At 66.4% G+C, this 93,203-nt stretch carries 71 protein-coding genes, 1 tRNA gene and 5 pseudogenes; 44 read left to right on the forward strand and 33 right to left on the reverse strand.

The features are described from left to right. Nucleotides 1–79: 79 nt before the first annotated feature. The 4 genes from prmC to FZ033_RS13645 form a co-directional block, all read right to left on the reverse strand. Nucleotides 80–940, reverse strand: a complete 861-nt coding sequence (gene prmC, locus FZ033_RS13630) for a peptide chain release factor N(5)-glutamine methyltransferase (protein WP_188079474.1) — start codon at nt 938–940, stop codon at nt 80–82. Between the two features lie 37 nt (nt 941–977). After that, complete coding sequence (prfA, locus tag FZ033_RS13635) at nt 978–2,060, reverse strand: peptide chain release factor 1 (protein WP_149576664.1); 1,083 nt, start codon at nt 2,058–2,060, stop codon at nt 978–980. 78 nt (nt 2,061–2,138) lie between these two features. After that, complete coding sequence (ptsP, locus tag FZ033_RS13640; protein ID WP_149576665.1) at nt 2,139–4,406, reverse strand: phosphoenolpyruvate--protein phosphotransferase; 2,268 nt, start codon at nt 4,404–4,406, stop codon at nt 2,139–2,141. Between the two features lie 81 nt (nt 4,407–4,487). Continuing rightward, nucleotides 4,488–5,747, reverse strand: coding sequence for an aspartate kinase (locus FZ033_RS13645; protein WP_149576666.1), 1,260 nt, complete (start codon nt 5,745–5,747; stop codon nt 4,488–4,490). 416 nt (nt 5,748–6,163) lie between these two features. On the opposite strand from FZ033_RS13645, the gene FZ033_RS13650 reads away from it, so the two are divergent. The 3 genes from FZ033_RS13650 to FZ033_RS13660 all read left to right on the forward strand — a co-directional run bounded on the left by FZ033_RS13650 (nt 6,164) and on the right by FZ033_RS13660 (nt 9,425). After that, nucleotides 6,164–6,586: an HIT domain-containing protein gene (locus tag FZ033_RS13650; protein WP_149576667.1), complete on the forward strand. Its 423-nt coding sequence runs from the start codon at nt 6,164–6,166 to the stop codon at nt 6,584–6,586. Between the two features lie 102 nt (nt 6,587–6,688). Next, nucleotides 6,689–7,636, forward strand: a complete 948-nt coding sequence (nudC, locus tag FZ033_RS13655) for an NAD(+) diphosphatase (protein WP_149576668.1) — start codon at nt 6,689–6,691, stop codon at nt 7,634–7,636. Continuing rightward, nucleotides 7,629–9,425 (forward strand): uracil-xanthine permease family protein, encoded by a 1,797-nt coding sequence (locus FZ033_RS13660; RefSeq protein WP_149576669.1) that lies wholly within the window; start codon nt 7,629–7,631, stop codon nt 9,423–9,425. Before nudC ends, FZ033_RS13660 begins: the two co-directional genes overlap by 8 nt. Nucleotides 9,426–9,445: 20 nt before the next feature. Here FZ033_RS13660 and FZ033_RS13665 read toward each other — a convergent pair whose 3' ends face one another. Both FZ033_RS13665 and FZ033_RS13670 read right to left on the reverse strand, forming a co-directional pair. After that, complete coding sequence (locus tag FZ033_RS13665) at nt 9,446–10,306, reverse strand: prephenate dehydratase (RefSeq protein ID WP_149576670.1); 861 nt, start codon at nt 10,304–10,306, stop codon at nt 9,446–9,448. A gap of 7 nt (nt 10,307–10,313) precedes the next feature. Further along, nucleotides 10,314–11,093, reverse strand: coding sequence for a 3-deoxy-manno-octulosonate cytidylyltransferase (locus FZ033_RS13670; protein ID WP_149576671.1), 780 nt, complete (start codon nt 11,091–11,093; stop codon nt 10,314–10,316). A 223-nt stretch (nt 11,094–11,316) separates the two neighbouring features. Here FZ033_RS13670 and FZ033_RS13675 point away from each other — a divergent pair, with 223 nt between their 5' ends. The 7 genes from FZ033_RS13675 to FZ033_RS13705 all read left to right on the forward strand — a co-directional run bounded on the left by FZ033_RS13675 (nt 11,317) and on the right by FZ033_RS13705 (nt 20,646). Then, nucleotides 11,317–11,862 (forward strand): c-type cytochrome, encoded by a 546-nt coding sequence (locus tag FZ033_RS13675; protein ID WP_149576672.1) that lies wholly within the window; start codon nt 11,317–11,319, stop codon nt 11,860–11,862. Between the two features lie 277 nt (nt 11,863–12,139). Continuing rightward, nucleotides 12,140–14,059, forward strand: a complete 1,920-nt coding sequence (locus FZ033_RS13680; RefSeq protein WP_149576673.1) for an extracellular solute-binding protein — start codon at nt 12,140–12,142, stop codon at nt 14,057–14,059. After that, a complete protein-coding gene (locus FZ033_RS13685) occupies nt 14,056–15,957 on the forward strand; it encodes an extracellular solute-binding protein (protein ID WP_149576674.1) in 1,902 nt (633 codons plus the stop codon). Before FZ033_RS13680 ends, FZ033_RS13685 begins: the two co-directional genes overlap by 4 nt. 60 nt (nt 15,958–16,017) lie before the next feature. Next, entirely contained in the window at nt 16,018–17,133 is a 1,116-nt protein-coding gene (locus FZ033_RS13690; RefSeq protein ID WP_149576675.1) for a microcin C ABC transporter permease YejB, read from the forward strand. Between the two features lie 2 nt (nt 17,134–17,135). After that, complete coding sequence (locus FZ033_RS13695) at nt 17,136–18,344, forward strand: ABC transporter permease (protein WP_149576676.1); 1,209 nt, start codon at nt 17,136–17,138, stop codon at nt 18,342–18,344. Nucleotides 18,345–18,355: 11 nt separating this feature from the next. After that, complete coding sequence (locus FZ033_RS13700) at nt 18,356–19,999, forward strand: ABC transporter ATP-binding protein (protein WP_149576677.1); 1,644 nt, start codon at nt 18,356–18,358, stop codon at nt 19,997–19,999. A 20-nt stretch (nt 20,000–20,019) separates the two neighbouring features. Continuing rightward, nucleotides 20,020–20,646, forward strand: a complete 627-nt coding sequence (locus FZ033_RS13705) for an NUDIX domain-containing protein (RefSeq protein WP_232847471.1) — start codon at nt 20,020–20,022, stop codon at nt 20,644–20,646. Nucleotides 20,647–20,649: 3 nt separating this feature from the next. Here FZ033_RS13705 and FZ033_RS13710 read toward each other — a convergent pair whose 3' ends face one another. Then, nucleotides 20,650–21,444, reverse strand: a complete 795-nt coding sequence (locus FZ033_RS13710) for a creatininase family protein (protein ID WP_232847472.1) — start codon at nt 21,442–21,444, stop codon at nt 20,650–20,652. 474 nt (nt 21,445–21,918) lie between these two features. On the opposite strand from FZ033_RS13710, the gene FZ033_RS13715 reads away from it, so the two are divergent. From FZ033_RS13715 to FZ033_RS13730, 4 genes are all read left to right on the forward strand, one after another. Then, complete coding sequence (locus FZ033_RS13715; protein WP_149576680.1) at nt 21,919–25,233, forward strand: helicase-related protein; 3,315 nt, start codon at nt 21,919–21,921, stop codon at nt 25,231–25,233. 13 nt (nt 25,234–25,246) lie between these two features. Continuing rightward, entirely contained in the window at nt 25,247–25,522 is a 276-nt protein-coding gene (locus FZ033_RS13720) for an RNA-binding S4 domain-containing protein (protein ID WP_149576681.1), read from the forward strand. Nucleotides 25,523–25,603: 81 nt separating this feature from the next. Further along, nucleotides 25,604–25,939, forward strand: coding sequence for a ferredoxin FdxA (gene fdxA, locus FZ033_RS13725; RefSeq protein ID WP_138401338.1), 336 nt, complete (start codon nt 25,604–25,606; stop codon nt 25,937–25,939). A gap of 411 nt (nt 25,940–26,350) precedes the next feature. Further along, complete coding sequence (locus FZ033_RS13730) at nt 26,351–27,574, forward strand: acyltransferase family protein (protein WP_149576682.1); 1,224 nt, start codon at nt 26,351–26,353, stop codon at nt 27,572–27,574. Between the two features lie 48 nt (nt 27,575–27,622). Here the strand turns inward: FZ033_RS13730 and FZ033_RS13735 are convergent, their stop codons facing one another. Continuing rightward, entirely contained in the window at nt 27,623–28,708 is a 1,086-nt protein-coding gene (locus tag FZ033_RS13735) for a P-loop NTPase family protein (RefSeq protein WP_149576683.1), read from the reverse strand. Between the two features lie 168 nt (nt 28,709–28,876). After that, nucleotides 28,877–29,326 (reverse strand): hypothetical protein, encoded by a 450-nt coding sequence (locus tag FZ033_RS13740; protein WP_149576684.1) that lies wholly within the window; start codon nt 29,324–29,326, stop codon nt 28,877–28,879. 57 nt (nt 29,327–29,383) lie between these two features. Between FZ033_RS13740 and FZ033_RS13745 the strand changes: the two genes are divergently transcribed. The 3 genes from FZ033_RS13745 to FZ033_RS13755 all read left to right on the forward strand — a co-directional run bounded on the left by FZ033_RS13745 (nt 29,384) and on the right by FZ033_RS13755 (nt 32,802). Beyond that, nucleotides 29,384–30,988: a peptide chain release factor 3 gene (locus FZ033_RS13745; protein WP_149576685.1), complete on the forward strand. Its 1,605-nt coding sequence runs from the start codon at nt 29,384–29,386 to the stop codon at nt 30,986–30,988. Nucleotides 30,989–31,054: 66 nt separating this feature from the next. After that, nucleotides 31,055–31,903: a 2,3,4,5-tetrahydropyridine-2,6-dicarboxylate N-succinyltransferase gene (dapD, locus tag FZ033_RS13750; protein WP_188079476.1), complete on the forward strand. Its 849-nt coding sequence runs from the start codon at nt 31,055–31,057 to the stop codon at nt 31,901–31,903. 809 nt (nt 31,904–32,712) lie between these two features. Then, nucleotides 32,713–32,802: transfer RNA gene (locus tag FZ033_RS13755), tRNA-Ser, on the forward strand. 282 nt (nt 32,803–33,084) lie between these two features. Here FZ033_RS13755 and FZ033_RS24335 read toward each other — a convergent pair. Genes FZ033_RS24335 through FZ033_RS24155 form a run of 4 tightly spaced genes read right to left on the reverse strand, consistent with a single transcriptional unit; the run spans nt 33,085 to nt 35,811 of the window. Then, nucleotides 33,085–33,927, reverse strand: coding sequence for a hypothetical protein (locus tag FZ033_RS24335; RefSeq protein WP_232847482.1), 843 nt, complete (start codon nt 33,925–33,927; stop codon nt 33,085–33,087). After that, nucleotides 33,840–34,796, reverse strand: a complete 957-nt coding sequence (locus FZ033_RS24340) for a recombinase family protein (protein ID WP_232847473.1) — start codon at nt 34,794–34,796, stop codon at nt 33,840–33,842. Before FZ033_RS24340 ends, FZ033_RS24335 begins: the two co-directional genes overlap by 88 nt. A gap of 43 nt (nt 34,797–34,839) precedes the next feature. Beyond that, nucleotides 34,840–35,409 (reverse strand): DUF2924 domain-containing protein, encoded by a 570-nt coding sequence (locus FZ033_RS13765; protein WP_149576687.1) that lies wholly within the window; start codon nt 35,407–35,409, stop codon nt 34,840–34,842. A 3-nt stretch (nt 35,410–35,412) separates the two neighbouring features. Continuing rightward, the gene (locus tag FZ033_RS24155; RefSeq protein WP_210247892.1) at nt 35,413–35,811 is read right to left on the reverse strand and encodes a DUF3489 domain-containing protein; all 399 of its coding nucleotides are present in this window, start codon (nt 35,809–35,811) and stop codon (nt 35,413–35,415) included. Between the two features lie 779 nt (nt 35,812–36,590). Here FZ033_RS24155 and FZ033_RS24610 point away from each other — a divergent pair. Together FZ033_RS24610 and FZ033_RS24615 are read left to right on the forward strand one after the other, a co-directional pair. Further along, entirely contained in the window at nt 36,591–38,390 is a 1,800-nt protein-coding gene (locus FZ033_RS24610) for a chemotaxis protein CheB (RefSeq protein ID WP_331251178.1), read from the forward strand. Further along, entirely contained in the window at nt 38,387–40,843 is a 2,457-nt protein-coding gene (locus tag FZ033_RS24615; RefSeq protein WP_331251179.1) for a response regulator, read from the forward strand. The genes FZ033_RS24610 and FZ033_RS24615 overlap by 4 nt, the downstream gene beginning before the upstream one ends. 204 nt (nt 40,844–41,047) lie before the next feature. Here the strand turns inward: FZ033_RS24615 and FZ033_RS13780 are convergent, their stop codons facing one another. Next, nucleotides 41,048–41,443 (reverse strand): PRC-barrel domain-containing protein, encoded by a 396-nt coding sequence (locus FZ033_RS13780; protein WP_210247893.1) that lies wholly within the window; start codon nt 41,441–41,443, stop codon nt 41,048–41,050. A 54-nt stretch (nt 41,444–41,497) separates the two neighbouring features. Then, nucleotides 41,498–41,668, reverse strand: coding sequence for a CsbD family protein (locus tag FZ033_RS13785; protein ID WP_149576688.1), 171 nt, complete (start codon nt 41,666–41,668; stop codon nt 41,498–41,500). Between the two features lie 445 nt (nt 41,669–42,113). On the opposite strand from FZ033_RS13785, the gene FZ033_RS13790 reads away from it, so the two are divergent. Then, entirely contained in the window at nt 42,114–42,281 is a 168-nt protein-coding gene (locus FZ033_RS13790; protein ID WP_149576689.1) for a DUF3309 family protein, read from the forward strand. A 79-nt stretch (nt 42,282–42,360) separates the two neighbouring features. Here FZ033_RS13790 and FZ033_RS13795 read toward each other — a convergent pair whose 3' ends face one another. From FZ033_RS13795 to FZ033_RS24165, 3 genes are read right to left on the reverse strand one after another with little or no spacing between them, the layout of a single operon-like run. Further along, nucleotides 42,361–42,723, reverse strand: coding sequence for a response regulator (locus FZ033_RS13795; RefSeq protein ID WP_149576690.1), 363 nt, complete (start codon nt 42,721–42,723; stop codon nt 42,361–42,363). Continuing rightward, on the reverse strand, nt 42,720–42,953 hold the full coding sequence (locus tag FZ033_RS24160) for a ferritin family protein (RefSeq protein WP_210247894.1): 234 nt from the start codon (nt 42,951–42,953) through the stop codon (nt 42,720–42,722). The genes FZ033_RS13795 and FZ033_RS24160 overlap by 4 nt, the downstream gene beginning before the upstream one ends. A 6-nt stretch (nt 42,954–42,959) precedes the next feature. Continuing rightward, nucleotides 42,960–43,208 (reverse strand): ferritin-like domain-containing protein, encoded by a 249-nt coding sequence (locus FZ033_RS24165; RefSeq protein ID WP_210247895.1) that lies wholly within the window; start codon nt 43,206–43,208, stop codon nt 42,960–42,962. A 269-nt stretch (nt 43,209–43,477) separates the two neighbouring features. On the opposite strand from FZ033_RS24165, the gene FZ033_RS13805 reads away from it, so the two are divergent. Continuing rightward, nucleotides 43,478–44,635 (forward strand): SbmA/BacA-like family transporter, encoded by a 1,158-nt coding sequence (locus tag FZ033_RS13805; RefSeq protein WP_149576691.1) that lies wholly within the window; start codon nt 43,478–43,480, stop codon nt 44,633–44,635. Nucleotides 44,636–44,926: 291 nt separating this feature from the next. Here the strand turns inward: FZ033_RS13805 and FZ033_RS13810 are convergent, their stop codons facing one another. Then, nucleotides 44,927–46,132 (reverse strand): M14 family metallopeptidase, encoded by a 1,206-nt coding sequence (locus tag FZ033_RS13810; RefSeq protein ID WP_149576692.1) that lies wholly within the window; start codon nt 46,130–46,132, stop codon nt 44,927–44,929. A gap of 540 nt (nt 46,133–46,672) precedes the next feature. On the opposite strand from FZ033_RS13810, the gene FZ033_RS13815 reads away from it, so the two are divergent. Both FZ033_RS13815 and FZ033_RS13820 read left to right on the forward strand, forming a co-directional pair. Further along, entirely contained in the window at nt 46,673–48,094 is a 1,422-nt protein-coding gene (locus tag FZ033_RS13815; protein ID WP_149576693.1) for a DUF1254 domain-containing protein, read from the forward strand. A gap of 10 nt (nt 48,095–48,104) precedes the next feature. After that, nucleotides 48,105–49,133: a DUF1254 domain-containing protein gene (locus tag FZ033_RS13820; RefSeq protein WP_408068486.1), complete on the forward strand. Its 1,029-nt coding sequence runs from the start codon at nt 48,105–48,107 to the stop codon at nt 49,131–49,133. Nucleotides 49,134–49,447: 314 nt separating this feature from the next. Here FZ033_RS13820 and FZ033_RS13825 read toward each other — a convergent pair whose 3' ends face one another. Further along, nucleotides 49,448–50,446 carry a sensor histidine kinase gene (locus FZ033_RS13825; protein WP_149576694.1) on the reverse strand — a complete coding sequence of 333 codons (999 nt, stop codon included), beginning with the start codon at nt 50,444–50,446 and terminating at the stop codon, nt 49,448–49,450. Between the two features lie 253 nt (nt 50,447–50,699). On the opposite strand from FZ033_RS13825, the pseudogene FZ033_RS24345 reads away from it, so the two are divergent. Beyond that, nucleotides 50,700–50,854 (forward strand): annotated as a pseudogene (locus tag FZ033_RS24345) (exodeoxyribonuclease III); the annotation flags it as partial. 237 nt (nt 50,855–51,091) lie between these two features. On the opposite strand, the gene FZ033_RS13835 reads toward FZ033_RS24345, so the two are convergent. Then, nucleotides 51,092–51,988: an alpha/beta fold hydrolase gene (locus FZ033_RS13835; protein ID WP_232847474.1), complete on the reverse strand. Its 897-nt coding sequence runs from the start codon at nt 51,986–51,988 to the stop codon at nt 51,092–51,094. Between the two features lie 101 nt (nt 51,989–52,089). Between FZ033_RS13835 and FZ033_RS24670 the strand changes: the two are divergent. From FZ033_RS24670 to FZ033_RS13865, 6 genes and pseudogenes are all read left to right on the forward strand, one after another. Next, nucleotides 52,090–52,365, forward strand: a pseudogene (locus FZ033_RS24670) (acetate--CoA ligase family protein); the annotation flags it as partial. Nucleotides 52,366–52,528: 163 nt separating this feature from the next. Continuing rightward, entirely contained in the window at nt 52,529–53,503 is a 975-nt protein-coding gene (locus FZ033_RS13845; RefSeq protein WP_210247896.1) for a Bug family tripartite tricarboxylate transporter substrate binding protein, read from the forward strand. 3 nt (nt 53,504–53,506) lie between these two features. Then, nucleotides 53,507–54,682: an acyl-CoA dehydrogenase family protein gene (locus FZ033_RS13850; RefSeq protein WP_149576696.1), complete on the forward strand. Its 1,176-nt coding sequence runs from the start codon at nt 53,507–53,509 to the stop codon at nt 54,680–54,682. A gap of 49 nt (nt 54,683–54,731) precedes the next feature. After that, nucleotides 54,732–55,733 (forward strand): acyl-CoA dehydrogenase family protein, encoded by a 1,002-nt coding sequence (locus tag FZ033_RS13855; protein WP_149576697.1) that lies wholly within the window; start codon nt 54,732–54,734, stop codon nt 55,731–55,733. Between the two features lie 449 nt (nt 55,734–56,182). Beyond that, nucleotides 56,183–56,902, forward strand: a pseudogene (locus FZ033_RS13860) (IS5 family transposase). Between the two features lie 58 nt (nt 56,903–56,960). Beyond that, nucleotides 56,961–57,518 (forward strand): annotated as a pseudogene (locus FZ033_RS13865) (transposase family protein); the annotation flags it as partial. Nucleotides 57,519–57,700: 182 nt separating this feature from the next. Here the strand turns inward: FZ033_RS13865 and FZ033_RS13870 are convergent. The 3 genes from FZ033_RS13870 to FZ033_RS13880 form a co-directional block, all read right to left on the reverse strand. Then, the gene (locus FZ033_RS13870) at nt 57,701–59,326 is read right to left on the reverse strand and encodes an MFS transporter (RefSeq protein ID WP_232847475.1); all 1,626 of its coding nucleotides are present in this window, start codon (nt 59,324–59,326) and stop codon (nt 57,701–57,703) included. A 194-nt stretch (nt 59,327–59,520) separates the two neighbouring features. Then, nucleotides 59,521–60,249, reverse strand: a complete 729-nt coding sequence (locus tag FZ033_RS13875; RefSeq protein WP_149576699.1) for a nitroreductase — start codon at nt 60,247–60,249, stop codon at nt 59,521–59,523. Nucleotides 60,250–60,277: 28 nt separating this feature from the next. Beyond that, nucleotides 60,278–61,942, reverse strand: coding sequence for an AMP-binding protein (locus FZ033_RS13880; RefSeq protein WP_149576700.1), 1,665 nt, complete (start codon nt 61,940–61,942; stop codon nt 60,278–60,280). A 404-nt stretch (nt 61,943–62,346) separates the two neighbouring features. Here FZ033_RS13880 and FZ033_RS13885 point away from each other — a divergent pair, with 404 nt between their 5' ends. The 7 genes and pseudogenes from FZ033_RS13885 to FZ033_RS13915 all read left to right on the forward strand — a co-directional run bounded on the left by FZ033_RS13885 (nt 62,347) and on the right by FZ033_RS13915 (nt 70,107). Continuing rightward, the gene (locus FZ033_RS13885) at nt 62,347–62,970 is read left to right on the forward strand and encodes a TetR/AcrR family transcriptional regulator (RefSeq protein WP_149576701.1); all 624 of its coding nucleotides are present in this window, start codon (nt 62,347–62,349) and stop codon (nt 62,968–62,970) included. Between the two features lie 1,449 nt (nt 62,971–64,419). Then, nucleotides 64,420–64,758, forward strand: coding sequence for a GCG_CRPN prefix-to-repeats domain-containing protein (locus FZ033_RS13890; RefSeq protein WP_232847476.1), 339 nt, complete (start codon nt 64,420–64,422; stop codon nt 64,756–64,758). Nucleotides 64,759–64,808: 50 nt separating this feature from the next. Next, entirely contained in the window at nt 64,809–65,312 is a 504-nt protein-coding gene (locus tag FZ033_RS13895) for a Spy/CpxP family protein refolding chaperone (protein ID WP_149576702.1), read from the forward strand. Between the two features lie 47 nt (nt 65,313–65,359). Beyond that, nucleotides 65,360–65,842: a cupin domain-containing protein gene (locus FZ033_RS13900; protein ID WP_149576703.1), complete on the forward strand. Its 483-nt coding sequence runs from the start codon at nt 65,360–65,362 to the stop codon at nt 65,840–65,842. A gap of 80 nt (nt 65,843–65,922) precedes the next feature. Beyond that, complete coding sequence (locus FZ033_RS13905; protein WP_149576704.1) at nt 65,923–67,392, forward strand: FAD-dependent oxidoreductase; 1,470 nt, start codon at nt 65,923–65,925, stop codon at nt 67,390–67,392. 78 nt (nt 67,393–67,470) lie between these two features. Further along, a pseudogene (locus tag FZ033_RS13910) lies at nt 67,471–68,560 on the forward strand (DUF917 domain-containing protein). Beyond that, nucleotides 68,557–70,107: a hydantoinase/oxoprolinase N-terminal domain-containing protein gene (locus FZ033_RS13915; protein ID WP_149576705.1), complete on the forward strand. Its 1,551-nt coding sequence runs from the start codon at nt 68,557–68,559 to the stop codon at nt 70,105–70,107. The pseudogene FZ033_RS13910 and the gene FZ033_RS13915 overlap by 4 nt, the downstream one beginning before the upstream one ends. Before the next feature lie 238 nt (nt 70,108–70,345). Here the strand turns inward: FZ033_RS13915 and FZ033_RS13920 are convergent, their stop codons facing one another. The 6 genes from FZ033_RS13920 to dld form a co-directional block, all read right to left on the reverse strand. Continuing rightward, nucleotides 70,346–71,779: an NAD-dependent malic enzyme gene (locus tag FZ033_RS13920; RefSeq protein ID WP_232847477.1), complete on the reverse strand. Its 1,434-nt coding sequence runs from the start codon at nt 71,777–71,779 to the stop codon at nt 70,346–70,348. A gap of 251 nt (nt 71,780–72,030) precedes the next feature. Beyond that, nucleotides 72,031–73,842: a CocE/NonD family hydrolase gene (locus FZ033_RS13925; RefSeq protein WP_149576706.1), complete on the reverse strand. Its 1,812-nt coding sequence runs from the start codon at nt 73,840–73,842 to the stop codon at nt 72,031–72,033. 54 nt (nt 73,843–73,896) lie between these two features. Next, nucleotides 73,897–74,265 (reverse strand): nitrile hydratase subunit alpha, encoded by a 369-nt coding sequence (locus FZ033_RS13930; RefSeq protein ID WP_149576707.1) that lies wholly within the window; start codon nt 74,263–74,265, stop codon nt 73,897–73,899. Then, a complete protein-coding gene (locus FZ033_RS13935; protein WP_149576708.1) occupies nt 74,262–74,597 on the reverse strand; it encodes a hypothetical protein in 336 nt (111 codons plus the stop codon). Before FZ033_RS13935 ends, FZ033_RS13930 begins: the two co-directional genes overlap by 4 nt. 56 nt (nt 74,598–74,653) lie before the next feature. Continuing rightward, on the reverse strand, nt 74,654–76,261 hold the full coding sequence (locus FZ033_RS13940) for a thiamine pyrophosphate-binding protein (protein ID WP_149576709.1): 1,608 nt from the start codon (nt 76,259–76,261) through the stop codon (nt 74,654–74,656). A gap of 67 nt (nt 76,262–76,328) precedes the next feature. Continuing rightward, nucleotides 76,329–78,074: a D-lactate dehydrogenase gene (dld, locus tag FZ033_RS13945; protein ID WP_149576710.1), complete on the reverse strand. Its 1,746-nt coding sequence runs from the start codon at nt 78,072–78,074 to the stop codon at nt 76,329–76,331. 677 nt (nt 78,075–78,751) lie between these two features. Here dld and FZ033_RS13950 point away from each other — a divergent pair. From FZ033_RS13950 to FZ033_RS13970, 5 genes are all read left to right on the forward strand, one after another. Continuing rightward, nucleotides 78,752–79,924 carry a PAS domain-containing protein gene (locus FZ033_RS13950; RefSeq protein ID WP_149576711.1) on the forward strand — a complete coding sequence of 391 codons (1,173 nt, stop codon included), beginning with the start codon at nt 78,752–78,754 and terminating at the stop codon, nt 79,922–79,924. Between the two features lie 116 nt (nt 79,925–80,040). Continuing rightward, on the forward strand, nt 80,041–80,673 hold the full coding sequence (locus FZ033_RS13955) for a UbiX family flavin prenyltransferase (RefSeq protein WP_408068488.1): 633 nt from the start codon (nt 80,041–80,043) through the stop codon (nt 80,671–80,673). Then, nucleotides 80,673–82,751: a phenolic acid decarboxylase gene (locus FZ033_RS13960; RefSeq protein WP_149576713.1), complete on the forward strand. Its 2,079-nt coding sequence runs from the start codon at nt 80,673–80,675 to the stop codon at nt 82,749–82,751. Before FZ033_RS13955 ends, FZ033_RS13960 begins: the two co-directional genes overlap by 1 nt. A 476-nt stretch (nt 82,752–83,227) precedes the next feature. Further along, nucleotides 83,228–83,944 (forward strand): hypothetical protein, encoded by a 717-nt coding sequence (locus FZ033_RS13965; protein ID WP_149576714.1) that lies wholly within the window; start codon nt 83,228–83,230, stop codon nt 83,942–83,944. Nucleotides 83,945–84,709: 765 nt separating this feature from the next. Then, nucleotides 84,710–85,330, forward strand: a complete 621-nt coding sequence (locus tag FZ033_RS13970; protein WP_149576715.1) for a tyrosine-type recombinase/integrase — start codon at nt 84,710–84,712, stop codon at nt 85,328–85,330. 87 nt (nt 85,331–85,417) lie between these two features. Here the strand turns inward: FZ033_RS13970 and FZ033_RS13975 are convergent, their stop codons facing one another. After that, the gene (locus FZ033_RS13975) at nt 85,418–89,143 is read right to left on the reverse strand and encodes an autotransporter domain-containing protein (protein WP_188079477.1); all 3,726 of its coding nucleotides are present in this window, start codon (nt 89,141–89,143) and stop codon (nt 85,418–85,420) included. Between the two features lie 6 nt (nt 89,144–89,149). On the opposite strand from FZ033_RS13975, the gene FZ033_RS24550 reads away from it, so the two are divergent. Together FZ033_RS24550 and FZ033_RS24050 are read left to right on the forward strand one after the other, a co-directional pair. After that, complete coding sequence (locus FZ033_RS24550) at nt 89,150–89,866, forward strand: hypothetical protein (RefSeq protein WP_188079478.1); 717 nt, start codon at nt 89,150–89,152, stop codon at nt 89,864–89,866. Nucleotides 89,867–89,923: 57 nt separating this feature from the next. Then, nucleotides 89,924–91,057: a hypothetical protein gene (locus FZ033_RS24050; protein ID WP_188079479.1), complete on the forward strand. Its 1,134-nt coding sequence runs from the start codon at nt 89,924–89,926 to the stop codon at nt 91,055–91,057. Nucleotides 91,058–91,279: 222 nt separating this feature from the next. On the opposite strand, the gene FZ033_RS13995 is transcribed toward FZ033_RS24050, so the two are convergent. Beyond that, the gene (locus FZ033_RS13995; protein WP_149576717.1) at nt 91,280–92,047 is read right to left on the reverse strand and encodes a helix-turn-helix transcriptional regulator; all 768 of its coding nucleotides are present in this window, start codon (nt 92,045–92,047) and stop codon (nt 91,280–91,282) included. Nucleotides 92,048–92,632: 585 nt separating this feature from the next. Further along, the gene (locus FZ033_RS14000) at nt 92,633–93,001 is read right to left on the reverse strand and encodes a twin-arginine translocation signal domain-containing protein (RefSeq protein WP_149576718.1); all 369 of its coding nucleotides are present in this window, start codon (nt 92,999–93,001) and stop codon (nt 92,633–92,635) included. Nucleotides 93,002–93,203 lie beyond the last annotated feature (202 nt).

The raw sequence follows: 93,203 nt of genomic DNA on the forward strand, positions 1-93,203 counted from the left end.
CCCTCCCAGGTTCCAAGCGGTTTTTTCTCAGTTTGCGCGCCGCTTGCCTTGGGGCGCCGCCACTTGCCGGTCCTGGACCCTAGCTGCGGCGGGCAAGAAGGGCCCTGGGGATGCCCGAAAGATCGCGCCGCGCGGGACCGGCCACCTCAAGTCCCGCCCCTGCAACCAGCGCCGCCACGGCCGGTTCCTGTCCCGCGCCCAGCTCCAGCACGGCGATGCCGCCGGGACGCACGAGGCGCGGCAGGTCGGCGGCGATGGCGCCATAGGCGAGGAGGCCGTCCGCCCCCGCCTCCAGCGCCAGGTGCGGGTCGTGCAGGCGGACCTCGTCGGGCAGCTCCAGCATGGCGGAAGAGGTGATGTAGGGCGGGTTGGAGACCACGAGGTCGAAGCCGCCGGCCAGCGCCGTTCCCCAGTCGCTGACCACCACATGGGCGCGCCCGCCGAGGCCGTTACGCGCGAGGTTGGCGCGCGCGGTCAGGGCCGCGCCCTCGGAGCGGTCCACGGCGATGCCGGTGGCGTTGGGATACTCCACCAGCAAGGCGGCGAGGATCGCGCCCGTGCCGGTCCCAAGATCGAGGATCAGGAGCGGGGCGTTTCGGTCGGGCAATTCGGCGAGGGCCGCCTCCACCAGGGTCTCGGTGTCGGGGCGGGGCACCAAAGTGTCGGGGGAGAGGTGAAGGTCGAGGCTCCAGAACTCCCGCCGGCCGCGAATGCGCGCCACCGGCTCGCCCTTAGCGCGCCGCTCCGTGAAGGCGCGCGCCGTCGCCTCCGCCTCGGGCGGGACGGGCGCATCGGCGCGCAGCAGCAGGTCGCCTGGCGCGCAGCCGAGTGCCTGAGCCAGCAGCAGGCGGGCATCCAGGTCTGGCGTCTCAACCCCAGCTGCGGCGAGGGCAGTCGCCATCTGCCGCCGCAGGGCGCCGATGGTCAGGGCTTCAGCCATAAGCGACGCCCCAGCCCACGCCTCTCCTGCCCACGGCTCAGGCGTCCTCGGCCGCGGCGAGCAGGGCGGCCTGGTGCTCGGTGAGCAGCGGGTCGATGATCTCGTCCAGCGCCGGGCCGGCGATCACCTCGTCCAGCTTGTAGAGGGTGAGGTTGATGCGGTGGTCGGTGACGCGGCCTTGGGGAAAATTATAGGTGCGGATGCGCTCGGAGCGATCGCCGGAGCCCACCTGGCCCTTGCGCTCGGCGGCGCGGCCGGCCTCCTTCTTCTGGCGCTCGTCGTCGAGCAGGCGCGCGCGCAGCAGCGCCATGGCGCGGGCCTTGTTGCGATGCTGGGAGCGCTCGTCCTGCACCGCCACCACCGTGTTGGTGGGAAGGTGCGTGATGCGCACGGCACTCTCGGTCTTGTTCACATGCTGGCCGCCGGCACCCTGGGCGCGGTACACGTCGATGCGCAGGTCCGCCTCGTTGATGTCCACATCCACGTCCTCCGCCTCGGGCAGTACGGCGACGGTGGCGGCGGAGGTGTGGATGCGCCCGCTGGTCTCGGTAGCTGGAACCCGCTGGACCCGGTGGACCCCGCTCTCGAACTTGAGGCGCGCATAGGCGCCGCGGCCGTGGAGAGCGGCGACGATTTCCTTGTAGCCGCCCATGGTCCCCTCGCTCTCGGAGAGGATTTCCACGCTCCAGCCCTTTTCGGCGGCATAGCGCGTGTACATCCGGTAGAGGTCGCCGGCGAACAAAGCGGCCTCGTCGCCGCCGGTGCCGGCGCGCACCTCCAGGATGATGCCGCGCTCGTCCATGGCGTCCTTGGGCAGCAGCGCGAGGCGCACGGCGGTGGCAAGGGCGCCGATGCGGTCTTGAAGGCGCTCCACCTCCGCCTCGGCCATCTCCCGCATCTCCGGGTCGCCGGCGGATTCGGCCAGAAGCTCATGCGCGCCTTCCAGGTCACGCTCGGCATCCTTCAGGGCGCGCACCTGCTCCACCACCGGCGAAAGGTCGGAAAACTCGCGGCCGAGGCGCACATATTCCTCGCCCTCCGCTCCGCGGGACAGGGCGGCCTCGATCTCGGCATGGCGCGCAACCAACTGGTCGAGCTTGGCGGTGGGCAGGGAGGTCATGGGTCTCGGGCGTTTTCCGCAAGGGTGAAGCCGGTTTGCGTCCAGAAAACGCGGTGGGGGCGGCCGTTTGGGCGCGCCCTAAATGGGCAGCCCGCTCGCCTTGGCGAAAGCTGCGAGCGCGGCGCGCGGGTCGGCCATGCCGCTCTTGTCCTCCAGCAGGGGCAGCAGCACCTTGCGGGCGGCGGAGACATCCAGCTCCAGCATCATGGCCTTCACCGGGCCGATGGAGGCCGGCGACACCGACAGTGCCCGGTAACCCAGTGCGGCCAGCGCCACCGCTTCCAGCGGCCGCGACGCCAGCTCCCCGCACAGGGTCACCGGCTTGCCGTGGCGCTGGCCGGCTTCCGCCACCAGGCGGAATGCCCGCAGGGCTGGCGGCGACAAGGGATCGAAGCGGTCCGCCACCCGCACGTTGGAGCGGTCCGCCGCATAGAGGAACTGGACCAGATCGTTGGAGCCCACCGAGAGGAAGTCGGCGCGGGAGAGGATCTCGTCCAGCTGGAACAGCAAAGACGGCACCTCCACCATGGCGCCCACATAGACCTTCTCGGGCAGGCCGTGGCCGTGCTTGCGCAGATGAGTCAGCTCGCGCTCGACGATGGCGCGGGCGCGGTCGAATTCCTCCACCGCCGCCACCATGGGGAACATGATGCGCAGGTCGCGCCCGGCGCCGGCCCGCAGCAGGGCCCGCAGCTGGCTGCGGAGCAGGCCCGGCCGGTCCAGCCCGAGGCGGATGGCGCGCCAGCCCAGCGCCGGGTTTTCCTCCTCGACGGTCCGCATGTAGGGCAGCACCTTGTCGCCGCCGATGTCTAGGGTGCGGAAGGTGACGGGCTTTTCGCCGGCGGCATCCAGCACTGCGCGATAGAGCTTCAGCTGCTCCGAGATGCGCGGGAAGGCCGAGGCGATCATGAATTGCAGCTCGGTGCGGAACAGGCCGATGCCCGCCGCGCCGGTCTCGCTCACATGGGGCAGGTCTACCAGCAGGCCGGCATTGAGGTGCAGCTCGATATGCACGCCGTCCTTGGTGACCGAGGGGCGGGTGCGCAGCGCGGCATACTGGGCCTGGCGGCGGGCGCGGAAGCGCACCTTCTCCGCATAGGCTTCCTCGACGTCGCCGGGCGGGCGCAGGTGCACTTCGCCGGCCTGCCCGTCCACGATCATGGGGTCGCCGGGATCGGCAAGGCCGGCCGCATTCTCCACCTGGCCCACGGCGGCGATGCCAAGCGCGCGGGCGACGATGGTCACATGGCTGGTGGTGCCGCCTTCCTCCAGAACCAGGCCGCGAATGCGTGAACGGTCGTAGTCGAGCAGCGCCGCCGGGCTCATGTTGCGGGCGACGAGGATGGCGTTTTCCGGCAACGCCTCGCGCTCCGAGCTGCGATTGCGGCCGGTAAGCTCCCGCAGCAGGCGGTTGGCGAGGTCGTCGAGGTCGTGCAGGCGCTCGCGCAGATAGGGGTCGGAGGCGCGCATCATGCGGGCGCGGGTATCCGACTGCACCCGCTCCACCGCGCCCTCGGCGGTGAGGCCGGAGAGCACGGCCTCGCGCATCTTGTGCATCCAGCCGCGGTCGTGGGCGAACATGCGGTAGGCTTCGAGGATGTCGCGGTGTTCGCCGGCCTTGGCGAGACCGTCGTCCTCCAGCATCAGATCGATGGAATGCCGCAGCTTGCCGATGGCGGCGTCGAGGCGGGCGGTCTCCTTCACCACGTCGTCGGCGATGACGTTGGTGACCTTGATGCGCGGCTCGTGCAGCACCACGTGGCCGAGGCCGAGGCCATCCGCCAGCGCCACGCCCTTCAGGTGCAGGGGCCGGCGCACCGCCGGCTCGGCGCCGGGCTTGGCCAGCGCGGTCAGTTCCCCCGAGGCGATCATCTCCGCCAGCACCATGGCGGTGGTCTGGAGCGCCTCGATCTCCTCTTCCGTATAGGTGCGGCGGGCGCGGTTCTGCACCACCAGCACGCCCAGGGTGTTGCCGGCCCGCAGGATCGGCACGCCGAGGAAGGAGTTGTAGACCTCCTCGCCGGTTTCCGGGCGGTAGGAGAATTCCGGGTGGGCGTGGGCGTCCGAAAGCGCGAGGGATTCCGCCTCGCGCGCCACATGGCCGACCAGGCCCTCGTCCACGCGCATGACGGTCAGGTGAACCGCATCCCGGTTCAGGCCTTCCGTTGCGTAGAGTTCGAGCGTCTGGTCGACGCGCAGCACATAGACCGAGCAGACCTCCGCCACCATGTTGGCGGCGATCAGCACCACGATCTTGTCGAGGCGGTCCTGCGCGCTAACCTGTTCCGCCATCACCTCGCGGAGGCGGCGGAGCAACACGCGCGGACCGCCGAGCGCGCCACGCATCGGCCGCATCCTTAAATGTGGGCGGGTTTCAGGTGCCCGCAGGGCTCTTCGTCGAACGGCGCGCGCCCGCAGGTTCGCCCATCAGCTGTCCAGCCCGTATAGCGAATGGAGAGTCCGAACCGCAAGTTCGGTATATGCCGCATCGATCAGGAACGAGATCTTGATCTCCGAGGTGGTGATGGCCCGGATGTTGATTCCCTTGCCCGCCAGCGCCTGGAACGCCTGCGCCGCCACGCCGGCGTGGGAGCGCATGCCGATGCCGATGACCGACACCTTGGTCACGTCGGCAGCGCCTTCCACCACCTGATGGGCGATCGTGTCCCGGGCCTTCTCGATCACCGCCTTGGCGCGCTCGAAATCGGCGGTGGGGACGGTGAAGGTGATGTCGGTGAAGCCGTCGGCGGACACGTTCTGCACGATCATGTCCACATTGATGTGGGCGTCGGCCAGCGGCCCGAACACGGCGGCGGCGATGCCCGGCTTGTCGGCGACCCGGCGGATGGAAACCTGGGCTTCGTCCTTGGAGAAGGCGATGCCGGTGACCACCTGCGATTCCATCTGGTTTGCCACGATCTCCTCCTCGTCGCAGATGAGCGTTCCGGCCTTTTCCACGTTCGCCGTCTCGGGGGCGTCGGGATCCACAAGGCTCGAGCGCACGAAGGTGCGCACATTATGCACCATGGCAAGCTCCACCGAGCGCACCTGCAGCACCTTGGCGCCCAGCGAGGCCATTTCCAGCATTTCCTCGAAGGCGATGCGGTCGAGGCGCCGGGCCTTGGGCACCACGCGCGGGTCGGTGGTGTAGACCCCGTCCACGTCGGTGTAGATGTCGCAGCGCTCGGCCTTCAGCGCCGCCGCCACCGCCACCGCCGAGGTGTCGGAGCCGCCGCGGCCCAGGGTGGTGAGGCGGCCGGTGGGCAGGTGAATGCCCTGGAAACCGGCGATCACCGCCACCTGGCCGCCGTCGATGGCGGCGCCGAGCGTGTCGCTGTCGATGTCGAGGATGCGGGCGGAGCCATGGGCGTCGTCGGTGGAGATGGGCAGCTGCCAGCCCTGCCAGGAGCGGGCCGACAGGCCCATTTCCTGGAGCACGATGGCCAGGAGTCCGCTGGTGACCTGCTCGCCGGAGGCGACCACCGCGTCATATTCGCGCGGGTCGTAAAGGGCGGAGGCATCCTTGCACCAGCCGACCAGTTCGTTGGTCTTGCCCGACATGGCGGAGACCACTACTGCCACCTGGTAGCCGGCCGCGACCTCGCGCTTCACATGGCGCGCCACATTGCGGATGCGCTCGATATTGGCGACCGAGGTGCCGCCGAACTTCATCACCAGCCGAGCCATCGCTCGTGCCTTTCTTCGCCTGGAAAACGGATGGGAAACGTCTCTGAGTCGCCCGCGCGGCGGCGGGCCGGGGTCAGGGACGCATCATTTTCGCCGGCGCGCCGCACCGAGGCGCCCTTGGGCGCGCAGGTCGAGGCGGGTCAATTGGGCCGAGCGAAACATCCCGAAAGTCCTCCCGCGCGGGTTCGATCTTGAGGCGCGCGGTGTGATTGCGCGCCTCCATAGCGGCAAGTGCGGGCCGGGGCAACCGGGCTAGGTTAAGTCCGGTGCCATTCCAATGGGGGCCGGGCCCCAGGCCTTGCTGGCCGCGGCGGCTTGCGTCATGACACGCTCCCATCGCGCCCCTCTGCTCCCAAAGCAGATGCGCTACGCGGTGAAACGCCACCGCCCTTGCTTCGCCTCCGGTGATCCCCGCCATGACCGCCTCCGCTGCCTTTCAGCTCGATCCGCGCCTTGAGGCCGATGGTCCCCATGCCGGCGACCTGCCGCTGTGCCACGTGCGGCTCGTGGATGATGCCCGCTTCTTCTGGGTGGTTCTGGTGCCGCGCCGGGCCGGCCTTGTGGAGATCATCGACCTCCCCGCCGCCGACCGCCTCATCCTCATGGAGGAGATCGCCGCCGCCAGTGCGGCGGTAAAGGCGGCATCGGGCTGTGCCAAGCTGAACGTCGCGGCGCTGGGCAACCTGGTGTCCCAGCTGCACGTGCACGTGGTGGGCCGCAATGTCGGCGACGCCGCGTGGCCGGGACCGGTCTTCGGCGCCGGAACGCGGGTGCCGCTGTCGCAGGGGGATCGGGCTGCGCGCCTTGTCGCCCTGCGCGACCGGATGGCTTTGGCCTGACCCAACGGCAGTGGTGGTGCGACCTTGCCTCCGGGCCGCCTGCGTGCGACGGTCGCCGCCGGCCGCACAGGCGGCTGTCCTGCCGGAAATCAGCGCCTTTCCATGTCCGTCCTTTCCCGTCCTGAACTCGGCGCCTGGCCGGACCTCGGCTATGTCGGAAGCGTGCTCGACCGGGCCGCACACCTGCGCCCCGCTGCCTGCGAGCCCTCTGGCGCTCTCCTTTCCGATACCGCTGCGGGCTTCTACCTGCTGGGTGGTGAGCTGGTAGCGCTCAAGGGCGATGGACCGGTCTTCGATCCGCTGTTTTCCCGCGCCGAGGCGCAGGCGCAAGGACGGGGCGAGCCGCTCTTCCTCGGCCTCGACAATGGCGCGCCGCGCTTTGCCCAGGCTTTCGATCCGGGCCTCAGGGAAGAGCTGGAAGGGCAGGGGCTGAAGGTCACGGACCTGCGCTCCATCGCCGTGGGTGGGCTGGTGCTGCCGCGCCACCTTCCCCCCATCGCCTGCGGCAAGGCGCTGTTCGGCTGGCACGGCCGGCACGGCTTCTGCGCCAATTGCGGCACCGCCTCGCGCATCCTCGATGCCGGCTGGCGGCGCGATTGCCCCTCCTGCGGGGCGCAGCATTTCCCGCGCACCGATCCGGTGGTGATCATGCTGACGGCGGCGGGCGACAAGTGCCTCATGGGCCGCCAGCCGCATTTCGCACCGGGCATGTGGTCCTGCCTTGCCGGCTTCGTGGAGCCGGGTGAGACCATCGAGGAGGCGGTGCGCCGCGAGACGCTGGAGGAGGCGGGCATCGCCACCGGCCGCGTGACCTACCGCTCCTGCCAGCCCTGGCCCTTCCCCATGTCGCTGATGATCGGCTGCCTTGCGCAAGCCACGAGCCACGACATCGTCATCGATCGCAACGAGCTGGAGGATGCCCGCTGGTTCGATCGGGACGAGGCGGCCCTGATGCTCGCGCGCACCCATCCCGACGGCCTGTTCGTGCCGCCACCCATCGCCATCGCCCATCACCTCATTCGCGCCTTCGTCGAAGGCTTCGATGCTTGACGCCAAGGCGCGGTCGCGTTCGCCGCGGTCCCATATCCGGCGGGCGATCGAGCGCCTCTTTCCCGATCCGCGGCGCGGCAGCCGCAGCCCCCGGCGCCCGGTATCCCTGGTCTACGGGCTCGACGACAAGGTGCCCCCGGTCGCCCTGGTGCCGCTTGCCGCCCAGCACGCCATGCTGGCGGTCACCTTCCTGATCTATCCGGTGCTGGCTGCCACCGAGGCGCGGCTACCGGCGGACCAGATGTCCGCCATGCTTTCGGCCTGCGCCATGAGCATCGGCGTCGCCACCATTATCCAGTGCCTGCGCACGCGCTTCGGCTCGGGCTATCTCGCCGTGCACATCCCGGCACCGGGGGCCATTCCGCTGGCCGCGCAGGCGCTGATGCTGGGCGGGCTCGGGCTCATGGCCATGACGACACTGCTGGTGGGCATCTGCCAGCTGTTCATGGCGCGCCTGGTGCGGCCGCTGCGGGTGCTGCTGCCGCCGGAAGTGTGCGGCGTGGCGGTGAGCATGCTCGGCGTGTCGCTGGCCGGGCCGGCCCTGCGCCGGGCGCTGGGGCTCGACCACGGGCCGCTGGTGGCGCAGAACGCCACGTTTGCCAGCCTCGCCACCGTGGGCATCATCGTCGCCATCACCGTGTTCGCGCCGCGGCGGCTGAAGCTGTTCGCGGTCTTCGCCGGCGCCGGCATCGGCTGGGTGCTGGCGCTGCTGCTCGGCGCCGGGCATCCGGAGGCGGACGCGGCCATCGCCGCCGCGCCCCTCGTCGCATGGCCGACGCTGACGCTGCCCAGCCTCCAGTTCGCCCCGGCGCTGTTTCCGCTGATGGCGCTGCTGGTGATGATGAACCTCGTGGACGTGCTCTCGGTCACCGTCTCGCTGGAGAAGATGAACGATGCCGACTGGCGCCGCGCCGACATGCAGGCCGCCCAGCGGGCTGTCACCGCCTGCGGCATCGGCAATATCCTCAACGGGCTGACCTCCGGCTTCCAGTCGGGGCTGTCCTCCTCGTCGGTGGGGCTGGCCTTCGCCACCCAGTCCACGGCGCGCATCATCGGCATCCTCGCCGGTGCCATGATCTTCGCCATCGCCTTCGTCCCGAAGGCCATCGTGGCGCTCACCCTCATCCCCTCGCCGGTGATCGGCGGCATCCTGCTCTACACTGCGTCCTATCTAGTGGTGTCGGGGATGGACCTTGTCACCTCGCGCCGCCTAAGCGAGCGGCGGGTGTTCGTGGTCGGGCTGTCGGTGCTGGCGGGGCTGTCGGTGGCGCTCCTGCCGCTGCGGGACCAGCTGCCGCTGGCGCTCCAGCCCCTGTTCTCCACGCCGCTTACGGTGGGGGCCCTCAGCGCCATCCTGCTGAACCTGCTGTTCCGCATCGGCATTGCCCGCGAGACCGGGGAGATGGTGCCGGAAGGGGCGCACGCCTTCCCCTTCGCCCGCGATTTCCTGGAGCGGCAGGGCGATGTGTGGGGCGCGCGACGCGACGTGATCGCCGCCGCAATCCCCACGGTGGCGCAGGCGCTGGAACTCGTCATCGACGCCGGCATCGCCGAGGGCCCCATCGAGCTGCGCGCCCGCTTCGACGAGACCCACCTCGACGTCTATCTCATCTATGACGGCGAGGTGGTGGAGGCGCCCAAGGAGCGGCCCCCGCCCGAGGCGCTGCTGGGCGATGCCAAGGAACAGGCGTCCTTCGCCGCCTGGATGCTCAAGCGCCTGTCCGACCACGTGCATTTCGGCCGCACCGGCGGCGGCAGGGCGCGCATCGCCCTGCGCTTCGATCACTGACGGGGCGGCGCTCCGTCAGTTCAAAACGTTTCCTGCTCCGCCGCGAACTGCGCCCGGTAGGGATGGGCGGGATAGACGCCGAGGATGCGCATCTCGCGGGAGAAGAAGGCGAGTTCCTCCAGTGCCAGCTTCACCGGCCGGTCGTCCGGGTGGCCGTCCACGTCGGCATAGAACTGGGTAGCGGTGAAACGGCCGTCCAGCTGGTAGGATTCCAGCTTGGTCATGTTCACCCCGTTGGTGGCAAAGCCCCCCAGCGCCTTGTAGAGCGCCGCCGGCACGTTGCGCACCCGGAACACGAAGGTGGTGACCACCGGCCCGTTGCCCGCCGGCGCCCATTCCCCGCCGCGCGCGAGGATGATGAAGCGCGTGGTGTTGTGGGCCTCGTCCTCGATGTTCTCGGCGAGGATGTCGAGCCCGTAGATGTCAGCGGCGAGGCGCGAGGCGATGGCGGCGCGGCTCACGTCGCCGGCTTCCGCGATCTCGCGGGCGGAGCCGGCGGTATCGGCGCCGATGACTGCCGTGAGGTTGAGGGTGCGGATGGCCTTGCGGCACTGGCCCAGCGCCATCACGTGGCTCTGCACGCTCTTCAGGGTGGAGAGGCTTGCGCCCTTCACCGCCATGAGCTGGTGCGACAGCGGCAGGAAGTGCTCGCCGACGATGGAGAGGGACGACTGGGGCATCAGGTGGTGGATGTCCGCCACCCGGCCCGCCACCGAATTCTCGATGGGAATCATGGCATAGGTGGCCGCCCCGCTCTCGACCCCGGCAAAGGCGTCCTCGAAGGTGGCGCAGGGCACGGCCTCGAAATCCGGGAACACCTCGCGGCAGGCGATGTGCGAATTGGCGCCCGGCTCGCCCTGGAAGGTGATGCGGCGGATCATGACGTCCTCACTTCTGTTCGGCCTTTTCCTGGGCGAGAATCGCGCGGGCGCGGTCGAGATGGTGCTGTGTGTCCACCCCCAGCGGCACCGCGTCCACCACTGCCACGTCGATGCGCATGCCGGCTTCCAGCGCCCGCAGTTGCTCCAGCTTCTCGCGCTGCTCCAGCACGGAGGGTGCCAGCGCCACGAATCGGGCCAGCGCCGGCCGGCGATAGGCGTAAAGGCCGATGTGGTGGTAGAGTGGTCCGGCGCCGTAAGGGGCGGTGGCGCGGGTGAAATAGAGCGCGCGCAACAGGTCGTTCCCCAGGGGCGAGCCCACCACCTTGACCACGTTGGGGTCGGTGCGCTCCTCCTCCACCACGATCTCGGCGCAGAGGGTGGCAATATCCACCGCCGGCTCGGCAAGCGGCGCCAGGGCCCGGCGGATGGTGGCAGGAGCGATGGTGGGCAAGTCGCCCTGCACGTTCACCACCACGTCCACCGTGCCATCGGGGTCGAGCGCGCCCAGCGCCTCGAAGATCCGGTCGGAGCCGGAGGGATGGTCGGCTCGGGTCAGCACCGCCGTGAAGCCGACGGCCCGGACGGCGGCGGCGATCTCCTCGGAATCGGTGGCCACGGCCACCTGCCCGATGGCGGCTGCGGCGGCGCGCCGCGCCACCTCCACGATCATGGGGCGCCCGCCCACGTCGGCCAGCGGCTTGCCCGGCAGGCGGCTGGCGGCCATCCGCGCGGGGATCAGCACGAGCACGCGTTCGCTGGGAATGGCGGGGGACGTGGTGGGAGACATGGCGGGCGGCGGCTCCCTTCGGGCCGCGTCCGATGCGGGCGCGGGGAGTGGCATTGGGGCGCGCCTTATACGGGTTGCCTCGCTCGGATCAAAGTGGTTAGTGTCGCCGGCGGTGCGCGGGGTTCTTCGCGCGCCGCTCATCGACATGCTTGCACGCCCGGCCGGATCCCATTCCATGTGCCGCGGCAGCGAGGATCTAAGGGCTCCGAGGGGCGAAGCGCCGATGGACTTTTTTGAATTGAACAAGATTGCAGGTGCGGTTCTGGGCACCCTGGCGCTCACCCTTGGGCTGGGGATCGCGTCGCAGATCCTGTTCACGCCCGAAGCGCCTGCGAAGCCCGGCTTCGACATCGTGGTGCAGGAAGGCGCCGCCGGCGGCGCTGCCCCGGCCAAGGCCGCGGAAGTGCCGATCGAGCAGTTGTTCGCCACTGCCTCCGTCGAGAAGGGCGCGGCCGTCGCCAAGAAGTGCGCCGCCTGCCACAACTTCCAGGAAGGCGCCGGCGCCAAGGTGGGTCCGGACCTCTACGGCGTTGTGGGCCGCCCGGTGGCGTCCTCCGCGGGCTTCGCCTATTCCGCCGGCATGAAGGCGAAGGGCGGCGACTGGACAGCTCTCACCCTCAACGCCTTCCTCACCAGCCCGAAGACCGCGGTGCCCGGCACCGCCATGGCCTTCGCCGGCATCCCGAAGGAAGCCGAGCGGGCGGACCTCATCGCCTATCTCAACAGCCTCTCCCACGCTCCCAAGCCGCTGCCCACGGCCGCGAAGTAGGATCGGGGCACGGCGCCGCCCTTGGCGGCGCATCCTTCTTTCACGCCATTGTCATCCGGGCTGCCGGATGCCGAAATGCCGAGGCCGATCCTTCGCGGGATCGGCCTTTTTCGTGCCCGGGGCCTTGAGGCCGCCTGCGGCGGGTGCCTTAAGGTGACGCGCCGGTTGCGGCGCCGCCATGTTTCTGCCGTCGCTCGCGGTGTCATAATCGGCTATTGCCGAGATCGCTGGATTCCCGAGCTGATTTGCAACCATGAGCCCCGACCTGGAGATACCGATGCGCCTGCCGTCCGTTCGCCGCCTCGCCGTCCTCGCAGCCGTGGCGTGGGCCGCGGTCGCCCCGGCCGGCCTCGCGCAGGCGCAGGGTGTTCCGGCCGCCACGGACAGCGCTGCACCGGCGGCCGCGCCGGTGTTCCGCCACGGCCTCTCCCTCATGGGCCAGCCGAAATATCCCGCCGGCTTTCCCCATTTCGATTATGTGAATCCGGCCGCACCCAAGGGCGGCCTGCTGCGGCTTGCCGAAGACGGCACCTTCGACACCTTCAACTTCGTGGTGCCAAGGGGCACGCCGGCGGCGGGCATCAACCTCATCTACGACACCCTCATGACCGCCGCTTATGACGAGGTGTCGACCGAGTACGGCCTCATCGCCGAGGGCGCGAGTCATCCGGCGGATTTCTCCTCCGTCACCTACCGGCTGCGGGCAGATGCCAAATGGCATGACGGCGCCCCCATCACCCCCGACGACGTGGTGTTCTCCTTCGAGGCCCTGACCAAGAACAACCCCAACCAGCGCTTCTACTACAGCCACGTGGCGAAGGCGGAGAAGACCGGCGAGCGGGACGTGACCTTCACCTTCGACCAGGCGGGCAACCGCGAGCTGCCGCAGATCGTGGGCCAGCTCACCATCCTGCCCAAGCACTGGTGGACCGGCACCGACGCCGCCGGCAAGCCGCGCGACATCACCCAGGGCTCGCTGGAGGTGCCGCTGGGCTCCGGCGGCTACAGGATCAAGAGCTTCGTGCCCAGCCGCTCCATCACCTACGAGCGGGTGAAGGACTATTGGGCCAAAGACCTCAACGTGAATGTGGGCAAGGATAATTTCGACGAGATCCGCTACGAGTATTTCCGCGACGACACGGTGATGCTGGAGGCCTTCAAGGCCGACACCTATGATTTCCGGACCGAATCCTCCGCCAAGAACTGGGCCACGGCCTACGACTTCCCGGCGCGGGCGGACGGGCGGGTGGTGCTCGAAATGTTCGAGAACCGCGCCTCCGGCATCATGCAGGCGTTCATCCCCAACCTGCGGCGCGACAAGTTCAAGGACCCGCGGGTGCGCCGTGCGCTGAACTATGCGCTGGATTTCGAGGGCATGAACCACACCCTGTTCTTTGGCCAGTACAAGCGCATCAACTCCTTTTTCTCCGGCACGGAGCTCGCCTCCTCCGGCCTGCCGCAGGGCCGCGAGCTGGACATCCTGAAGAGCGTGAAGGATCTGGTGCCGCCGCAGGTGTTCACCACCGCCTACACCAATCCCGAGAGCGGATCGGAAGATTCGCGGCGCGCTAATCTGCGTGACGCCTCCCGCCTGCTGAAGGACGCCGGCTACGAGATCAAGAACCGCAAGCTGGTGGACGCCAAGGGCGAGGCCTTCACCCTGGAACTGCTCATCTCCAGCCCGGCCATGGAGCGGGTGGCGGTGTTCTACAAGCCGGCGCTGGAACGGCTCGGCATCACCGTCACCATCCGCCTCGTGGATTCCTCCCAATATATCAACCGGGTGCGGGCGCGGGACTTCGACATGATCGTCTCCGGCTGGGGCCAATCCCTGTCGCCTGGCAACGAGCAGCGCGAGTTCTGGGGGACGGAGGCCGCCGACCGGGAGGGCTCGCGCAACCTGGCCGGCATCCGCGACAAGGCGGTGGACACCCTGATCGAGAAGGTGATCTACGCCACCGACCGGGCGGACCTGGTGGCCGCCACCCACGCCCTCGACCGGGTGCTGCTGTGGAACGAATATGTCGTCCCCGCCTGGACGCTGAACTACACCCGCACAGCGCGGTGGGACCGCTTCGCCCATCCGCCGACCCTGCCCACCTTCTCCTTCGCCTTCCCCGACATCTGGTGGTTCGATCCTGCCAAGGCGGCCAAGGTGAATGCGGTCGCCCCCGCTGGCGGTGGGTCCGCCAAATGAGCCTGTCGCGCCGCACGCTGCTTCTGTCCGCCGCCTCCGCCGTCTCGCTCCTGCCCGCCATGGCGCGGGCCCAGCCGGCGCCGCAGGACGCCGCGGCGAGCGAGGGCGCGGCCTCCTCCGCCGCGGTGGAGCGGCACGGCCTGTCCTTCTTCGGGGATCTGCGGTACCCCCCGGGCTTCACCCATTTTGATTATGTGGACCCGGAGGCGCCCAAGGGCGGCCCCTTCTCCCAGATGGGCCGGGCCACCTTCTACAACCAGTCGCTCAACACCTTCGACACGCTGAACCCCTACAACCAGCGCGGCAACGGCGCCCAAGGCATCGAGCTGATCTACGATACGCTCATGACCGCCGCCGGCGACGAGAAGAGCGCCATGTACGGCCGTCTCGCCGGCTCGGTGGTGATCGCCGACGAGGGGCTCACCTACCGCTTCAAGCTGCGGCGCGAGGCGCGCTTCCATGACGGCACGCCGGTGACGGCGGCGGACGTGGTGGCGACCTTCGAGGCGTTCAAGGCCGACGCCTACGAGACCATCCGCATGGCCCTGCGCGACCTCACCGCCGTGGAGGCGGACGGGCCGGACGTGGTGATGCGCTTCCGCCCCGGCCGCGCCCGCGACGTGCCGCTGACCGCCGCCGGCCTGCCGATCTTTTCCAAGGCCTTCCTCGCCAGGCACCCGTTCAACCAGTCCTCGCTGGAGGTGCCGCTGGGCTCGGGGCCGTATCGGGTGAAGACGTTCGAGCAGGGCCGCTTCATCGCTTATGAGCGGGTGCCCGACTATTGGGGCCGCGACCTGCCGGTGATGAAGGGCCGCTTCAACTTCGACACGGTGCGCTACGAATATTTCCGCGACCGGGTGGCTGGCCTGGAAGGCTTCAAGGCCAAGGCCTTTTTGTTCCGTGAGGAATTCACGGCCCGCGAATGGGCCACCGCCTATGATTTCCCCGCCGTGCGCGAGGGGCGGGTGAAGGTGGAGACCCTGCCGGATAATTCCTTCTCCGGCGTGCAGGGCTGGTTCTTCAACACCCGCCGCCCCAAGTTCTTCGACCGGCGCGTGCGCGAGGCCATCGGGATCCTGTTCGACTTCGACTGGACCCGCAAGAACCTCATGTACGACAGCTACACCCGCACCGTCTCCTTCTTCCAGAATTCGGAGATGATGGCGCAGGGGCTGCCATCCCCCGCCGAGCTGAAGCTGCTGGAGCCGTTCCGCGACCGCCTGCCGGAAGAGGTGTTCGGCGAGCCCTTCGTGCCGCCCGTCTCCGACGGCACCGGCGAAGACCGCAACCTGCGCCGGCAGGCCCTGAACCTGCTGAAGGATGCCGGCTGGAGCGTGCAGCAGGGCAAGCTCGTGGACGCCAAGGGCGAGGCCTTCACCATCGAGTTCCTGGACGACGACGGCGGCATGGAGCGCCACACGGCGCGCTTCATCGGCCACCTGAAGAAGGTGGGCATCGACGCCACCTTCCGCATCGTGGACCCGGCCCAGTTCCAGCTGCGCCTGCAGGGCTTCGACTTCGACATGGTGGTGCGGCGCTATTCCTTCGCGCCCTATCCCGGCGACGAGCTGCGCGCCTATTTCTCCACCGAGGCCGCGCGCACCCGCGGTTCCTACAATGTGGCGGGCATCGCCGACCCGGCGGTGGACGGGCTCATCAATGCGGCACTGGCCGCCCCCGACGCGGCCGCCCTGGTCACCGCCTGCCAGGCACTGGACCGGGTGCTGCGCGCCGGGCGCTACTGGATCCCGCAATGGTATAGCGGCCAGCACCGCATCGCCTACTGGAACCAGTTCGCCCGCCCCGCCACCAAGCCGCGCTACGACCTGGGTGCGCTCGACACCTGGTGGAGCACGGGCACGGAGCCGGCGCGCGGGGGGGTGAAGCCTGTGCCTTGAGGGTGGGCGGTTGACGGTGCGCCGGCTTGGCTGCACCGTCCGACCGGATCGGGAGACGTGATGCTCGCTTATATCATCCGCCGCATAGCCCTGATGGTGCCGACCATTCTCGGCATCATGCTGGTGTCGTTCGTGGTCATCCAGTTCGCCCCCGGTGGCCCGGTGGAGCGGGTGATTGCCCAGCTCACCGGCGACGACGTGTCCGCCACCTCCCGCGTGTCCGGCGGAGGCGGCGACTTCTCGGGCGCTGGTGCCGCCGCCCAGGCTGGAGCGGCCATGGATGGGGGAGGCTCGAAATATCGCGGTGCGCAGGGGCTGGACCCGGCCTTCGTCAAGCAGCTCGAGAAGCAGTTCGGCTTCGACAAGCCGGCCCATGAGCGCTTCTGGAAGATGATCACCGACTACGCCACCTTCGATTTCGGCCGCTCCTATTTCCGCGACATCACGGTGCTGCAGCTGATCGGGGAGAAGATGCCCGTCTCCATCTCGCTCGGCCTGTGGATGACGCTGCTCACCTACCTCATCTCCATTCCGCTGGGCATCTCGAAGGCCATGCGCGACGGCTCGCGCTTCGACATGTGGACCTCGGCGGTGATCATCGTCGGCTATGCCATTCCCTCCTTCCTGTTCGCTATCCTGCTCATCATCCTGTTCGCCGGCGGCTCGTTCCTCGACCTGTTCCCGCTGCGTGGGCTGACGTCGGAGAACTTCTGGCAGATGAGCTGGCCGGAGCGCATCGCCGACTATGCCTGGCACCTGGTGCTGCCGCTCACCTCCATGGTGCTCGGCGCGTTCGCCACCATGACGCTGCTCACCAAGAACTCGTTCCTGGAGGAGATCCGCAAGCAGTATGTCACCACGGCACGGATGAAGGGGCTGAGCGAGCGGCGGGTGCTCTACGGCCACGTATTCAGGAACGCCATGCTGATCGTGATCGCAGGCTTTCCCAGCGCCTTCATCGCCGCCTTCTTCTCCGGCTCGCTGCTGATCGAGACCATCTTTTCCCTGGACGGCCTCGGCCTGCTGGGGTTCGAGAGTGTGCTCAATCGCGACTATCCGGTGGTGTTCGCCACCCTGTACATCTTCTCGCTGGCGGGGCTCATCGTCGGGCTGATCTCGGACCTCACCTACATGCTGGTCGATCCGCGCATCGACTTCGAGACGCGGGAGGTCTGAGAATGGACGCCGTCCCGCTGCTCCAGCCCGGCGAGCCCACCGACGTGCCCGCCGCCCGCGACGTGCCCCACGGCCAGCTCCAGCCGCCGGGCGCAGCCAAGCCCCGCGGCCGCTTCGACCTCTCGCCGCTGAACCGGAGGCGGCTCGCCAATTTCCGCGCCAACCGGCGGGGCTATTGGTCGTTCGTGGTGTTCATGGTGCTGTTCGTCATCAGCCTCAGCGCCGAGTTCATCGCCAACGACAAGCCCATCCTGGTCTCCTATGACGGCGGCTATTATTTCCCCGTGGTGCGCGCCTATCCGGAGACCGCCTTCGGCGGCGACTTCGAGACCGATGCCGACTATCGCGATCCCTTCCTGCAGAAGCTGATCGCCGAAAAGGGCGGCTGGATGATCTGGCCGCCCATCCGCTTCTCCTATTCCACCCACAATCTGGACCTGCCCACCCCCGCGCCCTCGCCGCCCACCTGGATGCTCACCGAGGCGCAATGCAAGGCGGTGGCGGAGAAGAAGGGGGTGAGCGGCTGCGCGGGCCTCGAATACAATTGGCTCGGCACCGACGACCAGGGCCGCGACGTGGTGGCCCGCCTCATCTACGGCTTCCGAATCTCAGTGCTGTTCGGGCTCGCGCTCACCATCATTTCGTCGGTGATCGGGGTAGCGGCGGGTGCGGTACAGGGCTATTTCGGCGGCTGGATGGACCTGTTGTTCCAGCGCTTCATCGAGATCTGGACGGCCATCCCCTCGCTCTACCTGCTGCTCATCATCTCCTCGGTGCTGGTGCCCGGCTTCTGGGTGCTGCTGGGCATCCTGCTGCTGTTCTCGTGGGTGTCGCTGGTGGGGCTGGTGCGCGCGGAATTCCTGCGCGCGCGCAACTTCGAATATGTGCAGGCCGCCCGCGCGCTCGGCGTGGGCAACCTCACCATCATGACCCGGCATATGCTGCCCAACGCCATGGTGGCGACGCTCACCATGCTGCCCTTCATCCTCTCCTCCTCGGTGATGACGCTGACGGCGCTGGACTTCCTTGGCTTCGGCCTGCCGCCGGGCTCGCCCTCGCTGGGCGAGCTTCTGTCCCAGGGCAAGAACAACATCCAGGCGCCGTGGCTGGGCCTCACCGGCTTCTTCACGGTGGCGGTGATGCTGAGCCTGCTCATCTTCGTGGGCGAGGCGGTGCGCGACGCCTTCGACCCGCGCAAGACCTTCTCGTGAGGGATGGCCCCATGACCCAACCCCTCCTCTCCGTCGAAGACCTCTCCGTCGCCTTCCGCCGGGCCGATGACCCCAGCGGCACCGGGCAGGCGCTGGCGGTGAAGCATGTGTCGTTCGACCTCGCCAAGGGGGAGACGCTGGCGCTGGTGGGCGAATCCGGCTCCGGCAAGTCGGTCACCGCGCTCTCCATCCTGAAGCTGCTGAGTTATCCGGCTGCCAGCCACCCCTCCGGCCGCATCCTGTTCGAGGGGCGCGACCTGCTCGCCGTCCCCGAGCGCGAGCTGCGGGCGGTGCGCGGCAACAAGATCACCATGGTGTTCCAGGAGCCCATGAGCTCCCTGAACCCGCTCCACACCATCGAGCAGCAGGTGGTGGAGATGCTGACCCTCCATCGCGGCATGGGCGCCACCGCAGCGCGGGCGCGCACGTTGGAACTGCTCGGTGAAGTGGGTATCCCGAAGCCGCAGGAGCGGCTCACCGCCTATCCGCACCAATTGTCCGGCGGCCAGCGCCAGCGGGTGATGATCGCCATGGCGCTGGCCAACGAGCCGGACCTGCTTATCGCCGACGAGCCCACGACCGCCCTCGATGTGACCGTGCAGGCACAGATCCTGAAGCTGCTGAAGGAGCTTCAGGCGCGGCTCGGCATGGCCATGCTGTTCATCACCCATGACCTCAACATCGTGCGCAAGATCGCCGATCGGGTGTGCGTGATGCAGCGGGGCGAGATCGTGGAGCAGGGCGGGGCGGAGGAAACCTTCCTCCATCCGCGCCACCCCTACACCCAGGCGCTGCTGAAGGCCGAGCCGAAGCCGGATCCCGCCCCCATCGTGCCCGACGCGCCCATCGTGGTGGAGACCACCGACCTCAAGGTGCACTTCCCCATCAAGCGCGGCATCCTGCGCAAGACCGTGGGCTACGTGAAGGCGGTGGACGGCGTCTCCGTCGCCATCCGCCGAGGCGAGACGCTGGGGGTGGTGGGGGAATCCGGCTCCGGCAAGACCACGCTGGGGCTTGCCATGCTGCGCCTCATCTCCAGCAAGGGTCCGGTGGCCTTCCTCGGCCAGCGCATCGACGGCCTGTCCTTCAAGGCCATGCGGCCCCTGCGCTCCGATATGCAGATCGTGTTTCAGGACCCCTATGGCGCGCTCTCGCCGCGCATGTCGGTGAGCGACATCGTGGGGGAGGGGCTGCTGGTCCACCAGCGCGGCCTGTCCGCCGAGGCGCGGGAAGCGCGGGTGGTGGCGGCGCTGGAAGACGTGGGGCTCGATCCCGAGAGCCGGCACCGGTATCCCCACGAGTTCTCCGGCGGCCAGCGCCAGCGCATCTCCATCGCCCGCGCCATGGCGCTGGAGCCCTCCTTCGTGGTGCTGGACGAGCCAACCAGCGCCCTCGACATGATCGTGCAGGCGCAGATCGTGGATCTTTTGCGCGCGCTTCAGCGCAAGCGCGACCTCACCTTCATGTTCATTTCCCACGATCTGCGCGTGGTCTCGGCGCTGGCGAGCCGCATCCTCGTCATGCGCGACGGCAAGATGGTGGAAGAGGGCGAGGCGCGCCAGGTGTTCGAGCAGCCGAAGGAGGCCTATACGCGGGCCCTGTTCGCCGCCGCCTTCAACCTGGAGATCGCCGGCCAGGGCGTGGTGCGCCAATGACAGGGCGGGAGCCGCCGCTCATGGAGGACCGCCCCGCGCGGGTGGACGTGGAAGGTCCGGAGCTGCTGGCCGAGGGATTCCGGCCCTATGAGCGCTATCGCCTGGTGCTGCACCACGACGACGGCACGTCCGACGCCCAGGTGCGCGACATCGTCCGGGGCGGGCGCGTGGTGGGGGTGCTCGGCTATGATCCCGGGCGGGACCTCGTGGTGCTGATCCGCCAGTTCCGCCTCACCGCCCATCTCCTCCCCGAGCGGCGAGGCGAGATGGTGGAGATCGTGGCCGGGCTGGTGGAAGCGGGCGAGGACCCGGAAGCGGCGGCGGTGCGTGAATGCATCGAGGAGACGGGTGTGGAGCCGCGCCTCGTCCTGCCCATGCTCAGCTTCACGCCGACGCCGGGCGTCACCGACGAATTCGCCCTGATGTATCTCGGCATCCTCGATGCCGGGGCGCTGCCCGCGCGGGCCGGCGCGCGGGCCGAGACGGAGATGACGCAGCCGTTCGCCGTGCCGGTGGATGAGGCACTGGCCGCCATCGCCCAGGGGCGCTGCATCAACGGCTTCCTCATCCTCGCCCTGCAATGGCTGGCCCTCAACCGCGCCCGCCTGCCGCAGCTGATCGCAGCGGCGCAGGAGGAGCGGTCTTGACCTTCAAACGTGGTGGTCGAAGCGCTCCAGGTCGAAATTCGCCACGTCCCTCAAAAGCTCGATGAAGGCCCGCGTACCGAATTCGGCCGCCGCCTCACCCTTGAGGGCGGTGGCGCCGCGCGCGTCGCCCATGGCGCCATCGCCTGAGAGATCCTCGGCGAGCCAGCCGAAGCCCACCGGATGGTTGGCCCGCAGCCGCGCGAACTCGCTTTCCATGGCCACGCTGTAGGGGGTGAACTCGCCCGCATGGGTCAGGTCCACCAGCTCGGGGCGGAAGGCGAGCATGAGCGAGGTCTCGATCTCGCCGCCATGGATGCCGTGGGCGCGCTCATGATCCGTGAACAGTCCCACGGGATAGCCGAAGCGGTGCATGGAGCAGGTGACGGCCAGCATGCGGTGCTTCACGCGCAGGGTGCGGGCCACAAGGTCGATGACCGGCACGTTGCCGCCATGGGTGTTCATGAGCACCAGCCGCCGCACCCCGGCGCGGGCGAGGCAGTCTCCCAGCTCGACCCAGGCGGCGAGCGCAGTGGCGGGCGACAAGGTGAGGGTGCCGGCGAAGGTGATGTGCTCGTCGGACTTGCCCACCGCCTGCGCCGGCAGGAACACGGCGTCCAGGTCGCGCGGCACCTGGAAGGCGATGCGCTCGATATAGCCCTCGGCGATGAACAGGTCGGTTCCGAGCGGCAGATGGGGGCCGTGCTGCTCAACCGCAGCGACGGGCAGCACGGCGACGAGGCGCGTCTTGTCGAGGGCGGCGATGGCCGGGGAGGAAAGTTCTGCCCACTTGAGAAACACCAGCCGCCTCCTGAGGTGCCGCCGCGCGTCTGCGGCGTTTTTTCATGGGGCTGAAAAAGTGCATGAAGTCAAGGGGCTGACGGGAGGTGACGGCCCGCCTTTGCGCTGCGGTGGGGCGGGGCGGGGAAGGCAGCGTCCCGCCGTGTCCGCCGCCGGGGGGAACAAAAGGGACTTTTCCACAGGCTGTGATTCGCGCACCTTCCGTTTCTTTTTTGTTCTCATGTGCCGCACTTGTCGTCCCGATCCGGGACACCGGGCCGTGCCGGGGCATGCTGTCTTATCGCTCCATCGCATCGTCCTATCGTATCGCCGCGTCGCGGCAGGGGAGCCGCGCGGAACGCGGCATGAACGGGCGGCCGCGGGTGATTCGCTCCCCTTGCGTTCGCAAAATGTTCACGGCCCCCCTTTCGCCATGGTGCCCCTGTCCCGATATGCTACAGAGCCCCCACACGTGAGCGGACCTGATTTCAGCCGATGGATGACGTCACCCAATGGGCCGTTCTGCCGCGCAACGTGAGGGCGCGGGGGGTGAGCGCGGTCCTCGGCCCCACCAATACGGGCAAGACCCATCTCGCCATCGAGCGCATGCTCGGCCACGAGAGCGGCATCATCGGCCTGCCGCTGCGCCTGCTCGCGCGTGAGGTCTACCAGCGCATCGTCGAGCGGGTGGGGGCGGACAAGGTCGCCCTCGTCACCGGCGAGGAGAAGATCAAGCCCAAAAACCCGCGCTACTGGGTCTCCACCGTGGAGGCCATGCCGCGCGACCTGGACGTGTCCTTCGTCGCCATCGACGAGATCCAGCTCGCCACAGACCTAGACCGGGGCCATGTCTTCACCGAGCGCATGCTGAACCGGCGCGGACGGCACGAGACGCTGCTGCTCGGCTCCGCCACCATGCGCCCGCTGATCGAGAAGCTGCTGCCGGGCGTGAACATCGTGGTGCGCCCGCGCCTGTCCACCCTCACCTTCGCGGGTGAGAAAAAGATTTCCCGCTTGCCGCGGCGCTCGGCCATCGTCGCCTTCTCGGCGGAGGAGGTCTATTCCATCGCCGAGTTCATCCGCCGCCAGCGCGGCGGGGCCGCCGTGGTGATGGGCGCGCTCTCGCCCCGCACCCGCAATGCCCAGGTGGAACTCTACCAGTCGGGCGACGTGGATTATCTCGTCGCCACCGATGCCATCGGCATGGGCCTCAACCTCGACGTGGACCATGTGGCCTTCGCCTCGGATCGCAAGTTCGACGGCTGGCAGTTCCGCAAGCTCAATGCCTCCGAGATGGCGCAGATCGCCGGCCGCGCCGGTCGGGCGACGCGCGACGGCACCTTCGGCACCACCGGCCGCTGCCCGCCCTTCGACGACGAATTGGTGGGCCGGCTGGAAGAGCACGTGTTCGACACCGCAAAGGTGTTGCAATGGCGCAACGCCGTCCCGGATTTCCGCTCCGCCGCCGCCCTTCTCGCCAGCCTGTCCCAGCTTCCCAAGGAGGAGGGGCTGACCCGCGCGCCCGTCGCCGACGACGTGGCCGTACTCGAAATCATGAGCCGGGACACGGAGGTGACGGCCCGCCTCGCCTCGCCCTCCGATGTGGAAAGGTTGTGGGACGCGTGCCAGGTGCCGGATTATCGCAAGGTGTCTCCGGGTGCCCATGCGGAGCTGGTGGCAACGCTTTTCGGGCACCTTTCGGGGGGCGGATTTATCCCCGATGCGTGGTTCGCGCGTCAAATCGCCTTGACCGATCGCCCAGAAGGCGACATCGACACGTTGTCGAACCGGATCGCGCAGGTGAGAACCCTTACCTTCGTGGCCAACCGGCCCGACTGGCTCAAGGATCCGGGGCACTGGCAAGGCGTCACGAGAGGGGTCGAAGACAAGCTGTCGGACGCACTGCACGAAAGGCTGGCCCAGCGTTTCGTGGACCGGCGAACCAGCGTGCTCATGCGGCGCCTGCGAGAGAACACGATGCTCGAAACTGAAATCAGCAAGACCGGTGACGTTACCGTTGAAGGCCATGTCATCGGCCACCTCCATGGCTTCCAGTTCGCCCCGGATCCGGCGGCGGGCGGGGAGGAGGCCAAGGCCCTGCGCGCTGCTGCCCAAAAGGCGCTGGCGGGCGAGATCGAGCAGCGCGCCGCCCGCGTCGCCCAGGCCGTGGACGAGGCCTTCGTGCTCACGTTCGACGGCACCGTCCGCTGGACGGGCGAGGCGGTGGCCAAGCTCATCCCCGGCGACGAGGTGCTGAAGCCGCGCTTCAAGATCATCGCCGACGAGCACCTCACCGGCCCGGTCCGCGACCAGGTGGAGGCCCGCATCGCCCTGTGGCTGTCGGCCCATATCGAGAAGCTGCTCGGCGCGCTCACCAAGCTCGGCACGGCGGAGGACATCACCGGCATCGCCCGTGGCATCGCCTTCCAGATCGTCGAGAGTCTCGGCGTGCTGGAGCGCGCCCGCGTGGCCGAGGAGGTCAAGGGCCTCGACCAGGCCGCCCGCGCCACCCTGCGCGGCTACGGCGTGCGCTTCGGTGCCCACCACATCTATCTGCCGGCGCTGCTGAAGCCCGCCCCGCGCTCGCTGGCGGCCGAGCTTTATGCGCTGAAACACGGCGGCCTCGCCCAGAAGGGCCTCGACGAGCTGCCGCATTTGGCCGCCTCCGGCCGCACCTCCATCCCGGTGGATCACGAGATCCAGAAGGGGCTCTATCGCGCCGTGGGCTTCCGGGTGTGCGGCGAGCGCGCCGTGCGCGTGGATATCCTGGAGCGTCTGGCCGACCTCATCCGCCCGGCGCTGGCCTGGCGGCCCGGTTCCGCTGGCCCCAAGCCTGCGGGCGCGGTGGACGGGCGCGGCTTCACCGTGACCGTGGGCATGACCTCGCTGGCCGGCTGCTCGGGGGAGGATTTCGCCTCCATCCTGAAGTCGCTGGGCTACCGCATGGAGCGCCGCCCGCCGCCCCCGCCGGAAGCCGAGGCTTCTGCCACCGCACCCGCGCCGGTTGAATTCGCGCCACTGCCGGAAGGCGCCATCGAGGCCGACCTGCTGTTCGACGCGCCGCCTGCCGAGGCTGCGCCTGTGGAGGGGGCTGAGGTCGAGGCGGCTGAGGTCGAGGCTCCGTTGGCCGAGGACGAAGCGCCGGCTACCGCAGTCGAGGAAATCGCGGCCGACGCGCCCGAAGCCGAGCCTGCCGCCCCTGAGGCGGAAGAGGCGGACGCCGTCATCGCCGACGAGATCGAGGCGGAAGCGGCGGTCGAGGCTGTTGAGGAAACCGGCGATCCCACCGCCGCCGAAGTGGCGGCCGAGGTCAGTGCGCCCGCCGCTCCCGGTGGTCCCGAGGCCGTGGAAGGTGCCCCCGCCGAGCCCGAGATGATCGAAGTGTGGCGTCCCGGCCGTCCGCCCGGCGCGCCGCGCCGCGACCGTCCGCAGGGTGAAGGCCGCCGTTTCGGCGACCGCAAGGAAGGCGACCGCCGCGAGGGTGGCAAGGACAACGAGCGCCGTGGCGAGCGGCGTGATGGCCGTCCGCCCCATCGCCGTCCCGCCGAGGCGCCTGCCGCAGCAGCCGGTGCCCCCGGCGCTGAGGGCGAGCGCGCGCCGCGTCCGCCCCGGGGCGACCGTCCGTTCCGTGGACCGCGCGAAGGCGAGGGCAATCGCGGCCCGCGTTCCGAGCACCGCGCGGACCAGCGTGCCGAGCATCGTCCGCCGCACCAGGAGCGTCGGCGCGACAAGCCGGCGGACCCGGACAGCCCGTTTGCCGCCCTCGCCGCGCTGAAGGCGCGCCTGGAGGCGGAGAAGAAGGGCAAGTGAAGGGTCGGGCGAGGTGACGGATCCGGCGGAGCGGCAGAGGCTCGACCGCTGGATCTGGCATGCCCGCGTGGTGCGCACCCGGGACGCCGCGGCGGATCTGGTGCGCGCCGGTCATGTCCGGCTCGACGGCGCGCGGGTGACGAGCCCGTCGCATCAGGTGCGGGCCGGGCAGGTGCTCACCATCGCCCTCGACCGGAACGTGCGCGTGTTGCGAATCGTTGGCTTTTCGGAGCGGCGAGGAGATGCTACATCGGCACGCGCGCTTTTCGACGAAATAACAGAAGCGTGACGGGTAATGGGGCTGCGGCCTTGCGTGCGCTTGAACGGCGCGCTGGGCTGCGCTAACCGAGGCCCGCGAAAGGGATTTTCCATGACTTACGTCGTCACCGAGAACTGCATCCGCTGCAAGTACATGGATTGCGTATCCGTGTGCCCGGTGGACTGTTTCTACGAGGGCGAGAACATGCTCGTCATCCACCCCGACGAGTGCATCGACTGCGGGGTCTGCGAGCCGGAATGCCCGGCCGAGGCCATCAAGCCGGATGCCGAGCCGGGGCTCGAGAAGTGGCTCGCGCTCAACGCGGAATATGCCAAGGCGTGGCCCAACATCACGCTCAAGCGTGACCCGCCGGCCGACGCCAAGGAGTGGGACGGCAAGCCCGGCAAGGAAGAGCTCTTCTCGCCGGAACCCGGCCAGGGCGACTGATCCGGCGCCGGGCCCGCGCTGGCGCGGCCAGGCTTCTCGACGGGGTCCCCGATCCGATCAGGTTGCACCAACCTGATCGGGCTGCGCGATGTTGAGGCGTTTTCCAACGCTCCACGGATGATATGGCCTGCGGTGCCTGCGCGCAGGCTCACCGACAGCGCTGCCGCTTCCTGCCGTTTTCCTTTTCATGACAAGCGCTTGTTCCTGAACGCACGGCGAGCGCGCAAGCCAGGCGCCCTGCTGCCTGGGGTGGTAGCAGGTTGACGCCATTTTGAACTGTGGCTAAGTTTGGGCATCTGTTTTCGATCCGTATAATCACGGGCCGATGGTCTCAGGACTGCCTGCGCAACAGATATATTCCGTCCATGCCGCCCCTCGCGATCCCCGTCCAGATCTTTGGCAGGTCACCTCATGGAAAGTGCGAGATATCGCGCGCTGGATGGCTTGCGCGGCATGGCAGCTGTGCTCGTCGTCTTCTATCACATGACGATTTCGAGCGTTTTCAAGTCATTGTCCATCGTCACCAATGGCGATCTTGTCGTCGATGTCTTTTTCATCCTGTCAGGTTTTGTGATCTCGTCGGCCTATGCCGATCGCATCGACGATTCCCATTCGATGAGGCGGTTCCTCACCCTACGCTTCTTCAGGGTCTATCCGCTGCATTTCTGCGTCCTGATGGTGTTTCTGGCGCAGGAGATCTTCAAGCTCTACCTCTGGCACAAGGGCGTTACGTTCAACAATGGCGCGCCATTCACCGGTGACCAGTCGCCAGGCCTGTTCTTCGCCACCTTGTTCCTGGTGCAGGCCTGGGGCGTGTTCGACAGGAATTTCTGGAACGGTCCGAGCTGGAGTATCAGCTGCGAGGCCCTGGCCTATCTGGTCTTCGCCCTGACGGCGCCGCTGCGTCCCCTGCGCTGGCGCTTTGCGCCGCTAGGCATCCTCGTCTTCGCGGCATGTTCCTACATCTATGCCGCCACGCTGCATGACGGCCTCGCCCAGGCCTTCTACGGTCCCGCGGCGATGCTGCGCGGCCTGTCCGGCTTCTTCGTCGGCGCCCTGTGCTACGAGGCGGTGTGTTCCGGACGGCTGAAGGTGTTGTTCGCTGCGGCGTCCGATCGTGCTTTGAACCTGTGGCAGGGAGGCACGGTGCTGGCCGTCCTCCTGCTGCTTTCGGTGTGCCGCGGTCCCACCATCATCGTTGTCCTGGTGCCGCTGACGGTGCTCGTGCTGCTGCTGCACACGGATCGGGGCTTCGCCTGCACCTTCCTCAACACGCGCCCGCTGCAGGCGCTGGGGAAGATCTCCTATTCCATCTACATGGTGCATTTCTTCATTCTGATCTCCGCGGACACCGTGCTGAAGCGGGTCATCGGCGACCACCCGGATGGCACGCCGTGGTTTCAGATGCCCCTGCTTCAGGGCACGCTCCTCTCCCTGGCGCTGGCGCTGCTGGTGGTTCTCGTCGCGAGCCTCACCTGGCGCTTCATCGAGGAGCCGGGCCGCGCGTTCGGCCGGCGCCTCGTGGGCGGGCAGGGCGCGTTACAGGGCGCCGAAATGCCGGCCGGCGCGGTTGCGCCGGCGCTGGATGCGGCCGGCCACGCGACACTGGAGGCTGCGCCCCGCTCCAAGGAGTGAGGCCGCCTCAAGCCCGCGCAAGCGCGCGGCCAATGACGCAGGCCGCGCCTACAACGTCCCGAGGCGGGCGCGCAGGTCCGGCCCCTGGGGCAGTCCGGCCACCTCCTCCACCTGGAGCGAGCCGCCGGCCAAAGCACGGAGGATGGCGGAGGCGCCGTCGAAGCGGCGGTCCGCCCGGTCGATGAGATCCACCCACAGCTGGTCGAACTGGTCCAGCATCTCCACCAGCGGCACCACCGGCAGCTGGATGCCGGAATAGCGCGGATATTTGTTGGTGAGCTTCTTCCAGTCGTCCTTCAGGGCGTCCCGCAGCACCGGATCGTTGGTCAGCCGGTTGTCCCGGCCACCGCGCTCGAACGCGGCCTTGGTTTCCAGCAGATGGGTGAGGTGCGCGATGGCGCGGCTGCGCATCAGCGGCCGGATCTGGTTCTTGAAATAGCCGCGCAGCATGTCGGTATAGACGGTGTCGTCATAGCCGATGTCGCGGGCCACCCCGCCGCCCACCTGCGTCGTCGTCGCCTCGAACAGGCCCTGCGGCCAGTCCGCGGCGGGCCGTGAGGTCAGGAGCAGGACCACACCCGGCGGCAGTGCGACGGCTGCGGGCAAGATCGCGATGGCGTCCCGGTCCCCGATCCCCTCAAGTCCGTCGATGGCCACCAGAAGCCGCTTGGCGCCGGTGGTCGTCACATGCTCGCGCGCGGCGCCGAGCAGGGCGAGGACATCCGCCTGCGTCGGCTCCGCGCCGGAGCCTTCCGCCAATGCGACGCCAAATTCCGCCGTCACCGCATCCTTGAGCGCCGCCACGAGCGCGCGGGGCGTCAGGGCGCCCTGCACATGGATGCCGATGGCCCGGATGTCGCTGGAAATGGTGCTGTCGATGCCTTCGAGAACGCCGGGCGAGCGCCCCGGTCGCCTGGCGATGATGCCGCGCACGAACAGGGTCTTGCCGATGCCGGCGGGTGCCCGGAGCCAATAAAGCCCGCGATCGGTGGTCAGCAGGAATTCCCGCAGCGGCGTCCTGAGATAGGTGGGCGACACATAGGCCGCGTCCAGCGCGGCAAAATCGAGGGGAGCCGGATCGGCCGTCACGTCGGGCGTCGGGTCGCAGCGGACCTCCAGGGCAGGAGAGGTCATGTCGTGTTCCTCCGGGCGTTGTGGCCATTGTCGCACCACAGAGGACGGATCGCTGGTCTTCGGTCCTCCGCCCCGGCAGGATTGCCGTGCTGTTGGCGGGTTTCCACCCAAGGGTCCTCACGCCCCCTCACCAAGCACAAAGTATGCCCCAGCCGCACGGTGGAGGCTTCAGGGGGCGGCGGCAAGCTGCTCGTACTGGGAGAGCACCACCTGGCCCGCCGCATCGAGGTAAGCGCGGCCGAAGCGTGATTTTGCCAGCGTGTCCAACGGCTGCCAGATGGTGCCGCCGATGGGCGGGGAAGCGCCGGGCCGGGCGCAGGGTACGGCGATGGTCACGGCCTGTCCCGGCTTGTGGGCGTTGCCGCGCTCCACCCGAACCACAGCGCCGGTGACCGTGCAGGCGCCGAAGCTTTCCTGCGGCGGAGTCATCTTCTGGACCGCGATGACGATGACACTTGCCGCATCGCGCCGCGCGGCCTCATAGACGTAAGGCGGCATCAGCGCCGCTGCCGGCCCGCTCCAGCCGGCCACCAGCACCGCGACCAGCAGCCCGGCCCGCCGCGAAGCACCGCGTCGGCCCCCTGTACCGCCTGCGCTTCCGCCTGATCTGCCAATCATCGCGCGCTCCCCGCCATCCCGGTTTGTCGAAATCCGGTTTCGCCTTATATAGCCCCGATGCTCGACGAGACCCATTCCATGGCGGCGGCCACCCTGCCGGATTTCGCCCGCCGGCGTACCTTCGCCATCATCTCCCATCCGGACGCCGGTAAGACGACGCTGACGGAGAAGCTGTTGCTTGCCTCGGGCGCCATCCGCATGGCCGGCCACGTGAAGGCGCGCGGCGAGCGCCGGCGCACCCGCTCCGACTGGATGGAGATCGAGCAGCAGCGCGGCATCTCGGTCACCTCCTCGGTGATGACCTTCGAGCGCGACGGCATCGTCTTCAACCTGCTCGACACGCCGGGCCACTCGGACTTCTCCGAGGACACCTACCGCACCCTCTCGGCGGTGGACGCGGCGGTGATGGTGATCGACGCCGCCAAGGGCATCGAGAGCCAGACCCGCAAGCTGTTCGAGGTGTGTCGCCTGCGCGACATTCCCATCTTCACCTTCGTGAACAAGGTGGACCGCGAGAGCCTCGACCCCATCGCCCTCATGGACGAGGTGTCCTCCACCCTCGCCCTCGACCTCACCCCGCTCACCTGGCCCATCGGCATGGGCGTGGACTTCCGCGGCCTCATCGACATCGCCAACAAGCGCGCCCTCCTCGCCACCGAGCGCGGCGGGCCGCTGGTGCGCGAGGTGCCGTTCGAGACGCCGGAAGATCTCATCGACCTTGAAGGGGTGGAGGAGCGCATCATCAACGAGGCGGTGGAGAGCCTGACTTTGGCGCTCGGCGTGCTGCCGCCGTTCGAGCTGGCCTCGTTCCGCGAGGGCCACCTCTCCCCGGTCTATTTCGGTTCCGCGCTGAAGGAGGCGGGGGTCGCCGAGCTGCTGTTCGGCCTCGCTGACGTGGGGCCGAGCCCGCTGCCCCGCTCCGCGCGGGGCCGCACCGTGGAGCCGGCGGAGGATCTCGTCTCCGGCTTCGTCTTCAAGGTGCAGGCCAACATGGACCCGAACCATCGGGACCGCGTGGCCTTCGTGCGCCTGTGCTCAGGCCGCTTCAAGCGTGGCATGAAGCTGTTCAACCCGCGCGAGAAGCGCCAGATGGCCATCGCCAACCCCATCTTCTTCTTCGCCCAGGAGCGCGAGACGGTGGACGAGGCGGTGGCCGGCGACATCATCGGCATTCCCAACCACGGCATGCTGCGGGTGGGCGACACGCTCTCCGAGGGCGAGAGCATTCGCTTCGAGGGCCTGCCGGACTTCGCGCCGGAAATCCTGCGCCGGGTGCTGCTCTCCGATCCCATGAAGGCCAAGCAGCTGCAGAAGGCACTGCAGGACATGGCGGAAGAGGGCGTGGTGCAGGTCATCAAGCCCATCTCCGATCCCGCCCCCATCGTGGGCGTGGTGGGCACCCTGCAGCTCGACGTGCTCGCCGCGCGGCTGGAGAAGGAATACGGCGTTCCCATCCGCTACGAGGCGGTGTCCTTCGTCACCGCCCGCTGGATCGTGGGCGAGCGCACCGAGGTGGAGCGCTTCATGGAAATGAACCGCTCCTCCACCGCCCGCGACCGCGATGAGGCCCCGGTCTATCTCGCCCGCAGTCAGTGGGTGCTGGACCGCGCCATCGAGGAATGGCCCAAGCTCAAGTTCGTCGCCGTGAAGGAACGCGGCTGACCACCTTTCCCCTTTCCGTCTCAACCGATCCGGTAGGGCCTGTCCCGCCGCATGAGGGAAATCCCCATGACCGACCTTACAAAGCTCGCGTCCGTTATCGATGACGCCTTCGAGAAGCGCGCCGAGATCGGCTTCTCCACCGCGGGCGAGGTGCGTCTCGCCGTCGACGAGGCCCTGTCCCTGCTCGACAGCGGCGCCGCCCGCGTGGCGCAGAGGGGCGCCGACGGCACCTGGACCGTGAACCAGTGGCTCAAGAAGGCCGTGCTGCTCTCCTTCCGCCTGAACGACATGGAGCCCATCGCCGGCGGCCCTGGCGGCGCCCACTGGTGGGACAAGGTGCCCTCCAAGTTCGCCAACTGGGGCGAGAAGGACTTCCGCGCCGCCGGCTTCCGTGCGGTGCCCGGTGCCATCGTGCGGCGCTCGGCCTTCATCGCGCCCAACGTGGTGCTGATGCCGTCCTTCGTGAATCTCGGCGCCCATGTGGGCGAGGGCACCATGGTGGACACCTGGGCCACCGTGGGCTCCTGCGCCCAGATCGGCAAGAATGTGCACCTGTCCGGCGGCGTGGGCATCGGCGGCGTGCTGGAGCCGCTGCAGGCCGGCCCGGTGATCATCGAGGACGACTGCTTCATCGGCGCCCGCTCGGAAGTGGTGGAGGGCGTGGTGGTGCGCACCGGCTCGGTGCTCTCCATGGGCGTCTTCATCAGCGCCTCCACCAAGATCGTCGACCGGGAGACCGGCGAGGTCTTCGTGGGCGAGGTGCCGGCCTATTCGGTGGTGGTGCCCGGTTCGCTGCCCGGCAAGCCCCTGCCCAACGGCCAGCCCGGCCCCTCGCTCTATTGCGCGGTGATCGTGAAGCGGGTGGACGCGCAGACCCGTTCCAAGACCTCCATCAACGACCTGCTGCGCGATTGACGCCGACGGCCTTTGGTCTTTGTCCGAGGTCGAGAGGATGTAGCTCCGGTGCCGTATGGATCGGAGTGCGACGGGACGCCTGCCAAGGACGGCCCCGGTTTGATCACGCCTCAAGTTGAGCGCAAGCACCACCGGCCTCCTCTCCCGTTCGGAAACCGAATGGTTCCGGCTTCGGTGCCTGCGAGCAAAGCTCGGACAGGCTCCTGGGTTTGGCGGGGGAGGGGTTCGGGGCGAGCCTGGTCAAGGCAGCAGACTTTCAAACTGAGGTGCGACCTCCGGTTCAATCCGGGGGCCCAGGAGTGTTCCCGTGAGCGGGGACGGTATCCGTCGGCGCGATCGACCTGGCCAACGCGTTCTCTAGGGCGTTTTCCGCGCGCCTCGGCTCACGGCAATTGCGATAGACTATTGTTTTGACGCGTTTTTTTCATGCGAGCCGGTATCCACTTCGCTCGAAAACGCTCCCGCGCGGGCTCCGTCGCGAGGCGGCTCGCTCCGGCGACGGCGTGATCGCCGAGGTCCGCCGTCGCGCCGTGCGGGGCGGCTGCTTGGGGTGCGGCGGTCTGGCCTGTGGGCAGTGGTGCGATAACGTCTTGCCAGACGGTGGCAAGCCGCTATATTCCGCCGCCTCGCCGGTATGCAGCGCTGCATAAGTGTTGCTGGTCTTCGAATTCCCCTGGAAAGCGATGACGTGGGTCCGGCGTCCGGGTTCCCTCCCGGTGCAGAGAAGCGCGATGACTTGAAGGCGGCCTGTCTGCCTTCAGTGCACGCCTTCCGCGAAGGGTTCTACGCGGGCCTCGGCACGCGTGGCTGGAGAGGTGGCCGAGTGGTTGAAGGCGCACGCCTGGAACGCGTGTATACGGGAAACCGTATCGAGGGTTCGAATCCCTCTCTCTCCGCCAGAACTATTTGATTCTGCAGTACTTTTCGACATTTGCCGTCCGCCGCGAATAGTGCGGGCGGTTCAAAGGCATGTGCCGAGGCTCGTCCTGCAGCTGCATGGAGAGACCGGATCGGTACCGGAACCGGCCCGCATCACCCGCCGATATCTCGCAAGGCCCCTTTGGTGGTACGGTTTGATTTGCGATGGTCTTTGCAACTCGGCGCGGACGGCCAGCCCCGGAACGAAAAACCCCGCCGGATGGCGGGGCGCGAGTTGCTCGGGTTCCGGATAGTCGATGGAATCACCTGAAGCCGAGTTCGCGGCGCTGCTCCGACCATTCCTTCGGCAGGCTGGCCAGCGACAACTTCAGGGCGGAGAGTTCGATGGGCTGGCGCCCATCAAGGATCGCCGCGGTGATCTCCGGCGCGAGGAACCCCAGGCGAACGATGCGGGTGAAGTAGGATGGTGTGACGGCGCTTGCCGCGGCGAGTTCGGTGATGGAGGCGCCATCGCCCTGGAGGATCAGATCCCGGAATTTCTGGGCGCGGGCGAGGAGCCGCAGCAGGCTGTGGTCGGGCTTGCGGTTCTGACGGGCTTCCGGGGCATCGATGAGATGGCGCATCTCCATCCCCACCCGTTTCAGCGTTGCCGGCACAGAAAGGGTGAGGGTCTCACCATCGTCGTCCCGCTGGGAATCGGCTTCGCCACGGAGCATGGCAAGGATGGCATCGACCCGGATGGTGATGTACACCGCGTTCGATGTGACGACGATCTCCTGCACCAGCCGCTGCAGACCGGTGATCTTCTCCACCGACGAGAGGTCTGGCCAGAGGCGCGCCATCTCGTTAGCCCGGGCAACGAGCCTGCGACGCTCCTCCACATCTCGCGCCCGTGGCGCGACGATCGTGTCGATGGTCGAGGCATCGGCGAAGAGGTCGGTGATGCGGCCCTCGACGATGGCTTCCAGGTCGGTGGCCGGGATGCGCCGCGCCGTGCTGCGGCGACGCACCACTCTGCTATCGGCATCATCGTTGGTCGCATTCTTCCGCCCGGCGATCAGGTCGTGGCTGACATAGTAGCGGTAGCGCCGCCCTTTCTTGTTGGCATGGGTTGGAGTGAGTGGGATTCCGTCCTCATCCCGCACAAGGCCGGCGAGTAGGCTAGGGGCCGCAGCATCCGAGCGAACCACCCGCTCCACCCGGTTCTCTCCCAGGATTGCCTGCACCTTGTCCCAGAGCGCGGCGTCGATGATGGCTTCGTGCTGGCCATCCCCTTGTGGCTGATCTCCCCGCGATAGAGCCGGTTCTGCAGCAGGTGATAGAGGGCGCCCCGGCCGAAGGGACCGCCCCCGGTCACGTTGCCGGTGGCCGACACATGCCGTTTGGCGGTGATGCCGGCGACGGCCAGTTCCTCTCCCAGCTCCAGAACCGAACCGAGCTCGGTATAGCGCTCGAAGATGTGCCGGACTGATTGGGCCTCAATCTCGACGATCTCCAGCTTGCGATCGCGGACCTCGTAGCCAAGCGGTGGGCGTCCGCCCATCCACATGCCCTTGGCCTTGGAGGCGGCGATCTTGTCGCGGATGCGCTCGCCGGTGACCTCGCGCTCGAACTGCGCGAAGGACAGGAGCATGTTGAGGGTCAGCCGGCCCATGGAGGTGGTGGTGTTGAAGGACTGGGTCACCGATACGAAGGAGGCGCCGGCCCCATCGAACACCTCGACGATCTTGGCGAAGTCCCCGAGCGCGCGGGTGAGGCGATCGACCTTGTAGACGACCACCGTGTCGATGAGCCCGGCCTCCACATCGGCGAGGAGCTGCCGCAGCGCCGGGCGCTCCATGGTGCCGCCGGAGAAGCCGCCGTCATCGTACATCCGGGGCAGGACGATCCAGCCTTCCGCCTTCTGGCTGGCGACATAGGCCTCGCAGGCCTCGCGCTGGGCATCGAGGGAATTGAAGCTCTGCTCCAGCCCCTCCTCAGAGGATTTGCGGGTGTAGATGGCGCAGCGGACCAAGGAGGGCTTCGCCGTCGGCGCTCGGACGCCAGCTCGGGAGCTCCTACGCATCGCCAGCGTCCTGCTCATCAGCGATGCGCGGCTTCGCCTTGCCCCGCCCTGCCGTCTTGCCTCCACCGGCAAGCCCGAAGAAGCGTGGTCCCGACCAGTGGGTCCCGGTGATCTCCCCAGCAATGGCCGAGAGCGACGCCCAGCTCTTGCCGTTCCAGAGGAAGCCCCCGTCGGTGACGGTGACCTCGTGAGTGACGCCGCCCCATTCCCGCACCAGGCGGGCACCCGGTTTCAGGCGGGGCGCCTTGGCCCGGCGGATGTCGCCGGTGGTGGTGAGGGCTTCAGCAAGATCTCGCAGCTCGGCGGCGATGGCCTTCTTCAGGCCGCCGAGGGCTTTTTCCTGGAGCTTCCAGGCGATGCCCAGCTCCAGGAGATCGCGCCTGACGCGGTCCGGCGGGGCCGCGCGGAACTGGCGCCGCCACTCCGCGACGAGGCCATCGCGCTCCATGGTGCCGAGGGCTGCGAGGCGGGAAGGCAACTCCGCGCGAAGGTCGACGTGAGCCGGAGGCGCCGAGGCGCCTCCGGTCGAACCTATGGCGGCGCCGTCATCAAGGAGGGTCATGGATCAGCCCTCCTTCGCTTCGAGCCGGTAGGCCTTGCGGCCATCAGCATCGGTGACGAGGGCGATCGGGAAGCCGCGCTGGCGGAGGCGACTGAAGGCGGCGCGGATGGTGTGTGCCTGCCAGCCGGTCGCATCGGCGAGCTCGTCGATGCCGGCGCCGGCAGGGTTGCCGATCTGGCCGAGCAGGGTGCCCAGCTTGCCGGAGGGCGCCTTGGGCGTGGTCGGCGACGGGACGGGCGCGGGTCCCGGCATGGTCCGGGAGGCGGTCTTCACCTTGGCTTTCGCCTCGGCCTTCACCTCGGCCTTCACCTCGGCCTTCACTTGGGGCTTGCGGGCGACGGCGACAATGGCCTTCGGCTCGATCTTGGGCTGGGCGGGAGTGGTGCGGGTCCGGCGGGTCATGTTGGGTCCTCGGTGGGCGAGACGCGGCATGCGTCCGCTTGCACCACCCCGAGCCCCGGACCGCTCAGGTTCCAGGGCTCATCCGCGACCATGCTCCCAGCCGCCGCAACACACTACTGCTTCCTTGCGCAGGCAAGTCCACTCGAAACCGAAGGAAAGCTGGTTGTCTCCGCGTCGGGCGGCAGGGCGGTGATGACCCCACAACGGGGAGGTTTGACCCATCTCAGACTCTGGGAATGTCTGCTTGTAAGCGTCCGGGCGGCCTTCCTCGTCGAATGGGTCCAGAACCTTCTTTTGGCGAGGCAACGGCTTTTAAATCGGTGAGATCGATGGTCCTGACGAGTTACTGGGGACGCTCATAGGAAGCCGCCGCATTGGCCAGGTTGGCCTTGGCCTGCTTCAGCGATTCTTCGCGGTGTCGTGTGTTATTCGCCTGGTCCCGCCGGTCTCGCGCTCGATCTTGGCCCTGCCATCGGGGCGGGCGGTTCGGGACGGGATTGGTCCAGGGCGGCGCCTGGCGCCAGGTGCAGTCCAATACCAAGACTGATTGGGCTTAATCGGAATAATATCTTAGCATTTCCACTTATACTCTTGTACGAGCTCATGAGTGTGGACAGCTTTGGCTCTGATCATTGATCCTGATTCATGAAGGGTTCTACATAAATTTTATTGACAGGACTCAAAGATTCGTGACGCGCATTCGCCTATAAATCTTGAGTTATCATGGTATGATTTATGGCGCGTTCGCGAGGGCTTATCGTACCGGGTAGATGAGAAAAATGCCGAAGTTGCCCTTACGTGCGACGAGTTCGACCGTGCCGCGATCAAGGGGCCATCCCTTGGAGGCGGGAGCCCCCACGCGTGGGCCGCGGGAATTCCACGTCATCGGCGTCGGAGCTTCGGCCGGTGGACTGGAGGCATGCAAGAAGCTGCTTGCAGCACTTCCCAGCAATCACGGGATGGCGCTCATCCTGGTGCTGCACCTGGATCCGACCCATGAAAGCATGATGGCGGATCTCCTGGCTACCCAAACCACGATGGTGGTGCAGCAGGCGACCGATGGCATGCTGGTCGAGCCGGATCACCTGTATGTCATCCCGCCCGCCTTCTATCTGTCGATCGATGCCGGCCAACTGCGCCTCTCCACGCCCGAGGCGCCCCATGGGGCGCGGCTCCCTTTCGACTTCCTGCTGAAGTCGCTGGCGACCGAATACGGCTCCAATGCCAGCGGGGTGGTGCTGTCCGGAACGGGAGGGGACGGCAGTGCCGGCCTCAAGGCGGTAAAGGAGAGCGGGGGCTTCACCGTCGCTCAGGATCCGGAGGAAGCCGAATACGATGGCATGCCGCGCAGTGCCATCGCCGCTGGTGTCGTGGATCTCGTGCTGCCCGTGGAGAAGATCCCCGAAGCCCTGCTCACCCGAACCCGGCAGCCGGCCGACGCGCCGCCGAACACCGCCTTGAAGCAGGTTGTCGAACTCCTGCAGGCGAACACCGCGTTCGACTTCACCCTCTACAAGCCCGGAACGTTGCAGCGCCGCACCGAACGGCGCATGGCTCTGGCCGCCATCGGCACCGAGGACATGGAGCGGTATCTCGACCTGCTGCGCAAGGATCCCGCGGAACTCGATCTCCTCGCCAAGGACTTGCTTATCAACGTCACCGGTTTCTTTCGCGATCCCGAGGTCTTCACGTTTCTTGCGGAAAAGATCATCCCTGATCTGGTGCGGGCGCACCCCACTGGCCGACCTCTGCGCATATGGGTGCCCGCCTGCAGCACCGGTGAGGAGGCCTATTCCCTGGCCATGCTGGTTTCCGAGGCGATCGCGGCGCTCCGGCGCAATATCCAGCTTCAGGTGTTCGCCTCGGATGTTGATCCCGATGCCGTCGCCACAGCGCGCGAGGGATGCTACCCGGAGGCCATTTCCGAGAGCGTCTCGCCTGAGCGCCTCGAACGCTTCTTCATGAAGGACGCCGGAGGCTTCAGGGTTGCGGCGGACCTGCGGGCAGCGGTGGTGTTCACCGTGCAGAACGTGCTGGGGGACCCGCCGTTCTCGCGCCTCGACCTGATTTCTTGCCGTAACCTCCTGATCTATCTGACCCCCGAAGCGCAAGCCAATGTCGTCTCCCTGTTCCACTTCGCGCTTCTCGACGACGGCCTTCTTCTGCTCGGCACCTCCGAAGAGGTAGGGGGCGCCGACTCCCGCTTCGAAGTCGTTTCCAAGCCTGTCCGGCTCTACCGGCGCATCGGACAACGCCGGACGGGGACTCAGGCCTTCCCGGTCATCCAATCAGATGGCGTGCGTCTCCCCTCCCGCCCGGCAAAGGCGGCCACGCCGTCGCGCCAGGCCGCTCTCGCCGAACTGTGCCGGCAGGTCGTGCTGGAGGCGTATGCGCCAGCGGCGGTGTTGATCAACCGTGCGGGCGAGTGCCTGTATTATCTTGGCGCCACGGATCCCTATCTGCGGCTCGCCCCCGGCCAGCCGACCCACGATCTGCTGTCCATGGCCCGCGAGGGCATTCGCATCAAGCTCAGGCCGCGATCCAGCAGGCCTGCCAGGAGAAGAAACGCGTTGTGGTGACCGGGGGACGGGCCCGCCGCGATGGCAAGCCCGCCCCCTTCAGCATCGCCGTGCACCCGCTGCAAAGCGACGGCGAGGACCTGCTGCTCGTGTGTTTCCTCGATGCCGCGACGCCCGGGCCCTCCACCGAGCGACCGCTTCCAGCGCGCAGCGTGTCGCGCGTGGCCGAGCTGGAACGAGAGCTCGAATCCACCCGTGCGGAACTTGAGGGCGCCATCCGCAACCTCGAGCTTTCCAGCGAGGAGCAGAAGGCGGTCAACGAGGAGGCGCTGTCGGTCAATGAGGAGTTCCAGTCCACCAATGAGGAACTTCTGGCCTCCAAGGAGGAGTTGCAGTCCCTCAACGAGGAACTGACGGCCCTCAACGGCCAGCTCCAGGAAACGCTGGAGCGGCAGCGCACCACGTCCAGCGACCTGCAGAACGTGCTCTACAGCACTGACGTGGCGACCCTGTTCCTCGATACCGAGCTGAAGATCCGCTTCTTCACCCCGGCCACGCGCCCGCTCTTCAACGTCATCCCGGGCGACGTCGGCCGGCCGCTTTCGGACCTCAACTCGCTGGCCTCCGACGGCACGCTGTTTTCGGACATCCAGGCCGTGCTGGAGGATCGGGCGGCACAGGAGCGGGAGATCGAGACCCGGGACGGGGCGTGGTATCTGCGCCGCATCCTGCCCTACCGGACACAGGACGGCGGCGTCGACGGCGTCGTCATCACCTTCGTCGATGTCACCGAGCGCCGGCGGGCCGCCGATGCGCTGGAAACCGCCAAGCGGGCCGCCGAGCTGGCGAACAGCGCCAAGTCACGCTTCCTTGCCGCCGCCAGCCACGATCTGCGCCAGCCGCTGCAGTCGATGGTCCTGCTTCAGGGGCTTCTGGCGAAGGTGGCGGAGGGAGAGAAAGCAGAGCGGCTGGTCAAGCGCCTTGATGAGACCATCAGCGCCATGTCCGGCATGCTGAATGCACTGCTGGACATCAACCAGATCGAGGCCGGCACCATAAAGGCGGACATAAAGAGCTTCGCCGTCAACGATCTGCTCGATCGCATGCGGGAGGAGCTGACGTATCACGCGCGCGGCAAGAAGCTGAGCCTGAGCGTGATCCCGTGCAGCCTTTCGGTGGAAAGCGATCCCCGCCTGCTGGAGCAGATGCTGCGCAACCTCATCTCGAATGCGCTGAAATACACCCCGCGCGGCCGCGTGCTGGTGGGCTGCCGCCGGCATGGGCCGTGGTTGCGCATCGAGGTGTGGGACACCGGGATCGGGATTCCCCAGACCGAGCTGCGCGCCATCTTCGACGAGTACCATCAGCTCAACAACGCTGCCCGCGAGCGCAATCTGGGCCTTGGTCTGGGCCTCTCCATCGTACAGCGGCTCGGCCTGCTGCTGGATCATCCTGTCCACGTGCGATCGCGTCCCGACCATGGTTCGGTCTTCTCGATCGACGTCAAACTCTCACCAGATTCTCCGGCGCGGCACGATGCGGCAGCCTTCGGCCCCGTCGCCGGCAAGGATGCCACGAGCCAGAAGGCCGCGGTTCTCGTGATCGAGGACGATCCAGACGTCCGCTCGCTACTGGAACTCCTGCTCGTAACCGAGGGACACGCAGTGACCGTCGCGCCGGACGGCGACACCGCGCTCGCATTGGTGGAGCGTGGCGTCATCCGGCCCGAGTTCATCCTCGCGGACTACAACCTGCCCAACGGCATGACGGGCCTTGAGGCGGCAACACGCCTGCGTGCCAGGTTGCGCCGGCGGGTTCCCGTGGCGATCGTGACCGGCGACATATCGACGACCGCCCTGCGCGACATTGCGGCCCACGACTGCGTCCAGCTCAACAAGCCGGTGAAGGCGGACGAGCTGTCGCGCGTCATCCAGGGGCAGCTTTCCGCGCTGGCGCTGCCCGTTTTGCCGCACGTCTCATCCCCGAAGGGCGAACATGCGCCGACGGCTTCTTCGGTCATCTTCATCGTTGATGATGATGACCATGTCCGGCAGGGCATGCGCAGCGTGCTGGAAGAGGACGGCCGGAAGGTCGAGGATTACGACAGTTGCGAGGCCTTTCTGGAGGCATTCGGCCCGGGTCGAGATGGCTGTCTCCTCGTCGACGCCTATCTGCCTGGCATGAAGGGCCTGGAGCTGTTGAAGCGGCTCCATGCGGCCGGCCACGGCATGCCGGCCATCATGATCACCGGCAACAGCGACGTTCGCATGGCGGTCGAGGCCATGAAGGCCGGCGCCTATGACTTCATCGAGAAGCCGGTGGGTCGCGGGGAGCTGCTCGCGTGCGTCAAGCAGGCTCTCGATCAGGCGCGGGACGCACAGACGCGGCCCGTGTGGCACGCGGCGGCGGCCGAGCAATTGTCGGGCCTGACACACCGGCAGCGGGAGATCCTGGATCTGGTGCTCGCCGGGCACCCAAGCAAGAACATCGCCGCCGACCTCGGCATAAGCTAGCGCACCGTCGAGAACCACCGGGCGGCAATCATGAAAAAGACCGGCGCCAAGTCGCTGCCAGCCCTTGCCCGCATTGCACTCGCGGCAGCCTGGACGGGGACCGGCGAACACTTCACCTGAAGCCGACCGCGCCCGCCGAGGTGGAAATACTGCCGAGGCGGCCCCCGTCCATGGGGCCGCCCGCATCCTGAATCCCTACGTCCTTCACTTTGCGTATTTGAAATCCGGAAGGGCCTTCAGAGACTCTTTCGTCGCGCCGGGAAGCACCATCTTGTTGTCCCGCACCTCGAGGGCATTCGAGGGCACAACGACATATTTCGTTCCGACGCCAAGGAAGCCGCCGACGGAGAGAACAGCGAAAGGCACCTTGTCGCCGGGCGTGACGATCAGATCGTCGATGGTTCCGACCTTCTCATTGGCCGCGTTGTAGACGGCACTGCCGACCACCTTGGAGGTTCGATAGCCAGTCGCCAGCGTCGCCGGATCGACCTTCGTGAGGCTTAGGGTCTGTGGTGCGCCCTGCGAAAAGGCGGGAGCGCTCAGGGCGGCCGTGATGAGGACGGCACCTGTGAAGATTTTCATCGATCGCATCATGTTCATGTTCCTTTTTTTCTATTTGTGGCATGTCGAGCCTAGCCCTGAATATTGATCAGGCTACGGCTTGAGCGTATCCTTGATGCTGCCGACGGCGTTCTGGATCTTACCCTCGACCTTGTCACGCTTGCCTTCGGCTTCAAGCTTCGCGTCGCCCACGGCCTTGCCGACGGTCTCCTCGACCGCGCCCTTCGCCTGCTTGGCGGCGCCTTTGAACCGATCCTTGTTCATGAGTCAGTCTCCTTTGCTGGGGCCTCGAGCGAGGCAGAATGAGTTCTAGCCGGGGCAGACCGGTCGATCATTCGATGTTCATGCACGCACTGTGGCGCCGCCAGCGTCGGAAACTACTCACACGCAGCGACATGAATTCTGCGATACCCCGCCGTGTGACTGGACACGTTTCTTTGCAGCGGGCGGCCTCAAGGAGGCATGCCGGCCGAACGACCGATGGCGGCGACCCGGAGCTGGGAGAGGAGCCGCGGCAGTGCGGTGAAGCTGAGTAGTTTCCGAGCCTGCCGCCACGCTCGCGGGAAGCTAGAATGGAGTTGATGCAGCGAGCTGGCGCAAGTGGGCCGCCTGCCGTCTGGTACGGCTCGACGATGTCCGAGTCAGACAAATCCGATGGTGCGGACGGAAGAATATCGTCAGTCAGAAAGCCAATTAAGGAGGTCGGAACGTGAGCACAATACTTCTAATCGTTGTCCTTATTCTGCTATTCGGCGGCGGCGGCTATTACGGCTTCAACCGCTACGGCAGTCGCGGGCTTGGGGGCGTGCTTGGCCTAGTCCTGCTCATCATCGTCGTACTGTGGCTCCTGGGCGGGCTCCAGGGACTGCGTCTCTGACGCGTCGATAACCGGTCGAGAACGGGCGGGAGCAGCCGCGCATGTGGATGATCCGTGCGCCTGAGGGCCGCCGCTCCCCTCAGCGCGGCGGCATGTCGTCGATCGTGCGCTGGATAGCACGGGTGAGGACTTCGGGTCGAAACGGCTTCTCCACCACGACGGCTGCCGGCAGGATCGCCTTGACGCTCGCAGCGTCGCCGCTGACGAAGACATGGGGTACCTGCCGGCTTCGACATATGGTCTCGACCGCCGAAATGCCGCTGCCCTCCCGGAGCCACGCGTCCACGATCAGGAGGTCCGGCTGGTAGCGATCGGCGGCCGCGACAGCCTCGGCCTCGGTCGTTTCGACGGAACATACCTCATGGCCCATGCCCTCGAGCATCTCGGCGAGATGAGTCCCGATCATGAAATCGTCCTCGACGATAAGGATCCGCAGCATCATGCGCAGTGTCCCGGGGCGATATGGGATTCCACCAGCCAGATCTGCCGGTCAATGCCGCGGGTGATGGCGGTGAAAAGGTCGGCTGTGCTTGCATCGCCGAAGCCGGCTGCGTGGTCGATGCTGTCACGCGCCGACTGTCCGAAGGCTGCCAGTGTGGCGGATACGGCGAACACATGCTCCTTCTCATCCGCGATATCGAGCGGGTAGGTGGTCAGAAACGAGCGTTCCATCGCCGTCTAGACCGTTCCGCGGGCGACGCCGCTGAGCGCGGCGGCCCGTTCCGCAATCTGGTCGGAATAGGTCTCCACCTCCCCCGCCACCTCGTCGAACAGCTTGTGGATCGCGATGAAGCCCGCCCCACGCACGTTCCAATGGGCGTGCTTGACCTGGGCATGCAGATCGATGGCTGCTGCCAGGTGCCTGTTGAGCAATTCGGCCGACTGGACGCGGATATTCTCAGACAACGTACTATGGGTGAACACCATGTCTCGATCTCCCGGTTGATACGGCCGAAAAAGTCTGCCGGCGGCAGAACACTGCCGCCGGCAGGGCGCGATCGCGGTTAGCCGCGGCGGGGGAACCGCACCATCTCCAGGGTAGCGCGCTGGAAAGAAGAAAGAGCAGGGTCGGAAACTACTCAGCCGGGCACGGCCGGCCCCTTGACCCGTGAGGCGAGCGCGGGTGACGCTGCCGCAGGCGCCACGTCCAGCTTGGCGTGCCGTGGAGTCGATCTGGCGCCTTCTGGATGGTTCTAATGTCTCTTGATCCGTACCTTCCTCCAGATCAAAGGCGCCTTCTCTCCCGCTTCTGGGAAAGCGCATCGGGGTACTGGCGCGGCCGGTCGGCCTGGCGCGCCTGGGTCCTGATGGCGATGATGGTGGCCACGGTGTTTTTGCAGTTGTGGGTTCAGTATCGGCTGAATTTCTGGAACCGCGATTTCTTCAATGCCATCGGGCGAAAGGATGGGACGGAACTCTGGAGGCAGGCGTGGTTTTTCGTGCCGCTTGCCGCTGCCAGCATCTTCCTCGTCATCGTCTCGGTCTGGGTGCGCATGACGACACAGCGCCAATGGCGCCAATGGCTGAGCAGCCACCTTTATGATTTCTGGCTGTGCGGCGGTCGCTACCGCCGGCTGAGGTTCATGCTGGGAGAGCATCAGACGCCCGAATACCGCATCGCCGAGGACGCGAAGGTCGCAACCGACGTACCCGTGGACCTGGTGGTCGGCCTGCTATCGTCCGTGCTCAACGCGATCACCTTCATCGGCGTTCTCTGGAGCGTCGGCGGCTCACTGGTCCTCAAGATTTTCGGGCAGCACATCTCCATCCCCGGATATCTGGTGCTCGCGGTCGTCGCCTATTCCGCGCTGGTCACGGCCGCGATGATGTTCATCGGGCGCCACCTGATGCGCGTGCTGGGGGAAAGCAAACGTGCCGAAGCCGACCTGCGGGCGATCGGGGCGCATCTGCGCGAGAGCGGCGAAGGATCTGCGCATCCGGATGCACGGCGGGACGGACGACAGGTTATCGGCGAGGCCCTGGCGAAGGTAATTGCCCAATGGCGCGCCCTGTGCTGGCAGCTCATGCGGATGACGCTGGTATCGCAGACCAACCTGCTGCTGACGCCGGTGATCGGATTGCTGCTTTGCATGCCGAAATATCTGGTCGGGCTGATGAGCCTTGGTGAGGTCGTCCAGGCTGCCGCGGCGTTCACCATCGTGCAGGCGGCATTCAACTGGATCACGGACAGCTATGCCCGCCTCGCGGAGTGGAGGTCTTCCGCGAACCGGGTCGCGTCCCTCCTGCTCGCGCTGGATCAGGTCGACCAATCGGAAGAGCCCGCAAACCTTGAGATGACCGAGGGAAACAAAAGCGGCCCCAAGGCTCAGGCCGGTCGCCTCGCGCAGGATTAGGCTCCATCATCGAAACGATTAGCCACCCTGGTCCAGGGTTCGATCTGGATGGAATGGCTCTACGGCAATTCGTCGAGCACGATGAAGAGCGACTCCACCAGCAGCGCGATCCAGACTAGGGTCGCGGAAGGGCCCCCTACCAGGTTCTGCAATCGGGTCATAGACGAATGGGCACTCCTGGCGCGTGTCACTCTCGGGTGCCGCCTGACCAAGCGGGGTCTGCTTGTCGGAATTCCGCGCGCGTGTGGCATTGGAATCGTGTCCCGGACGCAGGCACCAAGTGCTGGATCGTCACTCGGGATACGTCTCGCCGCGATCCGGCGCATCCTTGTGGAAAAGGATGAATACCAAGGGGTTGCCCGGCTCGGCCATCGCGTCGCTACGCTGGCCCGTCACTTCTCCGGCCACGCCGCTTGTGTATTCCGCGACCACTTCACCGAAGCTGTTGCGCTGGATGGCGACCTTCTGTCCTGGCTCCACCTTGTCGTTGAGCCTGACCAGATGCTCGACGAGTCCGCCCTCGGTTGCCAGGATCGGGAACGCACTGTTGCCGACGAAGACGCTCACGTCCTTGCCTTTCCGTCCCATCGGCCCGGACACGATCCCGTGGTGCTTGAGGACGTTCATCGTGCCTTCCACGAACAACTTGATCATCTCAAGGTTCAGCACACGTGCGGCGCCGATCTCCGGTGTAAAGGCGGGGATGCCCACGTCCATGAAAGCATTGTGGAGGACACCCGGATACACGTGATTGTCGAAGATCTGGTCGACAGGATAGAGTTCCACCATTGCCCGGACCTCCGGCACATCCATGCCGGCGATATTGAATGCAGTGACCTCGAACCCAGTTGTGCCGGTATGGAAGTCGATCGCGGCGTCGGCGTTCGGCCGCAGCAGCCGGTTGAACAGCAGCCCGGCATGTCGGCTTGGGGCGGTCAGGCCGTTCTCGTTGCCTGGCCACTCCCTGTTCATGTCGATCAGATCGGCGCCTCTGCCGGCATTGGGCCATCTGCGTTGCATGCCTTCCAGGGCCGCGCGGGACACGTCCGTGACGGCCATCACCGTGCCCGACATCCGCGCCGGATCGAGCTGGTTCATCACCGTCTGCACCGTGTGCACGGAACTCATCTCGTCGCCGTGCACGCCACTGACCAGAACGACGCGCTTGCCCGGCTTGGCTCCCTTGGCGACCGTCACGGACACATACCAGTGCTGTCCGGTGGGCATCTCGACGCCCTGAAAATACAGAAGATGCTTCCGCCCAGGCGCCAGATCATCGACATTGAGCGCGCTGACGACCTTTTTCCCCTGGATGACATCGCCGGTATAGACAGTTGCGGATGGTGTGCTGGATACAGAACCGGCAGCAGAGGTCGGCGAAGCCTGGGCGTTGGCGGAACTGGCATTGGCAACTAGCGCAGCCGACGCTCCGATCGTTGCAACTGACGCGATCATGAAGTCGCGGCGATCGAGGTGCTCGCTCGGCCCGTTCGACATGACGCAGATCCTTCCTATGAGATCGGCAGCGGCTTCCCGCTGTCGACCGCCTGATAAGCCCTACCAAGTGTGGCCCAGTCGAGCGGCGGGTTTGAGGCGAGGTGGCAGCGATTCCGCCGCCACCTATGTGCCAGCCCTCCCAAGCATGCTTGAACGCCAGCGGCGCCCAAAGCAACGCCTCCACGGCCGTGGGGGCTCATGGGCGGGCCTGGCCTTCTCGTTCCACTGCTCGCGGAACGTCAGCTGGCTGAACCCCGCGGAATGTCGGTTCAATGGCGCAACCAAGTCTCCGCCTGGCGCGAGGCGCGCCAATGTGGGTCCGTTCTCGAACGAGGCGGCCATCATCCGCCCAATCCGCACATGTCCTGTGCGCGAATTCGCGGCACTGGAAACCATCGCGCCCTTGGGCGATGATCGCCTGGTCGGCTTGCTGGCTCTTGCCGCCAGCTGATGCTTCCGGTCTGCGGTGGTGAGGTCCGCGATCACAGCGCCAATGATATCATTGTTCCAGAACATGATCCTCGCAGCGAGGGACGCAAAATGACACGAAAGTTTCTCGTCGCGGCAACGCTCCTCACCATCGTGACGGCACTCATGGCTCAGCCGGTGAAGTCAACCGCGCAGGCACTTGCGACAAGCGACGTGCGCGCCATCGCCAAAGAGTCGGTCATCTATGGCTTTCCGCTGGTCGATAATTATCGCGTCCTGTACTCATATTTCGTCGATGCCAAGAATCCTGAATTCAAGGCGCCGTGGAACACGCTTTACAATGTCACGCGGGTCTTCACACCCGACGACAAGGCGATCCAGACTCCCAATTCGGATACCCCCTATTCATTTCTGGGCGCCGACCTGAGGGCTGAGCCGCTCGTCCTGTCGGTGCCGGATGTCGCCAAGGACCGCCACTATTCGCTCCAGTTCATCGACCTTTACACCTATAACTTCGCTTATGTCGGCAGCCGCGCGACCGGCAATGCGGCAGGAAACTTCCTGCTCGCGGGACCAGGCTGGAAAGGCGAGAAGCCGGCCGGCATCAAGGAGATCATCCGCTCAGAAACCGACTTTGCCTTCGTCCTGTACCGCACCCAGCTCAAAGGTCCCGACGACATCGAGAACGTCAAGAAGATCCAGTCAGAGTACAAGGTTCAGCCGCTATCGAAGTTTCTCGCCAAGCCTGCTCCTGCAGCAGCGCCGGGGGTCGACTTTTTCAAGCCAATGACGGCGGAAGAGGAGCGCACATCGCTACGCTTTTTCGACGAGCTGAACTTCATCCTGCAGTTTGCGCCGCCCCATCCGAGCGAAGTGGAGCTGAGGGACCGCCTTGCGACGATCGGCATCGTGCCCGGCAAGCCGTTTGATGCAGACCAGAAGTCCGCCGAATTCCGCCAGGCCGTTTCGGAAGGCATGGCGGACGCCTGGAAAGCCCTTGCCGATTTCAAGGCACAGGAAATCGACACTGGCAAGCGGACCTCCGCCGATGGCTTCGGCAATCGGGAATTCCTGAATGGCGACTATCTCGGCCGCATGGCCGCGGCGGCGTTCGGCATCTACGGCAATTCGAAGGAAGAGGCGATCTATCCCGCCTATTTCGTCGATTCCGCGGGGCGGCCGCTCGATGGCGCAAAGCATCGGTACACATTGCGCTTCGGGCCCGGCGAGTTGCCGCCGGTCAACGCCTTCTGGTCACTCACCATGTATGAACTGCCCGCGAGCCTGCTCGTCGCCAATCCGCTCAAGCGGTACCTGATCAATTCGGCGATGCTGCCGGGCCTGAAGCGTGATGCCGACGGTGGCATCACGCTCTATCTCCAACACGATTCTCCCGACAAAGACGCGCAGTCCAATTGGCTGCCGGCGCCGGCCGGTCCCTTCTGGGCAACAATGAGACTATATTGGCCGCAGCCCGCCGCGCTCGACGGGAAATGGAAGGCCCCGCCGCTCGAACGCGCGGCGCAGAACTGAACGAGGCCCCATGATGAACATGAAGCAGACCGTCGCCGCTTTGTTGGTGAGCCTCGCCGGGACACTGCCGGTGCGCGCCGATCCGGCAGTTGCGATCCCGGTTTCGACCGACAATTTCGTTCGTGCCGAGTCGGACCTCTACTTTGCCGGGATCGTCAAGAATGGCGGCTTCGGCAAGTTCGACCACACGCGGGCGCCTGCGCCAATCGACAAGCAGACCGTCATTCGCCTCAACCGGGACACGCTCTACTCGTCGGCGGTGTTCGATCTCGACGCGGGTCCCGTCACCATCACGCTGCCGGAAGCCGGCAGCCGGTTCATGTCGATGCAGGTGTTCGACGAAGACCAATATACCCATGGCGTCCATTATAAGCCGGGCAAGTATACGCTCACCAAGAAGGACATCGGCACCCGGTACGCTGCGGTCGCCATCCGGACGCTGGTGAACCCGTCCAATCCTGAAGATGTGAAGAAGGTGCATGCGCTGCAGGACGCGGTCACGGCAAGCCAACAGGCCACCGGCAGCTTCGAGATCCCGAACTGGGATCAGGTCTCCCAGAAGAAGGTGCGCGATGCGTTGCTGTCGCTCGCGACATTGCTGCCCGACACGAAGCGCATGTTTGGCAGCAGGGAAGATGTCGATCCGGTTCGTTTTGTGATCGGCGCCGCCATGGGCTGGGGAGCCAATCCTCCCAGCGAAGCGCTCTATCTCAACGTCACCCCGCCCGAGAACGACGGGACAACAGTCTATAAGCTCAAGGTGAACGGTGTTCCAGTCGACGGCTTTTGGTCGATCAGCGTCTACAACGCGGAAGGCTATTTCCAGCCAAACGACCTCAGCGCATACTCGTTGAACAACGTCACGGCGAAGAAGGACAAGGACGGCTCCATTGAAGTCCAATTTGGCGGGTGCACGGAGAATTCCATTAATTGCCTGCCGATCGTTCAGGGCTGGAACTACATGGTCCGCCTTTACCGGCCGCACAGGGAGATCCTGGACGGGACGTGGAAGTTCCCCGAGGCAAAACCCGCGGAGTGATGCGTTCGTTGACGACAGCTCGGCTTGAGTCCATTAGCGACGCGACCACGGCGGCGAACGACACCACATTCGGGAAAAGGATCCGTGCGACGCCTCCGGGAATTTCTACGCTGAAAGTCTACCTTACAGAAAGACTACAGTGTCCGCTTGTCGGCGCACGTACAACTTCTGCTTCTGGCGCTACGCTGCCGCCGCGTTCCGTCCAGCAACGGTCATCGCATGAGGCGCTGGTTCTTGTGGGAGCGCAGCGATGGCGGGCTATCTTCTTTGCCGAGCCGCGCAGCCGCAGCTTAAAGATGCCATCTCCCGCTTGGTCAGGTTGCGAGCCTTTCCGCGTTCATCGTCAAGGTGACAATGACCCCGTCGCTGGACCAGTCGGTGTCGATCGACCCTCCAAGCTGTCCGGTCACGCTCCGATTGAGGAGCCTGCTTCCGTAGCCGTCGCCGCTCTTGGTGGCGACTGGTGGCCCGCCGCGCTCGGTCCACACCATGGAGACCTCGTCAGCAGTGGTTGATCCGGAGATATCCAGCGTCCCCGATGTGACCGACAGGGCGCCATATTTGAGGGAGTTGGTCGCCAACTCGTGGATGACCAGCGCGAGGGCGGTCGCGGATTGCTCGCCGATTCCCATCCGGGGGACGGCCACGCGAACGCGCCCGCTGAACGCTCCAGTGTCGTCATAAGGCGCCAGCAGGACTGCGATCAAATCCCCCAGCAGCGCGGCCCTGCCCTGATCCTTCGTTAGAGGACGGACCAAGTCGTGGGCTCTCCCGAGCGCCGTCAGCCGCTGGATGAGCTCCCTCGCCATCTCCTCGACCGAGGTGGCCGAACGAGATGTCAGGCTGGTAAGACCCGCCGCGATCGCCAGCAAGTTCTTCACCCGGTGGCTCATCTCGCCCGCGAGCAGTTCGTGGCCTTCTTCCGCTTGTTTGCGGCCAGTAACGTCCAGAAACACGCCGCACATCTGGCCCAGGTGCAGCCCCTCGTCATTGCCGAGGCCACGTGCCGAAATCCAACGGATCTCCCGGCCCAGAAGAATGCGGAAGTCGATCTCGTAGGCTCCGACCAATGCCCGTGTCGCCGTGAAGGCCGCCCGTACCCTGTCTCGATCGGCGGGGTGAATGCGGGACGAGAGATCCTCGAACGTCACGTTGCTCGTCTGCGGCAGTCCCCACAGTTCAAATGCCTGCTCGTCCATCGCAAAAGCGTCTGTTTCGATCCTCCATGACCACAGGGCGACCCCTGCAGCATAGAGGGCGCGCTTGAGGTTGTGCACCTGCCAATGGGGGTGGCCTTCGTCACTGAACGGCATAACGACCTTTCATGGCGTATGAACAAGTCGCCTCAAGTAAGCGCTGTCGTACGGGATACCCGCAGTTTAACATTGTAGCCCACAATCGGCCCGCTGCCTTCGCCATTCTGTTCGCAGCGGCTCTTGCATTGTGGCAACCGCGCCTGACCTTGGTCATCTGCCCCGGCGTCTCGGTCTGCCTGATGCAACACGCATCGTCCCCTCCAGGAGAGTTGCTACGCACAGAGCCGAAAGCGATTTCCAGCGTTACGTCATAGCAATTCTAGCATACGGCGTGGACCCGATCGAAACCCGACGTGGCCTGCCCCGGCGACCCCTGATGATCACCAGAGCCGCTTTATCGAGGCCGCGGTGGGAGGCATACTGACCGGATGCCGCTACCTTCCCAACGGCAATCCCGCGCCGGGCTAGAAGTTCGATTACAAGCTGGCGTGGTTCCGCCGCTTCACGGCCGCGGAAAGCACTGGCCCGTGGCAAAAGTGGCCTTCCTCCGAGAGGCGGCGGGGCGGCTGTGCTCCGACTGATGCCGGCGGTAAACGTGAACGCGTGACGCGCGAAGGCACGGCGCTGGCGCGAGCCGGCGCTGTGCCTTGGCGTCGAGCCATGTGCAACCTGTGCAGCCGCCCGTCACCCATTCCAAACGAACTAAGAAGGGGGATCCCGCCTAACTGGTTCGTCCGACGTTGCACTGGGCCGGGGCCTAGGAGATGCTCCCCAGCCCCTCTCTCCGGAAACACGTTCCACATCCTCGATGGCGGACATGACCTCGCCGGTAGCGGTCTGGTGCACCATGTGGCCGCTGCCCTTTATCCGCTTGAACGTGCTGCCCGAGATATGGTCGTGAAGGCGGCCGGACTGCTCGTCGATGTCGACGATGCTATCACCCTCGCCGGCGACGATGGCGACAGGCATTTTCAGGTCCTCGTACCTTCCGCTAACGCCATAGGCCGCAGGGATCATCAGCATCGATTCGGCAGCGGAGGCGCGCAGCTGGGACGGACGCAGAGCCATGTCTCGCGGGAAGGCCCGGAACTTGGACGGCACCATTGCCGGCGTGAACAGCTTGCGCAGCAGCAGGGGCCACATCAGCCAGCCGACGAGCGGCGACACCGTGTAGCGGAGCACCTCGCCGATGCCGGGAATAGCAGGGCCGGCAAGCGCGACCGCATCGGCACGAAAGTCCGGGAAGTAATACCCGGAGGCAAGGACGAGACCTGACACCGCCTGCGGATGATCCGCGGCCAGCCTCACCGCAACGCAGGCGCCCCACGAATGGCCGAATAGCAGAAAGCGCGGAACGCCAAGCTGCAGCAGCGCCTTGTGGAACAGCTCCGCCTGCGCTCCCGCGGTCCAAATGGTCGTTCGCGGACGGGAGCTGTGGCCGAAGCCGGGGCGATCGAAGGCAATCACCCGATGTTTGGCGGCAGCAAGGTCAATCAGGCCGCTTGAGTCGAGGTCATCGATGGTCACGCCGTTCCCGTGCAGCAGCACGAGGGGCTCGCCCGATCCGCGCTCCACATAGTGGAGGCGCACGCCGTCCACGTCGATGAACCTGCCGGTCGGAGGGTGCCGACGCTCCGTGTCGCGCGGAGGTCGTCGCCAGCGCCCGCCGCTACGCTCCCGGAGCCCGGATCGAGGGCGCGGTGCTCCAGCAGCAGGAGACGCGGGGCGTCGAGGTGCTGGTTGGCGTCACGCGCGATCCGGTATTCGGGCTGACGCTCACCGTGGGGCTGGGTGGCATCCTGACCGAGCTTCTGGGCGATGTCTCGCACGCTTTGCTGCCGGTCGATGCCGCCAGGGCGCGGCGCATGCTGGAACGCCTCAAGGGCTATCGCCTGCTCATCGGTTTCCGGGGGCAGCCGGTCTGCGACATGGACGCATTGTGCGCCGCCATTGCGGGTCTGTCGGATGCGGCGCTCGCCTGCGGCGATGCGCTGAAGGAGCTGGAGGTCAATCCGTTCATCGTCCGGCCGGAAGGGGGGGCGTGGTGGCGGTGGACTGCCTCGTCCAGCTCACCCCCGCCGCGTCGCCGGATCAAGCCGACCTGCAGGCACATGCAGGCGAACAGGGAAGGAGCGTTGCATGATGAGGATATTTGGCGCGAGTGCCATGGCTGCGGCGCTGGTGCTCGCTGGCGGCGTCCAGGCGAGGGCAGAGGCATGGCCCACCCGCCCCATCACCCTGGTGGTGGGCTTCGCCGCCGGCGGCGCGAGCGACGGAACGGCCCGCATCCTCGCGGAACGGCTCCAGGAAGAGCTGAAGCAGCCGGTGGTCGTGGAAAACCGGCCCGGCGCCGGAACCATGATCGCCACCAACTACGTGTCCCGTGCTGCTCCCGACGGCTACACCTTCCTCGTGGGCTCGTCGGGTCACACCATCAATCCCGGCGTCCACAAGCAGGTGCGCTACGATCCCGTCAAGGACTTCGCCTCGGTGACGCTGGTGGGTTCGCTGCTCCACGTGCTGGTGGTCCGCAATGAGCTTCCGGCGCAGAACGTCGCCGAGCTGATAGCCCTCGCCAAGGCGAAGCCGGGCGAGATCACCTACGCCTCCGTGGGCGCCGGCACATCAACCCATCTGGAGGCGGAGCTGTTCGCTGCCATGGCCGGCATCCAGCTCACCCACATCCCTTACAAGGGCAGCGCGCCAGCGCTCATCGACCTGACGGCGGGCCGGGTGGACATGATGTTCGATGCCGTCGCGTCCTCGCTGCCGCTGGTGAACGGCGGCAGGATTCGGGCGCTGGGCGTCGTCTCGGCCCAGCGCTCCGCGCTGCTGCCCAACGTGCCCACCATCGCCGAAAGCGGGCTGCCCGGCTACGAGGCCATGCCCTGGTTCGGTATCCTCGCTCCGGCGGGGATTGACCCTGCCATCGTGGAAAAGATGAATGTGGCAATTCAGAAAATCATTGCCGAGCCGTCGGTGAAGGAGCGTTTCGCCAAGCTCGGCGCCGACATCATCGGCTATGGACCAGAGAAGTTCTCCGCCTTCATCGCAGTAGACCTGAAGAAGTGGGCGGACATCGCGCGGCGCGCCAACATCCAGATCGCCGAGTAGTCCATGCAGGCTTTTGAAAACCTTGATGACGAGGCGTTCCGGCGCCTCGTCCGGGACTGGCTGGCTGAAGAGCTCGTGCAGGTCTCCGATCGCTTCCCCGCACCGGTCTCCCCGCACGACATGGTGTTCCGCAGGGCCTGGGAGGACCATCTGTGCGCGGCCGGCTGGAGCGGGCTCACCTGGCCTCGCGCCTATGGCGGCAAGGCGCTGCCCATCGCGCGCATGGTGATCTATCTTGAAGAGTATGCCCGCTCCGGCGCGCCGCAGGGCGTGAACGTGATCGGCCACGGCATTCTCGGGCCGACGCTTCTGCATTTCGGCAGCGAGGCGCAGAAGCAGCGGTTCCTGCCCGAGCTTCTGGCCAACCGCGAGGTCTGGTGCCAGGGTTATTCCGAGCCGGGCGCAGGCTCCGACCTCGCCGCCCTGCGCACCCGCGCGGTGCTGAAGGGCGACCATTACGAGGTCACGGGCCAGAAGATCTGGACCAGCTACGCCCACATCGCCAACTGGTGCTTCCTTCTGGCGCGGACCGATCCCTCGGCGCCCAAGCACAAGGGCATCAGCTTCCTGCTGGTGGACATGAAGACTTCCGGCATCACTGTGCGTCCCATCCGCCAGATGAATGGAGAGCAAGAGTTCAACGAAGTCTTCTTTGACGCCGTGAAGGTGCCCGTGGAGAACCGGGTGGGAGACGAGAACGCTGGCTGGGCCATTGCAATGGCGGCGGCGAGTTTCGAGCGTGCCACCTATTTCATCCCCCGTCTGGTGCGGATGGAGGAAGAGTTCCGGGATCTCCTCGCTGTGGCGCGGGCGCGGCGTCCGGGCGTGGGGGTGGCGCTCGACGATCCCGCCATCCGCGAACGGTTCGCGCAGTCCTACCTCGACGTTCATGTGCTGAAGCTTTTCGCCTGCCGGATGCTCGAGACCATGGAGGGCACACCGGGGCCGGAGGGCTCCTACCTCAAGCTGTTCTGGAGCGAGAGCCACCAGCGACTGCTTGAGCTTGCCATGGATGTGCTCGGCCCTGCGGCGCGACTCGGCCCGCAGGATCCAGAGGCTGTCGATCGGCGCCACTGGCAGCGTGACTATCTGTGGTCCTGCGCCGAGACGATCCTGGCGGGAACCTCCGAGATCCAGCGCAACATCATCGCCGAGCGCGTCGTGGGGCTTCCGCGATAGGCGGAGGCCCGCGCCTGACTTTGCGCGGCCGTGCAGAAGGTTTTGCAACATGGAAGACGAATTCGCAGATATCCGCGACGCGGCGCGGCGTGCACTTGCCGGCGCCTTCGCGCTGGATGCGCTCAAATCCGCGGAGGCGATATCGCCCGACCTGGTCGTCAGACTATGGCAGGTGTCGGTGGAGGCGGGCTGGCCCGGCCTTCTCATCGCGGAGGAAGCCGGCGGCGTCGGACTGGGCATGTCGGCCGCGATCGTCCTTGCCGAAGAGTTGGGGCGGTCGCTCGCGCCGGGCCCATGGGCCGCCTTCGTGGTGCTCGCGCCGTTGCTGGCCCATGGCGACATCCGTGCCCGGCTTGCAGCGGGCGAGATGCGCGTCTCGCTGGCCTTGGTGGAGCCATGTGGCGCCGGACACGAGGCGCTGGTCGATCATGCTCGGTCGGCGACGCATTTCCTCGTGCTCGCACCCGCTGCCGCGCCGGCAGAGCGAGAGCTCCGCTTGCTCGATGTGGGTGAGGTGCAGTTCATCCGTGATCATCAACCACTCGACCCCGGCACGCCGGTAGCGTCTGTCCAATTCCCCGCTGCGGGCGGCGTGATGCTACCGACGCAGGAGCGGGCTTTCGCTGCCTTCCGCCTGTTCGCGGCGGCGGAATTACTGGGGGTCGCCCGTGGCGCCCTCGCGGCGACGGTGGACTACGCAAAGACCCGCGTGCAGTTCGGCGTTGCGATCGGCAGCTTTCAGGCGACCAAGCACCGACTTGCGGACGTCGCCATCAGCACCGACGCGGCCGCGCTGACCATCCGCCAGGCGGCCGCGAGCTGGGACGCGGAGGTGCAAGCGGCTGTGCCGGAGGGCATCATGGCGTACGAGCTTGCCGCTCGCGCCGCGGGGGCCGCGTGCCGTGCGGGCATTCAGATCCATGGAGCGGTCGGCGTATCTTGGGAGCACGACCTTCACCTTTTTCTCAAGCGCTATCGATCGATCGTCGCGACCTTCCGGCACCAAATGATCGGGTGCAGTGTAGCGTCGATATTGGACCATGTGGCCTGATCTCCAGCCTTTCGGGTCGTGGGCGGCCACCATCGACAGGAAGCCGAGCGTCCACGAGCCGGTCGAAAGAATGAATGTTCATTGGGGCGGGGTTGCTCGGTCAGGCGTCGGTGTTGCAGGAATGTGCCGGCAACATGTTGATCAGGGCATGGCGGTGCAGGCCACGCCAGAAGTGTCCCCAAATGGTCGAGACCCAGCTCCTCCTTCATCTGTTTGCGCACTCAGCGCGCCCTGATGAAGAAGTTCGTCGAGCCTTGTTTGGACATCGCCTTCGTTACAATTTTCCTCGGTTTTGGAAGACGAAGGGCGAAACGCTTCGAGAATACATCGACAATTGTGGGGAGGCGGCAGCGAGTTGGACCCAGCCCCGATCTTGCTAGGGTCCAGACCCATAAAATAGTTTTCATTTGCAGTTGGTTGTGATTCAAGGCCTCCAAAAGGAAGGCGTGATGAATCGGAACCTCTTCTGGCTAACGGTCGCACAGTTCGCGCGGATTGAGCCGCACCTGCCGCGGGACACACGCGGTAAGCCCCGCGTCGATGACCGCCGGGTGATCAGTGGAATTGTCCACGTGCTGAAGTCGGGCAGGCGCTGGATCGATGCGCCACCCGATTACGGGCCGCGCAAGACACTCTACAACCGCTACGTCCGGTGGCGGCCAAGGGCGTGTGGACCGCTCTCTTTCATGCCCTTGCGAACGCCGGCGGGCCGCCGGCACAGGTGCTGATCGACAGTTCCGCCGTAAAGGCCCACCGCTCGGCTTCTGGCGGCAAAGGGGGGAGCAGAACCAGGCGATTGGCCGCTCGCGCGGTGGGCGCACGACCAAGATCCATGCCCTGACCGACCGCCACTGCCGACCGATCGCCTTTCTTCTGACCGGTGGCCAGGTCGCGGATTGCACCGCTGCAGCGGCACTGCTGAAGCAGATGCCGCCAGCGCGCATCCTTCATGGTGACAAGGGTTACGATAGCAATGCTGTGCGCCGTCAGGTGGAGGAGAAGGGCACCATGCCGAACATCCCACCAAGGCCAACCGGCGCTGGAAACCCTGTTTCTCGCAGGTGCTTTACCGCGACCGCAATGCCATCGAGCGCATGTTCTGCCGCCTTAAGGACTTCAGGCGCATTGCCACCCGCTACGTGTCAATCGGCGCTGAAAACTGGGTCTGACTCACTTCCGATGCAGTCGAGCTAAAGGCTGACGTTCGTTCTCATGGGAATCAACGTCATTCGGGGCTCATTGCGGTTGTCGTCGTTGGTGCCGGGCGGGTTGGTCGCGGGTGAAGTGGCGATCGAGGGGAACATGCTGGTGGTGACGGCACATGGTGCCGCGGTGAACGGGCAATGCCCGTCCTGCCACCAGGACTCGTCACGGCAGCACAGCCGGTATTTTCGCGTCCTCTCGGACCTGCCGGCGTCGGGCCGAGGGGTGCGCATCCGGCTCGTGGTCCGGCGCTTTCGATGCGGCACCGAGACCTGCTCAACCCGCATCTTCGCCGAGCGCTTTGGGAATGAAGTGCTTCCTGTTCGATCACGGCGGACGGCTCGGCTCGAATGCCTCGTCCATCATCTCGGATTGGCACTCGGGGGTCGGCCCGCGGCCAGCTTCGCCAAGCGGCTGATGCTGCCCGTCAGCAATGACACCTTGCTGCGTGTCTTGCGGCGCCAGGCCCGCCCGCGAACCGAGCCTCTCACCGCCGTCGGGATCGATGACTGGGCCTTTCGCCGAAATCATCGCTATGGAACGATCATCTGCGATCTGGAGCGGCGCCGGATCGTGACCCTGAGCCGAAGTCAGGACGGTCCGCTTTCCGGCAGGCTGGTTGCCGTGTTTTTTCGTCCCTGGTCGGCCGAGTGACCTACACATCGTAATGCCGGGAAGGCTGAGTGCCTTACAATCCCGCTCGACTCCGCTGGAGCCACCCCAAGCGGGGCGCGCTGGGTTGCGCGCCCCGCTCCCACCGTTGTTTAGTTGACCTTGGAGATATCCGTCCCCCTGGTCTCCCTGGCGAACAAGAGGCTGAGCACGAAGCAGGCCGCGGAGATCGCGACCGGATAGTAGAGGCCGGAGTAGATATTGCCAGTCGCAGCCACTATGGCGAAGGCGGTGGCGGGCAGGAAGCCGCCGAACCAGGCGGCGCTGAGGTGGTAGGGGAACGACATTGCCGTGTAGCGGATGCGCGACGGGAACATCTCGAGCAGTGAGGTCGTGCTCGGCGCGAACGTCATGGCGCCGAAGCTGAGCAACACGCACAGCAGCAGGACGATCATCGGAGCGTTGATGCTTTCCGGTGCGGCGGCGCCGAGCGGATACTTGCTCTCGACGAGCGCCGCGTTCAGCTCGCTGTCGAAGCGCTTCTTCTGGGCTGCTGCGTCAGGCACGTCCCCGGAATAGCCCGGGATGAGCTTCTGTCCGACCTTGATTTGCGCCACTGACAAGGACGTGTCGCTTTCGCGGGCGTAATTGAGCCCCAGCTTCGAGACCGCATCGGTGACCACATCACAAGAGGTGGTGAACTTGGCTGTGCCCAGCGGATTGAACTGGACCGAGCACTCGGCAGGGTTTGAGACGATCGTGATCGGGGCCTCGACTTGCGCGCGCTCAAGGGCGGGGTTCGCGAAATGCGTCATCGCCTGAAAAATCGGGACGGTGAGAACGGCCGCGAGGAGATACCCGCCGACATAAACCTTCCGTCGCCCGATCCGGTCGGCAAGGGTACCGAAGACCACATAGAGAGGTATGGTGACGACGGTGGCGACGATAAGCATGTAGTTTGCCGTCAGGTTCTCGACCCGCAGCACCTTGGTCAGGAAGAACAGGGAATAGAACTGACCTGTATACCAGATCACCGCCTGCGCCGGCAGGATGCAAAGCGCGCCGATCAGAATGAGCCGGACATTCTTCCAGGTGCCGAACGCCTCCGAGAGGGGCGCCTTCGACGCACGGCCTTCGGCCTTCATCCGCTTGAACTCGGGGGACTCGTCGAGTTTCAGGCGGATCCAGAGCGAGACGCCGAGCAGGAGGATGGAGACGATGAAGGGAACGCGCCACCCCCACAGCAAGAATGCGTCGGCACTCAGCGACAGGCGCAAGGGGATGATGATCGCTACGGCGAGCAGAAAGCCCAGGGCGGCGGTGAGGATGACCCATGCGGTCCAGGAGGCTCGCTTGTCGGGCGGAGCGTGCTCGGCCACATAGATCATGGCGCCGCCGAACTCGCCACCGAGAGCGAGACCCTGCAGCATACGCATGAGGATGAAGGCAATGGGCGCGGCGATGCCGATAGTCGCATAGGCCGGCAGGAGGCCGATCACGAAGGTTGAGATGCCCATCAACATGATGGTGATCAGGAAGGTGTACTTCCGGCCGACCAGATCGCCCAGACGACCAAAGACGATGGCGCCGAACGGACGGAGCATGAATCCCGCGGCGAAGCCGAGGAGGGTGAAAATAAATCCGGCTGTCGGATTCACGCCGGAGAAGAACACCTTGGTGATCTCACCCGCCAACAGGCCGATGAGGAAAAAATCGTAGAACTCGAACACCGTACCCAGGGAGGCGGCGACGATGACCTTCTTGTCGTCTCTGCTCATCCCCAGCGGTCTTGAAGCAACCTGTACATTTGCCATCCTAATCCTCCCTTTAGCTGGAACGTAGATTTTGTTTCATTTGGTTCGACGTATTGCCGGCATTCGATCGGCAATTCTTGGACGATCGTCCGACGATTTGGCGATCGCCGGAGGCCATAAGCGGTTCAGTTCAGCTGCTGTCGCCCGAGCCTGTGAGGTCAGCGATGAAAGTCAGTGAATTCCTCGACCCCGATGCGGTCACTGATCAGGGCGTTTTCCGGTGCGCTGGGATCGGCGAACCCGAGGGCCATTCCCGACAGGAGAATGTGCGTGTCGGGAATTTGCAGCTCGCGGTGCACGACGCCGCCGTATTCGCACCAGGCCTGTTGCGCGCAGGTCTCTAGGCCGTAGGCACGGGCAACGAGCATGACCGTCTGCATGAACATCCCACAGTCGAGCCAGGAGCCCATTTCCAGGCGGCGCTCCATGGTGAAGAAAAGACCGACAGGTGCGCCGAAGAAGTCGTAGTTCCTCAGCATCGCCGCCTTTCGAGCGGGGTAATCGCCTCGCTCGATGCCGTACAGGTTGTAGAGATCGCCGCCGAGCTTCCGGCGGCGCGACAGATAGGGCTCCATCAACGGGTTGGGCGCGTAGAGATACTCGTCCGAGCGCTCGCCAGCCTCGGCCGCTGTGATGACCGATCGCGCGAGACGTGCTTTCGTTGCACCGCTGACGACATGGACATGCCAGGGCTGGAAGTTGGTGCCCGACGGCGCCCGCGCCGCCGTGGACAGGATTGCGCGGACGACATTCTCCGGCACCGATTTCGGCAGAAAACGGCGTATCGAACGGCGCTCCGTCACCGCATCGATCACGTGCAGATTGTTGCACTCAGCGTGGGTCCTCTCCACCTGCGTTGACGAGTTCGATACGTGGTCGAAGAGCATGGGGTGGGCTCCTTGCATGTGTAGGGGTTCAGCTCGCGGAGGCGAGGACCTCGTCGCGTCGCATCTGCCGCAAGACGAACCGCTGAATCTTGCCGCTGGGCGTGCGCGGAAGGCTGTCCGCGAAATGCACCTGGCGTGGATAGGCATGAGCCGCGTAGCGCGTCTTGACCCACGACTGGATGCTCTTTGCCATCTCTGTCGAGTGGGCCTCACCCTCGCGCAGGACAACGTAGGCCTCGAGCACCTCGCCCCGCGCGCTATCGGGCACGGCGATGACAGCGCACTCCCTGACAGCAGGATGGGTCGCGATCACCGTCTCGATCTCGAAGGGGCCGATGCGGTAACCCGCCATGATGATCACGTCATCGTCACGGGAGGAGAAGTGGAAGTAGCCATTCTCGTCCCGACGGCCGGCGTCACCCGTGAGATACCAGCGACCCGCGCCGGCGAATTTTTCCGCACTCTTCTTCGGATCGTCTATATAGCCGGTGAACCAGGCCAGCGGGCTGTCCTTGAGTTCGACCGCGACTCGGCCGAGTTCACCGTCGGGGGCCGGAGTATCCTCCGTTTCCTTCAGGACGAGCATCGACCAGCCCGGCAGAGGCTTGCCCATGGAGCCTGTCTTCAGGGGCGCGACCAGATCCGGATGATGATGGTTGTTGATGAGCATCCCGGCCTCGGTCTGGCCGTAATGGTCGTGGACGGCGACGCCGAGCACATCGACCGCCCAGAGGTTGACTTCCGAGGTCAGCGGCTCGCCGGCGCTGGAGGCACAGCGCAGCTTGATGATCTTCGGCGTGGGGCCCTCGAACGACCGCATGGCGCGATAGACCGTCGGCGCGGCGGTGAGGTTGGTGACGTCGTAGCGCGCGAGCACCTCGAAGGTTTTCGCGGCATCAAAGCTCGGCGTCATGATCAGGCTGGGAACGCCGGTGGTGAACGAGCCCAGGATGCCGAAATAGAGACCATAGGCCCAGCCGGGATCGGCCGCGCACCAGTAGAGGTCGTCCGGCCGAAGGCCCAGCCCGAATTCCGCATAGGCCCGAAAGCCCGCCAGAGCCCTAGTCGGGACGCGCAGGCCCTTCGGCTTGCCTGTCGTTCCCGATGTGAAGATCTGGATGATGGGGTGCTCGCCGCCCAGGCGCGCCGCGGGGAAGCCTGGCTCCCGTCCTGCCATCAGCTCGGCGAACCGGACCGCCCCCGGAATGGCCTGTCCCTCGGCTGCCGTCGTCACCACCTGCCAGGGCGCATCCGCGGGGATTTCGTCGCCCGGCAGGAGCTTATGTTGCTGCGCTCCATCGCAGACAACCACCTTGGCCTCGCTGCCGGTGAGACGCAGGGCAATCCCGCCTGGCGCAAAAGCCGTGAAGATCGGCACATGCACCGCGCCAAGGCGCCAGATGCCCATCAGCGTCGTCAGGTACTCGGGCGTCTTGCTCATCAACGTGGCGACGCGGTCGCCCGGCTGCACCCCGAGTGAGGAAAGGGCGGCTGCGAACTTCTCCGATTCAACGCGCAGCTGGCCGTAGGTGATGTCAATCGCCTCCAACTCCGCATCAACGACGCGGTAGGCGAGGGCATCGCTCGGATGTGCGTCGCACAGCACCTCGGCGGCACTGACACCGGGATCGCTATACATCGCGACCAGTTGGGCGACGCGGTCGGCGATGGCGGACTGCTCAGCGAATGACATTGTTGTTCCTCCTCAAAGTTCATTCGACACCCCTTGGCGAGGGGCGCCTGCCTCACCGCAGACGTGCTGATCCGCATCGCCTCATGCCCTTCGGCCGAGGCTCAAGGGGGGACAGAAATCCGGGGCGCGGACGCTCGGCTTGTTGGCGGAGAGCGATTGTTGGGATTGAAAATAGAATTCTAATTCTAGTATCGCAAGCGGAAAATTCGCACGCCCTCCTGACCCAGGTCCGCGCCGCATTCCGCCAGGCTCAATGACCGGATGGGAGCCGATACAAGCACCCTGGCTTCCCACGACTTCGCTTGGGCCTTGCGAGACGACGGCAAACTCGGGCTATGTTGGCAGGCGTCCCTGGTGAGCAGGCATGCTTGATGAGGGGCGCTAAAGAGAGGCACGAACGGAAGATGAGCGTCGGCGTGGCCAAAGATGGACGGAGCAACCGGCCTCGCGCGCCGCAGACTGCCAAGCGTGAAGCCATTCTTGCCGCCGCCCGCAAGCTGGTGGCCCGATCGGGTTTCAAGGACACCCAGATCAATGCCGTTGCTGAAACGGCCAACGTCGCCCTGGGCACGCTCTATCGATATTTCCCGTCCAAGGCCGAGCTCATGGTGGAGGTCGTGGGTCTTGTCGCCCAGCGCGAGGTTGATGCGGTGGGGCGTGTTGCCGACGGCGATGGGACGCCCACAGAGAGGCTTTCGGCGTCGGCCTGGCTGTTCGCCAGCAGGGCGCTTCTCGGTCGAAAAATGGCCCATGCGCTGGTGGCGGAGCCCGTCGAACCCGAGATTGAATCCGCGCGGCTGATCTATCGCAGGAAGCTCGCCCGGATCTTCGAGGCAATCATCGAGCAGGGGATCACGCGCGGCGAGTTTCCCGAGCAGGACGTGCAGGCATCGGGCGCCTGCATCGTTGGTTCACTGTTTGAGGGCCTGGTCGGCCCCCTGGCCCTCGACAGCTTTTCCACGGACGCGGAACGGCAGAATCAGGCGAAGGCGATCGTCGCCTTCTGCGTGCGCGGAGTTGGGGGCTGAGCTGGGCCGATCCCATATTTCGCTTTGCCCAGGGTAGTCGCGTTACAGAATGAGTTTTCCATTGCGACTAGAATACAAAAGACGCGGCGCGCGCCGATTTTCCTCGCGGCTTCTCTCGAAGATCCCAAAAGGAAAGTAGCTGTGTAAATAGCTCTGGAACGTCCTCTTTCCGGCACGATGCCAGTGTCGGCTGTTGGCGCTTCAAGAATGCAATGGCTGAGCGCCCGTGGCTTACCGGCGGCCATCCGCCGCAAGGTAACTACAGAAGATCAGATGAGGAAAGCCGGCATCGCTTTTCGAGCTCATGACCATCAGATCATGGCGCGAGCAACCATCCTAGCGTTAGTCCTTCGTGGGCCGCGATCGCACGCTAGAGCGCCGGTCGCCAGCCGTTGGCGGGTTCGCCAACCTCCGGGTTCTCGGCCTTCAATTGTAGGCCTTTTCGACCACGGATTGCGGGCGACCATTGATGGAGGCCTAGAACGAGGCCATGTGGCTAACGCGCGCGGCGGCTGGGCGAGCGCGATTGGCATAGACACGCTCACGACCGCATTTCGGGAGAGCACCGAGAGGCCGTCCCCGCCCCGCAGCCACTGCATGTCCAGGCCCAGTTCCTCGGCCAGCCCGTCGTTCAGCCGGATCAGGTCCTGCTGCCGGGTGGCAGTCGGGTTCACGGCTGAATAGAGGTTCTCTGGCAGCGAGCTGAAAGTGCTCTCGAACGCATCGCTGTGAACGGCCCAATCGGATATGGCTTCGTAATATCGAAGAGATGGGTACGGGCGGCAAGCCCGGCAACTCGCTGCTGGCACTGCCTAGCCGCCTGTGGGTCCTCCGGCACCGGCGACACCACTCCTACAAAAACGAAGGGCCGACCCTTTCGGGACGACCCTTCCATTGTCCTGCCTGGAATGGGCAGCTCAGGCGAGCGCGGTCCCCGAGGCGGAGGTCTTGCTCATGAGGACTGCCACGCGCGGCAAGTGACAATGAGACATCTGACCACCTCCTTTCAGTTGTTGAACAATCCGCAGGATGCGGTGACGCGCTTTACGATGTCAATGGTCGCGGCTCGAAGGCTCCTGGAAGGCTCCACGTCGCAGGTCGCATAAAGGAACGCCCGACACTGGAACGGGGTGATGTGACCGGCCGCTCCCGTCGCCCGGCTTATTCCAGACCTCATCGAGCCCCACGGAAACGCCGGGCTTTGTCAGCGAAGCACCGCGGCAGAACGCGATGCTGTGTGCCTTCCGACCTGGCCGGCCGATTGGCGTGGCTCTGACCGTTGCCACCGTTTCGATGTCGGAGAGACGATAGACAACTTGGCGCGTCACCAGTTCTGCTGATGCGCCTCCAAGGCGGTGGAGTTAATTATCCAGCACTCGGGTCCACAAAAGGATCCTTGGTGCGGGCTGCGATTTTCGGGGCCCGGGACGTCCCGCTGCGAGTGATCCCATGCGAAACACCTTCCGATTGCTTTCCGGCTTGTGGCTCGGTGCGCTGGCGGCGTTGCCGGCTTCGGCGATGCCCCTTGAGCCAGCCCCCGTGCCCGACACCGTGATCTTGACCCCGGTCGCCCAGGGCTGCGGCCCAGGGTGGTGGCGGGGTCCCTGGGGCCATTGCCGCCACACCCCCTATGCCGGCCGCACGCCGGGCGGCGGGTGGGTCTACGATCTGCCCCCCACCTATGGCTATTTCGGCAATGGCTGCCCACCCGGCTACTGGCATGGGCCCTGGGGGCATTGCCGCGACACCCCCTATCACGGCCGGCTGCCCGGCGGCGGATGGCAGTGACAGTGAACGCCGCCTCCGGTTCAAATCCAACGACACGGAAGATCCTGACCATGAACCGCACCCTTGTGGCCGCCCTGACGGGCGCGCTTCTCATCGCCATGCCCGCAGCGCAGGCCCAGACTGCATCGTCCGCCGGCGCACCGGCGGAGCCCCCCGCCGTGGAGCTCTACAGCGCGGCGGATGCCCAGGCCGTCCTTGAGGCGCGCCTTCTCGCGCTGAAGACGGTGATGACCCTCAGTCCCGAACAGCAAAAGCTCTGGCCGCCGGTGGAGGCCGCCATCCGCGCGGTGGCGAAGCTGTCCGCCGAGCGCCGGGCCGAGCGGGCCAAGGCGCCGCCGCCGGCTGATTTCGTGGAGATCCTGGAACGCACCGCCGATGCCGAGGCGCTGCGGGCGCGGGACCTGAAGACGGTGACGGCCGCGCTGAAGCCTCTCGTCGTGTCTCTCACGCCGGAGCAACTGCGGCGCATCCCCGCCTTCCTTGGACTGCGCGAAGGCACTGACGGCCTGCCCCAGCCGACCGCCGAGATCTGGCTGTTCGAAGAAGAAAACTAGGATCAAAGCAATATCAGCTCATCAACCACAGTCTCAAGGAGGCTCCCATGTCCATATCCTTCCTGCATTCCAAGGGCACCGAAGCGCCCATCAAGATCCCTGCCATCGGGCTCGATCTGTTCGTGCGTATGCCGCCGGCGGCGAGCTCGGGCGAGTTCTGCTTCATCGAGACCATCAATGCCCCGGGCGCCGGGCCGCCCCGGCATCGCCACCGCGAAGCGGAGATCTTCCGCGTCATCGAGGGCCGATATCTCTATGAGGCGGACGGCCGGCGCTTCTATGCCGAAGCGGGCGACGTGGTCAGCATTCCCGGCGGGGTCGAGCACGGCTTCTGCAACGTGACGGACAAGCCCGCGCGCCAGTATATCCTGATGGCCCCGGCCCTCGATGCGGCGGCGTTCTTCACCGAGCTGGCCGGCGTGATGCATGACGGCATCCCCGACCAGGCTGCGCTCAATGCCTTCGGGGTGAAGTGGCAGGTGGAGTTCCTCGGTCCGCCGGTGAGCAAGAACGGCGAGCCCGCGGCCTGAGGCAGGGACAGCCGCCCCCTCCATCGCCCAAACCACGGCCCGCGGCTCGGGCCGACCCATGATACATTCGGGAGGACATCGTGACGGATCGCGTTCTCATCGTCGGCGCGGGACCGGTCGGACTGACCATGGCTCTGGAGCTGGCGCGCTACGGCGTACCGGTCCGTCTCATCGACAAGATCCCGGATGCCGCGCATACGTCGCGCGCGGTCGCGGTGTGGCCGCGTACGCTGGAGCTTCTGGATCGGTCCGGTGCGGCAGCCGACCTGATCCCTCTGGGGAACAAGGTGACCGTCGCCAACCTCTTGTCGGGGGGCCGGCGCGTGGCGGCGTTATCCCTCGATCAGGTGCCCTCGCCCTATCCCTTCGTGCTCATGGTGCCGCAGTACGACACCGAATCCGTGCTGAGGCGTCATCTCGCGGCCCACGGGGTCACGCCTGACCTCGGCATAGAGCTGTTGGATTTCGAACAGGATGCGGACGGCGTCTCGGCCCGCCTGCGCGGCAGCGATGGTGCCGAGAGTACCGACCGCTTCGCCTTTCTGGTCGCCTGCGACGGGGCACACAGCGTGGTGCGCCACCGCCTCGGCCTCGACTTCAAGGGCGACACCATGGGCCTCGACTGGACCCAGGGCGACTTTCACCTGAGCGGATATCCCTTCCCCTCCTCCCAAATGTCCATCTTCTGTCACGAGGACGGACCGATGCTGTTCTTCCCCATGGGCCCCGATCGCGCCCGCATTATCACCAGCCTCGGCCCGACGACCGGAAAGCCGGCGGTGCCGCTGGACCAGGACGCCTTCCAGAAGGTTCTCGATGCGCGCGGCCCCGGAGGCATCACGCTGACCGGCACCGTATGGATCAGCGCTTTCCATATCAACGAGCGGCAGGTGGGCAGCTATCGGTCGGGGCGGATCTTCCTCGCGGGCGACGCGGCCCATATCCACAGCCCCGCCGGCGGACAGGGCATGAACACCGGCATGCAGGATGCCGTGAACCTCGCCTGGAAGCTGGCGCTGGTGACCCGCGGCATCGCCGACGCGCCGGCGCTTCTGGACAGCTATGACCCCGAGCGCCGCCCGGTGGGCGCGCAGGTCATTGCGGCGTCCGGGCGGATGACCCGGATGGCGACGCTGGCCAACCCGATCCTGGAGCATCTGCGCGACGTGGCCGTCCATCTGCTGCTGGGGCTTGCACCGGTGCAGCGGGCTATCACGGGGCTGATGGCGGAAGTCTCCATCGGCTATCCCCATAGTCCTTTCAACGGCCCGTCCCAGGGCGATGCGCGAGCGGGGTCGCGGGTGCGGCCGGTGGTCGGGGAGGTGCCGTTCGGCGCAGGCGACACGCCGTTCTTCGCCGTGTGCGGCGGCACCGGCGCGGCTGAGCTCGCGTCCCGATTTCCCGGCCTCGTGGAGACGCCACCGCGTCCGTCGGGCGGGGACGGCCTTGTCTCGCTGGTCCGGCCGGACGGCTACCTCGCCGCCCAGGTGGAGGATGCGGACTGGCAGGCTCTCGTGCCCTATCTCCAGCAGATCGGGGCGGAGCGGTGACTGCCCGTCGCGTGAAGCCGCTTCCGAATGGCCGCAGCGGGCGAAACGACCGCTCGCTTCATAGCTGAAAGACCTGGGATGCCTCGTTTCCTGGATGCGGAAGAGCTTGATCTGCTGGCAATCGGCGCCTGGATTCTCGGGACCGGAGGCGGCGGATCGCCCTATGCCTCCCACCTTGTCGCCCGGCAATTCTATGAGGACGGAGGCCGCATCGCGCTTCTCGATCCGGACGAATTGGCCGACGACAACGTCGTGGCGGTGGTCTCGACCATGGGGGCGCCATTGGTGTTCCAGGAACGCATGACCGATGCCGCCTTCGCCTTGAAGCCGGTGCGGGTCATGGAGGCTTTCCTGGGCCGGCCGTTCCGGGCGGTGATGACGGTGGAGATCGGCGGCTGCAACGCCTTTCAGCCGTTGCTCGTGGCCGCGGCATCCGGCCTGCCGGTCGTGGATGCGGACGCCATGGGCCGGGCCTATCCCGAGGCCCAGATGCAGACCTTCTCCATTGCCGGGCTGCAGATGGTCCCGCACGTCGTTTCCGACATCCGCGACAATGACGTGATCATTCCCACCGCGTCCGGCGGGCATGAGATGGAGCGCGTGCGGCGCAAGGTCTGCACGGAATACGGATCGGTCGCGACCACCTGCCAGGCCCCGCGCACCGGGGCGGAGGTGAAGCGTCACGCGGTCCTGCGCAGCCTGTCGCACGCCATCGCCCTGGGGCGCGAGGTGCGCCGCGCGAAGGCGACCCATGAGGATCCGGTCCAGGCGACCGTGGCCGCCGCCGGTGGTAAGCGGCTGTTCACCGGCAAAGGTGATGGATGTGCAGCGCCGCACCACCGAGGGCTTCCTGCGCGGCTCCCTCATCCTCGCTGGCCTCGGCGACGACGCCGGCGCGTCCTTCGACATCGCCTTCCGGAACGAGTTCACCATCGGGCGGCGCGACGGCACGGTGATCGTCACGACGCCCGACCTGATCTGCGTGCTCGACACCATCTCGGGCGAGGCCATCGGCACGGAGAGCCTGCGCTACGGCCAGAGGGGCACGGTCATCGCCCTGCCGTCGCAACCGATCCATCGCAGCACCGAGGGGCTGCGCCATGTCGGCCCGCGCGCCTTCGGCCATGACGTGGAGTTTCGCAGCGTCTTCGGCGAGGAGCCGGCATGAGCCGCATCGGGATCGACGTCGGCGGCACCAATACCGATGCCGTCCTGCTCGAGGGCGGCAAGGTGCTCGCCGCGCTGAAACGGCCGACCACCGTCGATGTCGCGGACGGCGTGCGCCAGGCACTGGTCGATCTGGTCGCCGCGGCCGCCGGCCATCCGGCCCTCGGGCGGATCGAAGCGGTGATGATCGGCACCACGCATTTCACCAATGCGGTGGTGGAGCGGCGCCATCTGGACCGCGTGGCGGCGCTGCGCATCGGCCTGCCCGCCAATGCCGGGCTGCCGCCCTTCATCGGCTGGCCGAAGGACCTTGCGGCGGCCATGCGGGGAAGCGTCCACATGGTGGGCGGCGGGCACGAATATGACGGGCGGGTTCTGGTGCCGCTGGATCGCGCAGCCGTGCGGCGCGAGGCGCAGTGCATCGCGGAGAGCGGCATCACCTCGGTCGCCATCACCAGCGTGTTCTCCCCGCTGACCGATGAATGCGAGCGCGAGGCCGCGGAAATCGTGCGGGAGGTGATGCCCGCGGCGCGCATCACGCTCTCCCACGAGATCGGCCGGATCGGCCTGTTGGAGCGGGAGAATGCGGCGCTGCTGAATGCCGGGCTGCAGGGCCTTGCGCAGCGCACCACGGCGGCCTTCGTGCGGGCGCTGCGCAACAGCGGCATCGCGGCGCCGCTCTATCTCACCCAGAATGACGGCACCATCGTGCAGGCGGCGGTGGCGGAGCGCCATCCGGTCTATCGCTTCGCCTCCGGTCCCACCAACAGCATGCGCGGCGCGGCCTTCCTCTCGGGCCTCGCCGATGCGCTGGTGGTGGATGTGGGCGGCACGACCACCGACGTGGGCTGCCTCAAGGACGGGTTTCCGCGTCAGGCCAATGCGATGGTGGAGATCGGCGGGGTGCGCACGCTGTTCCGCATGCCGGACCTGATCTCCATCGGCCTCGGCGGCGGCACGGAGATCGCCGACGACGGACGCCGGATCGGTCCGGGCAGCGTCGGCTTCCGGCTGCCGGAGAAGGCGCTCTGCTTCGGCGGCGACACGCTGACCGCAACGGACATCGCGGTCGCTGCGGGGCGGATCGCGCTGGGAGATCCGGGGCTGGTGCGCAGGCTTCCTGGTCCTCTCGTGGCCGACGGCCTCCTTCACATGGAACGCATGGTTGCGGAGGTGGTGGACCGCATGAAGACGGATGCCGCGCCGGTTCCCCTCATCGCGGTGGGCGGCGGGAGCTTTCTGGTGCCCGATCCCATGGAGGGCGTCTCGCAGGTGGTGCGCATCCAGCACCATGCCGTGGCCAATGCCGTAGGCGCCGCCATTGCGCAGGTCAGCGGCGAGGTGGATCGCATCTTCTCCGGTGTCGAGCGTGACGCGGCACTCGATGAAGCGACAAGGGAGGCGATGCGGCGCGCGATCGAGGCCGGCGCTGAGCCGGGCAGCGTGCAGACGCTCGATGTTGAGGACATCCCGATCGCTTATCTTCCCGGCAATGCCCGCCGCGTCCGCGTGCGCGTCGTCGGGGAGATCGCGCAGCTCACTGCCTAATACCAACGGCCCCGGTCTTTGACCGGTGCCGAGAGGGTGTCGCTCAGGCGCCGCGCGGGCTTAACCAAAGGCCCATGAGTCAAGCTCATGGGCCTTTGGTATAAGCGGGGCACCCCCGGATGGCGGCAGAATATCCGGCGCCGTCCGATCCATCGCCCTGGCCGTCCAGCGACCGCGTGGCGTCATTTCATTCCTTGCTCCGGGTCCAGCGACGTTCGGGCCCTGACCTTCCGAGCCGCTATTTCTGCTTTGCGGTGAGCGGCACGTAACGCGGCGTCCAGATCTTGGCGCGCAGGCGCTGCTGGATCTGATCGACCGTGACGTCAGAGGCGTAGCCTTCCTTATGGGCCTGCATCGCGACGGCGAGGGCGACCCCTGCCGCGACCTCCCGTAGAGCGCTCACCGGGGGCAAAAGATTGTGCCTCGGATTGTCGCGGGCGGGCGATGACCCCGCCAGTGCCTTCGCTGCCGCCATGAACATTCCATCGCTGACGCGGCTGGCGCCGACTGCCAGCGTGCCCAGCCCAATACCGGGAAAGATGTAGGAATTGTTGGTCTGGTCCACCTTGAAGCGGGCGCCGTTCCGCAAGATCGGGAGGAATGGGCTGCCGACACCCGCGAGCACCCGCCCTGCGGTCCAGGCTTCGATATCCGAAGGCGTCGCTTCTGCCCGCGAGGTCGGGTTGGACAGCGGAAAGATGACCGGCCGCTCGTTGCATTCGGCCATCGCGCGGATCACTGGCTCTGTGAAGGCGCCCGCCTGGCCGGAGACGCCGATCAGCACCGTTGGCCGGGCGTTGCGCACGACGTCGAGGAGCTCGATCCTGTCCGGATGGTCGAGTGTCCAGCCCTCGATCGATTGCCGCTTCTGCACAAAGGGGAGCTGGAATGGGACAAGTCCGGGCATGCCTTCGATCAGGAGTCCGTCACGATCGACCATGAAGAAGCGTGCTGCCGCCTCGTTCTCAGACAGGCCGGCATCGCACATGGCGGAGCGGATCAGGCCGGCGATGCCGCAGCCGGCCGAGCCGCCGCCGAACACCGCCACCCGCTGTTCGGCGAGCGGCACGCCGGTGACATTGACGGCCGCCAGCAAGGTGCCGGTCGCCACCGCGGCCGTGCCCTGGACATCGTCATTGAAGGTGCACAGCCGGTCGCGATAGCGCTCAAGCAGGCGCGTCGCATTGTTCTTCGCGAAATCTTCCCACTGCAGCAGAACCCGGGGCCAACGCCTGGTGACGGCGGAGACGAAGGCCTCGATGAAGTCGTCATACACCTGGCCGCGCACCCGCTCGTGCCGCCAGCCCACATAGAGCGGGTCGGCGAGGCAGTCGGAATTGTCGGTTCCGACATCAAGCAGGATCGGCAAAGTCGCCGCCGGGTGCATGCCGCCGCCGCCGGAATAGAGCGCGAGCTTGCCGATCGGAGTGCCCATGCCGCCCGCCCCCTCGTCGCCGAGCCCCAGGATGCGCTCGCCATCGGTCACGACGATCGCTTCCACGGCGTCGAAGCGCGGCTGCGCGAAGATCTGGTCGAGCCGCGACTGATGGGGGATGCTGAGAAAAAGGCCGCGCGGCTTGTGGTACAGGCGGCTGAACTGCTGGCAGCCGGCGCCCACCGTGGGCGTATAGACGACCGGCAGCAGCTCTTCGAGGGCCGACCAACGTCGCATAGAACAGGGTCTCGTTGGTGTCCTGGAGCTCGCGCAGGAACGCATAGCGTTCGAGATCTGTTTCGAAGCCGCGCAGCGCCAGCAGCGCGCGGGACATCTGCTCGTCAAGGGTTGAGACATGCGGCGGCAGCAATCCGTGCAGATGGAAGGCGTCGCGCTCTTCCTCGGTGAAGGCCGTGCCCTTGTTGAGCTGGGGATCGGCCAGCAGTTCGTATCCGTTCCGCATGGTGGATAGGAGCGAGGGGGTCGCCTCAAACATGAAGATCGCTCCTGGCTCCGCCGACCCGGGCGAGTTCGATATAGGTGTCGGGGCCGTAATGCAGGGTGTTGCGCGAGTAGTAGGGCGGCACCTGCATGTCGAACTGGGCGTGCCCGTGGCTCACGTCGCTGCGCAGGAGATCGGTGCGGCTGGCGATGTCGAGGCGAAGCCGCTCGCCCGGCTTCGGCACCACGGGCTGCGGCGTGAGGCTGAAGCGCAGCGTCACCGGCACGCCGGGGGTGAGCGGCTCGGGCGTGTCGATGTCGATGGCGATCTCGGTCAAGGTGGAGCGCACTGCGTCGATCCTGCGGCAGGCGGGGCGGATCGTCCCCATGGAGAGGATCTGGTAGCCGCCATCGGCCGAGACGATGCCGGTGCGAGCCACCACGTGGGAATCGATCTCGTTGCAGCTGAAAGAGAGGCTCACGGAAACCGGGCCGGTCAGCTCCATCGCCTCCTCCACCGGCAGCTCGAAGGTGAGGCGCTGGCTCTCCACCTCGTCGAAGCCCGCTGTCACGATGGCGCCGAGCGGCACCGCCGCCCATCGGTTCGTCCCGCCTTCGCCCGGCGCGCGGTCGAGGCGATGGGTTGCGGCGTCCGCGCCGCTGGAGGCCGGGTAGAGGCGCAGCGCCGTGCTGCCGGGCAGCGGCCATTCCGGAGCGCTGCGATAGTCCTTCGCGCCTTCCGTCCAGTATCGCACCCGCGGCTGTGCGGCATAGCCGTTGTCCGCGCCGTAGACGAGATGATCGAAGAAGGCGAGCGCCTCCAGCTGCCAGGCATAGACCGGCAGATCATAGGTCGCCGGGCCAATGATGAGCCAGCGTTGATCCTTCGGCGTGCCGGCATTCTGGAACAGGTCGTAGGCGCCGAACTGGTGCAGGTTGAGGTAGCCGGCATTCTGCATGACGACGAACGGCACCTTGATGTCGCCGAGCGCGCCGGACGGCCCGGCCGGCAGCACGCCCGTGGCCCGCGTCTTGCCGTCGAGCATGAGGCCGGCGAACAGCTGCCGCGTCTGGGGCGTCGGCACCTGCCGCTGGAAGGCCTTCATGATCCGCGCCATGCGCTTCTTCAGCTGCGGCCGCCACACGTGCTTCAGGGCTGAGTTGGTGATGTGGCTCACCACCGCGCGCAGCAGCGGCGGCACGCGAAGCCTGAACTGCAGGGGCGTGAAGTTCGCCCCCATCCAGAGTGCGAAGAAATCGGGCTGCGGCGCACCGCCGAACATGGCGATGTGGCGGAAGAAGTCCGTGCACATCTCGTTGGTGAAGAAGCCCTTCAGCGCCGGCGGGCGAAGCCGTGCCACCTGCGGCTGGGTCAGCCCGTAATAGGAGGTGCCGAACAGCACCACCTGCCCGTCGCACCAGGGCTGGGTAGCGGCCCATTGGATGACCCTGGCATGGTCCTCCACGTCCGTGTCGTTGAGATAGACGGCGTCGGCGCCGCCCGAGCGGCCCATGCCGCGGCGGGTGACGATCACGTGGGCGTAGCCGCGATCGGTGAAGACCGGCGGGCTACCGCTCTCGTTGTTGCCGGCGGGCACCCCGGCGGCCTGCAATTCCTTAGAATAGGCCGCGAAGCAGATGACCGCCGGATAGCGGCCGGCCGCCTTCGGCACATAGACATCGGCCGCAAGGCTGATGGATGGGGCGACCTCGACCATCTGGTCCGCGAGGACGCGGCAGCCGAGCCCCGACTTCGCGGCGGGTCCCGGCGTCCAGCCGGCGAGCTGCGGGCCGAACAGGCCGCCCTTCGGCGCGATGAGATTGTCCCAGAAGCCCGGCTTCCCGTTCTTGTCCGTCATGTGCGTTCTCCCCCGGCCTCAGGCTCACCGCGCAGCTCTTCGCGCGGGGGCGTTCTACAATTGCGAGATGTCGAGGCCGGTCTTCTTCTGCGCGGCCAGGCGCATCTCGCGCACCACCCATTTCTGCTTGTCATCCGGAATGAAAAAGCCGCCGATGCCGGACGAAAAGAGCAGGTCGAAGACCCGCTCGGTCACTTGGGTGAGAGCCTGCTCCAGGTCGGCTCCGGCCTCGGGCTTCGGGGGCACCATGATGACGATGGTGTCTTCCACCTGCTCGATGATCTCGATCCTGAAATCCGGGCCCGGCGTGTAGCCGAACTCGGCGCAGACCACCCCGACCGGGTCGGTGAGGAGCTTTGCGCGGTAATCGGGATCGGTGGCGATGCGCTCGTAATTCTTCTCGACGAAATCGGCATTGCTCACGGCTGATCTCCCTCGGTGCGGGCCGCGTTGCGCAGGGCCAGCAGCTTGAACTTGGCAGCCACGGGCACGAGCCAGATGAACAGGCCCTGGCTGGACCACAGGTCCATCTGGTTGAGCGGCGTCGCGGCGGGCGGCGCATGGGGTGCGCGGGTGGGAGGAATGGTGAAGTAGACCCGGTCGCGCCGCTGCACCACCACCTTCACCTTGACGCCGGCCGGCACCTCGATGCCCATGGTCTTGAGCGCCTCGACGGGGTCGCTCTCCACCTGCGCGGCGAAGGCGTCGTCGGTCCACACGCGCCGCGTCAGCTCCTTCTCGAAATCTCCGGACATGAACGTCTCCCCTGTTCTGTTTCGATGGGATGCGGCGGGGCAGCGCCGCCGCCGGTTCACGGCTCGCGATTGATGATCAGGAAGCTCGGACCTTGATGCGCGAGCGCGCGGGCGAGCACGTCGCCGATGCGCTCGACAGCGTCGATCGTCTCGACGCGGGCACCGAAGCCCTCGGCGATCTTCTGCATGTCCACATCGGGATCGCTGAAGTCCAGGCCGACGAAGTGTGTGGTCGCGATGGTCGTGCCCATCACATTGCACCACAGGTCCTTCAGCAGCCGGTATTCATTGTTCACGAAGCAGATGAAGATGGACGGGATGGAATACTTCGCGGCCGTCCAGAGCGCGTGGATGGAGAACAGGCTGCCTCCATCACCGACGAAGCAGGCGGCGTGCTTGCCGCTTGCCAGGCCGATGCCGACGCCCAGCGGCAGGGCCCAGCCCAAACCGCCGCCACGGGGCGAGAAATGCACGTTCCGAAAGCCGAGGCTTACCGCCATGTCCTGCACGATGGCGTCCTCGGAGGAGCCTTCCGTAATGATGTGCGTGGATCTGTCGAGATGGCGTAGTACGGTCAGGATAAGCGCATCGCTCGCGTGCGTCCCCGAGGCAGGATATTTCGCATCCAGAGCGGCCTCATTGATCGCTCGTCCACCGGCTGGCGCAGCCGGAGCACCCAGCGCGGACGCCAGCGCGTCCAGGGTCGCATGGATGTCGCCGAGCACGGCCATGTCGCAGGGAAAGTCGAAGCCCAGCTGGCTCGCCGCCGGGGCGATCTGAATGACCTGCAATTCCGTCGGCAGCGCCTGGAGGCCGTCATAGGTGAAACTGTCGACCTTCTCGCCGATGAGCAGCATGGTGTGGTAGTGGCCGAGCGTCTCATTGATCTTCTTCGTGGTAGGCGGAAGCTGGCCGCGGAAGTTCGGATGCAGCGGATCGACCGTGCCTTGCACGTGGAAAGGCGCGGCATAGATGTCGGCGCCGAGCGCGCTGGCGATGCGGCTGACGGCGTCGATGCCGTGCGCCGCGCCCACCGCATAGTCGGCGACGATGGCGAGCTTGCCCTTGGGCACCGCGGTGAGAACGGCGGCCACCTCGCCGATGGCGCGGGGCACCACATCCTCGATGATGCGCGTCTTCTTGAACGTCGTATGCCCGGTCTCCTCCAGCATGAAGTTCATGGGGATGGAGAGGAAAACGGGACCGGTCGGCTGGAGCCGCGCGTGCAGGTAGCAGCGTTGCAGGGCGACGGCGAGATCGTCCGTGCGGGTCACCTCATAGGCATATTTGGTGGCGGTCTCCGCCAACTGGACATTGGGCGCGCCCAGTACCGGATTGTGGATGAGGAAGCGAGAATCCTGCTGCCCGTTGATGACCAGCAGGGGCACCCCGGACATGAGGGCGTTGCGCATGTTGAACATGCCGTTGGCGAGGCCCGGATAGGTATGGAGGCTGACGATGGACGGCTTGCCGGTGATCAGGGCATAGCCGGCAGCGATGCCAACCGCGCTCGATTCATGCAGCGACAGGACATAGGTGGCCTTCGAGGCCGCCACCGCCGCGAGGAAGGTGGTTTCCGTAGTCCCGGGATTGCCGAAAACAAACGGAATTTCATAAGTTTCAAGAAAATCCTGGATGAGCTCGCCGCCTGTCCGTGTCGTCATGTTCCCCCCCAAGTGATCTTGCCGAAGCATTCCGAGCGGCTCATGCCGCAATTGGCACGCGATATTGTCAGCCGTCGCATCGGATGCGGCTTGGTCCAACGTTCTGTCCGCGCGGCATCCAGTGCGCGCATTTGGTAGTCCGGCCAATCCCCGGGTTGAACGCATTGCAGGGATCGAGCGCCTTGAAATGGTCGACCATGGTGGGCTTCGCGAAATAAAGGTGCCCCACATTGTGCTCGGCGGGATATTCCGCACCGCGGGCGTCCAGGAGCTTCCACATGGCGTGCTCGATCTCCTCGCAATTGCTGCCCTTCGCCACGATATAGTCCTGGTGGAAGACGTGGCAGAAGAAGTGGCCGCAATAGAGCTTGCGGATCAGGTGCTTGTCGATCTCCGCCGGCAGCGTCTCGAACCAGTTCTCGTCGTTCCGGCGCAGCGCGATGTCGAGCGCGACGATGTCCTCCACTTCCCTGTCGTGCACCGCGCGATAGCGGATCGCGGCGCCGGCGGCGGCGAAGCGGTGCAGGAAGGCCTTGTCGCCCTCGTCGGGCGTGCACTCGAAATAGTCCCCGCTCTTCGACGGAAAGATTGACTTGAGATAGGCGCGGGCTTCCGCGATGCCGTCGTCGCCCATCTTCAAGAGAAGGTAGTGCTCGAAGCGGTCGCGGTAGTCGATCATGCGCCGGGGCAGATGCTTCGGAAAGAGGTGGCTCAAGGCCTGCAGCATCTTGGCGCTGAGATTCTTCGGCAGGAACGCGATCCGCCGGCAAAAATTGTCGAATGCCGCCTGGAGCGCGAACAGCCGCGGGATCATGTCGGTGCCGAGATAATGAATCACTAGGAAGGTGTCCTTGCCGTAGTCCTCTGCGCAATTGAAGGAGTCCCGGTGCATGTACTCGCCTTCGATCGGCAGTTCCTTGAAGCTTCCGAGGATATGGCGGCGGATGTTCTCCAACTCGGCAGTATCATTTGAGCCGATGTAGAAGACGACCTGCTCTTTCTCCTTCGGGAAGGTATCGAGCCGCACCGCCATCAGCATCACCTTGCCGGCGCTGCCGGACGCCTCGAACAGGCGGCGCGGATCGGCGTTGAAGCGGGACGGCGTCGCCGCATTCACGTCGCGCACATGGACCACATACTCATGGTCCGAGGCGGCGCGGGAGGGGTCGTTTACGATGTCGGCGGGGGTGAAATCACCGTTCTCGATCCGCCGAAGGATGGTTTCCGGGTCATTGCCGAGCGCGATGCCCAGATGGTTGACGAGATGCAGCCCGCCCGCCTCATCGAGCCGCGCAAACAGCGCCAGCTGCGTGAAGGCCGGGCCGCGATGGATCAGGGCGCCGCCGGAATTGTTGCAGACGCCGCCGAACACCGACGCGCCGATGCAGGACGAGCCGATCACCGAGTGCGGCGCGCGGCCGATCTTGTCCAGCGCCTTCTCCAGGTGGAACAGGGTCGTGCCCGGCAGGCACACCACCTGTGTTCCATCGTTGATGAGGTGCAGGCCTTCGATGCGCATGGTGTTGATGAGCACCACGCCGAGGTCATAGTCGTCCCCGTCAGGGGTCGACCCGCCTGTCACGCCAGTATTGGCCGACTGCATGATGACGATCTTGTCGGCCGCGGCGCAGGCCTTGAGGACCCGCCACTGCTCCACCAGCGAGCCCGGCCGCACCACGGCGACGACCGGGCCGGAGCCGAAGCGGATGCCGGTGCGAAAGCGTCGCGTCGCCTCGGGGCTCGTCAGGACATGCGATCGACCGACGATGTCCTGAAGGTCCCCGATGAGGGCTGGCTCATCGTCAACCGCCATTCGTCCAGCAGCATCGCGTGTTGGGACGCTCAAGTCGAGAAATGCAGCATCCATGGCGACAGCTCTCCCAAACGTCACCTTTGGCTATCCGCCCCATGCGAACAACGGCCTGATCTGGTGATCGCCTCTGAAACAGATCCGTCGGGGGCCCATGGACCGCCCGGCGCGGGCTTGATGAGATGTCAGCCTATCGCAACGGCGTTGGGCGGCACATCAACAGAAGTGGTGAAGCGCCTTGTCCTCCCTTTCCGGCTATTCCCTGCGCGTCTCGTTCCGTACCAGGGTAGGTGTTAACCGGCCGCGCCGCACGCCTCAACGGCCGAAGCCGCCGGATAGGCGCCGCGGTTCCAGACATCCGCTCACCGATGGCTTGGAGGCGTCGACATCTGCTGCGCGCCAGCCTTCATCACCGACATGCGGGCTCTGCGCTCGCGGCGGCTACTCCCGACAAGAGGGCGATCGGGGACGGACGATCGAGTTCATCCGGCAGGCTATCGGTGAGGGCCAGCCCGGCATCGGCTATGCCGCCCTGAAATTCGGCGACTGAGGGCGGTCGCAGATCGCGCGCGGACAATCGGACCTCGCACGCCGGCGCTGGAAGTCACCCATCAGGTCGGGATGCGTTGAACGGGCTGAGATTCTCTGCCATCTTCCGGCGACCTTCGAGGCTACCCAGCGTGAAAGACACGGAGCGTGATCTCGCCGATTGTGTCGGCGCCATCTACCAGGCCGGCGCCGGGGAGGGTAGCTGGCTGGACGTCGGCGAGCGCATCTGCCGGCTCATGGATGCCCGGCGCGCCCTGCTGAACCTCGGTGGACCCGGCGGACCGCGCAACCTGCTGATGCCCGCCGACGGCAGCGAAACCGCGTATTTGGCCTATTTCCACGCCAGCGACCCCTATGCCGCCAAGGCCCGCTACGACTTTGCGACGGCGCGGGCCTATCACCTCGGGAACGCGAAGCTCGGCGCCGAGTTGGTCGCCGAGAATGACTTCCTGCACAGCGAGTTCTACTACGACTTCGCCCGGCATCACGAGCGTCGCCACGTGATCGGCGGCATGGCCGGCATCACCGAGGCTACCCCGGTGCTGGTGTTCCGCGACAACGACACGGGAGCGTTCGACGAAACCCATGTCCGCCTGCTCAAGACCCTGATGCCGCACGTCCAGCGCGCCATCGAGTTGCGGGCGCGGCTGGGACGGGATCACGAGGCGAGCGCCCTGACGCGGGCCGCGCTGGACGCGCTTCCCGTGGGCGTGAGCGTCGTCGATGGGGGGCTGAAGATCCGCTTCATCAACGATCTCGCCCGCAGGTACCTGGCCGGCCCGGATTCCGGCCTGTTCTCCATGCGCTCGGGACCCTATGCCGGCAGCGGCGTCTACCTCGCCGCCATGTCCCGCGAAGAGGCCGGCGTGCTCCGCCGGCTCGTCGCCTCCGCCACATCCGGGGGCACCGGGGGCGCGATGCGCGTGACCTCGCGCAACGGCGCAGTTGTGGCCTTGATGGTCGCTCCGGCGCCGCATGGCCTTGCCGACGACGTGAGCGGCTTGGAAAGCGGTGGCGCCAGGGAGCCGCTTGCCCTGCTCATCCTGCGACCGCTCAATCGCAAGACGGTACCCCAGACGGACATGCTGTGCGAGATGTTCGACTTCAGCCGGGCGGAGGCGGAGGTCGCGATCGCGCTCACCGGCGGCGCCAGCGCCGAGGACGTGGCGCGCGGACGCGGGGTCTCGCTCATGACCGTCCGCAGCCAGATCCGTTCGATCCTGGGCAAGTCGGAAGCGGAGAACCTGCGCGACTTCGAGCGCACCATGGCGACCCTCGGGGCGCTGGTGCCGCAGCTGCGCTGAAGGATCTTCCGCCGGCCCGTCGGTCGTTTCGCGGCCCGCATAGACAGTTCTGACGATGAGGCCTCCGGTCCGCCTGGCTAGGCTGCGTCCATTCGAACCGGGACTGGATGCGCGCCATGCAACAGCACGTCACCCCTGCGCCACGCCGGCGCATGATCGTCGGGATCAGCGGCGCCACGGGGATCATCTACGGGCTGCGCATCCTGGAGGTGCTGCGGGGCCTCGACATCGAGACCCATCTCGTCATGTCGAAGCCGGGTGAGCGGACCCTCGTCTATGAGACCGACCTGAAGGTGCGCGACGTCCGCGTCATGGCGGACTTCTCCTATGCGGATGCCGATATTGGCGCCGCGATTGCCTCGGGCTCGTTCCGAACCATGGGCATGATCGTTGCCCCCTGCTCGGCGAGGAGCCTGTCCGCCATCGCCACCGGCAACACCGACGGCCTGCTCACCCGCGCGGCCGACGTCTGCCTGAAGGAGCGTCGCCGGGTGGTCCTCATGTTCCGCGAGACGCCCCTGCATGCCGGGCACATCCGCGCCATGGCACAGGCCACCGAGAACGGCGCCATCGTCTTCCCTCCGGTGCCGGCCTTCTACGACCGACCGAGCTCGCTCGATGACATGGTGAACCACACTGTCGGGCGCGTGCTCGACCTCTACGACCTCGACGCAGGCCTGTTCAACCGCTGGAGCGGCGGGCCGCAAGCCGCCCGTGCCGCCGACGCCCGCGCCGAGGGAGAAGCGTGATGCCACTCACCGACCTGCGCCTTTATATCGAGGCCCTGCGCGGCCTCGGGGAAATCCAGGAGATCGACGCGCCGGTCTCCCTCGATCTGGAGCTCGGCGCCATCATCCGCCGCTGCATCGAGACCGGGGCGCCGGCGCCCCTGTTCAACACGTTCTCCGATCATGCCGGCGGCTTCCGCATCCTCGGCGCTCCGGGCGGCACCAGCGCACAGCCCGGCAAGGAGCTTGTTCGCGTTGCCGTCGCGCTGGAGCTGCCGCCGACCACGGGCGGCCTTGCGATCGCCGAGGCCATCGCCGCGAGCCTCGACAGGCCGCCCATCGACCCGGTGGTCGTGGACGATGCGCCGGTCTTCGAGAACACGTTCACCGGCGACGCGGTGGATCTTGCCGCGCTCCCCGCGCCGCTGCTGCACTATGGGGACGGTGGGCGCTATCTCAACACCTTCGGCTGCATCGTCGCCCGCACGCCGGACGGAACCTGGACCAACTGGTCCATCGCCCGGATGATGATGATCGACGGCAAGCGCCTCTCGGGAATCGTAGCGCCGCAGCAGCACCTTGGCATGGTGGCACAGGCCTGGGCGGATTTGGGCAAGCCGATGCCGTTCGCGCTGGCGCTCGGGGTCGAGCCTGCCATTCCCTTCATCTGCGGCATGCCGCTGCCCGCCCACGTCGACGAGGGCGGGCGCCTCGGCGCGCTGCTGGGGCGCGCCATCAGGACCCTGCGGTGCCGGACCGTCGATCTTGAAGCTCCGGCCAGCGCGGAGATCCTGATCGAAGGGTACCTCCATCTCGACGAATTGGTGGAGGAAGGCCCCATGGGCGAGTTCGCCGGCTATATCCCTCTCGATACGCAGATGCGCCGCCCCACCTACCGGGTCTGCGCCATCAGCCATCGCGAAAACGCCATCCTGCCGGTTGTCGTCGCCGGCGAGCCGGTGGAGGAGAACCACACCGCCTGGGGACTGCCGAGCTCGGCACAGTTGCTCTACGAACTGCGCAAGGCCGGCATTCCGGCGACCACGGCCTGGATTCCGCTGCAGTCGGCGCTCCACTGGCTCGTGGTCACGGTTCCGCGCGACTGGCGCCGCCGGAGCGGGGACGGCGAGAGCATGGCCTTCTGCCGGCGCATCGGGCAGACGGTGTTCGCGAGCAAGGCGGGGGCGGTGATCCCGAAGGTGATCGTGCTCAATGACGATGTTGATCCGACCGACCTGACCGAACTGGTCTGGGCCTTCGCCACCCGTTGCCACCCGCTCCTCGGCCATGCAGTCTTCGACGATATAGAGGCCTCGCCGCTGCTCGCCTATCTGCGCAGGAGCGAGAAGATTTCCGGCCATACCGGCAAGATCGTCTACAACTGCCTGGCACCGGACGAATGGGGCGAAGCCCTGCCGATGCGGGCATCCTTCCGCCACGGCTATCCGGCGGAGATCGTCGACCGCGTGCGTCGGCGCTGGAGCGAATACGGTTTCAAGCAAGCGTCCCCCATCCACCCCATGTCAACAGCCGGCGGTCCGGGACATCAACCCGGCGCCGGAGAGAGGAAGATCATGTCCGATACATTCGATTCGACCCATCCGGCGGAGATCGCCGCCTTCGTGGGCAAGCACATCATCTACACCTATGCCAATGGCTGGCAGTACGAGATGTACTTCAAGAACGACCGCACCATCGACTACCGCGTCCATGGAGGCATGGTCGGCGGGCGCTGGGTGAAGGGTCAGGAGGTCCACATCGTCCGCCTCGCCGACGGCGTCTACAAGGTGTCCTGGCACGAGCCCACCGGCACTTGCGTCAGCGTCGCCTACAACCTCCATGAGAACCGCGCCCACGGGGCGACCTTCTTCCCGCACTGGATCGAGCAGGAGCCGAAGAAGATCATCGGCTTCCAGAACGAGAAGATCGACCTGATGCGCCAGTATCGCGACGCGGGTCCGACCTATCCGACCATGCTCGTCGACGAGTTCGCCGACATCACCTTCGTGGAGGATTGCGGCCGGGATGACGAGAGCGTCATCGCCTGCGCGCCGGAGGACCTGCCTCCGGGCTATGCTACGCGGCGCAATGTCAGCTGACGCGGCGCTGACGGCCGGACGCGATAGGGAGGTTCGAGAGTGGTTGTCTGCGATCTTAATCGTCGTCAAGTCGCGATGCTGGGCGTAGCCTTGGCCGCGACATGGCGCGCTCCGGCGGAAGCACAGACGAGATCCCCAATGCTCTATCCGGGCGAGGAGTTGACCGAGGCGGCGGGCTATCCGGCTCTGGTGCGGTTCGAGCCGGGGCGACCGGAGCTTCCCGTGGTGGTGTTCGTCACAGGAGGAGGGGTGCTCGGTCGCATCGCCTACGGACCGCCCGGGGGAAGGACCCCCGATTTCCTTTGTCATTGGCTGCATGAGGAAGGCTTTCCGTCGCTGGTCCTGTCCTATCCCATCGACAGCAGAGGTGTGTTCGACGCCCCATTCCCGCAGTTTTCGATCACCGACTGGGCGGAGCAGAGCGCCGAGATCATCGCCCGCTACATGGCCGCAATGGCCTGCCGGCGAACGCCATCGTGCTCGGCTGGAGCATGGCGGGGCGAATTGCCGAGCCGCTTCATGCCGCGCTGCGACGAAAGGGAAAGGGCATCGAACTCTTCGTCGCGATGGCGGCCGCATCGGCACTTCCCAATACCCTGCCCGGCCTCGACCACCTGAAGCCAGCCGCAAACGGCCTCGCCTCGATCAGGGGCGCCTACCTCGACTGGCTGCTCCACTGCCTCGCGGATCAGAACGCGGCTGCCGGCCACGTGGTGCTCGATGCCGACGCATTCACACGCGAGATGACCGGCGATTTTCCGGTTGGGCTGGCAGCATCGGCCACGCGCTACAGAGACGGAGCTTTCGTTCCCGACCCGGCCGGAGACGCGCTCGAGGTCGGCACCGCGCAGTATCGCGCCTTTCCGCCGCTCGCTTTGATGACGCACGCCTCCGCGATCGACGCCCGGCACGCTCTCACGGACCGCTCTACATGGGGCGTCTACATCACCCAGCAGCTTTGCGAAGGTCTCGTTTTCTCGCAAGCGGACAAGCTCGCTGCGCTGCCTTCCGAGAAATGGGCCTTGCTGGTAGAGGCTGTCGGGCACGCCGACCAGCGGCTGAGCGCGACGCTGCCGGGCAACCACATGTTCTTCCTTGGAGAGAATGGTGCGAAGAGAACCGTGCAGACGTTGAAGCTCCTCAGGCAAACCGCCGCAGACGTTGCGGGTGAGATCACTCATCTTATGGATTGAAAAGTCGATCATTCGGTCACGCCCGCTTCGAAGAGCGAGAGTTCGGATCGGGTTTCCGTGACGGGTTGAGTGCCGGAGGAGAGTCTTGCTGCGCCCGTCACGGAGGCTGGTTCCCATGACTCAGGTGGTGCCTCTGGACGCGACGCCCTCTGGTGCCGGCGCCTACAAGGTGGATATGAGCCGCGGCGGGCGGATTGTCAGCGCGCGTCTGGTCGAGGGTCCGCCATCGGTTCCAGTCGATCCGCCCGCCGGGGGAGAGTCGAAGCGACACGGGGACGTGGGCGTCGCGGAGAGCTAATGCGTGAGCCAGTGCCCGCGACGCGGCCTCGATCAGATCGAGGGTTGCCCGGGAGCGGTCGCAGCGGCGCTTGCCATCTCGACTGACCTTCCGCCGATCAAGCTTGCCGACAACGGCAGGGGCGATCAGGATATCGATACTAGCGGCATCCGGAAACGGCTCTCTCCATGGTAAATACTTCAAGTCGCCCAGATGGATAAGGCGGTTCGTGTCGACGTAGGCGAGGTAGATTGACTGCGTGAGAGCTATCAGTTGGAGTCTGCGCTGTGATCATCAGCGTAGGCTGCACTGTCGCGTAGTGACGAGGGTGATGCTTGATGCGGGGCAACATGCCGAACGGCAGGTGTTGGGTCAGGTGCTTATGCCCGCTCCTGGCGCTCCACACTCCGACACAAACACCAACCTCTTCGCGACCGGCTCATATGGCACTAATCTAAATTGGGGCTGCTCCTCGGAAGGAGGATGCCATGCACACCAATCACGAGACCCGGCACGAGCCCTGGAATGCCGGCCGGATCGTCGGTGTTAAACCTCCCCTGAAGCCCAAGCATATCTGGGCGTTGCGCATGCGGTTGCAGATTGCAAATCGGGTGCGCGACCTCGCCATGTTCAATCTTGCCATCGACAGCAAATTGCGTGGCTGCGATCTGGTGACACTGAAGGTCGGCGACGTATTCTCCGGCAGCGGCATTCGCGCGAGATCGGTGGTCATCCAGCACAAGACCGGGCAGCCGGTTCCCTTCGAGATCACTGAACCGACGAAGGACGCGCTCGCTGCCTGGCTTGCCGTACGGCGAGCAAAGGGAAGCGACTGGCTTGGGCCGAGCCACAGCCATATTGGAGGACATGTCACTACCAGGCAGTACGGGCGTCTCGTCGACCAATGGGTCAGCTTGATCGGCCTCAATCCGGCAGATTACGGCACGCACAGTCTGCGGCGAACAAAAGTCTCCATCCTCTACAAGAGGACCGGAAATCTCCGCGCCTGCCAGCTCCTGCTGGGCCATACCAAGCTCGAGAGCACCGTGCGCTATCTCGGCATCGAAGTCGGCGACGCCTTGAGCCTGTCAGAGCAGACCGAGATCTGAGACTTGGCGCCTGCAGTTCAAGGGGATTGCAGGCGCCGCTGAAGCATCCAAGGGAACCGATGAGCCATTCCTAAGATAAGCCTTACCTCAGAACTTCCACCCGAGTTCCGCCGAGAACGCGCTCTGTGAGGCGCCGGAGGCGATCTGCCCGTTATATTTGACCGAGAGGGTGGCAAGCTCCGAGGCGGCATAGCCGAGCCCTGCGCCCACCAGCAAGGCATCCTGCGCGATGGGGGCGCCCGCCACCTGGAAGGGTGTCGTCCCGCCGGCAAAGAGCATGTTCGCATAAGGCGTCGTGTCGCCGAAGGCGTGCTGCCAGGCGAGGGTCACGCTCGGGGTCAAAGGCCGCCCGAACACACCGATGGAGGTGGCGAGCCGCATGCCGAGCGTCGAATAGGTCGTCTCGAACGATGCAGTACTGACGCCGAGCGCCGCCGCCCCGCCGGTCTCTGTGAGGGAGGCCCCATCGAGGTTCAGATAGGCCAGCCCCGCGAACGGCTCCACATCGAAGGCGCCGAAGGTGAGGCCATAGGCCAATTCGCCGAAGGCCTGGAAAGAGCCTGTACTATAGCCGCCGGAGAGCGCCTCATAGAAGCCGGGGAAGGCGACGGTGCGGTCCACGGAGACATCGTGCCAGCCATAGGTCAAAGCCCCGCGCGCGGCGAGGCGGCCGAACAGGGCCGCGCCGTAAAGGCCCATGTCGTACGTGTCGATGGAGCCGGAGGAGGCCCGGTCCGCCACATCGAAATTGGACCGACCATAGCCGCCGAAGAGGCCGGCGCGTGCGGTCTCGCTCACCGCCACGTCGGCACCGATGAGGAAGCCGCCAATGGTGTTGGAGACGCTGGCCGCATTACTGTTGCCGTTGGTGTCACCCCAGCCGCCATAGCCCAGCGCCCACAAAGTGGGGGTGAGGCCGGCCCCGAGGCGGGCGGTGGCCGGAGCCTTCACCGGCATGGCGTAGCCGAGCGGCGCGGCGCCTTCCGGCGTGAGCGCCTGGATGAGGCGCGCGCCCACAGCATCGCGGACATAGCTCGATTGCTGCACGATCACCGTGCTGGCCGAGGCATAGGCCTCGCCCGAGAGCGCGGCGAACGCGGCCCCCGGCGTTGCGCCCTTGGGCAGAGCGAGAATGGCGTCATAGATGGGATTGCCGTCGCCGAGGGTCTGGACGGCGTTGGCGGCACCGGCCTCGTTCGGCGTGCGAGCGAAGGTTGCTAACGCGATGTCGTTATAGATCAGCCCCAGATACACATTGTGGGCATCGTAGGAGAGGCCCGGGTCGAGGAAGATGTAGCTGCTCGCCGGCAGGTCGCCGGTGAGCGAACCGAACGTGCCGGTGACCATGCCGGAGGTGGTGATGATGGCGTAGGCCGTTCCCGGCAGAAACACCGCCGCACCGGCATTCACGGCGACGGATGCGCCGGAAGACAGGACGACGGCACCCGTGGCATCGATGAGGTCGTGGGCGCCGCCGGCGGTCACGTCCACCCGGTAGACCGAGCCGGAATTGAAGGCGACGTCGCCTTTCACGGTGAGGGTGCCCGGCGAATTGCCCGGCGCCGCAACGCCCCCTGAATTGACCACGAGCCCGCCGATTGTGCCCTGGCCGGCCAGAACGCCGCCGGTCTGCACGGTGAAGACGGAGGCGCCAAGGGCCGCATTGGCCAGGGTGACGGTACCGTCCTCGACGAACGTACCGCCGCTGAAGGTGCCGGACGATCCGAGCTGCACCGTGCCGCCGCCGCGGAAGGTCATCGTGCCGAAGCCGGAAAGGCCCCCGCTGAAGCCATAGGCGTCGGAGCGATCGAAGACCAAGGCGGCATTGTTCAGCACATCGCCAGCGAGGGAGCCCGCAGTGCCGCCATCACCGATCTGCAGCGTACCGGCGGAAATGGTCGTCCCGCCCCCATAGGTGTTGGCGCCGGTGAGGATGAGGGCGGACGCCCCCTCCTTGGTGAAGGCACCGCTGCCGGAGATGACGCCGGCGAATGTGGCGTCGGCGCCCTGGTTGACGGTGAGCACCTTCGTGCCGAGCGCGATCGCTCCGTCGCCGCTGCCGGAGAGGGTCTTGATGGTGGTGCCGGCGCCGTCGATGCCAGAAATGTCAAACGTGGCATTCACTGCGACGGCGGTCGAGTTGGCGATGGAGCCCGTGCCCGCCAAGGCCAGCGTGCCGGCGTCGATCACCGTCCTGCCGATGAAGCCGGCATTGGCGCCGGTGAGGGTGAGGGCGGACGCCCCCTCCTTGGTGAAGCCGCCGCTGCCGGAGAGGACGCCGGCGAACGTTGCGTCGGCGCCCTGGTTGACGGTGAGCACCTTCGTGCCGAGCGCGATCACCCCCTCGGTGCTGCCGGACAGGGTCTTGATGGTGGTGCCGGCGCCGTCGAGGCCGGAGATGTCAAACGTGGCATTCACCGCGACGGAGTTCGAATTGGCAATCGAGCTTACGCCCGACAAAGCCAGCGTGCCGGCGTCGATCTCCGTCTTGCCGGTGAAGCCGGCATTGGCGCCGGTGAGGGTGAGGGTGGACGCCCCTTCCTTGGTGAAGGCGCCGCTGCCGGAGATGACGCCGGCGAACGTGGCGTCGGCGCCCTGGTTGACGGTGAGCGCCTTCGTGCCGAGCGCGATCAGCCCGTCGGTGCTGCCGGAGAGGGTGTTGATGGTGGTGCCGGCGCTGTCGATGCCGGAAATGTCGAGCGTGGCATTCACTGCGACGGCAGTCGAATTGGCAATCGAGCCCGCCCCCGACAAAGCCAGCGTGCCGGCGTCGATCACCGTCTGGCCGGTGAAGCCGGCATTGGCATTGGTGAGGGTCGCCGTGCCGTCGCCGGTCTTGGTGAAGGCGCCGCTGCCCGAAAGGGCGCCGTCCAGCGTTGCCGTAGTGCCGCCCGCGGTCTCCAGGGTGCCCCCGTTCGCCAGCAGGACGAGGTCGCCGGAGAGCGTGAGGCTGGCAGTCGTGCGCAGGGTGCCGCCGTCGAAACTGGTGGTGAGGAAGGACGGGCCGGCCCCTTCCAAGGTCTTCGCATCGGCGATGGCGAGCATGCCGCCCGTGAGGGTCCAGCTCAGGCCGCTGGCATTGGTGCCGGTGCCAGTCCACTCGCCGCCCACCACCGACAAGGCGTTGAAGCCCACAAATTGGGTGCCGGAGAGCGAGCCCGAGGGGGTCGGCACCACGTGGCCCACGTCGAACGCGGCCGCGCCCGTGCCGCCGAGCTTCAGGGCGTCCCCACCATTCGTGGTTCCGCTGGTGGAGATCACATTGCCGGTGAAGGAATAGCCCGCCTGAAGCTCCAGCGCGTTGCCGCCGCCCGACAGCTCCACCGCATTGGCGCGCGTCACCCCATCGCCGGAGAGTCCGCCGACGATGGAGCCGGCGTTCTTGATGGTGGAACCGCCGGTGGAGACGACGCCAACCGCGCCGAGACCGCCCGCGCCGTCCACTCCAGGGTCGCCGGCAGGGGCAAAAAGGCCGTTTCCACCCTCCACGCGAGCCCCTCCCAGGCCCCCCAGTCCGGCCATTCCTCCGTCGCCGCCGCTGATCGTGCCTGTATTGGTGAGGGTGAAGCTGGAGCCGCTCACGCCGACACCGCCAATGCCCCCGTTTCCGCCGTTTCCGCCCGTCCCGCCTTTGGCGGCGATGGCGCCGCTGCCGCCGCTGCCGCCCGCGCCACCATCGCCGCCCTTGCCGCCGCTGATCGTGCCGGAACTGGTGATGGAAAAAGCCGTGCCGGTGACGCCGGCAGCGCCCGCGCCGCCGTCACCGCCGCGCCCGCCATTGCCGCCGCCTTTGGCGGCACCTGAGACGTTCACAGAATTTTGGAAGTCGCCGCTGCCGCCAGGCTGGAAGGAACCGGCCGACCCGCCAGAGCCGCCTGCGCCGCCTTCACCCCCGGTGCCGCCTTCGGCTCCTGCGCCACCCGCGATCGATCCTGCATTCGTCACGGTGAAGGAACTGCCGCTGACGCCTGCGCCGCCGGCACCACCCGTGCCGCCGGCGCCACCGGCTCCCCCCACATTGCCGTCGCCGCCCTTGCCGCTTACGCCCCTGCCGGCGGCATCACCCACAGCGGGACCGACGTCAACTCGTACGTTGCCGCCCACGCCGCCTTGGCCTCCGACGCCCGCGGCGCCCCCGGTGCCGCCTTTGGCTCCCGCGCCGCCTGCGAGCGTTCCGCGGTTCGTCAGATCGAAGAGCGTGCCGGTGACGCCGACGCCCCCGGCTCCCCCGGTCCCGCCTTCACCCCCGTTGCCGCCCGCACCGCCCGTGCCGCCGGTTCCGGCCGTGCTGGAGAGCACCACACCCGGGACGCTGATCGTCGAATCCAAAGAGATCCCGGGTCCCCCGGTTCCGCCCGCGCCGCCGCGTCCGCCATCGCCGCCGAGACCGCCCGAGCCTGCGTAAAGCGTCGTCTCGTTGATCACGGTGAAGGAGGTGCCGCTGATGCCCGCCCCTCCCAGACCGCCGAGGCCGCCGGCTCCGCCATTGCCGCCGTCATCGCCCAGCTTCCCCTTGCCGGCGAGGATGGCGTATGATCCCGGAGTGGTAAAGTGTTGGGAGAGGGTTTCGCCCACAGGCACCACCGGTGCGAATTGGCTGTCATTGCCGGCTCCGGCCGCGCCGCCGGCTCCGCCGCCGATCACGCCGTTATTGTGGATGGTGAAATTGGATCCGCCTGCGCCGACGCCGCCCTGCGCGCCCGCGCCTCCTGGGCCAGGCTCGTTGGACTTGGGGCCGATGAACATCGATCCACCCTGGCCGCCGATCCCACCGATCACGCTGCCGGTGTTGGTCAGATCGTAGCCATACCCCGTGATGCCGGCCCCGCCCGCGCCGGACACGCCGACAACCATGGGTCCCTCTCCCGGGCGGTTAGGCCGGGAGATGCCTCCTCCCTCGCCACCATCGCCGCCAAGGATGGAGCCACCATTGGTGATGGTGAGGCTTCCGATCTGCGATCCGGAGACGGCAACGCCCGTGCCGCCGCTGCCGGCATTTCCGCCATACGACGGGCTGCCGCCGCCATCGCCGCCATCGCCACCGGAGATGATCGCGCTATTGGTGAGGATGCCGCCTGGCGTGAAATAAATGCCATACCCGCCATCGCCGCCCGCGCCGCCGCCGGCGGAATATGTTGTGCCAGCGACGTAGGCGGCTCCCCCCCCGCCGCCGCCACCCGCACCGCCCGTCACATTAGCGGAAACGTCGAGGGTAAGAGGCGCCGTCGTGACGATACCGAAGCCACCGGCGCCTCCCCCGCCGCCGCTGCCATTGATTTCAGCCGATCCATTGTTTTCTACATTGAGGCGACTCGACCCCCCGCGGCCACCCTGGCCACCCGTCGCGGCGGTCGTCACCTGCTGGTCGGCACCCGTGGTCAGGAAGGTGCCGCCGCCGCCGCCGCCGCCGCCGGAGCCGCCAAAGCCGTAGGGAAGGTTTACCCCTTGCCCGCCATCGCCACCGCCGTCTGTGCCGGCCGTGCCGCCTCCAACAAGGCCTGTGCCACCTGCGGCGCCCACGCCGCCGCCGCCGCCGCCGCTTTTGCCGTCTTCGGAGTCGCTCCCGGCCACGCCATAGGCACCGCCGGCGCCACCGGGCACCTGGTCTTTGCCGGCCCCGCCGTTTCCGCCGAAGGTCTGGGCTCGCGCGCAATCGATCGGAACAGCCCCCGCGACGGCGATGAGGCAAAGCAGCGACGCCCCGGCCAGCCATATGCGACGCGATGAAATCCCCGCGCCGGCACCCGCTCCGGAAGTGCGATCCTTCAGGACGATGCAGCAGCCGCGCCGCCGCTTATCGGCAGCGGTTTCCCGACGCGCAGACATGACTCCACCCCCCAAGGCTTACCCATCGCGACGAACACGATTTGCAATATGCCGGTAGGGTAGGCGATGACGGGCATCACTTCATGTCCTCTAAATAGAGGATACGCCCGTACGCAGAACCACTTAGCCAGCACCATTGAGCCACAGGCTCATGAGTTCCGCGCGGCTGCGCACGCCGAATTTGCGGAAGATGCGCGTGACGTGCTGGTGGGCCGTTGAGGTGGCGATTTCCAGCTCGCGACCGATCGCCTTTTCCGTGGCCTTGGTGAGCAGCATGTGCAGCACCCGCCGCTCCGCCGGGGTCAGAGGCGAAGAGGCCATGATGAGGCCGTGGCCCAACATGAGATGACGGTGAAACCACTTGATGCCGCGCAGCGCGTGGACGAGCTGCGCGATCTCCTCATCGGTGAAGGTCTTGCGCGAATAGAAGCCGAAGTGGGATTCGCAATCGGCATTCAAGGGAAAGGCGACGAAGACCGCATCGTACGTGCCCACCGAACCGTAATGCCGCTGATAGAAGGGTGTCTCGAACCAGTCCGCAGGCAGTTCCCGGCGGAATGAATAGGTCCGGAACGTGCCGACGTTTTGCATCGGCAGGAGGAAGGAAGGATCGATCTCGCGGCGGTCCCAGACCTCCATGATCTCCTTGAAATGCTGTTCATCCCGGTGCGGCGGGACCGGATGCCAGGCTTGCACGGCCGCGACGCGCCAGCCCTGAAGGGGATCGGAGGTCGCGACATCTGCAAGGCGGATGGCGCCGGCCCAGGTGGCGTTCCAGGCGCCCGCCGCTTCGCTGAGCACCGCCATGAGATGAGCCGCCGCCATCGACGATTGGCCCGCATCGAAGTCCGACAATTCGTCCCAAAGGAGGTGTATGGCTTCGATGTTCACGGGCACTCGCGATCCCAGCCTTCATCCGCGCCGCATCAAACGCAGAGCTCTCGCTCTGTCGACTAACACCACGGGACCTTTCAAAAGGCGATAGGCTAAACGGCGCGGTGTTGGAAGGCGCGATATCAGGCCGCAGACGCGCATGGCGTAAAGACCGTTCGCTCGCCTTTGCACGCCGGTTCTGCAGCATCCAGCAGATCGGCGCCCTCATCGACGGGGCCGACACAAGGTGGCGTCTCTCATGTCGCCAACGAATCGAAAGCCGGCACCGTGAGGACCGCGGGGCCGAACATCCGCTGCCGAGCAGGTAGCCAATGTCCGCTTGTGGCGCATGCGGCGATTTCGCTGCGTCTGATTGGTTTCACTCCGCCTTGTGGCTTCTCCGAAGGGCAGGGCGGGCGCCGACCCAGCAATGGGGTCACTCGGATGGTCGCTGTGAAGGCTGCGATCGGCACCGCATCGACGCCACGGGAACCCGTGGTGACCGAGGTTCTTTCCTTGCTCTCTTCGTCCCGCTCCGCGTTCGATGTGGTATCATATGCCGCCCGCCGACCGGGCGAGCGCCCAACTGGCGCCGCATGGCTATCAGGGAACAGTGGACGGTCTCTCCAGAAACCGCAGCGCGGCCTCGATAAGGTTCGGCTGCGCGTTCGAGAGGATGCGGGCGCGGTGCATCTCGAGTGCGAGCTGCAAGGCGGCGGTGGCGCCTTCCTTTGTGGTGGCTGGAGGCAGTCCGGCTGCGGCATTGATGGCATCCAATGCCGGTGTTGGTTCATCGTCGGGAATATCGCCGGCGATGGTGTCGAGGCGGAGCTTCTCGATGCGAAAGGCGATGACAAGTGCGAGGAGAGGATCGGCTTCGAGGGGAGCCGCCGGCGCCGGAAAGAGTGCGGCGGCACCAGTGCCTGTCGCACCCTTCAACACCGTGCGGCGGGATGGACGCGGTTCAACCATGGACCGCCCGCCTCGCCAGGCGAACGATGCTTCCCCGCAGGCCGAGGTTCGAGGCCGTCCTGATATCCAGGTGACCTGAGCCCCTTTTCTCCTCCGGCTTAGGAGAGAGTCCTAGGTTTCATTTCTGGCCTCAGGCGGCCTGGATTTCCAGTGCGATTGTTGCGGCGAACTCGGCAGGGGATCGATGGCCGAGGGCGGAATG

Origin of the sequence: Xanthobacter oligotrophicus (genome assembly GCF_008364685.1) — a bacterium.
Lineage (GTDB): Bacteria > Pseudomonadota > Alphaproteobacteria > Rhizobiales > Xanthobacteraceae > Xanthobacter > Xanthobacter oligotrophicus.

What these genes read in the sequence shown, in the direction of transcription:
- prmC (WP_188079474.1), bottom strand. Translation starts at nt 940, where the DNA reads ATGGCTGAAGCCCTGACCATCGGCGCCCTGCGGCGGCAGATGGCGACT.
- prfA (WP_149576664.1), bottom strand. Translation starts at nt 2,060, where the DNA reads ATGACCTCCCTGCCCACCGCCAAGCTCGACCAGTTGGTTGCGCGCCAT.
- ptsP (WP_149576665.1), bottom strand. Translation starts at nt 4,406, where the DNA reads ATGCGTGGCGCGCTCGGCGGTCCGCGCGTGTTGCTCCGCCGCCTCCGC.
- FZ033_RS13645 (WP_149576666.1), bottom strand. Translation starts at nt 5,747, where the DNA reads ATGGCTCGGCTGGTGATGAAGTTCGGCGGCACCTCGGTCGCCAATATC.
- FZ033_RS13650 (WP_149576667.1), top strand. Translation starts at nt 6,164, where the DNA reads ATGACCGCCTCCGCTGCCTTTCAGCTCGATCCGCGCCTTGAGGCCGAT.
- nudC (WP_149576668.1), top strand. Translation starts at nt 6,689, where the DNA reads ATGTCCGTCCTTTCCCGTCCTGAACTCGGCGCCTGGCCGGACCTCGGC.
- FZ033_RS13660 (WP_149576669.1), top strand. Translation starts at nt 7,629, where the DNA reads ATGCTTGACGCCAAGGCGCGGTCGCGTTCGCCGCGGTCCCATATCCGG.
- FZ033_RS13665 (WP_149576670.1), bottom strand. Translation starts at nt 10,306, where the DNA reads ATGATCCGCCGCATCACCTTCCAGGGCGAGCCGGGCGCCAATTCGCAC.
- FZ033_RS13670 (WP_149576671.1), bottom strand. Translation starts at nt 11,093, where the DNA reads ATGTCTCCCACCACGTCCCCCGCCATTCCCAGCGAACGCGTGCTCGTG.
- FZ033_RS13675 (WP_149576672.1), top strand. Translation starts at nt 11,317, where the DNA reads ATGGACTTTTTTGAATTGAACAAGATTGCAGGTGCGGTTCTGGGCACC.
- FZ033_RS13680 (WP_149576673.1), top strand. Translation starts at nt 12,140, where the DNA reads ATGCGCCTGCCGTCCGTTCGCCGCCTCGCCGTCCTCGCAGCCGTGGCG.
- FZ033_RS13685 (WP_149576674.1), top strand. Translation starts at nt 14,056, where the DNA reads ATGAGCCTGTCGCGCCGCACGCTGCTTCTGTCCGCCGCCTCCGCCGTC.
- FZ033_RS13690 (WP_149576675.1), top strand. Translation starts at nt 16,018, where the DNA reads ATGCTCGCTTATATCATCCGCCGCATAGCCCTGATGGTGCCGACCATT.
- FZ033_RS13695 (WP_149576676.1), top strand. Translation starts at nt 17,136, where the DNA reads ATGGACGCCGTCCCGCTGCTCCAGCCCGGCGAGCCCACCGACGTGCCC.
- FZ033_RS13700 (WP_149576677.1), top strand. Translation starts at nt 18,356, where the DNA reads ATGACCCAACCCCTCCTCTCCGTCGAAGACCTCTCCGTCGCCTTCCGC.
- FZ033_RS13705 (WP_232847471.1), top strand. Translation starts at nt 20,020, where the DNA reads ATGGAGGACCGCCCCGCGCGGGTGGACGTGGAAGGTCCGGAGCTGCTG.
- FZ033_RS13715 (WP_149576680.1), top strand. Translation starts at nt 21,919, where the DNA reads ATGGATGACGTCACCCAATGGGCCGTTCTGCCGCGCAACGTGAGGGCG.
- fdxA (WP_138401338.1), top strand. Translation starts at nt 25,604, where the DNA reads ATGACTTACGTCGTCACCGAGAACTGCATCCGCTGCAAGTACATGGAT.
- FZ033_RS13730 (WP_149576682.1), top strand. Translation starts at nt 26,351, where the DNA reads ATGGAAAGTGCGAGATATCGCGCGCTGGATGGCTTGCGCGGCATGGCA.
- FZ033_RS13735 (WP_149576683.1), bottom strand. Translation starts at nt 28,708, where the DNA reads ATGACCTCTCCTGCCCTGGAGGTCCGCTGCGACCCGACGCCCGACGTG.
- FZ033_RS13740 (WP_149576684.1), bottom strand. Translation starts at nt 29,326, where the DNA reads ATGATTGGCAGATCAGGCGGAAGCGCAGGCGGTACAGGGGGCCGACGC.
- FZ033_RS13745 (WP_149576685.1), top strand. Translation starts at nt 29,384, where the DNA reads ATGCTCGACGAGACCCATTCCATGGCGGCGGCCACCCTGCCGGATTTC.
- dapD (WP_188079476.1), top strand. Translation starts at nt 31,055, where the DNA reads ATGACCGACCTTACAAAGCTCGCGTCCGTTATCGATGACGCCTTCGAG.
- FZ033_RS13765 (WP_149576687.1), bottom strand. Translation starts at nt 35,409, where the DNA reads ATGACCCTCCTTGATGACGGCGCCGCCATAGGTTCGACCGGAGGCGCC.
- FZ033_RS24155 (WP_210247892.1), bottom strand. Translation starts at nt 35,811, where the DNA reads ATGACCCGCCGGACCCGCACCACTCCCGCCCAGCCCAAGATCGAGCCG.
- FZ033_RS24610 (WP_331251178.1), top strand. Translation starts at nt 36,591, where the DNA reads ATGCCGAAGTTGCCCTTACGTGCGACGAGTTCGACCGTGCCGCGATCA.
- FZ033_RS13780 (WP_210247893.1), bottom strand. Translation starts at nt 41,443, where the DNA reads ATGAACATGATGCGATCGATGAAAATCTTCACAGGTGCCGTCCTCATC.
- FZ033_RS13785 (WP_149576688.1), bottom strand. Translation starts at nt 41,668, where the DNA reads ATGAACAAGGATCGGTTCAAAGGCGCCGCCAAGCAGGCGAAGGGCGCG.
- FZ033_RS13795 (WP_149576690.1), bottom strand. Translation starts at nt 42,723, where the DNA reads ATGATGCTGCGGATCCTTATCGTCGAGGACGATTTCATGATCGGGACT.
- FZ033_RS24160 (WP_210247894.1), bottom strand. Translation starts at nt 42,953, where the DNA reads ATGGAACGCTCGTTTCTGACCACCTACCCGCTCGATATCGCGGATGAG.
- FZ033_RS24165 (WP_210247895.1), bottom strand. Translation starts at nt 43,208, where the DNA reads ATGGTGTTCACCCATAGTACGTTGTCTGAGAATATCCGCGTCCAGTCG.
- FZ033_RS13805 (WP_149576691.1), top strand. Translation starts at nt 43,478, where the DNA reads ATGTCTCTTGATCCGTACCTTCCTCCAGATCAAAGGCGCCTTCTCTCC.
- FZ033_RS13810 (WP_149576692.1), bottom strand. Translation starts at nt 46,132, where the DNA reads ATGTCGAACGGGCCGAGCGAGCACCTCGATCGCCGCGACTTCATGATC.
- FZ033_RS13815 (WP_149576693.1), top strand. Translation starts at nt 46,673, where the DNA reads ATGACACGAAAGTTTCTCGTCGCGGCAACGCTCCTCACCATCGTGACG.
- FZ033_RS13820 (WP_408068486.1), top strand. Translation starts at nt 48,105, where the DNA reads ATGATGAACATGAAGCAGACCGTCGCCGCTTTGTTGGTGAGCCTCGCC.
- FZ033_RS13825 (WP_149576694.1), bottom strand. Translation starts at nt 50,446, where the DNA reads ATGCCGTTCAGTGACGAAGGCCACCCCCATTGGCAGGTGCACAACCTC.
- FZ033_RS13845 (WP_210247896.1), top strand. Translation starts at nt 52,529, where the DNA reads ATGATGAGGATATTTGGCGCGAGTGCCATGGCTGCGGCGCTGGTGCTC.
- FZ033_RS13850 (WP_149576696.1), top strand. Translation starts at nt 53,507, where the DNA reads ATGCAGGCTTTTGAAAACCTTGATGACGAGGCGTTCCGGCGCCTCGTC.
- FZ033_RS13855 (WP_149576697.1), top strand. Translation starts at nt 54,732, where the DNA reads ATGGAAGACGAATTCGCAGATATCCGCGACGCGGCGCGGCGTGCACTT.
- FZ033_RS13870 (WP_232847475.1), bottom strand. Translation starts at nt 59,326, where the DNA reads ATGAGCAGAGACGACAAGAAGGTCATCGTCGCCGCCTCCCTGGGTACG.
- FZ033_RS13875 (WP_149576699.1), bottom strand. Translation starts at nt 60,249, where the DNA reads ATGCTCTTCGACCACGTATCGAACTCGTCAACGCAGGTGGAGAGGACC.
- FZ033_RS13880 (WP_149576700.1), bottom strand. Translation starts at nt 61,942, where the DNA reads ATGTCATTCGCTGAGCAGTCCGCCATCGCCGACCGCGTCGCCCAACTG.
- FZ033_RS13885 (WP_149576701.1), top strand. Translation starts at nt 62,347, where the DNA reads ATGAGCGTCGGCGTGGCCAAAGATGGACGGAGCAACCGGCCTCGCGCG.
- FZ033_RS13890 (WP_232847476.1), top strand. Translation starts at nt 64,420, where the DNA reads ATGCGAAACACCTTCCGATTGCTTTCCGGCTTGTGGCTCGGTGCGCTG.
- FZ033_RS13895 (WP_149576702.1), top strand. Translation starts at nt 64,809, where the DNA reads ATGAACCGCACCCTTGTGGCCGCCCTGACGGGCGCGCTTCTCATCGCC.
- FZ033_RS13900 (WP_149576703.1), top strand. Translation starts at nt 65,360, where the DNA reads ATGTCCATATCCTTCCTGCATTCCAAGGGCACCGAAGCGCCCATCAAG.
- FZ033_RS13915 (WP_149576705.1), top strand. Translation starts at nt 68,557, where the DNA reads ATGAGCCGCATCGGGATCGACGTCGGCGGCACCAATACCGATGCCGTC.
- FZ033_RS13920 (WP_232847477.1), bottom strand. Translation starts at nt 71,779, where the DNA reads ATGCGACGTTGGTCGGCCCTCGAAGAGCTGCTGCCGGTCGTCTATACG.
- FZ033_RS13925 (WP_149576706.1), bottom strand. Translation starts at nt 73,842, where the DNA reads ATGACGGACAAGAACGGGAAGCCGGGCTTCTGGGACAATCTCATCGCG.
- FZ033_RS13935 (WP_149576708.1), bottom strand. Translation starts at nt 74,597, where the DNA reads ATGTCCGGAGATTTCGAGAAGGAGCTGACGCGGCGCGTGTGGACCGAC.
- FZ033_RS13940 (WP_149576709.1), bottom strand. Translation starts at nt 76,261, where the DNA reads ATGACGACACGGACAGGCGGCGAGCTCATCCAGGATTTTCTTGAAACT.
- dld (WP_149576710.1), bottom strand. Translation starts at nt 78,074, where the DNA reads ATGGCGGTTGACGATGAGCCAGCCCTCATCGGGGACCTTCAGGACATC.
- FZ033_RS13955 (WP_408068488.1), top strand. Translation starts at nt 80,041, where the DNA reads ATGCAACAGCACGTCACCCCTGCGCCACGCCGGCGCATGATCGTCGGG.
- FZ033_RS13960 (WP_149576713.1), top strand. Translation starts at nt 80,673, where the DNA reads ATGCCACTCACCGACCTGCGCCTTTATATCGAGGCCCTGCGCGGCCTC.
- FZ033_RS13970 (WP_149576715.1), top strand. Translation starts at nt 84,710, where the DNA reads ATGCACACCAATCACGAGACCCGGCACGAGCCCTGGAATGCCGGCCGG.
- FZ033_RS14000 (WP_149576718.1), bottom strand. Translation starts at nt 93,001, where the DNA reads ATGGTTGAACCGCGTCCATCCCGCCGCACGGTGTTGAAGGGTGCGACA.